The sequence below is a fragment of the Bacillus sp. MHSD_36 genome (genome assembly GCF_030757775.1).
In the GTDB taxonomy this organism is placed as follows: domain Bacteria; phylum Bacillota; class Bacilli; order Bacillales; family Bacillaceae_G; genus Bacillus_A.
In genome coordinates this window covers 631929-747271 of sequence record NZ_JAVBIS010000002.1, presented here as the reverse complement: position 1 = coordinate 747271, position 115343 = coordinate 631929, and the positions used below count along the sequence as shown (strand labels likewise).

Annotated in this window: 117 protein-coding genes, 2 tRNA genes, 1 pseudogene and 4 other annotated features (2 of these 124 cut by a window edge); of the genes and pseudogenes, 92 read left to right on the top strand and 28 right to left on the bottom strand. The window is 36.2% G+C overall.

Annotation, left to right across the window (positions count from 1 at the left end; genetic code table 11):
- The 3 genes from rplT to Q9B79_RS11990 form a co-directional block, all read left to right on the top strand.
- On the top strand, positions 1-96 hold the 3' end of the coding sequence (gene rplT, locus Q9B79_RS12000; protein WP_001138362.1) for a 50S ribosomal protein L20. Its footprint begins 261 nt before the window's first position; only the last 96 of its 357 coding nucleotides appear in the window; its start codon lies off the left edge, out of view; the stop codon is at positions 94-96.
- Between the two features lie 469 nt (positions 97-565).
- Positions 566-1057, top strand: a complete 492-nt coding sequence (locus Q9B79_RS11995; RefSeq protein WP_000365050.1) for a dUTP diphosphatase — start codon at positions 566-568, stop codon at positions 1055-1057.
- A 69-nt stretch (positions 1058-1126) separates the two neighbouring features.
- On the top strand, positions 1127-2212 hold the full coding sequence (locus Q9B79_RS11990) for a M42 family metallopeptidase (protein WP_087957139.1): 1086 nt from the start codon (positions 1127-1129) through the stop codon (positions 2210-2212).
- 40 nt (positions 2213-2252) lie between these two features.
- Here the strand turns inward: Q9B79_RS11990 and Q9B79_RS11985 are convergent, their stop codons facing one another.
- Positions 2253-2870, bottom strand: a complete 618-nt coding sequence (locus Q9B79_RS11985) for a TetR/AcrR family transcriptional regulator (protein WP_048531603.1) — start codon at positions 2868-2870, stop codon at positions 2253-2255.
- Between the two features lie 297 nt (positions 2871-3167).
- On the opposite strand from Q9B79_RS11985, the gene Q9B79_RS11980 reads away from it, so the two are divergent.
- Together Q9B79_RS11980 and Q9B79_RS11975 are read left to right on the top strand one after the other, a co-directional pair.
- Positions 3168-3821, top strand: a complete 654-nt coding sequence (locus Q9B79_RS11980; protein WP_306184454.1) for an HlyD family secretion protein — start codon at positions 3168-3170, stop codon at positions 3819-3821.
- A 12-nt stretch (positions 3822-3833) separates the two neighbouring features.
- On the top strand, positions 3834-5633 hold the full coding sequence (locus Q9B79_RS11975; RefSeq protein WP_306184453.1) for a DHA2 family efflux MFS transporter permease subunit: 1800 nt from the start codon (positions 3834-3836) through the stop codon (positions 5631-5633).
- Between the two features lie 62 nt (positions 5634-5695).
- Here Q9B79_RS11975 and Q9B79_RS11970 read toward each other — a convergent pair whose 3' ends face one another.
- The 4 genes from Q9B79_RS11970 to sspI all read right to left on the bottom strand — a co-directional run bounded on the left by Q9B79_RS11970 (position 5696) and on the right by sspI (position 8145).
- Positions 5696-6040 (bottom strand): DNA-binding protein, encoded by a 345-nt coding sequence (locus tag Q9B79_RS11970; protein ID WP_306184452.1) that lies wholly within the window; start codon positions 6038-6040, stop codon positions 5696-5698.
- A 158-nt stretch (positions 6041-6198) separates the two neighbouring features.
- Positions 6199-6912: a CPBP family intramembrane glutamic endopeptidase gene (locus Q9B79_RS11965; protein WP_306184451.1), complete on the bottom strand. Its 714-nt coding sequence runs from the start codon at positions 6910-6912 to the stop codon at positions 6199-6201.
- Positions 6913-7050: 138 nt separating this feature from the next.
- The gene (locus Q9B79_RS11960) at positions 7051-7608 is read right to left on the bottom strand and encodes an HD domain-containing protein (protein WP_098638790.1); all 558 of its coding nucleotides are present in this window, start codon (positions 7606-7608) and stop codon (positions 7051-7053) included.
- 327 nt (positions 7609-7935) lie between these two features.
- On the bottom strand, positions 7936-8145 hold the full coding sequence (sspI, locus tag Q9B79_RS11955; RefSeq protein ID WP_000009513.1) for a small acid-soluble spore protein SspI: 210 nt from the start codon (positions 8143-8145) through the stop codon (positions 7936-7938).
- 82 nt (positions 8146-8227) lie between these two features.
- Between sspI and Q9B79_RS11950 the strand changes: the two genes are divergently transcribed.
- From Q9B79_RS11950 to pheT, 3 genes are all read left to right on the top strand, one after another.
- Positions 8228-9025 carry a TrmH family RNA methyltransferase gene (locus Q9B79_RS11950; protein ID WP_306184448.1) on the top strand — a complete coding sequence of 266 codons (798 nt, stop codon included), beginning with the start codon at positions 8228-8230 and terminating at the stop codon, positions 9023-9025.
- A gap of 48 nt (positions 9026-9073) precedes the next feature.
- Positions 9074-9302 (top strand) — a binding site (T-box leader).
- A gap of 43 nt (positions 9303-9345) precedes the next feature.
- Complete coding sequence (gene pheS, locus Q9B79_RS11945) at positions 9346-10380, top strand: phenylalanine--tRNA ligase subunit alpha (RefSeq protein ID WP_000388219.1); 1035 nt, start codon at positions 9346-9348, stop codon at positions 10378-10380.
- Between the two features lie 18 nt (positions 10381-10398).
- Positions 10399-12819, top strand: a complete 2421-nt coding sequence (gene pheT, locus Q9B79_RS11940; protein WP_306184445.1) for a phenylalanine--tRNA ligase subunit beta — start codon at positions 10399-10401, stop codon at positions 12817-12819.
- Between the two features lie 57 nt (positions 12820-12876).
- Here the strand turns inward: pheT and Q9B79_RS11935 are convergent, their stop codons facing one another.
- Entirely contained in the window at positions 12877-13272 is a 396-nt protein-coding gene (locus Q9B79_RS11935) for a carboxymuconolactone decarboxylase family protein (protein ID WP_306184443.1), read from the bottom strand.
- Positions 13259-14476: an MFS transporter gene (locus tag Q9B79_RS11930; protein ID WP_306184441.1), complete on the bottom strand. Its 1218-nt coding sequence runs from the start codon at positions 14474-14476 to the stop codon at positions 13259-13261. Before Q9B79_RS11930 ends, Q9B79_RS11935 begins: the two co-directional genes overlap by 14 nt.
- Positions 14477-14580: 104 nt before the next feature.
- Between Q9B79_RS11930 and Q9B79_RS11925 the strand changes: the two genes are divergently transcribed.
- From Q9B79_RS11925 to Q9B79_RS11915, 3 genes are all read left to right on the top strand, one after another.
- Positions 14581-15420 (top strand): helix-turn-helix transcriptional regulator, encoded by an 840-nt coding sequence (locus Q9B79_RS11925; protein ID WP_306184439.1) that lies wholly within the window; start codon positions 14581-14583, stop codon positions 15418-15420.
- A gap of 136 nt (positions 15421-15556) precedes the next feature.
- Positions 15557-15808, top strand: a binding site (T-box leader).
- Between the two features lie 52 nt (positions 15809-15860).
- Positions 15861-17252 (top strand): asparagine--tRNA ligase, encoded by a 1392-nt coding sequence (asnS, locus tag Q9B79_RS11920; protein WP_306184437.1) that lies wholly within the window; start codon positions 15861-15863, stop codon positions 17250-17252.
- A 99-nt stretch (positions 17253-17351) separates the two neighbouring features.
- A complete protein-coding gene (locus Q9B79_RS11915) occupies positions 17352-17486 on the top strand; it encodes a YuzL family protein (protein ID WP_000039590.1) in 135 nt (44 codons plus the stop codon).
- A gap of 39 nt (positions 17487-17525) precedes the next feature.
- Here the strand turns inward: Q9B79_RS11915 and Q9B79_RS11910 are convergent, their stop codons facing one another.
- The 3 genes from Q9B79_RS11910 to rnhC all read right to left on the bottom strand — a co-directional run bounded on the left by Q9B79_RS11910 (position 17526) and on the right by rnhC (position 19095).
- Positions 17526-17777, bottom strand: coding sequence for a hypothetical protein (locus tag Q9B79_RS11910; protein ID WP_306184433.1), 252 nt, complete (start codon positions 17775-17777; stop codon positions 17526-17528).
- Positions 17774-18043, bottom strand: coding sequence for a hypothetical protein (locus Q9B79_RS11905; protein WP_306184431.1), 270 nt, complete (start codon positions 18041-18043; stop codon positions 17774-17776). The genes Q9B79_RS11910 and Q9B79_RS11905 overlap by 4 nt, the downstream gene beginning before the upstream one ends.
- Positions 18044-18159: 116 nt before the next feature.
- Positions 18160-19095 carry a ribonuclease HIII gene (gene rnhC / locus Q9B79_RS11900; RefSeq protein WP_306184429.1) on the bottom strand — a complete coding sequence of 312 codons (936 nt, stop codon included), beginning with the start codon at positions 19093-19095 and terminating at the stop codon, positions 18160-18162.
- 124 nt (positions 19096-19219) lie between these two features.
- On the opposite strand from rnhC, the gene zapA reads away from it, so the two are divergent.
- The 12 genes from zapA to srtB all read left to right on the top strand — a co-directional run bounded on the left by zapA (position 19220) and on the right by srtB (position 33782).
- Complete coding sequence (gene zapA, locus Q9B79_RS11895; RefSeq protein ID WP_000082701.1) at positions 19220-19489, top strand: cell division protein ZapA; 270 nt, start codon at positions 19220-19222, stop codon at positions 19487-19489.
- 1 nt (position 19490) lies between these two features.
- Positions 19491-20030, top strand: coding sequence for a CvpA family protein (locus Q9B79_RS11890; protein ID WP_000565407.1), 540 nt, complete (start codon positions 19491-19493; stop codon positions 20028-20030).
- Positions 20031-20085: 55 nt separating this feature from the next.
- Positions 20086-21804, top strand: a complete 1719-nt coding sequence (polX, locus tag Q9B79_RS11885; protein WP_306184425.1) for a DNA polymerase/3'-5' exonuclease PolX — start codon at positions 20086-20088, stop codon at positions 21802-21804.
- A 19-nt stretch (positions 21805-21823) separates the two neighbouring features.
- Complete coding sequence (locus Q9B79_RS11880; protein ID WP_306184423.1) at positions 21824-24184, top strand: endonuclease MutS2; 2361 nt, start codon at positions 21824-21826, stop codon at positions 24182-24184.
- A 194-nt stretch (positions 24185-24378) separates the two neighbouring features.
- Positions 24379-25068 carry a 23S rRNA pseudouridine(2604) synthase RluF gene (locus tag Q9B79_RS11875; RefSeq protein ID WP_306184421.1) on the top strand — a complete coding sequence of 230 codons (690 nt, stop codon included), beginning with the start codon at positions 24379-24381 and terminating at the stop codon, positions 25066-25068.
- Positions 25069-25176: 108 nt separating this feature from the next.
- Positions 25177-25427, top strand: a binding site (T-box leader).
- Between the two features lie 114 nt (positions 25428-25541).
- Positions 25542-26867 (top strand): branched-chain amino acid transport system II carrier protein BrnQ6, encoded by a 1326-nt coding sequence (gene brnQ6 / locus Q9B79_RS11870; protein ID WP_306184419.1) that lies wholly within the window; start codon positions 25542-25544, stop codon positions 26865-26867.
- Positions 26868-27356: 489 nt separating this feature from the next.
- Complete coding sequence (gene isdC / locus Q9B79_RS11865) at positions 27357-28064, top strand: heme uptake protein IsdC (protein WP_242269533.1); 708 nt, start codon at positions 27357-27359, stop codon at positions 28062-28064.
- A gap of 19 nt (positions 28065-28083) precedes the next feature.
- Positions 28084-30264 carry an NEAT domain-containing protein gene (locus tag Q9B79_RS11860; RefSeq protein WP_306184416.1) on the top strand — a complete coding sequence of 727 codons (2181 nt, stop codon included), beginning with the start codon at positions 28084-28086 and terminating at the stop codon, positions 30262-30264.
- A 69-nt stretch (positions 30265-30333) separates the two neighbouring features.
- Complete coding sequence (gene isdE, locus Q9B79_RS11855) at positions 30334-31215, top strand: heme ABC transporter substrate-binding protein IsdE (RefSeq protein ID WP_306184414.1); 882 nt, start codon at positions 30334-30336, stop codon at positions 31213-31215.
- A 27-nt stretch (positions 31216-31242) separates the two neighbouring features.
- Positions 31243-32226: a FecCD family ABC transporter permease gene (locus tag Q9B79_RS11850; RefSeq protein ID WP_306184412.1), complete on the top strand. Its 984-nt coding sequence runs from the start codon at positions 31243-31245 to the stop codon at positions 32224-32226.
- On the top strand, positions 32216-32986 hold the full coding sequence (locus Q9B79_RS11845; protein WP_306184410.1) for an ABC transporter ATP-binding protein: 771 nt from the start codon (positions 32216-32218) through the stop codon (positions 32984-32986). The genes Q9B79_RS11850 and Q9B79_RS11845 overlap by 11 nt, the downstream gene beginning before the upstream one ends.
- 31 nt (positions 32987-33017) lie before the next feature.
- On the top strand, positions 33018-33782 hold the full coding sequence (gene srtB, locus Q9B79_RS11840; protein WP_306184408.1) for a class B sortase: 765 nt from the start codon (positions 33018-33020) through the stop codon (positions 33780-33782).
- A 68-nt stretch (positions 33783-33850) separates the two neighbouring features.
- Here srtB and isdG read toward each other — a convergent pair whose 3' ends face one another.
- Positions 33851-34174 (bottom strand): heme oxygenase, encoded by a 324-nt coding sequence (gene isdG, locus Q9B79_RS11835; protein WP_306184406.1) that lies wholly within the window; start codon positions 34172-34174, stop codon positions 33851-33853.
- A 296-nt stretch (positions 34175-34470) separates the two neighbouring features.
- On the opposite strand from isdG, the gene Q9B79_RS11830 reads away from it, so the two are divergent.
- On the top strand, positions 34471-35670 hold the full coding sequence (locus tag Q9B79_RS11830; RefSeq protein WP_306184404.1) for a class I SAM-dependent rRNA methyltransferase: 1200 nt from the start codon (positions 34471-34473) through the stop codon (positions 35668-35670).
- A 39-nt stretch (positions 35671-35709) separates the two neighbouring features.
- Here the strand turns inward: Q9B79_RS11830 and Q9B79_RS11825 are convergent, their stop codons facing one another.
- On the bottom strand, positions 35710-35904 hold the full coding sequence (locus Q9B79_RS11825; RefSeq protein ID WP_001014310.1) for a YwbE family protein: 195 nt from the start codon (positions 35902-35904) through the stop codon (positions 35710-35712).
- Positions 35905-36078, bottom strand: coding sequence for a hypothetical protein (locus Q9B79_RS11820; RefSeq protein WP_001293578.1), 174 nt, complete (start codon positions 36076-36078; stop codon positions 35905-35907). It lies immediately after the preceding gene.
- Between the two features lie 168 nt (positions 36079-36246).
- On the opposite strand from Q9B79_RS11820, the gene Q9B79_RS11815 reads away from it, so the two are divergent.
- The 7 genes from Q9B79_RS11815 (at position 36247) to Q9B79_RS11785 (ending at position 41450) form a co-directional block, all read left to right on the top strand.
- A complete protein-coding gene (locus tag Q9B79_RS11815) occupies positions 36247-36942 on the top strand; it encodes a response regulator transcription factor (RefSeq protein ID WP_016118692.1) in 696 nt (231 codons plus the stop codon).
- Position 36943: 1 nt separating this feature from the next.
- Entirely contained in the window at positions 36944-37879 is a 936-nt protein-coding gene (locus tag Q9B79_RS11810; protein WP_306184398.1) for a HAMP domain-containing histidine kinase, read from the top strand.
- A gap of 126 nt (positions 37880-38005) precedes the next feature.
- Positions 38006-38929, top strand: coding sequence for an ABC transporter ATP-binding protein (locus tag Q9B79_RS11805; protein ID WP_306184396.1), 924 nt, complete (start codon positions 38006-38008; stop codon positions 38927-38929).
- A complete protein-coding gene (locus Q9B79_RS11800) occupies positions 38922-39083 on the top strand; it encodes a hypothetical protein (protein WP_000931774.1) in 162 nt (53 codons plus the stop codon). The genes Q9B79_RS11805 and Q9B79_RS11800 overlap by 8 nt, the downstream gene beginning before the upstream one ends.
- Positions 39084-39117: 34 nt before the next feature.
- Positions 39118-39822 carry an ABC transporter permease gene (locus Q9B79_RS11795; RefSeq protein WP_306184394.1) on the top strand — a complete coding sequence of 235 codons (705 nt, stop codon included), beginning with the start codon at positions 39118-39120 and terminating at the stop codon, positions 39820-39822.
- Positions 39823-39857: 35 nt separating this feature from the next.
- Positions 39858-40730, top strand: coding sequence for a DUF4097 family beta strand repeat-containing protein (locus Q9B79_RS11790; RefSeq protein ID WP_306184392.1), 873 nt, complete (start codon positions 39858-39860; stop codon positions 40728-40730).
- Between the two features lie 24 nt (positions 40731-40754).
- The gene (locus tag Q9B79_RS11785; RefSeq protein WP_048551252.1) at positions 40755-41450 is read left to right on the top strand and encodes an ABC transporter permease; all 696 of its coding nucleotides are present in this window, start codon (positions 40755-40757) and stop codon (positions 41448-41450) included.
- Positions 41451-41513: 63 nt separating this feature from the next.
- Here Q9B79_RS11785 and Q9B79_RS11780 read toward each other — a convergent pair whose 3' ends face one another.
- Positions 41514-41846 (bottom strand): YfjL-like protein, encoded by a 333-nt coding sequence (locus Q9B79_RS11780; RefSeq protein WP_306184388.1) that lies wholly within the window; start codon positions 41844-41846, stop codon positions 41514-41516.
- Positions 41847-41982: 136 nt separating this feature from the next.
- Positions 41983-42486, bottom strand: coding sequence for a DinB family protein (locus Q9B79_RS11775; RefSeq protein WP_306184386.1), 504 nt, complete (start codon positions 42484-42486; stop codon positions 41983-41985).
- A gap of 414 nt (positions 42487-42900) precedes the next feature.
- Here Q9B79_RS11775 and Q9B79_RS11770 point away from each other — a divergent pair, with 414 nt between their 5' ends.
- From Q9B79_RS11770 to uvrC, 8 genes are all read left to right on the top strand, one after another.
- Entirely contained in the window at positions 42901-44019 is a 1119-nt protein-coding gene (locus Q9B79_RS11770; protein ID WP_306184384.1) for a BclA C-terminal domain-containing protein, read from the top strand.
- Positions 44020-44206: 187 nt separating this feature from the next.
- Positions 44207-45892, top strand: coding sequence for a long-chain-fatty-acid--CoA ligase (locus Q9B79_RS11765; RefSeq protein ID WP_306184382.1), 1686 nt, complete (start codon positions 44207-44209; stop codon positions 45890-45892).
- A 106-nt stretch (positions 45893-45998) separates the two neighbouring features.
- On the top strand, positions 45999-46586 hold the full coding sequence (locus tag Q9B79_RS11760; RefSeq protein ID WP_098669447.1) for a fatty acid metabolism transcriptional regulator FadR: 588 nt from the start codon (positions 45999-46001) through the stop codon (positions 46584-46586).
- An 11-nt stretch (positions 46587-46597) separates the two neighbouring features.
- Positions 46598-47374 (top strand): enoyl-CoA hydratase, encoded by a 777-nt coding sequence (locus Q9B79_RS11755; RefSeq protein ID WP_000911295.1) that lies wholly within the window; start codon positions 46598-46600, stop codon positions 47372-47374.
- Between the two features lie 78 nt (positions 47375-47452).
- A complete protein-coding gene (gene etfB / locus Q9B79_RS11750) occupies positions 47453-48226 on the top strand; it encodes an electron transfer flavoprotein subunit beta (RefSeq protein ID WP_048531528.1) in 774 nt (257 codons plus the stop codon).
- A 36-nt stretch (positions 48227-48262) separates the two neighbouring features.
- Complete coding sequence (etfA, locus tag Q9B79_RS11745) at positions 48263-49240, top strand: electron transfer flavoprotein subunit alpha (RefSeq protein WP_097808335.1); 978 nt, start codon at positions 48263-48265, stop codon at positions 49238-49240.
- 211 nt (positions 49241-49451) lie between these two features.
- The gene (trxA, locus tag Q9B79_RS11740) at positions 49452-49766 is read left to right on the top strand and encodes a thioredoxin (RefSeq protein WP_001018944.1); all 315 of its coding nucleotides are present in this window, start codon (positions 49452-49454) and stop codon (positions 49764-49766) included.
- Positions 49767-49913: 147 nt separating this feature from the next.
- On the top strand, positions 49914-51698 hold the full coding sequence (gene uvrC / locus Q9B79_RS11735) for an excinuclease ABC subunit C (protein WP_306184376.1): 1785 nt from the start codon (positions 49914-49916) through the stop codon (positions 51696-51698).
- Positions 51699-51812: 114 nt separating this feature from the next.
- Here the strand turns inward: uvrC and Q9B79_RS11730 are convergent, their stop codons facing one another.
- Positions 51813-52262: a YslB family protein gene (locus tag Q9B79_RS11730; protein ID WP_000042224.1), complete on the bottom strand. Its 450-nt coding sequence runs from the start codon at positions 52260-52262 to the stop codon at positions 51813-51815.
- A gap of 300 nt (positions 52263-52562) precedes the next feature.
- On the opposite strand from Q9B79_RS11730, the gene sdhC reads away from it, so the two are divergent.
- The 4 genes from sdhC (at position 52563) to Q9B79_RS11710 (ending at position 56290) form a co-directional block, all read left to right on the top strand.
- Entirely contained in the window at positions 52563-53189 is a 627-nt protein-coding gene (gene sdhC / locus Q9B79_RS11725) for a succinate dehydrogenase cytochrome B558 (RefSeq protein WP_000678354.1), read from the top strand.
- Between the two features lie 13 nt (positions 53190-53202).
- A complete protein-coding gene (sdhA, locus tag Q9B79_RS11720; RefSeq protein ID WP_098669450.1) occupies positions 53203-54996 on the top strand; it encodes a succinate dehydrogenase flavoprotein subunit in 1794 nt (597 codons plus the stop codon).
- The gene (gene sdhB, locus Q9B79_RS11715) at positions 54989-55750 is read left to right on the top strand and encodes a succinate dehydrogenase iron-sulfur subunit (RefSeq protein WP_001291827.1); all 762 of its coding nucleotides are present in this window, start codon (positions 54989-54991) and stop codon (positions 55748-55750) included. The genes sdhA and sdhB overlap by 8 nt, the downstream gene beginning before the upstream one ends.
- A 93-nt stretch (positions 55751-55843) precedes the next feature.
- On the top strand, positions 55844-56290 hold the full coding sequence (locus Q9B79_RS11710) for an acyl-CoA thioesterase (RefSeq protein ID WP_306184370.1): 447 nt from the start codon (positions 55844-55846) through the stop codon (positions 56288-56290).
- 35 nt (positions 56291-56325) lie between these two features.
- On the opposite strand, the gene Q9B79_RS11705 is transcribed toward Q9B79_RS11710, so the two are convergent.
- Positions 56326-57105, bottom strand: coding sequence for a M15 family metallopeptidase (locus Q9B79_RS11705; RefSeq protein ID WP_306184368.1), 780 nt, complete (start codon positions 57103-57105; stop codon positions 56326-56328).
- A gap of 265 nt (positions 57106-57370) precedes the next feature.
- Between Q9B79_RS11705 and motA the strand changes: the two genes are divergently transcribed.
- Together motA and motB are read left to right on the top strand one after the other, a co-directional pair.
- On the top strand, positions 57371-58165 hold the full coding sequence (gene motA / locus Q9B79_RS11700) for a flagellar motor stator protein MotA (RefSeq protein WP_000344857.1): 795 nt from the start codon (positions 57371-57373) through the stop codon (positions 58163-58165).
- Positions 58155-58943 (top strand): flagellar motor protein MotB, encoded by a 789-nt coding sequence (gene motB / locus Q9B79_RS11695; RefSeq protein WP_306184365.1) that lies wholly within the window; start codon positions 58155-58157, stop codon positions 58941-58943. The genes motA and motB overlap by 11 nt, the downstream gene beginning before the upstream one ends.
- A gap of 22 nt (positions 58944-58965) precedes the next feature.
- On the opposite strand, the gene Q9B79_RS11690 is transcribed toward motB, so the two are convergent.
- Entirely contained in the window at positions 58966-59796 is an 831-nt protein-coding gene (locus tag Q9B79_RS11690; protein WP_306184363.1) for a 5'-nucleotidase, lipoprotein e(P4) family, read from the bottom strand.
- Between the two features lie 343 nt (positions 59797-60139).
- Between Q9B79_RS11690 and Q9B79_RS11685 the strand changes: the two genes are divergently transcribed.
- The 3 genes from Q9B79_RS11685 (at position 60140) to Q9B79_RS11675 (ending at position 62799) form a co-directional block, all read left to right on the top strand.
- On the top strand, positions 60140-61024 hold the full coding sequence (locus tag Q9B79_RS11685) for an ABC transporter ATP-binding protein (protein ID WP_306184361.1): 885 nt from the start codon (positions 60140-60142) through the stop codon (positions 61022-61024).
- Positions 61025-61026: 2 nt separating this feature from the next.
- Positions 61027-62250: an ABC transporter permease gene (locus Q9B79_RS11680; RefSeq protein ID WP_306184359.1), complete on the top strand. Its 1224-nt coding sequence runs from the start codon at positions 61027-61029 to the stop codon at positions 62248-62250.
- A 117-nt stretch (positions 62251-62367) separates the two neighbouring features.
- Entirely contained in the window at positions 62368-62799 is a 432-nt protein-coding gene (locus tag Q9B79_RS11675; protein WP_000512998.1) for an Rrf2 family transcriptional regulator, read from the top strand.
- A gap of 59 nt (positions 62800-62858) precedes the next feature.
- Here Q9B79_RS11675 and Q9B79_RS11670 read toward each other — a convergent pair whose 3' ends face one another.
- Both Q9B79_RS11670 and Q9B79_RS11665 read right to left on the bottom strand, forming a co-directional pair.
- The gene (locus Q9B79_RS11670) at positions 62859-63524 is read right to left on the bottom strand and encodes an MIP/aquaporin family protein (RefSeq protein WP_306184356.1); all 666 of its coding nucleotides are present in this window, start codon (positions 63522-63524) and stop codon (positions 62859-62861) included.
- A 142-nt stretch (positions 63525-63666) separates the two neighbouring features.
- On the bottom strand, positions 63667-64632 hold the full coding sequence (locus Q9B79_RS11665) for a DMT family transporter (protein WP_306184354.1): 966 nt from the start codon (positions 64630-64632) through the stop codon (positions 63667-63669).
- A 100-nt stretch (positions 64633-64732) separates the two neighbouring features.
- On the opposite strand from Q9B79_RS11665, the gene Q9B79_RS11660 reads away from it, so the two are divergent.
- Entirely contained in the window at positions 64733-65305 is a 573-nt protein-coding gene (locus Q9B79_RS11660) for a helix-turn-helix domain-containing protein (RefSeq protein ID WP_087957097.1), read from the top strand.
- A gap of 65 nt (positions 65306-65370) precedes the next feature.
- Here the strand turns inward: Q9B79_RS11660 and Q9B79_RS11655 are convergent, their stop codons facing one another.
- Positions 65371-65556 carry a PspC domain-containing protein gene (locus Q9B79_RS11655; RefSeq protein ID WP_000044337.1) on the bottom strand — a complete coding sequence of 62 codons (186 nt, stop codon included), beginning with the start codon at positions 65554-65556 and terminating at the stop codon, positions 65371-65373.
- Positions 65557-65737: 181 nt separating this feature from the next.
- Between Q9B79_RS11655 and Q9B79_RS11650 the strand changes: the two genes are divergently transcribed.
- The 6 genes from Q9B79_RS11650 (at position 65738) to Q9B79_RS11625 (ending at position 70849) form a co-directional block, all read left to right on the top strand.
- A complete protein-coding gene (locus tag Q9B79_RS11650) occupies positions 65738-66979 on the top strand; it encodes an amidohydrolase family protein (RefSeq protein ID WP_306184327.1) in 1242 nt (413 codons plus the stop codon).
- 98 nt (positions 66980-67077) lie between these two features.
- Positions 67078-68373, top strand: coding sequence for a purine/pyrimidine permease (locus Q9B79_RS11645; protein WP_306184318.1), 1296 nt, complete (start codon positions 67078-67080; stop codon positions 68371-68373).
- Positions 68374-68538: 165 nt separating this feature from the next.
- A complete protein-coding gene (gene gerE, locus Q9B79_RS11640) occupies positions 68539-68763 on the top strand; it encodes a spore germination transcription factor GerE (RefSeq protein ID WP_000659484.1) in 225 nt (74 codons plus the stop codon).
- A 186-nt stretch (positions 68764-68949) separates the two neighbouring features.
- The gene (locus Q9B79_RS11635; RefSeq protein ID WP_306184305.1) at positions 68950-69237 is read left to right on the top strand and encodes a hypothetical protein; all 288 of its coding nucleotides are present in this window, start codon (positions 68950-68952) and stop codon (positions 69235-69237) included.
- Positions 69238-69392: 155 nt separating this feature from the next.
- A complete protein-coding gene (locus Q9B79_RS11630) occupies positions 69393-70055 on the top strand; it encodes a type 1 glutamine amidotransferase domain-containing protein (RefSeq protein WP_306184297.1) in 663 nt (220 codons plus the stop codon).
- A 155-nt stretch (positions 70056-70210) separates the two neighbouring features.
- The gene (locus Q9B79_RS11625) at positions 70211-70849 is read left to right on the top strand and encodes a TetR/AcrR family transcriptional regulator (protein WP_098669462.1); all 639 of its coding nucleotides are present in this window, start codon (positions 70211-70213) and stop codon (positions 70847-70849) included.
- A 49-nt stretch (positions 70850-70898) separates the two neighbouring features.
- Here Q9B79_RS11625 and Q9B79_RS11620 read toward each other — a convergent pair whose 3' ends face one another.
- Complete coding sequence (locus Q9B79_RS11620) at positions 70899-71582, bottom strand: type 1 glutamine amidotransferase domain-containing protein (protein WP_098669463.1); 684 nt, start codon at positions 71580-71582, stop codon at positions 70899-70901.
- A gap of 360 nt (positions 71583-71942) precedes the next feature.
- Here Q9B79_RS11620 and Q9B79_RS11615 point away from each other — a divergent pair, with 360 nt between their 5' ends.
- From Q9B79_RS11615 to Q9B79_RS11560, 12 genes and pseudogenes are all read left to right on the top strand, one after another.
- Positions 71943-73268 (top strand): MFS transporter, encoded by a 1326-nt coding sequence (locus tag Q9B79_RS11615; protein ID WP_306184281.1) that lies wholly within the window; start codon positions 71943-71945, stop codon positions 73266-73268.
- Between the two features lie 209 nt (positions 73269-73477).
- A complete protein-coding gene (gene racE, locus Q9B79_RS11610) occupies positions 73478-74287 on the top strand; it encodes a glutamate racemase (protein ID WP_000774000.1) in 810 nt (269 codons plus the stop codon).
- Between the two features lie 130 nt (positions 74288-74417).
- Positions 74418-75467, top strand: a complete 1050-nt coding sequence (gerM, locus tag Q9B79_RS11605) for a spore germination protein GerM (RefSeq protein ID WP_306184269.1) — start codon at positions 74418-74420, stop codon at positions 75465-75467.
- A gap of 128 nt (positions 75468-75595) precedes the next feature.
- Positions 75596-76333, top strand: coding sequence for a ribonuclease PH (gene rph / locus Q9B79_RS11600; protein ID WP_001261765.1), 738 nt, complete (start codon positions 75596-75598; stop codon positions 76331-76333).
- Between the two features lie 11 nt (positions 76334-76344).
- A complete protein-coding gene (locus Q9B79_RS11595) occupies positions 76345-76953 on the top strand; it encodes an XTP/dITP diphosphatase (RefSeq protein ID WP_306184256.1) in 609 nt (202 codons plus the stop codon).
- A gap of 13 nt (positions 76954-76966) precedes the next feature.
- On the top strand, positions 76967-77470 hold the full coding sequence (locus tag Q9B79_RS11590; RefSeq protein WP_306184249.1) for a metallophosphoesterase: 504 nt from the start codon (positions 76967-76969) through the stop codon (positions 77468-77470).
- A gap of 109 nt (positions 77471-77579) precedes the next feature.
- A tRNA-Gly gene (locus tag Q9B79_RS11585) sits at positions 77580-77653 on the top strand.
- A 1-nt stretch (position 77654) separates the two neighbouring features.
- A tRNA-Arg gene (locus tag Q9B79_RS11580) sits at positions 77655-77728 on the top strand.
- Positions 77729-77827: 99 nt separating this feature from the next.
- Positions 77828-78710 (top strand): annotated as a pseudogene (locus Q9B79_RS11575) (tyrosine-type recombinase/integrase).
- A gap of 30 nt (positions 78711-78740) precedes the next feature.
- The gene (locus Q9B79_RS11570) at positions 78741-78947 is read left to right on the top strand and encodes a hypothetical protein (RefSeq protein WP_001006388.1); all 207 of its coding nucleotides are present in this window, start codon (positions 78741-78743) and stop codon (positions 78945-78947) included.
- A gap of 285 nt (positions 78948-79232) precedes the next feature.
- On the top strand, positions 79233-79868 hold the full coding sequence (locus Q9B79_RS11565) for a hypothetical protein (RefSeq protein ID WP_306184236.1): 636 nt from the start codon (positions 79233-79235) through the stop codon (positions 79866-79868).
- Positions 79868-80035: a hypothetical protein gene (locus Q9B79_RS11560; RefSeq protein ID WP_306184228.1), complete on the top strand. Its 168-nt coding sequence runs from the start codon at positions 79868-79870 to the stop codon at positions 80033-80035. Before Q9B79_RS11565 ends, Q9B79_RS11560 begins: the two co-directional genes overlap by 1 nt.
- A gap of 71 nt (positions 80036-80106) precedes the next feature.
- Here Q9B79_RS11560 and Q9B79_RS11555 read toward each other — a convergent pair whose 3' ends face one another.
- On the bottom strand, positions 80107-80253 hold the full coding sequence (locus Q9B79_RS11555) for a hypothetical protein (RefSeq protein WP_306184224.1): 147 nt from the start codon (positions 80251-80253) through the stop codon (positions 80107-80109).
- A gap of 631 nt (positions 80254-80884) precedes the next feature.
- Between Q9B79_RS11555 and Q9B79_RS11550 the strand changes: the two genes are divergently transcribed.
- The gene (locus Q9B79_RS11550) at positions 80885-81085 is read left to right on the top strand and encodes a cytoplasmic protein (protein WP_306184218.1); all 201 of its coding nucleotides are present in this window, start codon (positions 80885-80887) and stop codon (positions 81083-81085) included.
- A gap of 94 nt (positions 81086-81179) precedes the next feature.
- On the opposite strand, the gene Q9B79_RS11545 is transcribed toward Q9B79_RS11550, so the two are convergent.
- Positions 81180-81794: a PH domain-containing protein gene (locus Q9B79_RS11545; RefSeq protein ID WP_306184215.1), complete on the bottom strand. Its 615-nt coding sequence runs from the start codon at positions 81792-81794 to the stop codon at positions 81180-81182.
- A 494-nt stretch (positions 81795-82288) separates the two neighbouring features.
- Here Q9B79_RS11545 and Q9B79_RS11540 point away from each other — a divergent pair, with 494 nt between their 5' ends.
- The 7 genes from Q9B79_RS11540 (at position 82289) to ysxC (ending at position 91731) form a co-directional block, all read left to right on the top strand.
- The gene (locus Q9B79_RS11540) at positions 82289-82537 is read left to right on the top strand and encodes a hypothetical protein (protein ID WP_002094402.1); all 249 of its coding nucleotides are present in this window, start codon (positions 82289-82291) and stop codon (positions 82535-82537) included.
- A 198-nt stretch (positions 82538-82735) separates the two neighbouring features.
- A complete protein-coding gene (locus Q9B79_RS11535; RefSeq protein ID WP_306184210.1) occupies positions 82736-83734 on the top strand; it encodes a hypothetical protein in 999 nt (332 codons plus the stop codon).
- Between the two features lie 310 nt (positions 83735-84044).
- Positions 84045-85322 carry a trigger factor gene (gene tig, locus Q9B79_RS11530; RefSeq protein ID WP_306184208.1) on the top strand — a complete coding sequence of 426 codons (1278 nt, stop codon included), beginning with the start codon at positions 84045-84047 and terminating at the stop codon, positions 85320-85322.
- A gap of 264 nt (positions 85323-85586) precedes the next feature.
- Positions 85587-86846: an ATP-dependent protease ATP-binding subunit ClpX gene (gene clpX / locus Q9B79_RS11525; protein WP_000472282.1), complete on the top strand. Its 1260-nt coding sequence runs from the start codon at positions 85587-85589 to the stop codon at positions 86844-86846.
- A 106-nt stretch (positions 86847-86952) separates the two neighbouring features.
- Positions 86953-88623, top strand: a complete 1671-nt coding sequence (gene lonB, locus Q9B79_RS11520; RefSeq protein WP_306184812.1) for an ATP-dependent protease LonB — start codon at positions 86953-86955, stop codon at positions 88621-88623.
- Positions 88624-88807: 184 nt separating this feature from the next.
- A complete protein-coding gene (gene lon / locus Q9B79_RS11515) occupies positions 88808-91138 on the top strand; it encodes an endopeptidase La (RefSeq protein WP_306184204.1) in 2331 nt (776 codons plus the stop codon).
- Positions 91135-91731, top strand: a complete 597-nt coding sequence (gene ysxC, locus Q9B79_RS11510) for a ribosome biogenesis GTP-binding protein YsxC (protein WP_048531469.1) — start codon at positions 91135-91137, stop codon at positions 91729-91731. The genes lon and ysxC overlap by 4 nt, the downstream gene beginning before the upstream one ends.
- Before the next feature lie 34 nt (positions 91732-91765).
- On the opposite strand, the gene Q9B79_RS11505 is transcribed toward ysxC, so the two are convergent.
- Entirely contained in the window at positions 91766-92182 is a 417-nt protein-coding gene (locus Q9B79_RS11505) for an organic hydroperoxide resistance protein (RefSeq protein WP_061677128.1), read from the bottom strand.
- Between the two features lie 2 nt (positions 92183-92184).
- Positions 92185-92637: a MarR family winged helix-turn-helix transcriptional regulator gene (locus tag Q9B79_RS11500; RefSeq protein WP_306184201.1), complete on the bottom strand. Its 453-nt coding sequence runs from the start codon at positions 92635-92637 to the stop codon at positions 92185-92187.
- Between the two features lie 415 nt (positions 92638-93052).
- Between Q9B79_RS11500 and hemA the strand changes: the two genes are divergently transcribed.
- The 16 genes from hemA to Q9B79_RS11420 all read left to right on the top strand — a co-directional run bounded on the left by hemA (position 93053) and on the right by Q9B79_RS11420 (position 111925).
- The gene (gene hemA / locus Q9B79_RS11495) at positions 93053-94387 is read left to right on the top strand and encodes a glutamyl-tRNA reductase (RefSeq protein WP_306184199.1); all 1335 of its coding nucleotides are present in this window, start codon (positions 93053-93055) and stop codon (positions 94385-94387) included.
- A 17-nt stretch (positions 94388-94404) separates the two neighbouring features.
- A complete protein-coding gene (locus tag Q9B79_RS11490; protein WP_306184198.1) occupies positions 94405-95238 on the top strand; it encodes a cytochrome c biogenesis protein in 834 nt (277 codons plus the stop codon).
- Positions 95239-95253: 15 nt separating this feature from the next.
- Entirely contained in the window at positions 95254-96183 is a 930-nt protein-coding gene (gene hemC, locus Q9B79_RS11485; protein WP_306184196.1) for a hydroxymethylbilane synthase, read from the top strand.
- 2 nt (positions 96184-96185) lie between these two features.
- Positions 96186-96938, top strand: coding sequence for a uroporphyrinogen-III synthase (gene hemD, locus Q9B79_RS11480; protein ID WP_306184193.1), 753 nt, complete (start codon positions 96186-96188; stop codon positions 96936-96938).
- A 68-nt stretch (positions 96939-97006) separates the two neighbouring features.
- The gene (gene hemB, locus Q9B79_RS11475; protein ID WP_001087078.1) at positions 97007-97996 is read left to right on the top strand and encodes a porphobilinogen synthase; all 990 of its coding nucleotides are present in this window, start codon (positions 97007-97009) and stop codon (positions 97994-97996) included.
- A complete protein-coding gene (gene hemL, locus Q9B79_RS11470; protein WP_061157502.1) occupies positions 97996-99285 on the top strand; it encodes a glutamate-1-semialdehyde 2,1-aminomutase in 1290 nt (429 codons plus the stop codon). The genes hemB and hemL overlap by 1 nt, the downstream gene beginning before the upstream one ends.
- Before the next feature lie 109 nt (positions 99286-99394).
- On the top strand, positions 99395-100390 hold the full coding sequence (gene spoVID / locus Q9B79_RS11465; RefSeq protein WP_306184188.1) for a stage VI sporulation protein D: 996 nt from the start codon (positions 99395-99397) through the stop codon (positions 100388-100390).
- 62 nt (positions 100391-100452) lie between these two features.
- Entirely contained in the window at positions 100453-101478 is a 1026-nt protein-coding gene (gene ysxE, locus Q9B79_RS11460; protein WP_306184186.1) for a spore coat protein YsxE, read from the top strand.
- Positions 101479-101598: 120 nt separating this feature from the next.
- Positions 101599-101830: a binding site (T-box leader), on the top strand.
- A gap of 38 nt (positions 101831-101868) precedes the next feature.
- Entirely contained in the window at positions 101869-104514 is a 2646-nt protein-coding gene (locus Q9B79_RS11455; protein WP_306184184.1) for a valine--tRNA ligase, read from the top strand.
- Between the two features lie 92 nt (positions 104515-104606).
- A complete protein-coding gene (locus tag Q9B79_RS11450) occupies positions 104607-105908 on the top strand; it encodes a bifunctional folylpolyglutamate synthase/dihydrofolate synthase (protein ID WP_306184183.1) in 1302 nt (433 codons plus the stop codon).
- 165 nt (positions 105909-106073) lie between these two features.
- Positions 106074-107036 carry a stage II sporulation protein B gene (locus Q9B79_RS11445; protein ID WP_306184181.1) on the top strand — a complete coding sequence of 321 codons (963 nt, stop codon included), beginning with the start codon at positions 106074-106076 and terminating at the stop codon, positions 107034-107036.
- Positions 107037-107257: 221 nt separating this feature from the next.
- Positions 107258-107833, top strand: coding sequence for a Maf family protein (locus Q9B79_RS11440; RefSeq protein ID WP_306184179.1), 576 nt, complete (start codon positions 107258-107260; stop codon positions 107831-107833).
- Between the two features lie 47 nt (positions 107834-107880).
- On the top strand, positions 107881-108441 hold the full coding sequence (gene radC, locus Q9B79_RS11435) for a RadC family protein (RefSeq protein WP_306184177.1): 561 nt from the start codon (positions 107881-107883) through the stop codon (positions 108439-108441).
- Between the two features lie 119 nt (positions 108442-108560).
- Complete coding sequence (locus tag Q9B79_RS11430; protein ID WP_306184175.1) at positions 108561-109646, top strand: tyrosine-type recombinase/integrase; 1086 nt, start codon at positions 108561-108563, stop codon at positions 109644-109646.
- Positions 109643-111535: a tyrosine-type recombinase/integrase gene (locus Q9B79_RS11425; protein ID WP_306184173.1), complete on the top strand. Its 1893-nt coding sequence runs from the start codon at positions 109643-109645 to the stop codon at positions 111533-111535. Before Q9B79_RS11430 ends, Q9B79_RS11425 begins: the two co-directional genes overlap by 4 nt.
- A gap of 9 nt (positions 111536-111544) precedes the next feature.
- The gene (locus Q9B79_RS11420) at positions 111545-111925 is read left to right on the top strand and encodes a DUF6262 family protein (protein WP_306184171.1); all 381 of its coding nucleotides are present in this window, start codon (positions 111545-111547) and stop codon (positions 111923-111925) included.
- Positions 111926-112084: 159 nt separating this feature from the next.
- Here Q9B79_RS11420 and Q9B79_RS11415 read toward each other — a convergent pair whose 3' ends face one another.
- Positions 112085-112243, bottom strand: coding sequence for a hypothetical protein (locus Q9B79_RS11415; RefSeq protein WP_306184169.1), 159 nt, complete (start codon positions 112241-112243; stop codon positions 112085-112087).
- Complete coding sequence (locus Q9B79_RS11410) at positions 112236-113264, bottom strand: hypothetical protein (protein WP_306184167.1); 1029 nt, start codon at positions 113262-113264, stop codon at positions 112236-112238. Before Q9B79_RS11410 ends, Q9B79_RS11415 begins: the two co-directional genes overlap by 8 nt.
- A 367-nt stretch (positions 113265-113631) precedes the next feature.
- On the opposite strand from Q9B79_RS11410, the gene Q9B79_RS11405 reads away from it, so the two are divergent.
- Positions 113632-115343, top strand: the 5' portion of a protein-coding gene (locus tag Q9B79_RS11405) for a retron Ec67 family RNA-directed DNA polymerase/endonuclease (protein WP_306184164.1). Its footprint extends 43 nt past the window's final position; only the first 1712 of its 1755 coding nucleotides appear in the window; the start codon lies at positions 113632-113634; the stop codon falls past the right edge of the window.

Sequence of the window (115343 nt, the reverse complement as noted above, 5' to 3'; positions counted from 1 at the left end):
ATCGAAGTTAACCGCAAGATGCTTGCTGACTTAGCTGTTCATGACGAAAAAGCTTTCGCTGAATTAGCAACAGTTGCAAAAAACAACATTAACTAATTAATTAGTTGAAACCTTAGAAGATTTTTCTTCTAAGGTTTTTTGTTTGTATACAAAGAGAGATATGTCGTTATTGATATGACAAAATCAATATAAAAGCTATAGCAATATAGAAGAATATATATATGAAGCCAGGAGAATCCTCCTGGCTTCTTTTAATTATCACCTTTTGGAAAGAAGAGTATCTTTCCTACCTGAAACGACACTGCTATAATGGAAAGATGATATGGAACTTTCATCAGATAAAATAATATTTTTATTAGTGGGCAATTCCTGGATAATTATTTACTATCACCAATCGGAGTGAACAATCTAATAGTGATGATTGAAACGTATTTGTAAATTAAGGACAAGCTATTTTGTAAAGAGGTAGATAGCTGACTTATTAATAAGAAACGAAAAATAATAATGAACTTTGAGATGAAACAACATTGTTGCGTAAAATGCGATGTTGGAGGAGGACAATAGAATGGACTTACTACAACTATTTAAATTACAAAAAGAATTAGATGATCGTATTGCGAAGGAGCATGACTTACAACCGAAAAAGTTGTTAAAAGAAAAAATGTTAGCTCTTCTTGTAGAAATTGGAGAACTTGCAAATGAAACACGTTGTTTTAAATATTGGAGCAACAAACCAGCATCAGAACGTGAAGTCATACTAGAAGAATACGTAGATGGTTTACATTTTATTTTATCAATCGGAATTGATTTAGGTATTGATAAAAACTTCCTATTCTATAAGTGTGCACAGACGAATAAAACACAAGTAGAAATTTTCTTAGACACATATGCGAAAGTAATTCGTTTTACAGATCAACCATCTATTACGAATTATATTGAATTATTTACAAGCTACCTTCGACTTGGACAAGCACTTGAGTTTGAACAAGAAGAGATCGAAAAGGCATATTTAGATAAAAACGAAGTAAATCATCAGCGTCAAACACAAGGATACTAAGTTAATTTTTGAATATTTCAATTTCCTTTTGTATAATGAAGTGACTGAAGAAAAAGGAGGGTGTTGGCAATGACAAAATTAGACGAGACATTGACAATGCTAAAAGAATTAACAGATGCACGTGGTATTGCGGGTAACGAACGTGAACCACGCGAAGTAATGAAGAAATATATTGAGCCGTTTGCAGACGAGCTTTCTACTGATAATTTAGGAAGTTTAGTTGCGAAAAAAGTAGGGGAAGAAAACGGCCCGAAAATTATGGTTGCAGGTCATTTAGATGAAGTTGGTTTTATGATCACGCAAATTGATGACAAAGGTTTCCTTCGTTTCCAAACAGTTGGTGGTTGGTGGTCACAAGTTATGCTTGCACAACGCGTGACAATTGTAACGCGTAAAGGCGATGTAACAGGTGTAATCGGTTCAAAACCACCGCACATCTTACCTCCAGAAGCACGTAAAAAGCCAGTTGAAATTAAAGACATGTTCATCGATATTGGTGCTTCTAGTCAAGAAGAAGCAATGGAGTGGGGCGTACGACCAGGAGATCAAGTTGTACCTTACTTTGAATTCCAAGTGATGAAGAATGAAAAAATGTTACTTGCAAAAGCATGGGATAACCGAATTGGTTGTGCAATTGCAATTGACGTATTAAAACAATTAAAAGATGAAAAGCATCCAAACGTTGTATACGGCGTAGGGACTGTACAAGAAGAAGTTGGTCTTCGTGGTGCGAAAACATCTGCAAACTATATTAAACCAGATATCGCGTTCGCAGTAGATGTTGGTATCGCTGGTGACACACCTGGTGTAACGTCAAAAGAAGCACAAAGTAAAATGGGTGATGGACCACAGATCATTTTATATGATGCTTCTGTTATTGGTCATACAGGTTTACGTGACTTTGTAGTTGATGTTGCTGATGAATTGGAAATTCCATACCAATATGATTCAGTAGCTGGCGGCGGAACGGATGCAGGTGCAATCCATATTGCTGTAAATGGTATTCCGTCTATGGCTATTACGATTGCAACGCGTTACATCCATTCTCATGCGGCAATGTTACATCGTGATGATTATGAAAATGCAGTGAAGTTAATTGTAGAAGTTATTAAACGTCTTGATAAAGAGGCTGTACATAACATTACATTTAATTAATAGAAAAAGCGAAGGAGGTGCTCCTTCGCTTTTTTACGTTTTAAAAAGGTCTCTCTAATCCTGCGGCAGTATGAGCTCCTAAAATAATTAAACGAGTTAATTGCATAGCCATAAAATGCGGGGTATATATCATCCCTCTTTTTAACCATGACATAATCATCCCGATATGAGCTCCTGTCACATAACTAATTAAAATATCACGAGGAACCATAAGATCTTTATCATCGGGCTGTGAAATAGATAAGCTTAATGTTAAATGTGTTTGTATCGTTTTCATCATTTTATAAGAGTAGTTTCCAGCAGCTTTATCGCCAAGCATAACGTTATAGAAGTTCGCATTTTCTGCTATATGCTCGAACAAAGCTAAAAATGTCGGATGTGGTGAATCAAAAGTAAGTTGAAATTCTTCTTTATTTCTATTTTTTGGTTTAATAACTTCGGCTAACTTCTCTAACATTTCTTCGATGCTTTTGTCTAATAAGTCATATTTATCATGGTAATGACTATAAAATGTAGCACGATTTACTGGAGCACGTTCTGCAATATGTTGAACAGTTACATCGTCAAATCCTTTTTCGCCTACTAAAGCGACAAAAGCATCCTGTATGAGTTGTCTCGTCCGCTTTACACGTGGATCATTTGTATTTTTAATAGACATTTTTACTTCCCCTCGTTTAATTTTCTATACTTAAACAACATATTGGTATTATATTGTTGTTTAAGCGACATTTCATACGTAAATTGTCGGTTGTAGATTCCAAATAATTATTTATAATTATAAACGATAGTCCTTCAGAAATCAGCACCGCTCGCAGGTAGATAAATTTCGATTTACACCGCAGATGGTGTGATTTTTTTGTTTAAAAGTTAATATAATTAACAATTAAACAATCTAAACAATAAGGACATAAATAGTTTAGAAAAAAATTATATGCGATATAAGGAGAGGAATGCAATGAATCAGTTTCGAAGAATGGTAATTATCAACATTATCACATTAATTGTACTAGTTGGCGGCGGTATTGGCGGTTACTACTATTACAACCAAACGGAAAATTACTTAAAAACAGATAATGCAAAAATTGATGGAAAGGTAATTCCGGTTGCTTCACCAGTAGCAGGTAAATTAACGGACTGGAAAGCTGAAGTGGGTAAGAATTATAGTGAGAACGATAAATTAGGTGCGGTTACTGTAGCGGCAGCAAATGGGGAACAAACAGTAGATGTAACAATTCCGCAAAATGCAACAGTTGTACAATCAAACGCAACGACAAATGCTTTCGTTGGAGCAGGTAGCCCAATTGCTTATGCATTTGATATGAACAATTTATGGGTAACAGCAAACATTGAAGAAACAGTGATTGACGATGTTCAAAAAGGTCAAACAGTAGATGTGTATGTAGATGCATACCCAGACACAACGTTAACAGGGAAAGTAGAACAAGTTGGATTAACAACAGCAAATACATTCTCAATGTTACCATCAAGTAACGCAACAGCGAACTATACAAAAGTAAAGCAAGTTGTACCAGTTAAAATTTCTTTAGACCATAGTAAATCAGTAAATATTGTTCCTGGAATGAATGTGTCAGTTCGTATTCATAAGTAAGGGGGAGATGAGATGTCCTCAATTGCAATTGTAGGATATGCACTATTTTGTATAATCGTCTTCTTCCTTGTAAATCGTCTTTTACGAAAGAAAAAAACGAACGCGGGAGAAGAACAAGTCCCAGCCGTAAGTAAAATAGAAGTAAGTAAAGTAGAAACAGAAGAGAAAGAAATAGAACAAAAGCAAGAAGTAGAAATTTCTAATGTAGTTGAATTAGAAACAGGCAAGCAAGAAGAAGAAAAACAAGAAAAAGAAATGCCGAAAAAACAACCGTCTATGCCTATAGAGAATGTAAATGTAAAAGCAGTTGTAACAGTATTAATTCTTGGTATGTTCGTTTCTATTTTAAACCAAACGATCATTAACGTTGCATTGCCTCCGTTAATGAATGAATTTAACGTGTCAACATCAACAGCACAATGGTTAATTACAGGCTTCATGCTTGTAAATGGTATTTTAGTACCGATTAGTGCCTTTTTAGTTTCACGATTTACGTATCGTAAATTATTTGTTGCGGCCATGTTATTCTTCACGGTAGGATCTATCATTTGTGCTACATCAGGAAACTTCACAATGATGATGACAGGTCGTATTATTCAAGCGGTCGGTGCAGGTATTTTAATGCCGGTTGGTATGAATATCTTTATGACATTATTCCCGCCTAATAAGCGCGGAGCAGCGATGGGATTACTAGGCGTTGCAATGATTTTAGCACCAGCTATCGGGCCAACTGTAACGGGCTGGGTTATTGAAAACTATAGCTGGAACTTAATGTTCTATGGAATGTTTGTAATTGGTTTAATTATTACGTTCCTATCTTTAAAATTCTTTACATTAGCTCAGCCAGTGTCTAATACGAAATTAGATGTATTTGGTGTTGTTAGTTCAAGTATTGGACTAGGAAGCTTGCTGTATGGATTTAGTGAAGCTGGAAATAATAGTTGGACTAGCGCCGAAGTTGTTATTTCGCTTGTTATCGGTGTAATTGGTTTAGCGTTATTTATTTGGAGAGAGTTAACAACAGATAATAAAATGCTTGATTTACAAGTGTTTAAATACCCAGTATTTACTTTTACTTTAGTAATTAACGCAATCGTTACAATGGCATTATTCGGGGGTATGTTATTACTTCCGGTATATCTGCAAAACATCCGTGGCTTTACGCCAATTGAATCTGGTTTACTACTTCTTCCAGGATCATTAATTATGGGGATCATGGGACCAGTAGCGGGTAAATTATTCGATAAATATGGTATTCGTCCATTAGCGATAATTGGATTGGCAATTACGACCTATGCGACATATGAATTTACAAAGTTATCAATGGATACGCCATATAGCGTTATTATGACGGATTATATTATACGTTCGATTGGTATGTCATTCATTATGATGCCAATTATGACAGCTGGTATGAACGCACTGCCGATGAAATTAATTTCTCACGGTACGGCAACGCAAAATACGTCAAGACAAGTAGCTGGTTCAATCGGAACAGCGATTTTAATCACACTTATGACGCAACAAACAACTGCTCACGTAGCAGATTACGGCAACATGTTAACAACTTCAAATCCAATTTTAGTTGATAAAGTACATGGTATGGGGCAAAGCTTAGCGGCCTTAGCTGGATCAGCGCAAGCAGGAGATGCGATGAGCACGCAACTATTATTTGGGCAAATTTCGAAGTTATCGGCAATTAACGGTATTAACGATGCCTTCTTAATTGCAACGATACTTGCAGGTATTGCTTGGGTATTATCGTTCTTCTTACCATCAGGCAATAAACCAAATAAAAAAGCAGGGAATTAAATTCCCTGCTTTTTTACTTTACACTTCTGTATTACCTCTGATTTATGGATTTCTAAAAAATATTATATATAGTATGAATCCCCTACAGACATAAGTACCCAGAAGATAACCTCTAATATGCCGGCGATAAAAATAATGAATCCCATATTACGTATACTTTTAATCTTTGCTTGTAATCCACTCAATCCTGCCAATAATCCAGTTAAAGAAAACAGAATCCAATATAAAGTAGTTGAAATAGGCAGGATTGTATTGCTCTCCACTCCCATGCCCAAAAAAACAAAAGGTAGAGTGACAAAGGAGAAGCTAAGTAGCACCATTAAACCGACAAATAATTTACGGTGTTTCACGCTAGTAATAATTAAGAAAATACCACCGAAAAATCCACATAAAACAAGAAGTGGCATATAAACAACTCAAAGTAAGCTAAACATATATAATCTCCTTCTAAGTAATGAGTTATATTTTACTACATGAGGTTTATCTTGGATATTATTAATAAATTGATAGAAATGAGAAGTAACGATACGAATTAATAAAAGAGGTATCGCAATGATGCCTCTTTTTAACTCAAGAACGCCAACATATTATTCATAATATGAAATAACATAGCTGGAATAATAGATTTTGTTTTTTTACATAAAATAGCCATTAATAATCCCATGAAGAAAGTAATTACCATAACCCCAAGTGAGTATGTATGAGCGACACCGAAGAAGAAACTTGTTATGATGGCTGCAATCCAAAATGGAAAGCGTTCTGAGAAGAAGCGAAGTATAAAACCACGGAAAATAAGCTCTTCAAAAATTGGTGTAAGTATTGCGAAGCCGAGAAGTAATAATATTTGATATTGCTTAAAAGTATCTAAGTTTAGTGCGGAAGATTGCTGCTTTGTTGCGTCTTGGAACACATAATTTAACAAGATATAATTGAGTATAATGTTTATAGCGAAGAAAAGAAGTAAGTATACGTATGTGCGCCATTCTTTAAGTGCTTTAAAGTTAAAAGATTTTAGTAGTAAATTTTTTGCGGGTTCGAATTTGAAAATGAAGAATAACAACACGGCTAGTTGTAATACGATACTTGCAGTATTTACGATAGATTCATACAGGGCGATTTGTTTTTTATCTGTAAGACCGGCTGTATAAATTGTTAAGGGCATTGCGAGGAACACAGTAATAAGTCCGGTTCCGAAAAAAGCGAATAAAACGGAGCTAATAAATTGTCCCCATGACATAGAGTGTTTTTGTTCATTAGAAAGTTGTGTAGCGGGTTGCATTTATAAAATCACCTCTTTATATTTGTATATTTAATTATAAAGCGTTTTGCTTTCGAGTGTAATATTTAAATATTACATATAATGATGTATTTCCATAAAATAATAAAAGAGGTATCACCCTATAGTGATGCCTCTTTCTCATTGATAACTATGTTCGGCCTTGTTATTCAATTTTGATTGCTCTATTTGCAATTCGCGCTCTACCAATCGATCTAACTGCTGAATAGCTTTTAATGCTTTTTCATAAGAAATTGTTCTATAATGATGCGCTCCGCCCGGTTCTTCATCTGCTTCGTCTGCCCATTTAATAATATTTTGAAGAGATGTTCTTTCAATTTCTTGTTCCACTAAGAAAGAATCTGTATGCAGAAGAATTGCGATAGAAATTTCTTTTGCTAGTTTAGGGTGCTCCCCTAATCTAATAAGCAATTTATGAGCTCTTTCTGCTCCTTTAATTGCGTGTATATCATTCTTTTTATATAAATCATAGTCCCATTCGCCGCCTGTATACCATGTATGATGTCCGATATCATGAAGGAAACCAGCTTTTGTCGCAGCATCGACTGAGGCGTGATGCTTTTTAGCTAAGTGAAACGCATGGTAAGCGACAGCAATCGCGTGGACCATCCCAGAACGATTTACGTATTTTTGTGTAATATGGTGTTTGAAAATTTGTTCAAGCGTAATACGGTGCATAAAACATTCACTCCTTTTATCCCGCTTTAACGGGCAGTAAGATTCCTACTTCAAAATTCAGCGAATACGAGGAAGTTAGGTGAGGAATCAACTGCCCGTAAAAGCCCGATTGGTTCAACTAATAATTAGTGGGGATGAACACCCCTCCCCGCTAATTAAAGTTTCACTTTATCTTATGGTGTATATGAAGAAAAATCGATTGGTTTAAATGTATTTTGAACATTGTACTCCATCAAGTAGCGTTAGTAAAGTAGAAATGTTTAGGAGAAGAAAAAAATTCCCGCAAAAAAATCACCCTAGCTTATGCAAAGGTGATTTTCAAATTGTTTATTTTTTTAATCCTTGCTCTAGTGTTTCTAACATTTCGTGCTTTTCATTTTCATCAGCGTTTTTCCAAATGACTTCAAATAAAACACCAAGACCTGGCAGCATTTTTTCTTCACCGCTTTGAATTGCATCGACAATTGTTTCTTGTAATTGATCTTGTGTATTACCAGATACATTTGCTAATACAGCACCGCGTAAATTAAAACTCATTATTTTCACCTCTTCTTCAGAATTGAAACTGACGTTAGTTTTTGTTCTTTTTTATGTAAATATGTATGAAAAATAGGCTATAATGATAAGACAAGAAGAGAGGGAAATACATATTATGAAAAACATTGATTCAGTACAAAATCCGCGTGTGAAGCAGTGGAAAAAGCTGCAAACGAAAAAAGAGCGTGATAAAAAAGGTTTATTTTTTGTAGAAGGATTCCACTTAGTGGAGGAAGCTTTAAAGGCAGGGATTGTAACGGAACTTATCGTTTCAGATCAGACAGACCTTCCGAAAGATTGGACAGTTAATGATGTAGAAATGTATATCGTACCTGAAGCTATCGTAAAAGTACTTCGTGAAACAGAAACGACGCAAGGTGTATTTGCTGTTTGTGAAAAGCATGAGAAGGAAGTAGCACTTGCTGATGGGAAGTTTCTTTTATTAGATGGCCTGCAAGACCCGGGTAACTTAGGGACAATTATTCGTACAGCTGATGCAGCTGGTATTCATGCCGTTGTGCTTGGAGAAGGATGCGTTGATGCATATAATAGTAAAGTGCTTCGCTCTACACAAGGTTCTATTTTCCACTTACCAGTTGTAAAAGGTAACTTAGAAGAATGGGTAGACAAGCTAAAAGAACAGAACGTTCCTGTATATGGAACAGCTCTTGAAAATGGAGTTCCGTATGGGGAAGTAACACCAGCTGGTAGTTTTGCATTAATTGTAGGAAATGAAGGAAATGGCGTATGCCAAGAAATTCTTGCGAAAACGGATCAAAACTTGTATATTCCGATTTACGGCGGGGCAGAATCATTAAATGTTGCAGTTGCAGCAGGGATTTTAACGTATTATTTGCAAAGCCCGGTTGCGAACAAATAAAAAACTTCTTATAATAAGTTGAAGTACATTATATTAAAAGTTAAATAACGAAAAACGTTGATAGAGAAGAGTAGCTTACAAAATCGCCATATAGGGAGAGAATGCCGTAGACTGAAAGCATTCTTATGGTAGACGGAAGTGAATTCACCTCTGGAGTTGACGCCAGGACCATGTACATGTAAAGGCGTTCCGGTCAGAATTGATCGTTATAACTAATGAGTGGGCAGACATGTTCTGTCAATTTAGGGTGGTACCGCGAATTTACCTCGTCCCTTTTTGGGAGCGAGGTTTTTTTATTTTTAAAATTAGGAGGGTTCCAAATGGAAGCACGTTTAAAAGAGCTAAAGCAAAAAGCGTTAGAGCTTATTGAAGAAGCGAAAGAGCTAAAAGGCTTAAACGATGTACGCGTAGCGTATTTAGGAAAAAAAGGCCCAATTACAGAAGTATTACGCGGCATGGGAAAATTATCAGCAGAAGAGCGTCCACGTATGGGAGCATTAGTAAATGAAGTACGTGAAGCAATTCAAACGCGTCTAGACGACAAAATCAGTAACTTAGAAAAAGCAGTAATTGAAGCGAAATTAGCAACTGAAACAATTGATGTTACATTACCAGGTCGTCCTGTTGAAACAGGTTGTCACCATCCGTTAACAGCTGTTGTTGAACAAATTGAAGATGTATTTATCGGTATGGGTTATGAAGTAGCTGAAGGAACAGAAGTAGAAAAAGACTACTATAACTTCGAAGCATTAAACTTACCGAAAGATCACCCAGCGCGTGATATGCAAGATACATTCTACATTACAGAAGAAACGTTATTACGTACACATACATCTTCTGTACAAGCACGTACGATGGAAAATAATAAAGAAAAAGGTCCGATCAAAATTATTTGTCCTGGTAAAGTGTATCGCCGCGATGACGATGATGCGACGCATTCACACCAGTTTATGCAAATTGAAGGTCTTGTAATCGATAAAAACATTCGCATGAGTGACTTGAAAGGTACACTGCAAGTATTCGTGAAAAAGATGTTCGGTGAAGATCGTGAAATCCGTCTTCGTCCAAGTTTCTTCCCATTCACAGAGCCATCTGTAGAGATGGATATTTCTTGTATGATGTGTCACGGCAAAGGTTGCGGCACATGTAAAGGAACTGGCTGGATCGAAATTTTAGGCGCAGGTATGGTTCACCCGAACGTACTTGAAATGGCTGGTTATGATTCAAAAGAATATCAAGGTTTCGCATTCGGTATGGGCGCAGAGCGTATCGCAATGTTGAAATACGGCGTAGATGACATTCGTCATTTCTATACAAATGATGTACGTTTCTTACAACAATTCAAACGAGCGTAAGGGAAGGAGAGGATAAGTATGTTCGTATCATATCGTTGGTTACAAGAGTATGTAGATATTAAAGATGTAACAGCACAAGAACTAGCAGACAAAATCACGAAAAGTGGTATTGAAGTAGAAGGTGTTGAAGTATTAAATAAAGGTGTAAAAGGTGTTATAGTTGGTCACGTATTAGAATGTGAAAAACACCCAGAAGCTGATAAGTTAAGCAAATGCTTAATCGATATCGGTGAAGAAGAACCAGTTCAAATTATTTGTGGTGCTGCTAACATTGCAAAAGGTTTAAAAGTACCAGTTGCAAAAGTTGGTGCTGTACTTCCTGGTAATTTCAAAATTAAAAAAGCAAAACTACGTGGTGAAGCTTCTCACGGTATGGTTTGTGCGCTTCAAGAGCTTGGCATTGATGGAAAGTTAGTTTCAAAAGAATATGCAGATGGTATCTTCATCTTCCCAAGTGACGCTGAAGTTGGTGCAGATGCACTTGAAATTTTAAACTTACATGATGAAGTACTTGAGCTTGGTTTAACACCAAACCGTGCAGATTGCTTAAACATGCTAGGTGTTGCATATGAAGTCGCTGCTATTTACGGTCGTGAAGTAAAACTTCCAGCTATCGACTTACAAGAAACAGCAGAAAAAACTGCCGATTACATTTCGGTAAGTGTAGAAGCGAAAGAAGAAAACCCATTATACATTGCAAAAATGGTGAAGAACGTAAAAATTGGCCCATCACCAATGTGGATGCAAACACGCCTTATGGCGGCTGGCATTCGTCCAATTAGCAACGTAGTTGATATTACAAACTACATTTTAATGGAATACGGTCAACCGTTACATGCATTCGATTACGATAAATTAGGTTCAAAAGAAATCGTTGTTCGTCTTGCAAAAGAAGGCGAAAAGATTGAAACGTTAGATGATCAAGAGCGTACGTTACAAAATCACCACCTTGTAATTACAAACGGTACAAAAGCTTTAGCTGTTGCTGGTGTAATGGGTGGAGCTGATTCTGAAGTTACAAACGAGACAGTAAACGTTTTAATTGAATCTGCATACTTTGCAGGTCAAACAGTGCGCCGTACATCAAAAGACTTAGGTCTTCGCAGTGAATCAAGTGCACGTTTCGAAAAAGGAATCGACCCAACGCGTACGTTTGAAGCAATTCAACACGCAGCTGCTTTAATGGCGAAATACGCTGGCGGAGAAGCGCTTGAAGGTGTAGTAGAAGCTGACAACTTACAAGTACAAGAGCGTACAGTATCTGTTACTGCTGAAAAAGTAAACCGTGTATTAGGTACAAATATTTCTGCAAGTGAAATGGGTACAATATTCACAAACTTAAAATTCCCATTCACAGAAGTAGAAGGAACATTCCATGTGAATGTACCAGCACGTCGTCCTGATATTACAATTTCAGAAGACTTAGTAGAAGAAGTGGGTCGCCTATACGGTTATGACCACATTCCAGTTACATTACCTTCTGGAACAATGACTCGTGGTAAATTAACATCAGCACAAACGAAACGTCGTAAAGTACGTCGCTTCTTAGAAGGTGCTGGTTTATATGAAGCGATCACATATTCATTAACAAGCGCTGACAAAGCGAAACAATACATGGTTGAGCCTAACGAAAAGGCGCCTGTAGGTCTTGCACTTCCAATGAGTGAAGAGCGTAGCCAACTTCGTTTAAGCCTAGTGCCACAATTGTTAGAAGCAGTTTCATACAACGTTGCACGTAAAAACGATAGCGTTGCTTTATACGAAGTAGGTTCTATCTTCTTACCGACAGAAGCAGGAGAACTTCCGAAAGAAGAACAACATCTTGCAGGTGTTATGACAGGTCTTGCTCTTCATCATGCATGGCAAGGTGAGAAGAAAGTAGTAGACTTCTTCGTTGTGAAAGGTGTACTAGAAGGATTATTCGACGTACTTGGCGTTTCAAACCAAATCACTTATGCACCAGCAAAACGTGAAGGTATGCACCCAGGTCGTACAGCTGACATCGTATTAGATGGCGAAGTAATTGGTTTCATCGGTCAATTGCACCCAGAAGCAGAAAAACAATTAGATGTGAAAAATACATTCGTATTCGAATTATCTCTTGTAAAAGTATTCGGTGCAGATGCAGAAGAAACTTACTACGCAGCGATTCCACGTTTCCCATCTATGACACGTGATATGGCTGTTGTCGTAACGAAAGAAACAAAAGCTGGCGAAATGAAGCAAGTTATTGCTGAAGCTGGTGGAGAACTTCTGAAAGACGTAACACTATTTGACTTATACGAAGGAGAAAAAATGGAAGAAGGCAAGAAATCACTTGCATTCTCTATGACTTACTTCGATGCAGAACGTACGTTAACAGACGAAGAAGTAACAGAAGCACATAACCGTGTATTAACAACGGTAGAAGAGAAATTTGGTGCGGAGTTACGTAAGTAATTTTTAAATAAAAAGGTTGAGCACCCATTGAAGGGGACTCAACCTTTTTATTTTTAATTACATTGTATCTGTTTTTCGTTCTGTAAATACTTCGGTAGCAACCGTTAAAATGGTGTTTAATGCTACAGGAAATCCGGCATATATAATCATTTGCATCATTACTTCAATGATTTCTTCTTCTGTCCATCCGACGTTTAAAGCTCCGTTTATATAAAATTTCAGTTGTTCAGTATTCCCTAAAGCTGTTAATCCAGCAACGGTCGCAAGTAATCGAGATTTCAAGTCAAGACCTGGTCTGGCAAAAATTTGACCGTAGTTAAATTCTACAGCTAATGTTCCTAAATCAGGTGCAACAGAATCTGCAAGGTTATTTACGATGTTTTGGTAATGTTCAGGAGAGATTTTTGCTAAAATTTCCATCCCTTTTTCATAATTCACGCTAGTTTCTTTCATTACATACATCTTCCCTTCTAGTATAATTGGGCATTTTTATAAATGAGATTAGTGTAATACTTATCATGGAAATTTCAAGAATACATACTCCGGTCCACTGCCATTTACTCCAGACGAGCAGTCCGAAGTAAGAGCCTATAGACCCACCGAGAAATGTTGCCACCATGTATATGCCGTTCAAACTACTTCGTTTCTCAGGATGTAATTGGAAAAGGTGTGCTTGACAAGCTACTTGATTTGCTTGAGTGCCAGCTGTAAGTAAAAGAGCCCCTACAATGAGTCCTGGTAACCAGTACCCTGAAAATAAAAATAGTAAAAAAGAAAAAAATGAAATAGACGTACATAAAGCGTTCGCAAATATGGCTCCTTTTTTATCTATAATGCGCCCGATAATAGGTGTTGCAAATGCTCCTACTATTCCTACTAAACCGATTAATCCAACAGTAGAGCTACTGTAATGATAAGGATGTGTAGTTAATAAGAAAATAAGTGTAGTCCAAAAAACACTGAAAGCTCCAAATACCATCCCTTGACTTAAACAAGCTTTTCGTAACATTTTCTCTTGCAATAAGAGTGGGATGAAAGAAAAGAGAAGCTTTTTATATTGCATGTGATGAATCTTATCTCCTTTAGGGAAATACATTTTCACTAATAACATAAGAATGAATGTACTCATAAAAAAAATTCCATAAACAGTTCGCCATCCGAAGTGAATATCAATGAATCCGCTAATTAATCGAGCTCCTAAAATGCCGCAAACTAGACCGATGGATACATTTCCTAAAATTTGACCTCTATTTCGATCAGTGGCGTATTGAGAGACGAAAGGGATTACAATCTGGGGGATGATTGTAACAAATCCAAGAATAAAATTAGCTGTAATTAGCCAAGTCGTATCTGTCGAGAAAGCTGCTAAAGCTAAGTTAATACAAATGAGAGACAATAAAATTAAAATTAATTTTTTTCTCTCAAGTATATCCCCTAAAGGAACTATGAAAAGATTTCCTAATGCATATCCGACTTGGGTTACGGTAGCAACAACACCGATTCTAGTTTCTGAAACATGAAAAGTATGGGCCATACTTACTAAAAGGGTTTGATTTATATACACGTTTGCTACTGTAAAACCACATATTACCGCCATAAATAAAACAAATCGCTGTGTGAGTTCAAAAGAATGCGTTTCTATATTTTTTATTATCATAAAATTCACCTCCTTTACTTATTAAGATAAAGGTAGGTTTATAATGAAAATAGGAGTGTATTTATACTGGTATAAAAACTACCACTAATAAAGGGGAATATTATATGTTAAGCGATGCAGATAGAAGGAAGGAACTAGCAGATTTTTTGAAAAGCCGCCGCGCTAGATTGACTCCTGAGCAATTTAATTTACCAGTTGGTCAGCGAAGAAAAATAAAAGGATTAAGACGGGAAGAAGTTGCACAATTAGCTGGGATTGGATTGACATGGTATACATGGTTAGAACAAGGGCGTGATATCCAAGTTTCTCAAGAAGTTATAGAGTCAATTTCTCGTGTATTTCGGTTGGAGGGGGAAGAGAAAAATCATTTGATTTTATTGGCAAACCTTTCACTACCTTCTCAAATAAAGAAGCCGATTGCTGGACATATAAATACGATTCTAGAGGGGTTATTAGATCAATTACAATTTTGTCCTGCTTATGTAATTGATGAAAAGCTTAACATTGTTCATTGGAATCAGGCTGCCAGCGTTGTATTTGGTGATTTTGGTGAAATGGATGAGAGAAATCGAAATGCAGTTTGGCGTTGTTTTACATCAAAAGAATATCGTAAACTATTTGAAAACTGGGAAAATCATGCACAACGTTTAATTGCGCAGTTCCGCTCTACATATACACAATTTATTGGGGATGAGTGGTTTAAAAATGTGATTGAGGAACTTACGGAAAGAAGTAGCGAATTTCGTATGTGGTGGTCAAATCATGAAGTGCAAGGAACACCTATTGGTCGGAAAGTACTTTTACATCCTGTCGCGGGAACGTTGGTCATGGATCATGTTACACTCCAGGTTTATGATGCACCTGAATTAAAGCTTACAATTTATCAGCCACGTATAGAGAAAGATACAGAAATGAAGATGAAAGAATTATTAAAAGGAAATTAGGATAATACGGTAGCGAATTAATCTCTCATGAAAATCGTTTAAATATATGTTGTTGAAAAAAGAAAAATACTGATATATTTTCCGACATCTTGCATCTTTCCCCCGAATGTAGTACATTAATTTTAGTTTAACAAAATGAAAGACGATGATAAGGAAAAGTAGTATATACTATAATCCAAAGCGAGTCAGGGACGGTGAGAGCCTGATGAGGCGGTATATGTGAAGAACACCTTGGAGTTGCTAACCGAAATTGAATCTTGTATTCAAGAGTAGACTTAGACGGGAATCCGGCCTGTTACAAACCGGGAAGTATGTATTACATACGAGTTAAAGTTGGTCTTTATGACAAATTGGGTGGTACCGCGAAGTTTAACCTTTCGTCCCTTTACGGATGAAAGGTTTTTTTGTATTTAAATATATCAGCAAAGGAGAATTTCACTATGGAAAACACATTAGTAAAAAGTCTGTATAGAGATACAGAAAAATACGCAGGTCAAACAGTACAAGTATCAGGGTGGATTCGTAACTTACGTGATTCAAAAGCATTTGGTTTCATCGAATTAAACGATGGTAGCTTCTTCAAAAGCGTTCAAATCGTTTTCGATACAGAATTAGATAACTTCAAAGAAATTGCAAAACTTCCACTTAGCTCTTCAGTTAAAGTAGAAGGTAAAGTAATTGCAACGCCTGGAGCGAAGCAACCATTTGAAATTAAAGCAGACAAAATTGATATCGAGGGCTTATCAGATTCTGATTACCCACTTCAAAAGAAACGTCACACGTTTGAATACTTACGTACAATTGCTCACTTACGTCCAAGAACAAACGCATTCTCTGCAACGTTCCGCGTACGTTCTATTGCAGCATTTGCAATTCACCAATTCTTCCAAGAGCGTGGATTCGTACATGTTCACACACCAATCATCACTGGTAGTGATACAGAAGGTGCGGGCGAAATGTTCCGCGTAACAACGCAAGATTTAAACAACGTACCAAAAGGCGAAGATGGACAAGTTGATGAATCAAAAGACTTCTTCGGCAAAGAAACAAACTTAACGGTAAGTGGACAGCTGAACGCTGAAGCTTATGCATTAGCATTCCGTGATGTATACACATTCGGACCTACATTCCGTGCAGAAAACTCAAACACAACTCGCCATGCTGCTGAGTTCTGGATGGTTGAGCCTGAGATTGCATTCGCTGAACTAGGTGACGTAATGAACCTTACAGAAGATATGCTGAAATATGCAATGAAATACGTATTAGAACATGCACCAGAAGAAATGGAATTCTTCAACAGCTTCGTTGATAAAACAGTTCTAGAGCGCATGAACAACGTAATTAACTCTGACTTCGGTCGTATCACATATACAGAAGCAATTAAAGTGCTTCAAGAGTCAGGTGCTGACTTCAAATACCCAGTAGAATGGGGTATTGACTTACAAACAGAGCATGAAAGATACTTATCAGAAGAAATCTTCAAACGCCCTGTATTCGTAACTGACTATCCGAAAGACATTAAAGCATTCTACATGCGCTTAAATGACGACGGTAAAACGGTAGCTGCTACTGACCTTCTAGTTCCTGGCATCGGCGAATTAATCGGCGGAAGCCAACGTGAAGAGAGAATGGACGTTTTAGTAGACAGAATTAAAGAATTAGGTATGAACGAAGAGGACTACTGGTGGTACTTAGAACTTAGAAAATACGGCGGTACAAAACACGCTGGATTCGGTCTAGGTTTTGAGCGCTTCCTAATGTACATCACTGGCATGGCTAACATCCGTGACGTAATTCCATTCCCAAGAACTCCAGGTTCTTCTGAATTCTAAAATATGAAAAAAGCGAGAGGATTTCCTCTCGCTTTTTATTTTGTATATTGTATAGTTTATTCTCCCGTAGCAAAAAGTAACGCGAAGGGGTGAATATAAATGAGTAAAAAAGTGAAAAAAGATCATTCAAGATCGGGCCTAGGTTCTCCAGAAGTAGAAGGACAAGGAACGACAACACATGAAACAGGTTCTCATAAAGTATCTTCATCTAATAAGAAGCAGAAACGAAGCTAACATAAAAAGGAGAGCCTTAAGAGCTCTCCTTTTTATGTGTTAAATCTTATTATCATTAATTTCTTTTGTAATTTTATCCACATCTTTGTCCAACCGATCTAAATAGAAAACCCACAGTAAACTTATGAACACGTAATAGATGGCCATAACACCAAGATTATCAGATATATTTTCGAATGTAGACTTAGTAGTGAAAAAAGCGCCCCAAATGGTAGAAATAGTGAGGTAAGAAAGTGGGCCCACGAGGTGTACGAGAACATATAATAACCTTTTAACTTTTACAGCGTTCATATGAAAAACCTCCTTTTTCTAATCATACATTCAAGTTCCTCACAGAAGTGTTGTAGTTTTGCTGGATTATGTATTAACAAGCGGGCATTGTGTTTCCCGATAAATCTTCGAATACGAAAGTTTAATAAGAAAGAACGGCCATAACGCTCTATTAAATCGTTGAACTCTCGTTTCTCACTGAGTAGCTGAATATTTTCTCTAATTTCAAACTGTCTTTCGTGTGGATCGCCTAGTAAAATATTTAGAATCATTTGTAGAAGTAGCAATGGGAATCTCCTCCTATGTTAGAATAATCTGTATATTATAATTATAACAAAACCATAAGGACAATAGTAGGGTGAAACAAAAAACAGGAGTTTGTAGGCTCCTGTTTTTGTCGATACTATTTTAGTAAGCGAAGCGCCTTCTCCGTATTAGCGAAATGCAGTTTCACAAACTCAGGTAATCGTTCTTTACCAAGCTTTTGAATTAATTTAGCGGCTGCAATATCAACTTGTTTACCAGCACCTTTCGGAAGTGGCATACCAGCTTTTTTGCTTAGTTCGTCAAATTGTTTTACGAATGAGTAACGCGCTAAAATAGAGGCAGCAGCTACTGCTAAATGGACGCTTTCACCTTTCGTCGCGAAGTAAACATTTTCACGCTGTACCTGTTTTTGCTTTGCTAAATATTTGTAGTATGTATCAGGTTGTGTGAATTGGTCGATTAAGACGCCCTCAGGTTTCGTAGGTGCAATTTTTGCTAATAAGTTTGTAATAGCTTTATTATGTAGTAGAGCTTTTAACTTACCTTGGTTGTTTCCTTTATCAAATAGCTCGTTATATTTTTCATTATGAAGAACGAGAGAGCTGTAAGGAACAACGTGTAGAAGTTGTTTCGCAATGGCAGTAATTTGATCGTCATTTAAGTTTTTAGAGTCTTTTACACCAAGCTCTTTTAGCAGTGGAATTTGCTTCGCATCCACATATACAGCAACGACTGTCATCGGTCCGAAGAAATCACCAGTACCCACTTCGTCTGACCCTACGATAGACATTGTACCGATGGAAGCAGGCGGTGCATAACGGTGTGAATCGACAGATTTTTTTACAGCTGTTTTCGGTGTTTGAGAGACTGTTTGCCAACGAGCAGCTTCTGTCTCAGCACGTCCGCCTTGGAACATTACTTTTCCGGATTTATACGCTGTAATTGTGCAAGATGGTACCTTTGCCATGAAGATCCCGCCTTGCGGAGTTTTCGGGCTAAGCGATTGTTTATATTGTTGTTTCATGTCTTCAATTACTGTAGAATTTGTTTGAATTACGATAGAATTTGACATAATGGTCACCCCTTTTTTTATATTGTTATTTTTATCATATCGGATTGTTCTTTCTGTTTCCATATTATGAAGGTTCATGGTATGATAAACTTTAGGATTCTGTACGTGATTGGAGGCCGGTGAGTTGTCACAACAAAAAGGAAAGAAAAGTCGAATTAATGTAGAAATCTATGGTCAGCAATATTCAGTTGTTGGCGATGAAAGTACAAGTCATATCCGCATGGTAGCAGCGATTGTGGATGATAAAATGCGCGAACTCAATGCCAAGAATCCTTCGCTTGACACGAGTAGACTAGCGGTATTGACGGCGGTAAACGTCATACACGATTACATAAAATTAAAAGAAGAACATGAGAAATTGAAAGAAAGTATGACAAAAAAAGGAATGGAATAACATGATTGATATTATTATCATTTTACTGCTTGTTATGGGATTTTTCCTCGGCTTACGCAGAGGGTTTATTCTGCAACTTGTAAAGTTAACAAGCTTTATTATCGCATACCTTGTTGCATACTGGTACTGTAAAGATTTAGCGCCAGCACTTGCGAAATTTATTCCGTATCCATTTGATAAAAACGTATCTGTTCCAGAATGGATTGATGCAAATAATATTGAGACAGTATTTTATCAAGCGCTTGCGTTTATCATATTGTTTATTATTACAAAAATTGCACTTTCATTACTTGGTAATTTGTTAAATATGTTTGCAGAAATACCGGTTTTAAAGCAAGTCAATGCGTTCGCGGGGGCAATCCTCGGATTTTTAGAAGTATATATTATTTTGTTTGTTTTAATTATCATTGGAAATATCCTTCCAATTGAACAACTACAAACACCATTACAAAAATCATCAATTAGCAAAATAATTGTAGACGATACACCGATTCTCTCTGAAAAGGTGAAGGAACTATGGCAGACAGGTAGCAGAGTATAACTTCTCTTTTTTCGGAAAGAGGAGTTTTTTTCTATGAAAGAAAGGCGGGGCAATGATGAAAGTAAATAAAAAACAAGTTATTAAATTATTAGAGACAATCGGCCTGTTTATGGAACTAAAGGGCGCGAATCCATTTAAAATATCGGCATTCCGTAAAGCGGCAGCAGCATTAGAAAGTGATGATCGTAGTCTTTCTGAGATTGAAGATTTCACGAAGATTCCGGGCATTGGAAAAGGAACAGCAGCAGTTATTCAAGAATATATAGAGTCGGGAACATCTGAAGTATTACAAGAACTTGAAAAAGAAGTGCCGAGTAGCTTATTACCGTTATTAAAATTACCAGGGCTTGGTGGTAAAAAGGTAGCTAAGTTATATAAAGAACTCGGTGTTGTTGATATGGAATCGCTAAAAGCGGTTTGTGAGGAAAATAAAGTACAAGCTTTAGCAGGTTTCGGTAAGAAGACAGAAGAGAAAATATTAGAAGCAATCGATCAAGTAGGATCTCGTCCAGAGCGTTTACCAATCGCAATGGTATTGCCTATTGCCGGGGAAATAGAGGAGAAATTGTCGAATATTGCTGAAGTAATTCGTTTCTCTCGCGCTGGTAGTTTACGCCGTGTTCGTGAAACGGTGAAAGATTTAGACTTTATTATTGCAACGACAGAACCAGCTGCAGTACGTGAACATTTACTACAGTTTGATAACATGATTGAAGTAATCGCAAGTGGAGATACGAAAGTTTCTGTTCGTCTTCAATATGAATATGATATTTCAATCGATTTTCGCTTAGTAAAACCAGAAGAGTTTATTACAACTCTTCATCATTTCACAGGATCAAAAGACCATAACGTAAAAATGCGTCAAATCGCAAAAGATAAAGGCGAGAAAATTAGTGAGTACGGTGTAGAAAACTTAGAAACAGGCGAAGTGAAGACATTTGAAACAGAAGAGGAATTCTTTGCTCATTTCGGTCTTCCATTTATCCCGCCAGAAGTGCGTGAAGATGGAAAAGAAATTGAATTAATTAAAGAGTATCCAAATTTAATTCAGTTCTCTGATATACAAGGTGATTTACATATGCATACAACGTGGAGTGACGGTGCTTTTTCAATTGAGGAAATGGTACAGGCATGTCGTGCTCGTGGTTATAAATTTATGGCAATTACCGACCATTCACAATACTTAAAAGTAGCGAACGGTTTAACGAAAGAGCGCCTTCGTGAACAAGCGAAAGAAATTGAACGCATGAATGAAAAGTATCCGGACATTACAATTTTACGCGGAATTGAAATGGATATTTTACCAGACGCAACACTTGATTTTGATGATGAAGTATTAGCAGAATTAGATTACGTCATTGGAGCGATTCACTCTAGCTTCTCACAAGACCGTGAGACGATTATGAAACGTCTTCGTGCTGCGCTAGAGAATAAGCATGTCACAATGATTGCCCATCCGACAGGACGTCTTCTTGGACGCCGTGCAGGCTACGATGTAGATACAGATTTATTAATCGAACTCGCAAAAGAAACAAATACAGTTTTAGAATTAAATGCGAATCCAAATCGTCTAGATTTAAGTGCGAAATTATTAAAACAAGCACAAGATGCTGGTGTAAAAGTAGCGATTAATACGGATGCTCATACGCTTGAAATGTTAGAGGATATGGAAACAGGTGTAGCGGCAGCACGTAAAGGTTGGATTCAAAAAGATAACGTGATTAACACGTGGGATATTGAACGTTTATTAGACTATATTAAACGTAATAAGTAGCACAAGGGGGACCTGCAACATGTTAGAAAGAACGTTGCGTGTATTAGAATACAATAAAGTAAAAGAACAATTACTTGAACATACAGCATCTTCACTTGGCCGCGACAAAGTGAAGAATTTAGTGCCGAGCACTGATTTTGAAGAAATTGTAGAAATGCAAGATACAACGGATGAAGCAGCGAAAGTTATTCGTTTAAAAGGTAGTGCACCATTAGGTGGTATTACGGATATTCGCTCAAATGTGAAGCGTGCAAAGATTGGAAGTATGTTAAGCCCAAATGAACTACTTGATATTGCGAATACGATGTATGGTAGTCGCAATATGAAACGTTTCATTGAAGATATGGTTGATAATGGTGTTGAGCTGCCAATTTTAGAAACGCATGTCGCTCAAATTGTATCTTTATATAATTTAGAAAAGAAAATTACAAATTGTATCGGTGATGGCGGTGAAGTAGTCGATAGCGCAAGTGATAAACTGCGTGGTATTCGTACTCAAATACGTACTGCAGAAAGCCGTATTCGTGAAAAGTTAGAAAACATGACCCGTTCTTCAAACGCGCAAAAGATGTTGTCTGACTCGATTGTAACGATTCGTAACGAACGTTACGTAATCCCAGTAAAACAAGAATACCGCGGCGTATATGGCGGTATTGTTCACGATCAATCAGCTTCTGGGCAAACGTTATTTATTGAGCCGCAAGTCATTGTGGAATTAAATAACGCGCTTCAAGAAGCACGTGTGAAAGAAAAACAAGAAATCGAACGCATCTTATTGATGTTAACAGAAGAAGTAGCAGTAGAAGCGGATATCGTTTTATCTAACGTAGAAGTAGTGGCGAATCTTGACTTCATCTTTGCGAAAGCTTTTTATGCGAAGCGTATTAAAGCAACGAAACCAATCGTGAATAATGAGCGCTATATGGATTTAAGACAAGCGCGTCACCCGCTTATTGACCCAGAAATTATTGTGCCAAATAACATTATGTTAGGTAAAGATTTCACGACAATTGTTATTACAGGGCCGAATACAGGTGGTAAAACAGTTACGCTGAAAACGGTTGGTATTTGTGTATTAATGGCGCAATCTGGTCTTCATATTCCAGTAATGGATGAGTCAGAGATTTGTGTATTTAAAAATATCTTTGCTGATATCGGTGATGAGCAATCGATTGAACAAAGTTTAAGTACGTTCTCCTCACATATGGTGAACATTGTTGATATTTTAGAAAAAGCTGATTTCGAAAGCTTAGTTTTATTTGATGAATTAGGTGCTGGAACAGACCCACAAGAAGGGGCTGCACTAGCAATTTCAATTTTAGATGAAGTGTGTAATCGTGGTGCTCGCGTTGTTGCTACGACGCATTACCCAGAATTAAAAGCATATGGATATAACCGTGAACAAGTTATTAATGCGAGCGTTGAGTTTGACGTGAATACGCTAAGCCCAACGTATAAATTATTAATCGGTGTACCAGGACGTAGTAATGCCTTCGAAATTTCGAAACGTCTTGGGTTATCTGATCGCGTGATTGAACAAGCGCGTAACCACATTAGTACAGATACAAACAAAATTGAAAATATGATTGCGAAGTTAGAAGAAAGTCAAAAGAACGCAGAGCGTGACTGGAACGAAGCAGAAGCACTTCGCAAGCAATCTGAAAAGCTGCATCGCGAATTACAACGTCAAATCATTGAATTTAACGAAGATCGTGATGAACGATTATTAAAAGCGCAAAAAGAAGGGGAAGAAAAAGTCGAAGCTGCAAAGAAAGAAGCAGAAGGCATTATTCAAGAACTTCGTCAATTGCGTAAAGCACAGCTTGCAAACGTGAAAGATCATGAGCTAATTGAAGCGAAGAGCCGTCTAGAAGGCGCAGCGCCAGAGCTTGTGAAGAAACAAAAAGTAAACGTGAAAAACACTGCACCGAAACAACAGTTACGCGCAGGTGATGAAGTAAAAGTATTAACATTCGGTCAAAAAGGTCAACTACTTGAAAAAGTAAGTGACACAGAGTGGAGCGTACAAATCGGTATTCTGAAGATGAAAGTAAAAGAGTCTAACATGGAATACATTAACACGCCGAAGCAAACAGAGAAAAAAGCAGTTGCGACAGTAAAAGGTAGAGATTATCACGTGTCGCTAGAACTTGACCTTCGTGGTGAACGATTTGAAAATGCAATGGCGCGCGTCGAGAAATATTTAGACGATGCCCAGCTTGCAAGCTATCCTCGCGTATCAATCATTCACGGTAAAGGAACAGGAGCACTTCGCCAAGGTGTTCAAGATTACTTGAAGAAGCATCGCGGTGTGAAAACATTCCGTTACGGTGACATGGGCGAGGGAGGCCTAGGCGTAACAGTTGTCGAATTAAAATAGAAAACAACGAAACAAAGGGGAACCATTATATGTTTATGGACAAACTTGCAAAAGTATTGTTAGCTTGTTGCGGAATATTTTTGGTGATTGGGGTTATTTATTTAGTTGTTTTTGCGAAGTAAACGAGCGTCAATCGTGGCAGAATGATATTGCCATAGATTGACGCTTTTAATATATACGAAAAGGAATAAAAAATGAAAATCAACCAATACATAAGCGAAGCAAAATCTTGCTCAAGACGCGAAACAGACCGCCTTATTAAAGCAGGACGCGTGGCTATTAACGGCGAAATCTGTACGCACGGTGCAATCGTGAACGATGGTGATGTTGTAACGATTGATGGACAGGTTCTTGCAAAAGAAGAGAAGGGAAAGGTGTATATCGCTTTTCATAAACCAGTTGGCATTACTTGTACAGCAGCCGATCATATTGAAGATAATATTATTGATTATATCAATTATCCAGAGCGTATCTTTCCTGTTGGGCGATTAGATAAAGCTTCAGAAGGCCTTATCTTATTAACGAATGACGGTGCGATTGCGAATCAAATTTTACACGGAGATCATGAACACGAGAAAGAATATATCGTTACGGTTGATAAGCCGTTTACAGATTGGTTTATTGATGAGATGTCCAGCGGTGTAAAGATTAAAGATGGAATGACAAAGCCATGTAAAGTGACGAGGGTTGATCAGTCTACATTTCGCATCATTTTAACGCAAGGGATGAACAGGCAAATTCGTAGAATGAGCCGTGCTTTCGGGTTTACTGTAATAAAGCTAAAGCGAGAACGCATTATGAATATAGAGCTAAATGATCTTGAAGTAGGAAAGTGGCGAGACATTACAGCAGAAGAATTAGAATTATTAATAGGACAGTTATAGGGAGGGGAAATTTTCTCCCTATATTTTTTTGTCAGAAAAAATAAAACTATTGATTTTTTTAAAAATAGCCCATATAATAAAAAACAACAAGTTTCGACAAGATATTTTATAAAAGTAATGATGAGGACATGAGTTGTTTTTTACGATTCTCAGAGAGGGAAGCCTAGGCTGTGAGCTTCCTAATACGGAAAGACAGACTTACCACCTCTAAACTTCAAGAGTGAACTGCATGATGCATTGTAATTCTTGACGGATAAAACCGTTATCAATTTACACGAGCTATAAAATGAGCTTATTTTGTTATAAATTCATTTTATTAGAATAAGGGTGGAACCACGATTTCAACACTCGTCCCTTTGTTAGGGACGGGTGTTTTTTGCGTTCTTTTACGGGGAAGTATGCTTGAAAGAGGATATGTGACGGATTTTAATTCAGAATATTTTGTTAATTAATTATTTAGGAGGTTAGTAGAAATGAAATCATCTTTAAAGTTTTCTGAGATGTTTGCAATAAGTTTAATGTTATTTGCACTATTTTTCGGTGCAGGTAATATGATTTTTCCACCAGCGTTAGGGCAAGGTGCTGGAACAGATGTATGGATCGCATTGTTTGGTTTTATCGTAACGGGTGTTGGATTACCTTTATTAGGAGTTATCGTTATCGCTTTAAAGGGAGATATAAATGAGTTAGCAGGACGTGTACACCCTATATTCGCACTAGTTTTTATTACTGCAATTTATTTATGTTTAGGCGTATTCGTAAGTGTGCCGCGTACAGGAACTGTTGCTTATGAGATGAGTGTTGCACCGTTTTTACCAAGTGAGATAGCTGGTCAATCATATCCACTTGTTATCTTTACATTCATTTTCTTTGCCGTAACTTTCTATTTAGCTTTAAACCCATCGAAATTAGTGGGCCGCATTGGTAAAGTGTTAACTCCAATTTTATTAGCTGTTATTGCAATTATCGTAGGTAAAGCATTTATTACACCAATTGGAGAATTTGGCGCACCGACAGAAGCGTATAGTGCTCCTCTTTTCAAAGGATTTATTGATGGATATTTAACTTTAGATGGACTTGCAGCGCTAGTATTCGGAAATGTTGTTATTCATGCTTTAAAAGAAAAAGGAATTACAAATAAAAATAGTATTGCAAAAGTAACAATCTTTGCAGGATTTATTGCAGCACTTGGTTTACTATTAGTTTACTTAGCTCTTGCTTATCTTGGAGCTTCAAGTGTGTCTCTTGGAATGGGAGCAAACGGAGGAATTATTTTAACAAACGTTGTAAATCATTTATTCGGTAGTTATGGAACTTTATTATTAGGAATCGCAATTTCAGCAGCATGTTTAACAACTTCTGTAGGTATTGTTGCAGCTTGTGGTGATTATTTCTCTTCTTTATTACCAAAGCTTTCTTATCAAAAAGTCGTTTTCATTTTCTGTGTATTAGCATTTATGGTAGCAAATCTTGGCTTAACGCAGTTAAATGCATTAGCATTACCAATTTTAATTGCAATTTACCCAATTGGTATCGTGCTGATTGTATTATCGCTAGTTGAAAACTATATTCGTCTTCCTTTAGTAATGTATGTAGGTGGTATTGTAGGAGCATTTATGATCAGCTTCTTTGATGGGTTGCACAATGCGAATCTTCAAATTGCGGCATTAGCACCTATTTTAAATAAAATTCCATTATATAGTGTAGGGATTGGTTGGTTAGTTCCTGCTCTAGTAGGTATTGTAATTGGATATGTCATGTCGTTGTTCCAAAAGCAAGAAGTTGTTGTAGAAAAATAGTGAAAAGAGGCTTTCTATGAAAGAAAGCCTCTTTTTTTGTAGAAAAAGCCGCATATAGAGGAATTTAGATATTTAAAATTTTATACGTAATATAGTTGACAAAAAAATTATGAGTAGGCTAAGATTGATTTAGTTGTGGAAATATTGGAAGGAAAGTGAGGAGTGGAAGGTATAAGGTTTTCTATAACGATATCATTTTTGTAGATAGAGGTGATAGAGTAGGAGAATGGTAGTTTTATTTTTTTTGGGTTTCATTGAGAATGATAATCAACAAATAGGACTTATGTTAAAATATGAATCGCTCTTTATAAGGAATAGAGAGGGATATTATTTTTAACATGCATTGAGAATGATAATCAATAATATCTATAGTACATAAACAAATTACAATTAAATAATGATAGAGGATTATTATTTTTTTTTATAAATTGAGAATAATTATCATTTTCAAAAGTGTGAATGAAGGAGAACAAGGAGGAAGTAAGCCAAATGAGAAAGATTTCTGTATTACCCGCTTTTATTATAACGTTCGTATGTATGCTAGCTTTTCTTGTCATGCCATATGGGAAAGTTTCAGCACAACTAGCTGACGGTACTTATGATATTAACTATGTCATCCAAAAAGCGGAAAATGATTCAGCTTCAATGGCAAATGATTATTTTGAAAAACCAGCTAAGTTAGTTGTAAAAAATGGTGAGATGAGAGTGCAAATTCCCATGAATCATAGTGCTTGGATTACAGAATTTAAAGCACCTGAGAACGGGAATTTTGTTGATTCAAAAGTTGTTAGTAAAGATGAAGCAGCAGATAAAAGAACTGTAGAGTTTAAAATAGATGATTTATCTAAACCAGCAGCTGCAAAAATTCATGTTGTTGTACCAAACGTAAACTATGACCATCACTACACAATTCGCTTTGCGTTTGATGCAAATGTAAAAGCGGTAGGTGGAGAAAATAAAGTAACTACTGCAACAAAGAATAATGATCAAACAACAACAGATACACAAGTAAAAGAAGAAGCGAAGAAAGAAGAGAGTAAAGAAGCAAATAAAGAGGCGAACAAAGGAACAAATGAAAGTGGTAAAGCTGAAAAAACAGATAACCCAAAAACAGGCGATGAAGCACGCATCGGATTATTTGCAGTGTTAATCCTTATTTCAGGTGTCTTCTTAATTCGTAAAGTACGTCAAAACTAAATAAAGGAGCGTTATTCCATTGAATAGATATCTTAAAATTGTTGTTGCGATGTGTTTAATGATATTTACATTCGTATCAACATTACAACCTCTTGCAGTTCAAGCAGCAAGCAAACTAGCTGACGGTGAATATTCAATCGGTTTCAAAGTACTTAAGGATACATCAGATGAAGAATCTATGATGAATCAATACTCTGTAAGTCCAGGAACTTTAAAAGTGAAGGATGGGAAGAAGAAGGTATCCTTTACGTTAGAACATAGTTCATGGATTACAAAGTTTGAAACAGAAAAAAATGGCCAGTTTGTTACGACAAATGTAATTAGTGAAGATAAAGAAAAAGATACAAGAGTAGTAGAATTTGATGTGGACGATGTAGAGAAAGTATTACATGCGAAAGTAAAAGTAGACATAGACTTTTTAAATTATCATCATGATTATGATGTGCGCATTGCATTTGATCAAAATAGTATTACACCGATTCATGTAGAACAACCAAATGAAAAAGAGGATCCAGCAAATAAGCCAGATCCAAATGAAAAACCGGATCCAAGTCAGAAGCCCGACCAAAAGCCTGACCCAGATCAACAACCAAATTCTAACACAATTGCAGATGGAGAGTACAGTATTCCATTTAAAGTATTAAAAGATCAAACAGATGAAGAATCTAAGATGAATACTTACATGGTAAATCCAGGAGTATTAAAAGTAGAAAATGGTAAGAAAAAAGCAACTGTAACACTAAAAAGCAGCTCATTAATTAAAAATTTCCAAACGGAAAAAAATGGTGCATTTGTTGATGCAAAAGTAGTAAGTGAAGATAAAGAAAAAGATACAAGAGTAGTAGAGTTTGAAGTAAACGATTTATCAAAAAAATTAAATACAAAAGTATTTATCGAAATGGCATCAAGAAACTATAAGCAAACGCATGATGTGCAACTTTTATTTGAACAGGATAAGCTTGAACAAATTAAAAACGAAGAGAAACAACCAGAAGTAGAGAAACCAGAAGTAGAGAAACCGGAAGTAGAGAAACCAGAAGTAGAGAAACCAGAAGTAGAGAAACCAGAAGTAGAAAAGCCAGATGGAAACAAGAATCCAGATGCTGACAGAATGAAAGACGGTGAATACAGCATCAGTTTCAAAGCTTTAAAAGATCAATCAGAAGAAATTTCAATGATGAACAAGTACACGAAGAGTCCAGGTGTGTTAAAAGTGAAAGATGGTAAAAAATATGTATCATTCACATTAACAAATAGTGCATGGATTACAAAGTTTGAATTTGAGAAAAATGGCTCGTTTGTTGATGCGAGTGTATTAAGTGAAGATAAAAAAGCTGATACACGTGTAGTGGAAGTAGAAGTAGACGATTTAACGAAAAAGCTACATGCAAAAGTAAAAGTAGATATCGATGCGATGAATTATCACCATTTCTATGACATTCAATTTGTATTTGATAAAGGTAGTATTAAACCGTTAGACAACCAAGGTGGAAACGATAACCAAGGTGGAAACGATAACCAGGGTGGAAATAATCAGTCAAAAGTAATAGTTGATCCAAAAAATTTAGTAGATGGTCAATATGATATTCCATTTAAAGTGTTAAAAGATAAAACGAATGAGCTTTCAAAGATGCATGACTATACTATACATCCAGCAAAATTAATCGTTAAAGATGGTAAAAAGTACATTGAGATGACGTTGAAAAATAGTGCATGGATTACAAAATTCCAAACGGAAAATAACAGTCTTTTTGTTGATGCGAAAGTAGTAAGTGAAGATAAAAATGCAAATATGAGAGTAGTGCAATTTGAAGTAAGTGATTTATTCGCAAAATTAAACGCAAAAGTGAAAGTTGATATTAATGAAATGAACTACCATCATTTCTACGATGTCCAAATTCAATTTGATACAAATAATATTGGTGCATTAGGAACGATTAAAGAGGATCCAAAAAACGATTCGAAAAATGATCCGAACAATCCAGTGATTACATCGAAAGTAGATAATGTAAAAACAGTAAGTACTCCTGATTTTAACCGAAATGCGGATGATAAGAAGAAAAAAGAAGAGCAAAAAAATGATTCGAAAAAAGAGAAAAACTCAAAAACTGCAGATACAGCACAACTTGGTTTATACATGGTGTTACTGCTAGGTTCACTTGCTTTACTAGTTCGTAAATATAGAGCAGGTAGATTGTAATTTTTGGAGTCTTGATGCATGTTCGCACGCATCAAGACTTGTTTCATATTGTTTGGAAAGGAGCGGTGATTGAGAGTGAAAAAAATTGCAAGTGTACTAATGGCTATCATTTTATTAGTGAGTATAGCTGGGTGCTCGGCGCCAAAAAAAGAAGCAGCAAAACAGGTGAAGAGTGAGAGTAAAGAGAGAGTTGTTGCCACGACAGTCGCTGTTACTGAAATTATGGATGTATTAGAAATTGATTTAGTTGGTGTTCCAACAAGTACGAAAGATCTACCAAAGAGATATAAAGGTTTACCTGAAGTCGGGAATCCGATGAGTCCGGATATGGAAAAGGTAAAGTCATTAAAGCCGTCAGAAGTATTATCCGTGACAACACTTGAATATGAATTAAAGCCAGTTTTTGATGGCGTAGGTATGAAAGCAAACTTTGTAGACTTAACTAGTTTGAAAAATATGCAAAACTCCATTAGTAATTTAGGTAAGCAATATGGACGTGAAAAGCAAGCTGAAGCAGTTGTAACGAAGTTAGATAATAAGGTTGCAGAGATTAAAAAAGCAGTAAAGGGAAAGAAAGAACCGACAGTGCTTATTTTATTAGGTGTACCGGGGAGTTATTTAGTAGCAACAGAGCATTCTTACATTGGAGATTTAGTGAAACAATTAGGCGGTAAAAACATTGTACAAGGTGAGCAAGTAGAGTATTTAGCCTCTAATACAGAGTATTTAAAGAAAGCAGATCCAGACATTATTTTACGAGCAGCACATGGTATGCCTGATGAAGTTGTAAAAATGTTTGATAAAGAATTTAAAACAAATGATATTTGGAAACACTTCGCTGCAGTTAAAAATAACCGTGTTTACGATTTAGAAGAGCGTTTATTTGGAACGACAGGCAATTTAGCAGCAATTGAAGCGTTAGATGAATTGAAAAAAATGATGTATCCGTGATGCATTTTAATATAAAGGAAGAGTGGAATGAATAAAAAAACTTGGAGTTTCCTCATTGTTACTGCATTACTTATTATTATGACATCATTGTCAGCAATGAAAGGAAGTTTAGAAATAGGGATAGTGGACCTTCTGCAAGGGATATTTACAGGGGGCAATGAAGATGTTGAAGTAATTAAAGATTTACGTTTCCCGCGTATTATTATTGCACTGTTCACTGGAGCGGCTCTTGCTGTTTCAGGTGTGCTTTTTCAAGCTGTTATGAAAAATCCACTTGCTGATGCTGGAGTAATCGGTATATCTTCAGGAGCAAGTTTTATGACACTTGTTATTATTACGTTATTCCCGCAATTCTTTTTCTGGACACCAGTATTCGCCTTTTTAGGTGGTGCGTTTGCATGTTATCTCGTTTATGCATTTTCATGGAAGTCAGGGTTAAGTCCACTTCGTATTATTTTAGTTGGTATAGCTATTAATGCGATGTTCACTGGATTAAATGAATCATTCATTACAATTTGCGGATATTTCATTAAGAGTATTAAGCAAACGACGACTTCTAACATAACGATGAAGACGTGGGGCGATGTAGAAATAATGGTTACGTATGGAACAATTGGTCTTATCCTCGCTCTGTTTGTAGGGGCTTGGTGTAATCTATTAACACTACAAGATAAGACCGCGAAAAACTTAGGTTTGCACGTGACGAGAGTTCGTCTTATTATTTCTGCTATTGCAGTACTTTTAGCTGCAGTATCAACAGCGATTGCAGGTGTTATTGCTTTCGTAGGATTACTCGTTCCGCACATTTCAAGACAACTAGTCGGTTCAGATCATAAAGTATTAATTCCATTTTCTGCTCTTGCAGGAGCGTTATTAATTTTGACGGCGGATACGATTGGAAGGTTAATTGTGCCGCCTAATGAAATTCCAGCGGCAACGATTATGGCGGTTATTGGTGGACCGTTCTTAATATTCTTGCTTAGAAAGAGTGATAAAGTTCATGGAAATTAAAAATGTAACCTTTTCGTATGATAATGTAACGGATCGATTAAAGTCGGTTAGTAGTGAAATAGAAATTGGTAAAATTACAACAATTATTGGTCCAAACGGTTGCGGGAAGTCAACATTACTTGGGGTGATGTCAAGAAATCACGATCCTCGTAGCGGAGAGGTAATACTGGACGGGAAGGCGATTAGCCAATATAAACCGAAAGAGTTTGCTAGAAAGTTAGCTGTTGTCCATCAACAAAATGAGGCACCGGCAGATATGACGGTAGAGAAATTAACAAGTTTTGGTCGTATGCCTCATAAAAATATTTTTTCCTCGCAAACTGATGAAGATAGAGAGGCGATCGAAAGGGCTTTAGCATGTACGAACTTACTAAGTAAACGTGATAAAGAGATTCACGCTTTATCTGGGGGAGAAAGACAACGGGTTTGGATTGCTATGACGTTAGCTCAGAAAACACCCATGCTCTTTTTAGATGAGCCGACAACCTATTTAGATATTTATTATCAACTTGAAATATTAGAGCTAGTAAAAGAGTTAAATGAAGTGCATGGATTGACGATCGTTATGGTATTACACGATATTAATCAGGCGATTCGCTTTAGTGATTATATCATCGTTATGAAAGATGGCGAGATTGTTACGAAAGGTAAGCCGAATGATGTTGTGACAGAAAGTATGATAAAGACGATATACGGTGTAGATGTCGTTGTAAAGCAAGATGAAGATACAGGGTTGTATATGGTCCCAATGGGTATTTAAATATGCGAACAATCCGTTTTGAGGTGATAATTTGAGTAGTAAAAAAGAACGGAAGAAGAATTCTTTTTTTCAACGAATACTTACAGTTGTTTTTTTAGGTACCTTTTTTTATTCAGTATATGAATTAGGTGATATTTTCATGGATTACTATAAAAATCGTAAAGTAATGGCCGAAGCACAAAATATTTATGAAAAAAGTCCGATGGAAGAGCAATCACAAGACGGGGAAGTGCGTAAACAGTTCAAAATTCTACAGCAAATTAACCAAGAAATAGTTGGATGGATTACGATGGATGATACACAAATTAATTATCCAATCGTTCAAGCGAAAGACAATGATTACTATTTATTCCGTAATTATAAAGGTGAAGATATGAGGGCAGGAAGCATCTTTATGGACTATCGTAATGATGTGAAATCTCAAAATCGAAATACTATTTTATATGGTCATCGTATGAAGGATGGCTCTATGTTTGGAAGTTTGAAGAAAATGTTAGATGAAGATTTCTTCATGTCACATCGTAAATTATATTACGATACATTATTTGAAGGATATGATCTTGAAGTGTTTTCGGTGTATACAACAACAACTGATTTTTATTACATTGAAACGGATTTTAGCAGTGATACGGAATACGCCTCATTCTTGGAGAAGATTCAAGAAAAATCGCTGTACAAAACGGATACAAAATTGACCGCAAGCGAGCAAATCGTAACACTTTCGACGTGTGACTATGCACTTGATCCGGAAGCAGGAAGGTTAGTTGTGCATGCGAAACTAGTAAAAAGAAAGTAATTAAAAAAGTATAGAATATGAGAAGTGGTAAAACTTCTCATATTCTATACTTAAAAAAAGAAATATGTTTACTGTGCTGCAGCCATCGGCATACGTACCACTTTTACATCATAGTAAGAGATTTTATTATCAAGAATATAATCTGGCATTCCGCCTTGGTGTGAGTGAGCAGCTTTAAATGCTGGGCTCTTCGTCCAACCTTGGAAATCTTCTTTTGCATTCCAGCGTGTGCTAATTGTTACTTCATCATAATCAACTGTATTTTGTGTTAGAAGAACTTCTAACCCTAAAAAGCCTGGCATTGTTTCGACTTGGCCTACTTTATTAAAACGATCAATTAATTTATGTCCATTTCCCTTTGTAATTTTAGTTGTATTTGTAACAATAATCATGTTTATTCCTCCTCTTAAATGTAGCCTTTATTTTCGAGAACTCATATACATTAAATGATAATGAAAATCATTATCAATGTCAACGCTAAATGTGAAATATATAAGTTTTTTTATATTATATTGAACAGTAAGATTTTCAGTTTGAAATGTAGTAAATATGTGGCAGTTAAGCGAGAGTATGAGCGAGTTGTACTAGCAAAGCAATAATATGGTATAGTGAAACGAGGCTGTTTTTCAGTCTCGTTTTTTACATGCTTCCTATAGAGAAAGCATGCAAATGGAAAGGAAGTTATTATATGCGATCAGAAGTAACTGTAAAAATAAAACCGAAATTTATAAAAGAAATTAAAAGTGGATATCCGCTTATTTTAAAAGATGCGATTCAAAATTTAAATGATGTTCAGGAAGAAGGAACAATCATTAAAGTAGTAGATGAGAAGAACAACTTTGTTGGAAAAGGTTATTACGGAAAACAAAATAAAGGATACGGCTGGATTTTAACGAGAAAAGTGAGTGAACAAATTAATCAATCTTTCTTTGAAAGTAAAATTAAATCTGCCTTACATAAACGAAAGCAATTTTACAAATCAAGTGATACGACAGCATTCCGTGTGGTGAATGGTGAAGGTGATGGTCTTGGCGGACTAATTATCGATTATTATGATGGCTACTATGTAGTAAGTTGGTATAGTGAAGGGATTTATACTTTCAGAGATGAGATTATAGCAGCTCTTCAAAAAGTAGCAAACTTTAAAGGGATTTATGAGAAGAAGCGCTTTGATACGAAAGGGAAATACATTGAAGGCGATGATTTTGTAGCAGGAGAGCGTGGTGAGTTCCCGCTTATCGTAAAAGAGAATGGTGTGAACTTCGCTGTGTATTTAAATGACGGAGCGATGGTTGGTGTATTTTTAGATCAGCGTAACGTTCGAAAACAAATTCGTGATAAGTATGCAAAGGGAAGAACCGTGTTAAATATGTTCTCTTATACAGGTGCTTTTTCTGTATTTGCAGCGCTTGGCGGAGCGAGCAAAACGACGAGTGTGGATCTTGCAAATCGTAGTTTAAGTAAAACGATTGAGCAGTTTAGTGTAAATGAAGTTGATTATGAAGCGCAAGATATTATTGTAGAAGATGTCTTTCTGTACTTCAAATATGCAGCGAAGAAAAAGATGAAATTTGATATGGTCGTACTTGACCCTCCAAGCTTTGCACGATCAAAAAAATATACATTTAGCGCAGCGAAAGATTATAAAAACTTATTAAAAGAAACAATTGCCATTACAGAAAATAATGGGATTATCGTTGCTTCTACAAATTGTAGCGCATTCGATATGAAAAAGTTTAAAGGCTTTATCGATACAGCATTTAAAGAAATGAATGGCAAATATAAAATATTAGAAGAACATTCATTACCAGAAGATTTCCGTACTATCGATCAATTTAAAGAAGGAGACTATTTAAAAGTAGTTTTCATCGAGAAAATGAAAGGCTAATAAAGAAAAAGGAGCTCGCGTTTACTTGAGCTCCTTTTCTTATTGAACGATATTTTGTACTCTACCGACTTGCCCATCCTGCAATCGCACTTTAATGCCATGCGGATGAGAAGGGGAATTCGTTAAAATATCTTTTACAATACCACGTGTTAATTTACCTGTGCGTTGATCTTGTTTTAATACAATATCAACTTCAAGGCCGGGTGCGATATTAGAACGTTTTTGTCCGTTCATTTATACACCTGTACGTCTACGTTGGTTGTTTGTTTTCTTCGTTTGTTGGTTTTGTAATTTTTTTGTTTCCTGGCTTTGGTTTTTGGCATTTTGGCCATTACCGTTACCTTGCTTTTTCTTTGCAAGTTGTTCGCGCATTAAATCAGCTAAGCTTACTTTTTTGTTTTCTGACATGATAAGTCTCCTTTATATAAAGTTAATTATGAACTATCGTAGTAAAATTCATCATATCATTGTTAGAGAAGGAAGGGAAGTTGGTTTGAAAATTCATATAATTCTTCACAGTATTCATTCGTTACGATACAATTAAAATGCTAATGTTTGTAAAAAGGGGATAGACATATGTCACATCATATTTTATTAGTTGAAGATGATATTTCAATTCAAGAAATGGTGGAAAAGTATTTAATAAAAGAAGGTTTTCAAGTAACAATTGCGTCTGATGGAGAAGAGGGCGTGAACACATATTTAAAAGGTTCATTTGATTTAATTATTCTCGATATTATGATGCCAAAGCTAGATGGCTTAGAGGTTGTGCGAATCATTCGAGAAAAAAGTGCTGTCCCGATTTTAATGATGTCGGCAAAAGATACAGATGTTGATAAAGCTGTTGGATTAGGACTTGGAGCAGATGATTACATTTGTAAGCCATTTTCTATGATTGAATTAGCTGCACGTGTAAAGGCAGGTATTCGGAGGTCTACGAAATATTCGGCTACAGAATCAACAGAAGAAAAGATGATTCAAATTGGTGATTTAACAATCGATCCAATTAATTTTACGGTTGAAAAAAACGGGAAACCTCTCAAACTTACTTTAAAAGAATTTGAGATCTTAAAACTGTTCGTAAAAAATCAAAATCGTGTATTTACGAAAGCACAAATATACACGTTAGTTTGGAACGAAGAGTATTACGGTGACGATAACGTTATTAATGTTCATATGAGAAGATTGCGTGAGAAAATCGAAAGCGATCCATCTAATCCAGAATATATTAAAACGTTATGGGGCATCGGCTATAAGCTGGAAGTGATGTAATATGGTCAATTTATTAATAGGTATTATTTTTATATTGTTATGTGTCATTTATATACAATATAAAATGAGAAAAAATGGTAGTGAAAATTTACGATACACATATGAAAAGTTGGAAAGTATTGTAAATGGAAAAACAGGCGAGAAGTTACTCGTTATGACAGATGATTTAGAATTGCAAAAATTACTAGTGGCAATTAATCAATTATTAGATGCAAACCAGAAAACGAATGCAGATCATGCAAAAGTAGAAATTTCGATGAGAAAAATGCTTTCAAATATTTCACATGATTTAAAGACGCCACTAACAGTTATTCTTGGATATACAGAAATGTTAAATAAGGATAAAACGATGAGTAAAGAAGAACAGCAAATATTACTTGAAAAGGTGCATGTAAAAACACTAGAAGTAATGGAACTGATTCATAAGTTTTTTGATTTAGCAAAATTAGAATCTGGTGACAAGGCAATCGAGATGACGAAAGTAAATATGAATGAAGTTTGTCGCGAAAAGATTTTATCTTTTTATGATTTAGTGACTGCGAAAGGATTTCAAGTTCATATTGATATACCGGAAAGAAATATATATGCACTTGGAAATGTAGAAGTATTAGGTAGGGTATTGAACAATTTAATATCAAATGCGATTACATATGGAGACGATGGAAAGACACTTGGTGTGACGTTAAGAGATGATGAAACGAGTGTGTATATAGATATATGGGATACAGGAAAAGGAATTGATGAATCTCATATTGATAAAGTGTTTGAGCGTATGTATACACTTGAAGATTCGAGAAACAGATTGTACCAAGGGAGCGGTCTAGGGTTAACGATTACGAAAAGGCTTGTGGAAGCGATGGACGGAAAAATACACCTTTCGAGTAAGCCGTATGAAAAAACAATTTTTACAGTTGCATTAAAGAAGATGATGTTTTAGCTTGTAGAGAAGTAGATTCTACAAGCTTTTTTTTCAGCGTAAGGAATTTGTAAGGAACGGGTAAGAAAAAAGAGAATTCCGTTGTCTATTATAGAAGTATAAGGTAGTGCGAAAGGAGACAGTGACATGACATATATATTAAAAACGAATCAGTTAACGAAAGTGTTTAAAGGGAAAGAAGTTATTTCTAGCGTTAACATGCATGTGAAAAAGGGAGAGATATACGGTTTCTTAGGACCGAATGGTGCAGGTAAAACAACGATTATGAAAATGATCACAAATTTAATAAAACCGACGAGTGGTGATATTGAAATTTTCGGTGAAAAGTTAACGGATACATCTTATGAAGTATTAAAAAGAATGGGGACAATTATTGAATATCCAATCTTTTATGATAAATTAACGGCGAAAGAAAACTTAGAATTGCATTGTGAATATATGGGCTATTACGATAAAAACGCAATTGATCATGCATTACACTTAGTGAAGCTGCAAGGGATAGATGAGAAAAAAGTAAAAGATTTTTCATTGGGAATGAAACAACGACTTGGTATTGCAAGGGCAATTGTGACAAAACCAGAATTGCTCATTTTAGATGAACCAATTAACGGTTTAGATCCAATTGGTATTAAAGAGTTACGAGACTTATTTAAAATGCTCTGTAAAGAATATGGCATTACATTATTAGTTTCTAGTCATATTTTAGGTGAGATGGAATTAATGGCGGATACAATTGGTGTCATTCAAAATGGAAAACTAATAAAAGAGGTTTCAATGAAGAGTATTAACGGAAAACAAACAGAGTACATTGAAATTACTGTTCCTGATGTGAAGCGTGCAACTTATATTCTAGAAGATAAACTTGGTATAAAAAATTATAAAATCATGAGTGGAAATATGATTCGTGTGTATGATACGGCAGTGTCTCAGCAAGCCATTTCAAAAGCACTTATTATGAATGATGTGGAAATTGAAAGTATTAATAAGAAACATAGTTCCTTAGAGGAATATTTCTTAAATGTAATGGATGGAGAGGGCATTCATGCTTAATGGATTGTTAGTGAATCTAGTAAGTGGATTGGTCGTAATGTTCATAAGTGGGATTTTATATTATAGGAAACCAGAGCGGAAATGGTTGTTAATTCTACTAATGATAGGAATGTTAAGCGTAGTTACTGCTGGAATTAGAATGTTAGCAGTGTAGAGACAGTTATATAAAGAATGGAGGCGTGGTTTGTATGCTTAGATTAATGAAGCTCGAGTGGAAAAAGCATCAATTATCTAGTTACTTTAAAAGTGTAGCAATTTGTATTATCGCAATTTTTGCTGTAGTAAGCCTTATGGCATTGGGAATGAAAGCCGAGGAAGATGTGCTCTTCTCTGACTTCACACAGAATATGGCTTTAGTAAATATTTTTATTAGGATAACATTCATTATTTTTAGTTCGGTCATTTTATCACGTTTAGTAATTGATGAGTATAAGAACAAAACGATACAACTATCATTTATGTATCCGCTTCAAAGGAAAATGCTAATGAGTGCGAAATTAACAATTGTTTTTTGTTTTTGTTTTGTGAGCACGATTATCGCGACTTTCATTATTAGTTTGCTCGTATATTTTGTGAGTCCAATGATGGGACTGATTGAAACACCTGCTACGATAGGTGAAATAATAGCTATCGTTCCAGGTACTATTATAAGTGCATTTATGATATCTGGTATAAGTTTAATTCCTTTGTTTTTTGGAATGAGAAAGAAATCGACACCGACAACGATTACTTCGGCAGTAATAATTGGTATGCTGATTAGTGGTAACTTTGGTCCTGGAAACGGTCAAGTAAGTATGTTTGATTTTATAGCTATCCCAATCGTGCTCTGTTTATTAGGAATTTTCATTAGTTATCTATCGTTTCGTAAAATCGACAAGATCGATGTGACGTGAAGTAAGCCTAAAACAAAAAACGAACTGGGGTATGAATGGTGAAAAAAATAATAGTAATTGCAATATTATTCATTACAATTGCTAGTGCGGTTTTTGGTTTTAAGGTATTTCAGGGGAAAGATTTTAAGAAAGAAAAGTCTTTTGATATAAATAATATAAAAGAAATAGAAGTAGACAATGAAAATTGGAATATTGAATTTAAAAGTACAGACGCTAATAAAATAGTAATTTTCGCCCAAGGTGAACAAGTAGATAAAGAGATAGATCCCGTCAAAATAAAAAATGATGAAAATAAAATTGTGATTAAGCAAAAACAAAAGGTGAACAAATTTTTTAATGGTTTTACGTTTAGGAAGAAAAATAGTATATGTATAGCTATTCCGAAGAAAGAAATAGATAAAATTGTATTAAATAATAAATCAGGTGATGTGAAAATAAGCGATATAGTAGTAAAAAATATCGTGACGAAAGGCAAATCTGGAGATGAAAAGATTACAGGATTATCGGCAGAGAAGGGTGAATTTACATCCGAAAGTGGAGATTTAGTATTAAAAGATAGTTCATTGCAAGAAGTAAATATAACTTCCACTACTGGCGATAATTATGTGAAAAATGTAAAAAACGAAAATATGAACATCACTTCAACATCTGGGGAAGTATTACTGAAAGATATGACAGAAGGAAAATCATTATTTGTAGAAACAAAATCAGGAGATATTGGCGTACGGTATAAAGGTGTCCCAGCATCATTGAAGCTTATGGCTAAAAGTAATTCAGCTGACGTAATAGTGGATTTAAAAGGACTTAAGAAAGATAAAAATACAGAAAAAATAAAAGTAGGAACGATTGGTGATGCGAAAAATGAAGCGAAGATTTTAAGTGAAACAGGAGTCATTTATATTGATTAAGTCTTAGGAGGAAGGAGGACTATCATGCTACATTTAATGAAGCTAGAATTGAAAAAGTTTAAGCTTGGTTGGTACGTGAAGAGGGCAATTATTGCAAATATTGTTATACTGGCATTAATGATCTTTGTGAGCATCATCGCTCAAGTAGAAGGTGATGCAGAAATAAGGAATCCAGAGACGATATTGTTAATGGCTAGCACAATAGTAAGAGCAACATTTATTATTTTTGGTAGTGTCTTAATCGCAAGGTTAATAATTGGCGAATATAAAAATAAAACAATACTACTTATGTTTTCTTATCCTATTAACCGAAAGAAAATGATGGCTAGTAAGTTGGCTATTACAGCGATAGTAACATTTATAACAGTTATTGTATCTAACATTTTAGTAGTAGGAATTTTCTTTGGGATAGATAGCTATTTTTCAATTCTTCCTAATTCATTCACAGTAGATCAATTGGTGCAAGAAGGAATAAAACTAGTTCCTTTAGCCATTGCAACTGCGGGAATGAGTTTAATCCCTCTATATTTCGGAATGCGTAAACGTTCAGTGCCAACTACAATTGTTTCATCTCTTATCGTTGTCTCAATTGCAATGAATAGCAACCCAGAGTTTCCCGCAGCAACTTTTCTTCCCCTTCAACTAGCACTTGCAGCAATTGGAGTGGTGATTGCATATTACGGAATTAAAAATATAGAGAAGGAAGATATAACTGTATGATAAGAATACGTAAAAAAGAGTTGGCGTTACACCAACTCTTTTTTGTATATGTATGCTTCGTTACTACTCTGTAAATTTGGAGTGTTTGCTTAAATACGCTTGTACTTCTGGAGAAATATTAAAGTTATTAGGACTTTTATATTCGATAGTAAACTCTCCGTCTTTATTTGTTTCAAAGGCGATTGCATAGCTATTCATTTTAGCATCGTAAGAAGTGTTTTTGACTTCTGCATCTAGATTAAAATATTTTGTAATATACTCTTTTGATTCCGTAATTGCTGCTTGTTTTCCCCAAGGGGTACCATAATAGGTGAAATAAAGAGATACACTAATAACTCCAATAATAGAAATTAATAAAATAGTTCCTAGAGCTATTTTTTTATTCTTTGTATTCAATTTGGTTACTCCTCTTCATAGTATGTATTCATTTTAACCTATCTTTTCCATAAAACAACCATTTAGAAAAAATAGTTTCACATGAAACAAGTTACAGAAAAAGACAAGATGTGTAAACACCTTGTCTTTTTTGTCGTTACATTTTAGGAGCTTCCATTCCAGCCGCAGCCCACTCTTCTTTTGCGGGGCCGTACACACCAGGAACTGTTAAGCCGGCTTGTCGCATTAAAACTGTCATTTGCCCGCGGTGATGATTTTGATGATTGATGAGTGTCATTAAAAATATAGAATTCGGCATAGGGCGACCAAAGAAGTCATTAATAGTAGCTAAGTCTTTATCAGTCCATTTACTTTGAAGTGTTTCAACAAAAGCCGCGTTTACTTTACGGTATTCATCTGCAATTGTTTTTGCAGAAGTTGGAACAGGATAATCTTTCGTTTCTCCTTCAAACTTTAGCCCTGTGCCAGATAGTATAACAGGAATTGCCGTCACGATATGCCAAGCAACTCTGCCTAACGTCCAATGCTTAGGTGCAATTTCTTGTGATAAAGATTCATCTGTTAATGTATTGAGCATCTTTTGAGTAGATTCAGCTTCGTATGTCCATGATTGTAGAAATCCTTCAATAGTTTGATACATTGTTATCCCCCCTATTTTTGTTCATAGATTAAATTCGTGAGAGATTATAGAATTCCTGTTCAATAAGAAATATTGAGTTAAGCATTTGCTGCAATAGAAAAATAATTGGGTAATATTTAAAAAACTTCAGAAAAACGTTCTTATTCATTCGTATATGTAATGAATAGAGCATGGAGTAAAGGATACAGAAATAGTAGAAGGTTTTCGAAAATAAGATATGCTAGCGCCGTATACAGCAAATGTAAAAAAGGAATTTTGTTTAATCAAGGAGGCAAAAGTACAAGCAAAAGTAGAGTTTTTTGCATGTAATAATTACTGGAATGTACGCAATAAACCTGTAAGTGTATACCCACCAAATAAAGTTTTTATTACTTACTGGTACTTAAAAGATTGAATTTGAAGGAAGGGATCAACATGTCTTCATGGCTCAATAATACAAATGGATATTGTAGTTGTAATAATCAAAATGGTGTACATGTTGATTCGTGCTGTTTTAGTTGCGATGGGACAGTTCCTAAGCTGGGGCCAACCGGTCCGACGGGAGCAACGGGAGCAACAGGGTCAACGGGAGCAACAGGGGCAACGGGTCCAACAGGAGCGACCGGAATAACGGGAGCAACGGGGTCAACAGGAGCAACGGGTCCAACGGGAGCAACAGGATCAACAGGTCCAACGGGAGCAACAGGAGTAACAGGTCCAACGGGAGCGACCGGAATAACAGGGTCAACGGGAGCAACAGGAGCGACCGGAATAACGGGGTCAACGGGTCCAACGGGAGCGACCGGAGCGACCGGAGCAACAGGGGCAACAGGAGTAACAGGTCCAACAGGAGCAACGGGAGCAACAGGATCAACAGGTCCAACGGGATCAACGGGTTCAACAGGAGCGACCGGAATAACGGGTCCAACAGGGGCAACAGGGTCAACGGGCCCAACAGGAGCGACCGGAATAACAGGAGCGACCGGAATAACAGGAGCGACCGGAATAACAGGAGCGACCGGAATAACAGGAGCGACCGGAATAACAGGAGCGACCGGAATAACAGGAGCGACCGGAATAACAGGAGCAACAGGAATAACAGGAGCAACCGGCTCAACCGGTCCAACGGGAATAACAGGTACAAGTATCACAGCGACGTATGCATTTGCAAATAATACGTCGGGAACAGCAATATCGGTACTTCTTGGTGGAACGAATGTCCCGCTTCCAAATAATCAAAACATCGGTCCAGGTATTACTGTTTCTGGGGGGAATACAGTATTTACGGTTGCGAATGCTGGGAATTATTATATTTCATACACGATTAATATAACGGCTTCCTTATTAGTCAGTTCGCGGATTACAATTAATGGAGCACCCCTTGCTGGGACGATCAATTCTCCTGCGGTAGCAACTACATCATTTAGTGCAACAATCATTACAACTCTTGCAGCGGGAGATGCTATTAGTTTACAACTATTTGGTTTGTTAGCTGTCGCAACATTATCAACAACTACACCAGGAGCTGTGTTAACGATAATAAGATTAAGCTAAATAATAACTCTCTTATTTTTATAGATTAGGAGAGTTTGTACATATAATAAGAAGTTAATGGAGTGAAGCATAGTTATACAAAAGTCAGAATATTATGATTGTAACGTTATGGTGACTATAATATAATGAAACCAACCATCATGAATGAACATTCATTTATTTTTATGTATTTGAAGGGGGAATGAAGGTGGAAAAACCATGGTTGAAAAGTTATCCAGAGGAAATTCCAAGTAAGATTTCTTATGATATTCAGCCGCTTCATAAATATGTAGAACAGATGGCTTCTTGCTATCCAGAAAAGAAAGCGCTTCACTTTTTAGGGAAGGATATTACATTTTCAGATTTCCATGATAAGGTGAAGAGGTTTGCAAATTATCTTCAAAAGCTCGGTGTGGAAAAGGGTGATCGAGTTGCAATTATGTTGCCGAATTGTCCGCAGGCTGTAATTGGTTATTACGGTACATTACTTGCGGGGGGTATCGTAGTACAAACAAATCCACTATATACAGAAAGAGAATTAGAATACCAGCTTCATGACTCGGGAGCAAAAGTAATTCTTTGTCTCGATTTAGTATTTCCAAGAGTAACGAATGTTCAATCTGCTACAAAAATTGAACATATTATCGTAACTCGTATTGCAGACTTTTTACCCTTCCCTAAAAATCTATTGTATCCATTTGTGCAGAAAAAACAGTCGAATTTAGTTGTGAAAGTATCAGAGAGCGAAACGATTCATCTTTGGAACTCAGTAGAAAAAGAAGTGAATACGGAAGTTGAAGTGCCTTGTGATCCTGAAAATGATTTAGCTCTTTTACAGTACACAGGAGGAACAACTGGATTTCCGAAAGGCGTTATGTTAACGCATAAAAACCTTGTATCCAACACGTTGATGGGGGTTCATTGGTTATATAATTGCAAAGAAGGAGAAGAAGTCGTTCTTGGGGTTCTTCCATTTTTCCATGTTTATGGTATGACAGCTGTTATGAATTTAAGTATTATGCAAGGATATAAAATGGTTCTTATTCCAAAGTTTGATATGAAAATGGTTTTTGAAGCGATTAAGAAGCATAAAGTGACGTTGTTTCCAGGGGCACCAACTATTTATATCGCTCTTTTAAATAGCCCGCTTTTAAAAGAATACGATATTTCGTCTATTCGTGCTTGTATTAGTGGCTCAGCACCACTGCCAGTGGAAGTACAGGAAAAGTTCGAAACAGTTACAGGTGGTAAACTAGTAGAGGGATACGGTTTAACAGAATCATCTCCGGTTACACATAGTAATTTTTTATGGGAAAAGCGAGTGCCAGGTAGCATTGGAGTTCCATGGCCAGATACAGAAGCAATGATTATGTCGCTTGAAACTGGTGAGGCATTACCACCAGGAGAAATCGGTGAAATTGTAGTAAAAGGTCCTCAAATTATGAAGGGATATTGGAATAAGCCAGAAGAAACAGCCGCTGTATTACAAGATGGATGGCTCCATACAGGGGATGTTGGTTACATGGATGAAGGTGGGTTTTTTTATGTAAAAGATCGTAAGAAAGATATGATTGTTGCGAGTGGATTTAATGTGTATCCCCGTGAAGTGGAAGAGGTATTATATGAGCATGAAAAAGTGCAGGAAGTAGTGACGATCGGAGTTCCTGATCCGTACCGAGGAGAGACAGTGAAAGCATTTGTTGTGTTAAAAGAAGGTGCGGAGTGTTCTGAGGAAGAATTAAATCAGTTTGCACGTAAATATTTAGCTGCCTATAAAGTGCCGAAAGTATATGAGTTTAGAGATGAACTGCCGAAAACGACAGTCGGAAAAATTTTGCGCCGTGTCCTAATTGATGAAGAGAAAAGAAAGAATGAGGATGAGCAAACGGGCTAAGGCCCTTTCTTTTTGAAAAAATAGGATTGACACTTTTCTAAATAGTCAGTATTATAAGAATATGAATGACTATTCATTCAGTCATCTTCTTGAAGGGGACAGTAAAGTGAAGAAAAATAGACCGAAATACAATCAAATTATTGATGCGGCAGTCATTGTGATTGCGGAAAATGGATACCACCAAGCGCAAGTTTCTAAAATAGCAAAGCAAGCTGGGGTAGCTGATGGCACGATTTATTTATATTTTAAAAATAAAGAAGATATATTAATATCCTTATTCCAAGAGAAGATGGGAGAATTTGTCGAAACAATTCGTCAAAAAACAGCAGGAATTGAAAGCGCTGTATCGAAGTTATTCATGTTGGTAGAAACGCACTTCTTGCTGTTGTCGCAAAATGATCCTCTTGCTATCGTTACGCAATTAGAGCTAAGACAGTCCAATCAAGACTTACGCCTGAAAATAAATGAAGTATTAAAAGGCTACTTACAAGTTATGGATGAGATTTTAGAGACAGGTATAAAGCAAGGTGAATTCCGAGCGGATTTAAATGTTCGCGTGGCAAGACAAATGATCTTTGGAACAGTAGATGAAGTTGTGACCAATTGGGTAATGAGCGATCATAAGTATGATCTGGTCGCACTTTCAAAAACGGTACATGGGCTACTTATTGCAGCTTGTGGTTATCGTCAATAATGGGAGGGATCATGTTGAAATTCCTATCTGTAAGAGTTGAAGATCATATCGCGGTGGCGACGTTAAATCATGCGCCGGCTAACGCGATGTCTTCACAAGTTATGCATGACGTTACTGAATTAATTGATCAAGTAGAGAAGGATGATAACATTCGTGTTGTTGTTATTCACGGTGAAGGGCGCTTCTTCTCGGCGGGAGCAGATATTAAAGAATTTACATCTGTTACTGAAGCGAAGCAAGCGACTGAATTAGCGCAGCTTGGACAAGTTACGTTTGAGCGCGTTGAAAAATGTTCAAAACCAGTTATCGCGGCAATTCATGGAGCGGCACTTGGCGGCGGCCTTGAGTTTGCTATGTCTTGCCACATGCGCTTTGCAACTGAAAGTGCAAAACTTGGTTTACCTGAATTAACACTTGGATTAATTCCTGGATTTGCAGGTACACAGCGATTACCACGTTATGTTGGGAAAGCGAAAGCTTGTGAAATGATGTTAACAAGCACACCGATTACTGGTGCAGAAGCATTAAAATGGGGACTTGTTAATGGAGTTTTTGCTGAAGAAACATTTTTAGATGATACGCTTAAAGTTGCAAAACAGATTGCTGGAAAAAGCCCGGCGACGACTCGTGCTGTACTAGAGTTATTGCAAACGACGAAATCGTCTCATTATTATGAAGGTGTACAACGCGAAGCTCAAATCTTTGGGGAAGTATTTACGAGTGAAGATGGAAGAGAAGGTGTAGCAGCGTTTTTAGAAAAGCGTAAGCCTTCATTTAGCGGCAGGTAGTTCAATTATTTTTTTAATATAAATTAACAGAAAATTAAAATTGATAGAATCTTTCTGAAAAACAAGGGGGTAAATGGAATGAACATCTACGTACTCATGAAACGAACATTTGATACAGAAGAAAAAATCGTAATTAAAAACGGTGCAATTTACGATGGCGAAGCGGAATTCATCATCAACCCTTACGATGAATATGCAATTGAAGAAGCAATTCAAGTAAGAGACGCACAAGGCGGAGAGGTTACTGTTGTAACAGTCGGTGGCGAAGATAGTGAGAAAGAACTTCGTACGGCATTAGCGATGGGCTGTGATAAAGCAGTATTAATTAATATTGAAGATGATGTAGAAAATGGTGACCAGTTCACGACAGCAAAAGTGCTTGCTGAATATTTAAAAGATAAAGATGTAGATTTAATTTTAGGTGGAAACGTTGCAATTGATGGTGCATCTGGACAAGTTGGTCCACGCGTAGCTGAAGCGTTAAATATTCCGTACGTAACGACAATTACAAAACTTGAAATTGACGGTACAAACGTGAAGATTGAGCGTGATGTTGAAGGTGATACAGAAGTGATTGAAACTTCATTACCAGTTTTAGTAACAGCACAACAAGGTTTAAATGAACCGCGTTATCCATCGCTTCCAGGTATTATGAAAGCGAAGAAAAAGCCACTAGAAGAATTAGAATTAGATGATTTAGATTTAGAAGAAGATGATGTGGAAGCAAAGACAAAAACAATTGAAATCTATTTGCCTCCTAAGAAAGATGCAGGAAAAGTGTTACAAGGCGAGCTGCAAGATCAAGTAAAGGAACTTGTATCGTTGCTCCATACAGAAGCGAAAGTAATCTAATAAAATACGAAATTATATATGCAGGAGGGAAAATCTATGGCTCGTAAAGTATTAGTAATGGGTGAAGTTCGTGATGGATCGCTACGTAACGTTTCGTTTGAAGCGGTAGCAGCAGCAAAAACAATTGCAGAAGGCGGTGAGGTAGTAGGTCTTCTAGTTGGAGACAGCGTTGCCTCTTTTGCAAATGAATTGATTCATTACGGTGCAGATCGCGTTGTGACAGTTGAAAATGATAAATTAAAATCATATACATCTGACGGTTATGCACAAGCGTTTTTAGCTGTATATGCTGAAGAAAATCCAGAAGGTATTGTATTTGGACATACAGCACTTGGTAAAGATTTATCACCAAAATTAGCAGCGAAGCTTGAAGCTGGTCTAGTTTCTGACGTAACTGCTTTAGAAGTTGAAGGTGGAAATGTTATCTTCACTCGTCCAATTTACTCTGGTAAAGCGTTTGAGAAGAAGATTGTAACAGATGGCATCTTATTTGCGACAGTGCGTCCAAATAACATTGCGACGCTTGAAAAAGATGAGTCTCGCAGTGGTGAAGTGTCTTCTATTACAGTAGATGTGAAAGATCTACGTACAATCATTCAAGATGTCGTCCGTAAGACAGCAGAAGGTGTTGACCTTTCTGAAGCGAAAGTTATTATCGCTGGCGGAAGAGGTGTGAAGAGTGAAGAAGGATTCAAGCCATTAAAAGAGTTAGCTGACGTATTAGGCGGCGCTGTTGGAGCATCTCGTGGTGCTTGTGACGCTGAGTATTGCGATTACTCATTACAAATTGGTCAAACTGGTAAAGTTGTTACGCCAGACCTATACATTGCATGTGGTATTTCTGGTGCGATTCAGCATTTAGCTGGTATGTCTAACTCAAAAATAATCGTTGCCATTAATAAAGACCCAGAAGCAAGTATCTTCAAAGTAGCTGACTATGGTATTGTTGGTGATCTATTTGAAGTCGTACCTCTTTTAACAGAAGAGTTTAAAAAGTTAAAAGTACATTCATGATTTGAGTACCCTTGAGTTCCAAGTGAAGTACCCCTATATATAGAAAAAGGTGAGAGATCCCCTGTCTCTCATCTTTTTAGTATTTAATCCGTATTTTTATATAGTATAAAGGAACACTTTTTTGTTACAATACATAACGATACATATTATTCGCCACGTATATAAGTTAATGATATACTCTTGGTAGAATATACTTGAAGGAGGAAATAAAATGGCAATTGTAAACGCAAATGACCAAAGCTTCGCAGCTGAAACTAGCGAAGGTGTTGTATTATTAGATTTCTGGGCACCTTGGTGTGGACCTTGTAAAATGATCGCTCCTGTATTAGAGGAAATTGATGCAGAACTAGGCGAAAAGGTAAAAGTAGTAAAAGTAGACGTGGATGAAAACCAAGAAACTGCTCGTCAATTCGAAGTAATGAGCATTCCAGCTCTTTTCGTATTAAAAGACGGTAAAGTAGTTGATCAAACGTTAGGTTACAAACCGAAAGAAGCGTTAGTAGAATTAGTTTCTAAACACTTCTAAAATAAAGGGGCTACCATTTGGTAGCTTTTTTATTTTCCTTTTTTACACCTTTCCGTTACAATAAAAGAACGTATGTTGGGTGTTTTGGCATAGTATGTTTTCATGTGAAAATAAAAATGCTAAGCATGTAGAAATGGAGGGTAACGAGTGCACGAACATTTAAAAGAAAAATTGGCTATTTTACCAGATCAACCCGGTTGTTATTTAATGAAAGATAAGCAAGGAACGGTTATATATGTCGGAAAAGCAAAAGTGCTTAAAAATCGTGTGCGCTCGTACTTTACTGGTTCGCATGATGGAAAAACACTTCGGCTTGTCGGAGAAATTGTAGATTTTGAATATATTGTAACTTCCTCAAATCTAGAGGCTTTGATTTTAGAGTTAAACTTAATAAAAAAACACGATCCAAAATATAATATTCAATTAAAAGATGATAAAACTTATCCTTTTATTAAAATTACAGCTGAGAAACAGCCGCGATTACTTATTACGCGAAATGTAAAAAAGGATAAGGGAAAGTATTTTGGCCCTTATCCAAATGCACAATCAGCTCATGAAACGAAAAAACTGTTAGATCGTATGTATCCGCTTCGTAAGTGCTCAAATATGCCCGATAAAGTTTGTTTATATTATCATATGGGGCAATGTTTAGCGCCTTGTGTGAAAGAAGTGACGGAAGAACAAAACAAAGAAATTGTAGATGAAATTATTAAGTTTTTAAATGGTGGACACAAAGAAGTTCGTTCAGAATTAGAAATAAAAATGTATGAAGCTTCAGAGAAACTAGAGTTTGAACGTGCAAAAGAGTTACGTGATCAAATTGCACATATCGATGCGATTATGGAAAAACAAAAGATGATTATGAGTGATTTAGTGGATCGTGATGTATTTGGTTATGCGGTTGATAAAGGATGGATGTGTGTTCAAGTTTTCTTCGTTCGAAAAGGAAAGCTAATTGAACGTGATGTTTCTATGTTTCCAATCTACGATGAACCAGAAGAGGGATTTTTAACGTTTATCGGTCAATTTTATGAAAACAGTAGTCATTTTAAACCGAAGGAAATCGTTGTTCCAGGAAGTATCGATTCAGAATTAGTAGAGCGCTTTTTAGAAGTGGAAGCGACACAGCCGAAACGCGGTAAGAAAAAAGATCTTGTAGAATTGGCAAATAAAAATGCGAAGATTGCTCTTGAAGAGAAATTCTATTTAATTGAGCGTGATGAAGAGCGAACGATTAAAGCGGTAGAGAATTTAGGGAAGCAGCTCGGAATTGAAACGCCTTATCGTATTGAAGCGTTTGATAACTCAAATATTCAAGGGGCAAATCCTGTTTCTGCCATGATTGCTTTTATTGATGGGAAGCCAGCTAAGAAAGAATACAGGAAATATAAAATTAAAACAGTTCAAGGGCCAGATGATTATGAGTCTATGAGAGAAGTTGTGAGACGCCGCTATACGAGAGCACTGAAAGAGAGTTTACCTTTACCAGATTTAATTATTATTGATGGAGGAAAAGGCCATCTGGCGGCTACAAGTGATGTTCTAGAAAATGAGCTCGGTTTATATATTCCGATGGCAGGTCTTGTAAAAGATGACAAACATAAAACATCCCATTTAATTATTGGAAATCCACCTGAACCTGTGATGCTTGAGAGAAATAGCCAAGAATTTTATTTATTGCAGCGCATTCAAGATGAAGTGCATCGATTTGCGATTACATTCCACCGTCAATTACACGGGAAATCTGTCATTCAATCAGCTTTGGATGATATTCCTGGAATCGGGGATAAACGAAAAAAAGTATTGTTGAAACATTTTGGGTCGCTAAAAAAGATGAAAGAGGCTTCTGTAACGGAATTTGTCGAAGCTGGTATGCCGAAAAATGTCGCAGAGACGATTTATACTTATTTAGCAGATAAGAAGACGTTGTAGTTTACAACGTCTTCTATTTTTTGGTATAATTTCTGAAGATTTGAAATAAATATATCTGAATGAAAATACAAAAAAGTCAACTAAACTTATATGTCTAGTTGACCGCAGGTGATACTACACTTCAATGAGATCTTTTATATCCCATTTCACAAGAAATGTAATAGAGTCTGAACGTTTTTTCTTTTCTTCGTAGGACTCTGCAACGACGTTTCGTTGCTTTTGAATTTGTTCAGCGATGAATCCAGCTTCTAATTGATAAGAAGAATGTCTCTTTTGTTTTTGACGTTCAGCAATGAGTGTGCCTTTAAGTTGGAACTGCATTTCACGACGCTTATGTTCAATAATGCTCAAAGTGCCCCAGCCAGCTTTTTCAAAGAACTGAATGACTTCTTCAATTGTTTCTAGTGGATATTTTCTTGCAAGGTTTCTACCAGACCAGTATAAAATACCATCTAAATCGTTACCGATTAAATCAGGTAGTAATTCTTCACGTAGCAGTTCATAAGCGAAGGCGTTCAATGAAACATCTTCTAAAGATGTTGTATCGATTGTATTTTTACTCACAATTTTCCCCTCTTTCTATAGGGATTATTATATAACATTTCTCATTTATAAAAACAGATTTTTCTTTGGGAAAATCTGAATATATAAGAAGAAAAAAAGAATTGCCAAATTATATGCAAATTATGTATACGTTTTCTTGACGCTTCGACAAAAATAGGAGTAAAATGAACTTGGTATCAAATTATGCTGAAATATTTCGAATAATTTTTTCAGTTTTTCTTATGCCAATAGTGAAAAAACATTATTGCCATAAACTAATCTGAAAACAGCAGTCAATCATTCAAGGGGGGTAATGGGGACATGAAAGGCCGCGAGTATACGTTTCGTAAGTGGCACTCATTAATGGGGGTCATCCCGGTTGGTGTCTTTTTGACGCAACATTTAATTGTAAACAACTTTGCAACACGAGGAGCAGAGGCTTTTAACAAAGCTGCAGGCTTTATGGAGCTCCTTCCATTCCGGTATGCGCTAGAAATTTTCATTATCTTTTTACCAATACTGTACCATGCTATATATGGCTTATATATTGCATTTACAGCTAAGAACAACGCGGTTTCTTACGGTTATTTCCGTAACTGGATGTTCGTCTTCCAAAGAATTTCAGGTATCGTTACGCTGATCTTCATTTCTTGGCACGTCTGGGAAACTCGTATTCAAGCAATGTTAGGTAAAGAGGTAAACTATGATATGATGGCAGATATTTTAAATAATCCAGCTATGTTTGCATTCTACTTAGTTGGTGTTGTTTCAACAATTTTCCACTTTGCAAATGGACTATGGACATTCTGCATCAGCTGGGGAATTACAGTATCTCCACGTTCACAAAGAATCTCTACTTATGTAACATTAGCTATTTTCTTAGGTCTATCTTATGTAGGTGTGAGTGCATTATTAGCGTTCATCGATCCACAGCTAGCAAACCAGTAAGGAGTGGGAGAGCATGAAAGGGAAACTTATAGTAGTCGGCGGTGGCTTGGCTGGCTTAATGGCAACGATTAAAGCGGCGGAAGCAGGAGTAAATGTTGAACTGTTCTCTTTAGTACCAGTAAAACGTTCGCATTCTGTATGTGCCCAAGGTGGAATTAACGGTGCCGTAAATACAAAAGGTGAAGGGGATTCTCCATGGATCCACTTTGACGATACAATTTATGGTGGGGACTTTTTAGCGAACCAACCACCAGTTAAAGCAATGTGTGAAGCAGCACCTGGTATCATTCACTTAATGGACCGTATGGGTGTTATGTTCAACCGTACGGAAGAAGGACTTCTTGATTTCCGTCGTTTTGGTGGAACGCAACATCACCGTACAGCATTTGCTGGTGCAACAACTGGACAGCAATTACTATACGCATTAGATGAGCAAGTACGTCGTCACGAAGTAGCAGGACTTGTAACGAAATATGAAGGTTGGGATTTCTTACGAGCTGTTGTTGATGACGAAGGTGTGTGCCGAGGAATCGTTGCACAAGACTTACAAACAATGGAGATTAAAAGTTTCGGAGCTGATGCCGTGATTATGGCAACAGGGGGCCCTGGTATCATCTTCGGAAAATCAACTAACTCTATTATTAATACAGGTACAGCAGCTTCTGCTGTATATCAACAAGGCGCATATTATGCAAACGGTGAGTTCATTCAAATTCACCCAACGGCAATTCCTGGAGACGATAAATTACGTCTTATGAGTGAATCTGCACGTGGTGAAGGTGGACGTGTTTGGACATATAAAGATGGTAAACCATGGTACTTCTTAGAAGAAAAATATCCGGCTTACGGAAACCTTGTACCTCGTGATATTGCAACGCGTGAAATCTTTGATGTTTGCGTAGAGCAAAAACTAGGTATTAACGGTGAAAATATGGTTTACTTAGATCTTTCTCATAAAGATCCGAAAGAACTAGATATTAAACTTGGCGGAATTATTGAAATCTATGAGAAATTTACAGGTGATGATCCTCGTAAACTACCAATGAAAATCTTCCCAGCTGTTCACTATTCAATGGGCGGACTATGGGTTGATTATAAGCAGATGACAAATATTCCAGGTTTATTTGCAGCAGGTGAGTGTGATTATTCTATGCACGGTGGTAACCGTCTTGGTGCGAACTCACTATTATCAGCAATTTACGGTGGTATGGTAGCAGGACCAAATGCAATTGAATATATGAAAGGTCTTACTAAATCATCAGATGCTGTTTCATCTACTGTGTATGAACAAAATGAATTGATCGAAACAGAGAAATTTAACAATATTTTAACGCTCGATGGTAACGAAAATGCGTATGTTCTTCATAAAGAGCTTGGAGAATGGATGACAGATAACGTTACAGTAGTTCGTGAAAATAAGAAATTATTAGAAACAGATGCAAAAATTGAAGAGTTAATGGCTCGTTATAAACGTATTAACATTAACGATACAGCGAGATGGAGTAACCAAGGTGCTTCATTTACACGCCAACTTGCAAATATGTTTGAGTTAGCACGTGTTATTACAATTGGCGCATATAACCGTAATGAGAGCCGTGGGGCACATTACAAACCTGAATTCCCAAATCGTGATGATGCAAACTTCTTAAAAACTACGATGGCAAAATTTGAAGGAGAAGGAAATGCACCAGCATTCCATTACGAAGACGTGGATATTTCATTAATTAAACCACGTAAACGTGATTATTCTTCAAAACATGATGTAGCTGCTAAGAGTGAAGAGAAGGGGGATAAACAACATGTCTGAGAAAACAATCCGCCTCATCATTACGAGACAAGACGGACCAGACGCGCAAGCGTTTGACCAAGAGTTTGAAATTCCATATCGTCCGAATATGAATATTATCTCGGCACTTATGGAAATTCGTCGTAATCCTGTTGATTCAAAAGGAAACCAAACAACTCCGATTGCATGGGATATGAACTGCTTAGAGGAAGTATGTGGTGCATGTTCGATGGTGATTAACGGAAAACCACGTCAATCATGTACAGCGCTTATCGATCAATTAGAACAACCAATTCGCTTAAAGCCGATGAAGACATTCCCAGTTGTTCGTGACTTACAAGTTGACCGTAGTCGCATGTTTAATGCTCTAAAACGTGTTAAAGCTTGGATTCCAATTGATGGTACGTATGACTTAGGACCAGGACCAAGAATGCCAGAGAAGAAACGTCAATGGGCTTATGAGCTTTCAAAATGTATGACATGTGGTGTTTGCTTAGAATCATGTCCAAACGTAAACAGCAAATCTGACTTTATTGGGCCAGCACCGTTATCACAAGCTCGTTTATTCAACTCACACCCAACGGGTGAAATGCATAAAGCAGATCGCTTACGTGCAATTATGGGCGATGGAGGACTTGCAAACTGTGGTAACTCTCAAAACTGTGTGCAATCATGTCCAAAAGGTATTCCATTAACAACTTCAATTGCGGCATTAAACCGTGATACAACAATTCAATCGTTCAAAGATTTCTTTGGTAGCGACAATAACTATTAATAAATATTGCCTCTTCAACATGAAGAGGCAATATTTATAACTTTATTTTTCTGTTTATTCTGTATATTAAAAGGGCGAAAAGGAGAGGGAACAATGAAGAGGATTTCTTATATTGAAGACTTTGAGCAATGGGAAAGTGGTTTTTCATTTTACAACCCTGTAAAAGTTCGTTTTGGCGAAGTAGATATGTTTGGGCATGTAAATAATGTCGTTGCCTTTACCTACTTTGAAGAAGCGCGTATTGCATTGTTTAAAGAACTTGGATTTATGCAAGAATGGACGCATGAATCTTCAGAAACGATGATTGTTGTTGCGGATTTACAATGTAATTTTATTAAGCAAATATATTTTGATGAACAGTTGAAGGTGTATGTAAAAGCGGGATCGGTTGGGAATTCTTCTTTAGATTTGCATTATATGGTGAAGAACGCAGCAGGAGAAGCTTGCTTAGTTGGTCGTGGAATGATGGTTCAAGCATCGAAAAAAACGGGTAGAGGCGAACCGTGGCCTGAAGAGTGGAAGAAAAAATTACTACAATGATAGAGTGAAAGAAAGTAAGAGAGCAATTTGCTCTCTTATTTTTTGTCTTCCATCGCTTCTTCTAACGTTAAATGATGTTTATATATGTATGTAGCGTATGGATTTCCAACGTAGCGTAAATGCCACGGTTCATATGAATATTCTGTTGTTTCGGTTTTATCTTCTAAATAACGAATGACAAAGCCAAATTCATGAGCATGTTCTGCAACCCATTTTCCTTCGGCTGTCTCTCCAAAAATAGGCTCTAATTGGAATTTAGCAGATTTTGAACTAATATCCATTGCTAAACCAGTTTGATGTTCACTCGTACCAGGAATGGCACTTACTGAATCCGCCGCAGCTTTCCCTTGACGTCTAACGTATGTATTATGTAATGATTTTTGGCGTTTGTATGAACGATAACCAGATACAGCTGTAAGTTCAAGACCTTCTTTTTTTGCCGCTTCAAACATATCTTCAAGTGCATTTGCAGCATCTTTGCGCAGTAATGTTTTTTCTTTATCTTTTGGGCTAGTAAATGGTACATTTGGTCTTGTTAAGTCTTCAGGTATGTATCCGTCTGGTAGTTTTCGATGTTTATTTACTAATACAAGATTAGACTCTGGATCTGTTACAACGGAAAAATCATTGTCCAGCTTCTTTGCATTATGATCAGCTTTTGGAAAAGCGGGAATCTCTTCTTTTTGGTGGTTACTATGCTGTTGATTTTCGACAGCTTTCGCATTATTTTGTAGTGGTGATGTAGAACTAAAGTAAGCGAAAGAAGTGATACCGATTACAATAGTAGTGGCAGAAATAATAATTATCTTTTTCATGATACCTTGTAATCACAGTCCTTTCTTAATAAAATGTGTATCGTTTTTTATTATAAGTCTAGTTTACTGAAAAAGAAATATAAGAGTCGTAACGTAATAGAAATGCAAAGAAAATGTCAGAAAATGTGTGAAATTGTAGTATTTTTTGATATAATTCATTTCTTATCTTTCATGAAATGAATTTTTTATGTAATATATATACATAAGAAGATGTAGCGATTATCGAGGATAAAGAACTTCTTGTATAGACTAGGAGTGAATGGGAATGGATTTTGCAACAATTATTGGACTTATTTTAGGGTTTGTAGCGGTAGTAGTAGGGATGGTTGTCAAGGGCGCTGACGTAACAGCCTTATTGAATCCTGCCGCAGCATTAATTATTTTTATCGGCACATTTGCTGCAGTATGTATAGCCTTTCCGATGAATCAACTAAAAAGAGTTCCGAAATTATTTAAAGTTCTTTTTGGTTCTAATAAAAAAGATTTAAGTTATGAACAGTTGCTAGAATTGTTTGTCCATTGGACATCTGAAAGTAGAAAATACGGTATTCTGTCTTTAGAGCAACAATTAGACAAAATTCAAGATGAATTTCTTTTGCGTGGTATGAAATTTGTGATTGATGGCGTATCTGCAGAAGATTTAGAACAAATTTTAGAAGCTGAATTAGAAGCAATTGAAGAAAGGCATGCAAAAGGAGCTGCAATTTTTTCTCAAGCGGGTACGTATGCACCGACATTAGGGGTTTTAGGTGCTGTTATCGGTCTTGTAGCTGCACTGGGTAATTTAACTGATATTGAAAAGTTAGGACATGCTATTTCGGGTGCGTTTATTGCAACGATTTTTGGTATTTTCTCAGGTTATGTATTATGGCATCCATTTGCAAATAAGTTAAAGCAAAAATCTGCAGCTGAAATCGAGAAAAAACGTTTAATCATTGATTGTTTATTAATGTTACAAGAAGGTACATATCCGTTTATTATGAAGAATCGTATTTTAGGTGCACTTTCTGCAACTGAGCGTAAAAAGCTTGAAAAAGGGGCAGAAAAAAATGCGGAGTAAAAAAAATAGAAGAAGTAAAAAGAAAAAGCATGATGAGCATATCGATGAAACTTGGTTAATTCCATATTCTGATATGTTAACGTTGTTATTTGCATTGTTTATCGTTTTATTCGCAATGAGTAGTATAGATGCTGCGAAGTTTAAACAGATGGCAGTTGCTTTTCGAAGTGAATTAGCCGGTGGAACAGGCAACAAAGAATTTTTAAGTGATCAGAAGCCAAATGATGAAAAGGAATTATCAGCAAGTAGCCTTGAGGCAGAACAAACAAAAAAACAAGAAGAAGCTAGAGAAAAAGAAAAAAAAGAAATGGATGAATTGAAAGCATTACAAAAAAAGATTGATCAATATATTAATGAGAAACAATTATCCTCTTCTTTTCAAACTAAATTAACTGAAAAGGGATTAATGGTGACAATATTAGAGAATGTGCTGTTTGATTCGGGGAAAGCAGATGTGAAGTTAGAATCACTAGGGATTGCAAAAGAGATGTCTAGTTTACTTGTTTCAGCGTCACCTCGTGAAATTACAGTATCCGGTCATACAGATAATGTTCCTATTGCCAATGCGCAGTTTGCATCGAACTGGGAATTAAGTACGCAGCGGGCAGTTAATTTTATGCAAGTATTACTGCAAAATAAAGAATTGCAGCCAGGAAAATTTAGTGCAGTTGGTTACGGAGAATACCGTTCAATTGCCCCGAATGATACGCAAGAAGGAAAGGCGAAAAATAGACGAGTAGAAGTGTTTATTTTACCTTTAACGAGAAATATGCAATAAAGAGGATGGCGAATGCCATCCTCTATTCTTTTACATCAAATGATTTTAAGTTGTCACGGCGGATTTTATCTTTTTCAGTATCTGATTTTTTGAAATCATAATCATATAAAGCGCCTTCCCAATCACCATACATTGGATTCGGGAAAATAATAAATTTCTCACCAAATTGTGCTTTTGAGTCCGCTACTGCTTGATTTCGATCTTTTACAGACTTTCCGTCAAAACCAGTGAAATCAGATAAGTTATCACCGAAGAATAAGACGATATCATGTGTTTGAGAAACGAGTTCACGGCGTTTTTCTTTTCCTTTTTCTTTCGGATCTTGTAGTAGTATATGTTCTTTCGTTGCTTGAGGAGCACCTACACGCTCAAGATTTTTAATTGTTGCATCTAGTTGGTTTGTTTTACGATTTGAGATGTAGTAAATATCTACACCTTTAGACTCGGTATATGTTAAGAAATCAATTGCGCCTGGAAGGGCCTCAGCTTCAGCCTTATTAATCCAGTCATCCCATTTATACGGATAGCCTTTTCCTGTTTTTACGCTCATCGCTTGATGAGGACTGTTATCTAAAACCGTTTCATCTAAATCAAGTACGATAGCAGGTTTTTTCTCTGTCCCTTTTGCAAGAACTGTATCAAGCTTTAATTGACCGATATTATACCCTTGGTAATAAAGTGCTTTCATTTCGCCAGCTGTTTGATACCATAAATCAGCCATTAATTGGTGGTCTGTTAATTTTACTTTCTCTTCTTTTACCACTGCTTTCTCTTGTGTTCCTGAACATGCTACAAGCGATGTAGATAGAACCGCTACAGATAATAAAGTGGTAATGCCCCTCTTCATCTTCATATGTATCCTCCTTGATGTTAGAAAATCAGTTAATATTATATATCGAAAAATAATATTTTTTGTATGAACATTTGCATATTGTCTTTTGTATATATAGTAGTATGTCCTATATTAGAAAGATGAGAAAAAAGATGGGAATTAGTTTGTCAATTATAATTGTCGAAATGACAATTATAATTGACAAACTACATGATTTTATTTACAATTTTAACTAAATAGAACAAATGATGGATTAAGGGGATGTTACATAGTAAGAGGATCGAGCGTAGTGCTATATTTTATCTTGCATAAACATAGTCTTTGAAAGAGAGTATGAATGATACTAAAGGGGAGGCTTTATACTTTGAGTTTACAAATTCAAAATTTAACGAAACTATTTGGGGAATCAAAAGCAGTTAACGGTTTGCAAATTTCGTTACCAAAAGGTGAAGTGCTAGGATTACTTGGACGAAATGGTGCAGGGAAAACAACGACAATCAAAATGCTTCTCGGATTATTAACACCTAATGAAGGCTCTATTACATGGGATGGAAAATCATTTGGGACTAGTGGGGTAACGATAGGATACTTACCAGAAGAAAGAGGTTTATATACAAAAAGTAGAGTAGTAGACCAGTTACGATATTTTGGTAGATTAGAAGGAATGACGAAAAAAGAAGTAGATCTTGCTATTGATCACTGGTTAGAGCGATTAGCGATACCGGAATATAAATTTAAAACGGCAGGAGAGCTTTCGAAAGGAAATCAGCAAAAAATCCAATTAATTGCTGCGCTTCTTCATAATCCCGAACTTCTCATTTTAGATGAACCATTTAGCGGACTGGATCCAGTGAATGCTGGAATGTTAGCTAGCATTATTGAAGAACAAGTACAGAGCGGAAAGACGATTATTTTATCAAGTCATCGTATGGAACAAGTAGAGGCTTTTTGCCAACATGTATGTATTTTGAAAAAAGGTGAAGCGGTCGTAAAAGGCCAGTTAAGCGATATTAAAAAAGAATACGGTTTCCGTAATTTAACGATTGAAGATACAGAAGAGAATGAGAAGGGATTAGAAGCTATTCATGTATCGTATGAAAAGCAACAAGGCCTTCTTTATGTGCAAGTACAAGATGATGCAGAAGCTCTAAAGATTTTACAACAGTTGCAAGAACAAGGTGTTACCTTGCGACAATTTAAAATGTTAGAGCCGACGTTAAACGAAATCTTTGTAGAGAGGGTGAAATAACGATGCGTAAATTTTCTCACGTATTTTCATTTTATTTTAGAGAAGCGTTTTTATCTAAAAAATCATTAATCATGAGCGCGATTTTATTTTTAATTGTTTTTGGGATTTTTGCGTTCAATCATTTTACTTCAAGTAATGATAAAAATAAGGATAAAGATAAAATTGCAGTTGTGACAGAGAGTTCTACATATAAAATACAAAAAGAAGAGTTAACTAAGTTATTACCATCAGCTAAATTAACAATTGGTTCAAAAGAAGATTTCAATAAACTGCATAAACAAGTAGAAGAAGGCGAGTTAGACGGTTTGTTTCGTATAACTGAAAAGAATGGAGTTCCAGAAGTCACGTATATGTTTAATGGGTTCGCTAGTGAAACAAATTCTACAATTATAGCTAGTTATTTGAAGGGAAAATATATGGCCGTAACAGTTGCTAAACATAATGTTTCACCAGAAATTGCACAACAATTGCAAACCGAAATTTCTGTGAAACAAGAAGCAATAAAAGATCGTTCTGCCTCTGCCGGAATTGCATATTTCTTCATATTCGCTTTATATATGTTTATTGTTGCGTTCGGAAGCACAATTGCGATGAATATTGCTTCTGAAAAAGCTTCTCGCGTTATGGAAGTTATGATTCCGAAAGTAAAACCTCTTACGATGATGTATGCAAAAATTTTAGCGGTTGTTTCAACGGCGTTATTACAACTTGTCATATTGGCATGTGGTTATTTAGTTCCTTATTTACTAGGGTGGGTAGACTTAGAAAATGGTTCATTATTTGGCGTAATTGATGTTACAAAGTTAGATGCAAAAATAATCGGTATGTTCCTAATTTATTTTGTTACAGGATATTTCCTGTATGCGATGATGTATGCAGCTGCTGGTGCGGTTGTTTCTAAGACGGAGGATTTGCAAGGTGTAATGCTACCGATTTCAATTTTAATAATTGCAGCATTCTTTATAAGTCTTAAATCGTTGGGTGACCCAAATAGTACTATCGTTGTTATAAGCTCTTATGTTCCGTTCTTTACCCCAATGGTTACATTCTCACGCTTTGTAGCTGGTGAAACTGGTATGTTAGAAATTACGATAACATTGGCGGGGCTTTTAGCGACAATCGGTATTTTAAGTGCTGTTACAAGCCGCATTTACATAAACGGCGTAATGAATTACTCAGACAAAGTGAAATTTAAAGATTTAGCGAAATTTATAAAGCGTCAATAATGAGAAAAAGCATGATTTCCTATTGAAATCATGCTTTTTCTTTATGTATAAATTAAAAATAGTATATAATAATAAGAGTCGTCTTTTAATAGAATGAATACAAAGGAGGGTGTGCAGATGGGGATCAGTAGTCGTTTTACAGTAGGTGTTCATATGTTGACGTTACTTGCGATTGATCGAAACTCTCGCTGTACCTCTGAATGGATTGCTGGTAGTGTGAATACAAATCCGGTTGTGATTCGTCGCATTACAGGAATGTTGAAGAGAGCAGGACTTGTTGATGTACAAGCTGGTAAAGGCGGTACGACACTTGCTCGTGATTTAGAAGAAATTACATTACTTGATGTATATAAAGCAGTGGAAGTTGTAGAAGAAGGGCAGCTATTTTCCTTCCATGAAAATCCCAACATTGAATGTCCAGTAGGAGCTAATATTCAATCAGTATTAGAAATTATTTTGATGCAAGCGCAAGAAGCGATGGAAAACGTACTAGCAAATGTAACGGTAGATCAATTAGTTACAAACTTAAAGTCTAAAATGAAAGAGTGAAAAAGCGAGCAACCTCATAATGAGGGCTCGCCTTTTTTTATGCATAAATATTGAAAATTCTATTTTTCAGTATTTAAAATAAATTTACCAACAATAGCTGCTACGATACCACCAAGAATTGGTGCAACGATGAATACCCATAGTTGAGAAAGTGCTTCTCCCCCAGCAAATAAAGCTGGTGCGATACTACGAGCTGGGTTAACAGAAGTTCCAGTTAACGGAATTCCTAATAAGTGAACTAAAACTAATGTGAAACCAATTACTAATCCTGCTAGAGAGGAACTTCCTTTTTTACCTGTTACAGCAACGATAACTAAAATGAATACGAAAGTTAAAATAAATTCAACTAGAAATGCTCCAGATAAACCAAGAGTTCCAAAACTATTTTGTCCTAAATTATCTAAAGGTGTTTTAGCAGAGTGTAAAATTGTTACTAACGTTGCAGTTCCTAATAAACCACCTAAAATTTGAGCTAATACATAATAACAAAGTTCCATAGTGTTCATTCTTTTGTTGATGAACATAGCTACTGATACTGCTGGGTTAATGTGACATCCAGAAATTGTTCCGATGCTATATGCCATAGCCACAATAGATAGACCGAAAGCCATAGCGATTCCTAATGTTCCAATTCCTTCAATTCCGCCGCCAATGACAGCTACTCCAGTTCCGAATAATACAAGTACAAATGTACCAATAAATTCAGCGATTGCTTTTTTTAACATAATTTACCTCCTAATATTGCGCATGAAACGTATTATAACATAGGTTTTAGTATAAACAGCTAATGAAATACTATTCTGATAAGGCGAAATAGGGGGACAATAAAAAGGAGTATGGTTCTTTGTTATAGAACCATACTCTTTTTTACGCTGTTTTTTTCTGTTTAACGATTGGAACAGAACGGTTTAAAATGCTATTTGCAACCATCCCTAACATAATAATAATCATTCCAAGTAGGGAAAGACCACCAGGGAATGAACCATTTAAGAAAACAATTTCGCCAAGCACGGTAAAGACCATCGTTCCGGCTTGTGTTGCTTCAACAGCTCCAAGTAGAGCGAGATTATTTTTTGCTAAGTCAGTAGCAAAGAAAAATGTCATCGTTGCAATTACGCCAGAACATAATGCTAACAAAAATCCTTGCAACATTTGACTTGATGTTGGAATACCAGTAGTAGAAAATCCATATATGCCAAGTAAAATTGTTATAGGAAGACTTCCGATTGCCATTCCTAATACACGTTGGAACGTATCGAGACGTCCGCCAACAAGCTCCATCATTTTACGGTTGCCGAATGGATATAAGAAAGCGGCTACTACGACAGGTAAAAATCCTGAAATGAACTGAGTTATTGTAATATGACCTGCTGCAGTTGCTTGCATACAAATTACACCAAGTAAAATAAATAATGCGACATATAAACTGCGAAGTGGAATTTTTCCACGTACAAGTTTTGTGCCTGATTTCGTTTCTATTTTAATGAAGAATAATGGTGATAAAAGTAAACCTGCTAATATCGTAACTTGCCAAGTTCCAGCAACGAGCCAAGCTGGAGAAAAAACAGCTGCAAAACTTAATAAAGAATAGAAACCAATACCAGCAACGGAACCCCATCCGATCCACGCTAATGGATGTTTCTTTAATTCTTCCCATAAACCCCTTAAGTTTTTGCGAAATAAAACGATAAGGAATAAAATAGGGAGAGCAAATAAAAAACGGAAGGAAGCTGTCCAAGCCCAGCTCGTTCCAGAGACATTCATCGCTCGATTAATAATAAAGGTTGCGGAAAAAAAGGCTGATGATAAAAGGCCTAATAAAATTGCGCGCATAAAGTATAGCACTCCTTTCGGAATTTGATTATTATGTATAGTATAATATACTTTATAAATATAAAAGTAAACTATTTTATACTTTAAGGTGGTTTTATAGATGAAAGAACATGAAGATATGCAAACGAAAGAAGTCATTCAGCAAGTAGGTCAGCTATTAAGACAAATTCGAAATGAACAAAAATTAAGTTTAGAAGAATTAGCTCAAAAAACAGGGGTTAGTAAATTAACATTAGGAAAGATTGAAAGAGGCGAAACGAATCCGACGTTAGCTGTCATTTGGAAAATAACGAAAGGATTATCGATTCCTTTATCGAGATTGATGGTTGTTGGAGAACCAGTAGCTGTTGCGCGCTGCGGAGAAGGATTTGCAGTAGATGCAGGACAAGCGTGGCACTTAGAAACGATGTTCCGCTATACGAAAGAAACGGGAATGGAAATGCACCGTGCTTGTTTAAGATCGAATAGTATATATGAACCAGAAGCTCATCATGAAGGTGCTATTGAGCTTGTAACGGTCATGAAAGGGAAAGTATCGATTCAAGTAGAAAGTGATGTATACGAATTAAATGAGTTTGACTCTATTCAATTTGAAGCGAATAAGAAACATAGTTATAAGAATGAAGAAGATGAAGTTGCAGTATTGCATTTAACGATGAAATATTCTTCATAAAAAAATCACCTATAGAATTCTATAGGTGATTTTTTATATTTCGACTAAGTATATGCAGGATGCCACTAGTACGAACGTGGCATAAGTAATAAACAAATGAAATAAACTAAAAAACCAGTCCCAAAACATAAAACAGCAATGACCCAAAGTATGCGAATGAGAGTAGAGCTAATATCAAAATATTCTCCTAAACCACCACATATACCAAATAGCATTTTATCAGTTTCGGATTTACATAACCTTTTTGACATCTTCCAATCCACTCCTTTTTATGACAAGCTATATACTTCTATTCTATATGGAAATTTATGAGAAGACTATGAGGTTGTATGACATTTTTTTGGAGAACAGTCGTATTAATTGTCTTAATTTTCAGTTGATATTAAACTTATAGTAAGAAGTAACTTTTAATAAAGGGTGGAGGAAATAGAGATGACAGTATATTGGTTGACTAATGTAATGCTTGAGTCAGGCTATACATATGAAGAGGGGAGAATTTCCAAAACAGAAACAGAGGTATGTAGTTTACTCATTGAAGATGGAAGAATTAAAAAAATGATAGCAGGGGCTGTTCAAGAGGAAGGGGTACTCATTCTTGATGCGAATCGTTTATTGATGTTGCCTGCTTTCGAAGAGATGCATATTCACATTGATAAGACGTATTATAGTGGTCCTTGGAAAGCTTGTATGCCAGCAGAAAGCATTTTTACACGTTTTCATGAAGAAAAGGAAATTTTGCCGAAGCAATTAGCAACTGTTCAAGATAGGGCGGAAAATATGCTAGCGTTATTGCTTCAAAATGGTGCAACGAATATAAGAACGCATTGTAATGTTGATCCAATTATTGGGCTTGGTAATTTAGAGGCGACGTTAGCGGCGTTGGAAACATATAAAAATCAAGTTTCTGGTAGAATCGTTGCTTTTCCGCAACATGGATTATTACGCAGTAATTCTGTGCAACTCGTGAAAGATGCGATGCGTATGGGCGCGCATCTAGTCGGTGGTGTGGACCCAGCTACAGTGGATAATGATATTGAAAAATCACTACATACCATTATGGATATCGCAGTAGAATTTAATGCGGATGTTGATATTCATCTGCATGATGCGAATAATCTGGGAACTTTTACGATGAAGAGGTTGGCAAGTTTAACAGAGGAGGCGGGTTGGCAAGGGCGCGTAACGATTAGTCACGCGCTTGGACTTGGTGGTGTTACAGATAAAGAAGCTGAAGAAGTGGCGGAAAGACTAGCTGCTTTACATATTGATATTACTTCAACAGTACCAATTGGGAAACAAGTAATCCCAATTCCGTTATTAGATAAAAAAGGTGTGAAAGTCTCGTTAGGAAATGATAGTATTACAGATCATTGGTCACCGTTTGGAACGGGGGATATGCTGCAAAAGGCAAATCGATTAGCCGAACGTTTTGGATGGAGTGACGAAAGGTCTTTAGGAAAAGCACTTCGCTTTATTACGGGAGGAAAAGAAACATTAAACAATGAAGGGAAGCGAGCTTGGCCGAATGTAGGAGATGAAGCGAGTTTTGTTTTGACGAATGCAACATGCGTCGCTGAAGCAGTAGCGCGTCAAACAGAGAAGCATTTAGTTGTGCATAAAGGAAATATTGTTGTTGGAAGTTTAAGTGAGGTTAAATTAAATAATCTTGTGTAAAAGAATCGTTTACATGTTTTGAGGAGGGTTCTGATGGTGAGTATAGAACCCTTCTTTTTTTATTCTAACAATATATTTTTTATAGGAACCTAGAAGGGATGAAAAACTTGGACAATCAACATAACCAAAATCATATTATGGGAACCTTGCAATGGTTTATATTTTTATTAGCGAATTCAATTGCACTACCAATTGTTGTTGGCGGATTATTTCATCTTACGACGGAAGAAATATTTTATTTAATGCAGCGTACGTTTTTTGTAGTTGGTATATCTTCTTTTTTACAAGGGTGGCTTGGACATAGACTACCAATTGCGGATGGACCAGCTGGATCTTGGGTTGGCGTATTTACCGTACTTGCTTATGCAACGGCCGGACAAGATCAATTACATAGTACGTTGCAAATTTTAGAATTAGGAATGATAATTTCCGGTGTTATTTTAATAGGGTTAGGCGTAACTGGTTTTATCGGACGTATTTTATTTTTATTTACACCGCTTGTGACAGGGACGTTTTTACTTTTATTATGTTTACAATTAAGTGGTGTATTTTTAAAAGGAATGCTAGGAATTACTGCTACTGTTTCTCAAATCGATGGATTTACAGCGATAATTGCGTTTAGCATATTTCTTTTCGTTATTATACTATCTAACTTCGGAAAAGGTTTTGTCAAAAGTTATGCAGTTTTAATAGGATTAATTAGTGGGTGGATTCTCTTTCTCATTGCAGGAAAAGTGACGATTCCAGCTCAAGTAACTCATTTTGTACAACTTCCGCAAATATTTGCTTGGGGACTTCCAAAGTGGAATACAGGTATGGCTGTATCGAGTTTCGTTATGGTATGTATTTTAGTTTCAAATACAGTGGCGGCGATTATAGCAATTAATCAAGCTACTATTCAAAAAGGGACTATTGAACAGAAACAGTTGAAGGATGGTACGTGGGTTGGAGGGATTTCACATATCATTTCTTCTGTTTTTTCAACTGTAGGTGTCGTGCCATTACCAGCAACGGCAGGATTTATACGCTTAACGAAACAAAAGTATATACGCTCGTTTTTACTAGCGTGTATGTTATTAGTCGTAATGTCGCTGTTTCCAAGTATTATTCGTTACTTAGCGTCTTTACCATCTGCTGTCGCATCTGCGGTTTTAATGGCTTCGTTCGTACAGCTAATTGGAATTGGATTTCATAATATAAAACAAGTGCCAATGAGCGAAAGAAATGTAACGGTTTTAGGAGTTGCTGTATTATTTGGAAGCGGTGTTATGTTTTTACCGTCTGGAGCACTCCAGTCTTTACCGTCTGTTATGCAATATATATTCGGGAATGGTTTGTTCGTAGGTACCGTTGTTAGCATTTTACTAGAACAAATATGGCGTACTGAAAAGTGAGTGGATACAAGGAGAGTCTGCACTGTATAAAAGTCTAAAATAACATGTGAAATAAAGCCCATTTTCATTCACCACCCGCACATTTCGTTCATACAATATCTTGACTAAATAAACACCCAACTTACACATACACAGCTCTGGCTTAAGCAAGGAGGGTTATACCAGTTGAAGGAAAAAGCGTATCAATCTAAACCTTTACTCACAAAGAGAGAGAGAGAAGTATTTGAATTACTGGTTCAAGATAAAACAACGAAGGAAATTGCAGGTGAACTTTTTATAAGTGAAAAGACAGTTCGCAACCACATCTCAAACGCAATGCAAAAGCTAGGGGTTAAAGGACGTTCACAAGCAGTTGTTGAGCTTCTTCGTATGGGAGAGCTCGAGTTATAAAAAGAAAGCCGACTTATATAAAGAGTCGGCTATTTTTCTGTTTATATTTTGAACTTAAAAAAGGTATCTCAGACTTTGAGAGGGAAGATATGTTTAAGAAAGAAACGTTAAAAAATAACTACTTTAGAGCATGACGAGGTATTTAGGGTAGGTATCTTTGTCATTCACAAATAAGAAGGTGCAAGTATGAAGTTGTATTTTAAGGATATGGAGATAGGTGAAATTACAGATGTTTTTGGAGACATGCCATGGATGTATGGAACAATTCATCTATACGAGAATAGTAAACCGCTCCAAAAATATTTTCGTGAGATGGTAGATGAAGATAGTGTATTTGATTTTGAAAGCATAGACCCTGACTTTTTATATGAAGAAAATTGGTCTATTTTTGATGAGGACAATCAGCGGCATTTAGGGATTGATATACCTGCTATTCGTATGGAGGATAACACGATTGCATGGCGTTGGAGATAAAGTTATCAGGTTGTAAACATCTTTGTACGAAAGAATTCAAACGAGAACAACAAGCTGACTTTTATAAAAAAGGTCCGCTTATTGTTCTCGTTTTTTCCGCTTACTGTATGAATGATAAGAACACTCTATACATAAATAGGTAGTAAGGAGGGGATATGTTGAAAAGGATATTGTTAGTTTCAACAAGTGCTCATGATATGAATGGACACCCGACTGGTTTGTGGCTGGAAGAGCTCGCAGCTCCTTATCATGTATTTAAAAAGGCTAAGTTCGATGTTGATATTGTGTCGATACAGGGCGGTAAAGTACCTATTGATAGAGTTTCTATTCCGAACGGGATACCTCGTGAGTTTAAGCATGTTGCTTCTTTGTTGCAAAATACGAAGCCGATCTCAACGGTTCATTTTTCAGATTATGATGCGGTTTTGTTTGGTGGTGGGCACGGGGCGATTGTAGATTTTCCAGGTAATTCATATGTTGTAAATTTGATTGAGAATATGTACAACAATAACAGGATTGTAGCAGCTGTTTGTCACGGCGTAAGCTCTTTAGTCGGTGTGGAAAATAAAGATGGCTCGTTTTTTGTTGCCGGTAAGCGTATAACAGGTTATACGAATGATGAGGAAAAAGCTGTACATTTAGAAAAGCGAGTGCCGTTTTTGTTAGAAAGTAAATTGAAAGAAGAAGAGGCTTTGTTTTATGTTGCTCCAAAATTCACGCTACATGTCGTAGTAGATGGGCGTTTAATTACAGGGCATAACCCGCAGTCTAGTATGGAAATAGGGAAAGCTATAAGAAAAGCTGTCAATAAATTATAGAAAAAGTGCTCGTTACTCATAAAGGTAGCGGGCATTTTTTCTATAGTGTAAATGACTTTTAAACTAAAAAGATATATTGCGTATAGTGACTTCATTTATAATTAATTGTGAATTTGCTATACTATTTTGTATGGACAAAAGGGGAGGCTCTTTTAATGAGAAAAGTTGCATGTGCAAACACTTATATTAATAAAATAAAGCCCGTTATTAGAAAAACGAGTTTTAGTCAATTGAAAATAGATGAAATTGCGAAGTATATGGATATTAGTAAAGCTACTTTATATAAACGTTTTTCTTCAAAAGATGAGATTATTGAAGCTGTGGTAGAAGATTTTATAAACTACCTTCTTGAAGGAGATGCGGATAATCAAGATGAAAGTATGTCTTTTACAGAACGTTTCCAAAAGACGTTTATTCATTCTTTAAAATGTGTGACGTATATTTCAGATGTCTTTTTACAAGATTTGAAAGAGGCATATCCGCGCTTATCTGATCAGTTAGTCGCTGCACAACAAAATCGTAATCATAATTTGCAAATGTTTTTTGAAGCAGGTATGGAACAAGGCTACTTTAATAAAATGAACGCACAATTATTTATGGTGCAAGATGATGTGATGTTAAGACGTATTATAGATCATTCTTTTTGTATTCAGTACGATATTACGTTAAAGAAAGCGATACTTGATTTTTATCAACTAAAGAAGTATCAACTGTTTAAACCAGAGTATATAGATGCAATTGATGATTCGGAAATTGAAAAAGAAGTTATTGCTATTTTGCAAATGATTTCGTAAAAAAGCAGGTTTTCCTATAGTAATGGAAAACCTGCTTTTTTATTACTTGTTATTTGTTTACGTGTTGTAATACTAATTCAGCTACTGGACCACCTGAAGCTGGGTTTTGGCCGGTTATAACACGATTATCTTCTACAGCGTAAGCTTCCCAAGGTTGCGCAGCTTTTTCGTAAAGTCCTCCATTTTTAATAAGTTCATCTTCTGTTAAAAATGGAACGAATTGATCTAATTCAGCTAGTTTTTCCTCTTCATTTGAGAATCCTGTTACTTTTTTACCGCTAATTAAACGTTCCCCATTACTTAACGTGATATGAAATAAACCAGCAGCTCCGTGACAAACAGAGGAAACAATTCCGCCATTTTCATAAATGTTACGGCTAATCATTTGGAGTTCTTTATTTTCAGGGAAGTCCCAAATCACACCGTGACCACCTGCGTAATAAATAACAGCATAGTCTTCTGGATTCACCTCACTCGGTTTCATTGTAGAACCGAGACGATTCATAAATTCTTTCTTTTGATACCATTCCCAATCGATGCTCTCCGCCATTGCTAAACTATGCGGATCAATCGGTGTATAGCCGCCTTGTGGGCTAACATAATCTACTTCGTAACCAGCTTCTTCAACTTTTTTAACGAAATGGACAGCTTCACCAAGCCAAAGACCAGTAGCTCGATTTAAATTTGGATATTTTTCTACGCTCGTTAATACGACTAACATTTTTTTCTTCATCATGATCCTCCTGTAATGTTTCTTCTATATAAAAGTTTTTTATTTATTTGGCTTTATTAAGTTAGAAATTGCAAATTTGAATAATCATGTCAGTCCTCCTTATATCGGATTCGAAATTAGTGTATAACAATTTTTGAACAAAGTAAACTAAAAACACTAAAATGGTTTACTTTGTATATTTTTCGTTGACAAACTGTAATGCTGAAACTATGATAGTTCCATGAATATCGAACAACGTACATGTTTCGTTTCAGATTCAATTTGTCGCGCGACAAATGTATACATTTGATGAAGTTGTTTAGTAGTGATAGAGGCGCGGAACAACTTTATTTGTTACTACAATTAGGAGAGGTGTTACACATGGGGAAAGATATAAGCAACCATTCAAAATGGTTTGTTTTCACATTGTGTTTTATCGTTTTATTAGGACCGATGAATGCAGTTTTATTTAATGTAGCGTTAGAGGATATGGCTCGTGATTTATCCATTAGCCAATCGAAGGTAAGTTGGGTTGTAGTAGGTTATTCTTTAGTTGTCGGTATTGGTTCGATGATATATGGGAAGCTGGCTGATCGTTATAGCGTAAAAAAACTATTGATTATTTCAATTATCATATTTGTAGCAGGTTCTATTATTGGATTTATGAATCAATCTTATGCGATTACCATTCTTGCAAGATTAGTGCAGGCGAGTGGGGGCGCGGCATTTATTGCGCTTAGTATGATTGCAGTGGCAAAGTTAGTTGTTCCTGCTAAGAAGCCTGGTGCGTTAGCTATGATTAGTTCTTCTATTGCATTAGCGATAGGTATCGGTCCTTTAGTTGGCGGCGCTATTACAAATACATTAGGGTGGCCATATTTATTTTTATTTATGGTTATTTCAGTAGTGGGGATTTTCTTGCTTATAAAATTTATGCCAGAAGAAGTGCGCCATACGGACGAAGCGTTTCATTTTGATTACACCGGAGCGGCGTTATTATTTGCATTCATTACGACTGTTTTATTAGGAGTAAATATTAATAGTTGGCTATTTGTGTTATCGGTTGTTTTCTTATTTTTATTCACGGTTCGTATGAAGAACACGGAGCATCCATTTATTGATATTGAGTTGTTTACAAATAAACCATTTCTTCGTTTAATAGCGGTCGGATTTATAATGAATGTGGCGCTATGTGCTAGTTTATTATTATTGCCATTATTGTTAGGGAGAGAGCATGGATTGTCTCCATTCGTTATCGGAATTGAACTGTTTGTTGCATCACTCTTTGGTATTGTATCTAGTTTTCTTACTGGAAAGATCGTCCCTTCGTTTGGAAATGTGAATATGATTAATGTGGCGTCTGTCATCATGATTGTTGGCTTTTTAATTTTAGGCTTTATTCCGAATGGAAGTATAGTCGTTATTGTATTAGCGATTATTTTAACGTTTATGAGTTATTCTGCCATTCAAGTATCATTGAACACATTTATACCGAAAACATTACATGTAGCTAAAGTTGGAGTCGGTCTTGGTTTATATAATTTAATTAACTTTTTCGGTATGGCATTTGGACCAGCTGTAGCGAGCAAAATTATGGAATCTACAAATAGTTATCGTTTGAATTTTATTTTAATCGCCATGTTAATTTCTGCTCATTTCTTCTTATTAATTGGAATGTCTTCTTTCCAAAAAAAGATGGAGCAATAAATACGTGCTTTATATAGAAGAAACCGACTTTCATATAGAAGGTCGGTTATTTTTCTGTCTTGCAAATTATGAAAAAAAGGAGCAAAATAAAAAAGTCCTAGTCTATACAGGTACAAATGAAAATTTTCATACAGAAGCAGTTTAAGTGAGCAAACTTAAAGTGTGTAAAATATAATGATAAAATAAGATGATGAATGAGAAAACGGGTGATGAAGTTGAATAGAGCAATCGGTGTTATCGATTCAGGAGTTGGTGGTTTAACAGTAGCGAAGGAATTAATTCGTCAGTTGCCGAAAGAGCGCATTATATATTTAGGGGATACAGCACGTTGCCCTTATGGTCCGCGTTCTCGAGAAGAAGTGCGTCAATTTACGTGGGAAATGACGGAGCATTTACTAGATTTAAATATCAAAATGTTAGTTATTGCGTGTAATACAGCAACTGCGGTTGTATTAGAAGAGATGCAGAAACAATTACCAATTCCAGTGGTAGGAGTTATTCACCCAGGATCACGTACAGCTTTAAAAGTGACAAATACGTATCATGTTGGGATTATTGGAACAATTGGAACGGTGAAAAGTGGTGCATACGAAGAGGCGTTAAAGTCTATTAATAACCGTGTTATGGTAGAAAGTTTAGCGTGTCCGCCTTTCGTTGAACTTGTAGAGAGTGGCAATTTTGAAAGTGAAATGGCATATGAAGTTGTAAGAGAAACGTTGCAACCGCTGAAAAATACTGATATTGATACACTTATTTTAGGTTGTACACATTATCCGATTTTAGGTCCTGTTATTAAAAAAGTAATGGGAGATAAAGTACAACTCATTAGTTCAGGTGATGAAACAGCGCGTGAAGTAAGTACGATTTTATACCATAGTAAAATGTTGAATGAGGGAGAGGAACAAAGTGATCATCTCTTCTTAACAACAGGAAAAATAGGTCTATTTAAAGAAATTGCATCAAAATGGTTCGGTCAACCGATTGAAAATGTGAAACATATTCATTTAGAAAAAGAATAATAGTAGTACTCATATAAGTGAACTCCTGAGAAATCAGGAGTTTTTTGTTTGTAAGAAGTACAGCTTGTTCTAAAACATGAAACAGCTCGTATACATAATAGTACAAACTTAGATTTTAGGGGGGAATGGCATGCCTAAATCCACTTTTAAATGGGTTGTTGGTGCTACTGTGAGTGCTGTTTTACTAACAGGGTGTGGCTTTATAAATCAGGAGAAAGCAACGGAACAAATTGATCCGCCAAAACAAGTTACGTATACAGAGGGTGGCAAGAAAGAAGTATCTAAGAAAGATAAGCAAGGACAAATGGTGAATAGAGAACTATACCTTGTTGATAAAAATGGCTATGTTGTACCGCAAACGTTAGCTATACCTACTCCAAAAGCAAATGAGGTTATTCAGCAAACGTTAGAGTACCTTGTGAAAGATGGGCCGGTAACGAATTTATTACCGAATGGGTTCCGTGCAGTCATTCCAGCGAATACATCGATGACCCTAGATTTGAAAAAAGATGGGACGGCAGTCATTGATTTCTCTAAAGAAATGAAAAACTATGCAAAAGAAGAAGAGCGTCAAATCGTTGAGTCAATAGCGTGGACGTTGACGCAATTTAAAGAAGTAAAACAAGTGCAGTTCCAAATAAATGGTGAGAAATTGGTGAAGATGCCTGTTGGTGGTACACCGCTTGGGGAAGGTGTGAGCCGTGCGAACGGTATCAACTTCGATGATGAACAAGTAGCAGATGTAACAAATACAAAACCAGTAACGCTGTATTTTATGGCGCAAAATAATAATAAACAGCAATACTACGTACCAGTAACACGCCGCGTTGTAGAAGGAAAAGAAAATGATTATGCAGCAATTGTAGATGAGCTCGTAAAAGGACCGATTCATCAATCGCTTCTGAATGATTTTAATCCAGGAGTTAAGCTTATTACGAATCCGAAATTACAAGATGGAAATCTTACATTAAACTTTAACGAAAATATATTTATAAACCCAGATAAAAATATGGTTTCAAATTACGTATTGAAGTCGTTAGTTTTATCTTTAACTGAAAAGAAAGGCGTGAAAAGCGTTTCTATTGAAGTAAATGGTAAAGCAAATCTTATAGACGAAAAGGGCGGAAAGTTAATAAAACCTGTAGATCGTCCAGAAAACGTGAATACAGGTAGTTTTTAATCGCCAATAATTTGATATACTTAAGTAAGAAAGGGGAATTGCTTTTTGGGTTCCCCTTCTTTTATTGTATACATATCATACATTTAAATTTGGCTATACTAACAAGTAGTTATGAGGAGGTTATTTTTATGCGAGTAGATGGTAGAGAGAAAACAGAATTACGCCATATACATATTCATACGAATTATTTAAAACATCCAGAAGGATCAGTATTAATTGAGGTTGGGGATACAAAGGTAATTTGCTCAGCGACAATTGAAGAGCGTGTCCCGCCTTTTATGCGTGGAGAAGGAAAGGGCTGGGTAACAGCTGAATACGCGATGATTCCACGTGCGACAGAACAACGTACAATTAGGGAGTCAAGTAAAGGGAAAGTAACAGGACGTACAATGGAAATCCAACGTTTAATTGGACGAGCATTACGTGCGGTAGTTGACTTAGAAGCACTTGGTGAGAGAACGGTTTGGATTGATTGTGATGTTATTCAAGCGGATGGTGGAACGAGAACAGCTTCTATTACAGGTGCATATGTAGCAATGGTATTAGCGTTTGAGAAGTTATTACAAGCAGAAAAAGTATCTAAAATTCCAGTAAAAGATTATTTAGCAGCAACGTCAGTAGGAATTGTTGAAGAACAAGGTGTTGTTTTAGATTTAAACTATGCAGAAGATTCTAAAGCAGACGTTGATATGAACGTAATTATGACTGGAAAAGGTCAGTTTGTTGAAGTGCAAGGAACTGGAGAAGAAGCGACGTTTAGCAGAGCACAGTTAAATGAATTACTTGATGCTGCAGAACAAGGTATTTTCCAACTGATTGACATGCAAAAAGAAGCGTTAGGCGACATCGTATCTCATATAGAGTAGAGGTGGAAAGTATGAAACAAGTTGTTGTAGCGACAAAAAATATGGGGAAAGTACGTGAATTTGCCGAGTTATTTGAGCGATTTGATTTAGAAGTAAAATCATTACACGATTTTCCTCATATTGAAGAAGTCGAAGAAACTGGTGAAACATTTGAAGAAAATGCGATTTTAAAAGCGGATAGTCTGAGCAAACAGTTGAATGCAATCGTAATTGCGGATGATTCAGGTCTTATTGTAGATGCTTTAAATGGAAAGCCAGGCGTGTATTCAGCTCGTTTTGCTGGAGAGCCAAAAGATGATCAAGCGAATATCGATAAAGTTTTACAAGAATTAAATGAAATACCGTTTAATAAGCGTAAAGCTCGCTTCTACTGTGCATTAGCAGTGGCTTTCCCTGAAGGTGATAAAAAGCCTGTCATTGTAAACGGGACGTGCGAAGGATATATTTTAGAACAGCGCCGCGGAGAAAACGGCTTTGGATATGATCCGATTTTTTATGTGGAAGAATATAAAAAAGCGATGGCGGAACTAACCTCAGATGAGAAAAATGCCATTAGCCACCGCGGACGTGCTCTTCGTAAATTAGAAGAAAAAATCCCTGAATGGTTTTTAGGAGAATAAGGGAGAGAGATTGATGAAAGCTTTAATCGTAAGCGATAGTCATAGCTCTGTGAAGGAATTACAGCAGTTAAAAGAGAAATATGAAGGGAAAGTAGATATCATGATTCATTGCGGTGATTCGGAGCTAACGCCTGCTCATGAAGAGCTGCAAGGTTTCCATGTTGTAAAAGGGAATTGTGATTATGCTAACTTTCAAGATGAAATTGTAACTGATGTAGAAGGCATTCGTTTTGTAGTTGTGCACGGACATCGTCATAACGTGAAAATGACATTGCAAACATTAGCGTACCGTGCAGAAGAGGTAGGGGCGCAAGTTGCATGCTTCGGACACTCTCACGTATTAGGTGCGGAATTAATTGACGGCGTTTTATTTATTAATCCAGGTAGCATTTTATTACCGCGTCAGCGTGTAGAAAAGACATTTGCTTTATTAGAAATGGATGAAAATCAAATGGAAGTTCGTTTTGAAACATTAGACGGACAGCTAGTTGAACAAGCAGTTTTTAAAAGAGGATAAGAAAAATTATCCTCTTTTAAAAAAGGTGTTGACTTTATGTATGGTTATACATATAATAAATATTGTCGATAGGGAAACGGCGCTAACGAATGAAAATAAAATAACATATGCGGGTGTAGTTTAGTGGTAAAACAAGAGCCTTCCAAGCTCTGGTCGAGAGTTCGATTCTCTTCACCCGCTCCATGTCCCAGTAGCTCAGCCGGATAGAGCATACGCCTTCTAAGCGTACGGTCGGGAGTTCGAATCTCTCCTGGGACGCTAACAATCGGGTAGTAAACCCCGTCAAATAAGTCTTTTAATTCGAAAGTTGAAACGTACAGTGTGCGGTCAACATCGAGTTAGGAGGCTTATTTTTTTATGTCTAAAAGGCGTGATTCTTTAACGGTTAGTGAAGATTTATCAAATGTTTTTGACAGGAAGCTGGAAAGGAAACAGGTGAAGGGACTTTCTATTGAGAAGGCTCTTTCTACGGTGATACGTCAAATGAGAGCAACGGGCTTGCGTGACCGTACTATTAGCGACTATGAGTTACATGTTGGTCATTTTATGAGTGTGACGGGTGCTCAGTTTCTCCAAGAGTTGACCGTTGAGCACATCTATTTGTGGCTTTCATCCATGAATGTTAGTAATCAAACTAAATTAACTCGTTTGAAGTGCCTCAAGGCGTTTCTAGGACGTTGCTTCGATAATGGTTGGATTGAGTTTAACTTTTGGAAGAGTGTCAAAATAAAGGTTGATAACCCTGTGAAAGAGGGTGCAACGGATAGGGAAATTAATCTTTTGCTTTCTATGTTAGATTTAACTCGCTTCATAGAATTGAGGGATGCTGCATCCATATTGCTTATGTATCAGACAGGGGTACGAGTTGGGACGTTGTCTCAATTAGAGCATAAACATGTGAACTTAGAAAATAAAGTTCTACGTATTGACGGTGGAATTATTAAGAATCATGAATCAATACATTTACCCTTTGAGAATATTCTTGCTAGAGTCTTAGGTGCTCTTATGAAGCAAAACGACATTATCAGGAAAGAGTGCAATGTAAAGAATGATTACTTATTCATTACGAAAAATGGAGGGCCGATCGCTACGAGTCCGACAAATAACAATGAAGGGAGCAAATATAGCTCTAATCTCTAAGGCTCTTGGTCATAGTGATCTAGCCGTTACAACAAGATATTTGCATTTAGATATAGAAGGGAAAACTTTTCAAATTAATTTCCGAAATCATGTAAAGTAGTCCTTGTAAGAGAGAAACAGAGGTGATTTCATGAATGAAACTACTCAGAAGTTTTACGAACGAATCCAAGAAGAGTTGAACCTGAAAGACATTAAGGAGGCTCAAAAAGTTTACCGTTTCTATAGTGCTCTTAAAGGAGTAACTAAGATAGTAAGCGAGGAAGAGCTACACAAGTTAGTCAAGATGGCTCTAAATGGGGAAGCTTTAATTTCAGAGGATAGAAGGTTTAAAGGGTAAAACCTTTTTCTTTCTTAGGCAATTTCGGAAATTACAATTAAATAAAACAGCCCAGTGAGTACCAGTCACCGAGCTAGGAAGGAGCAATACATTAATGCCGAAAACAGAAATCAAACGAGGTCTAATCGTATCAACTGGATTCATCAGTTTAATGTACGCAAAGGTTTACATTGTAGCACTTGGCGTATAAACTTACAAGTTAGGTCATGTGATGTACATACATATATACTAAAAGTAACTGATTGACTTAATTGGTTTAAACGCACAAATTGGAGGAATTGACAAATGAAACTAGATAAAATTGAATCAGGCGAGACTAAAAAGAAAATGCCTTTAGGACGTAAAATTGCTATTGGCGCAATCGGTATATTATTCTCAATGAATATCATTCAGAATTTAGATAGAAAAACCCTTAAAAATGAAATTAAAGAGTGGGAAGATAAATGGAAGCTTGCCGAGGAGGTCTATCAGGAAGCGCATGACGAGAATGTTAGTCTTAAATCTGAGTTGAAAACCCTGAAGGCGTCTAATGAGCCTGAACTTGAAGAGGGAAAAACTGAAGAAATCGTGCAAGTAGATGAACGTTTAAAGAAACTGAAAGAGTCCCAATACAAGGCTAGAGAGCAAAAGGCTCATAAAGCTCTGAATGCCTTAGGGTCTGAATCAGCTCAGGCGGAGTATAAAAAATTAATCAAGCCGAAGCTAGAAAGATGGGCTTCCAAAGATATGTTGAGTGTTGCTCAGGAAGGAACAAGCTTTCGCGAGATTGACGATAGTCACCTTCCATGGACAGATACTACAGAGCCGAATGGGACGAATACAAAGCACATATACAGGAACGGCTATGACCAATTAGAAATTACATATAATCTTGACGGAATCATTACAAAATCTGAATGGAAAACAGGAGTGAATAAATAATGCATTCATTAGAAAGGTTACTAGAAGCACAATCTCAAATAATGGAGCTACATATAGATGGTCTAATGAGTGATGACGCATTCTCCGAGATGTCATCATACACTGAAGGATTAATCGAAGGTGTTTATGAAGAAGAGAAGGAAGCTCATAAGGAATCCGTACATTAATTTAAGGTAAAACATTTATAAAGAAGACTCGAAAGACTTTATTCTTTGTTATCACCTGAAATATTAGTCTTTCAAGTCTTCTTAGATTCTGATTTGCCTGTTTTACCGCCTGAGAGGTCTCGTTTTACTATATTTGCAATCTGTTCAGCCATAGCTTGACCGTTAAAAGTTCCCTTTGTAGTTACCTTTATAGTTACATCTTTCCTTTTTTTATTCATATTGGATCACTCCTTTGGGCTTATATTATGGATTTTATCATCTAGAATGGAGAATGGACTTGAAAAAGTTTTACCTTGACGGTAGTTTATATAATAAGGTAAGATTTTTTTAAAAGATCACTTGACCGAAAACTGGAATGTTTCAATTTCTGAAATGTATAGGCTATTATGACGCAAGTTTTATAGATTGGTTCGGGAGTTCGAATCTCTCCTGGGACGCTAAAAAAACCTTGTTATCTTTTGATAACAAGGTTTTTTGTTTGTCTACAAATTGATGTATGTGCAAGAAGTTTAAAAATATTATAACGGGATATATGATAATGAGTATATGTAATAGATTAAGGTGCATTAAAAAGAGCACCATTTATGCGCCCTATTCCTCTTATTTAATTTAAAAAATCAATAGGCTTATGGTGGAACTTAAATCCATATTCGTATTTTCCTAATTTTTCACATGGAATGTTATAAAACTTTTTACTATTCTAGTACGATTGAGCAGCCGTTATCGGAACTTATCCCTGACAGTGTGTTACAATTAATAGAAGCGGAAAACGAGAATCTCCAATTGACTGGACCTGTGATTGGTTAGACGGTTTAAGAAGGTAGTATAAAAAAGGGAGATGGCGCAAAGATGGCGAGATCTAATGAGAATGATTTAACGGAGAAATTGGCAGAAGGTCACCGGAAATATGGTGATGGCAACTTTACAGTACAGAACATCGGTGATGAGACTAACCCAGATTGGACTATCGTAAAAAATGTGAGGAAGGGATCGGCAGGCATTCGTGAAGGAGAAGATATATTAAGACTGCGATCAAAATATATAAAATAGTACGGAAATGGGCGGGCTGAGTGTTCGAATCTCTCCTGGGACGCTAACAAAACCTTGTTATTTTTTGATAACAAGGTTTTGTGTTTATTTTAAATTAGTTATTAATAAATTTCTCAAACACAAAACCATAATCTTTCACGTTATATTGTTTCTTCGTATCAACGAGCCAGTTAAAAGCGATTTCGTTCATTTCTTTAAACTGCTCTGCTAAATTTACTTGTGCATTTGAAATACGGCTAAAAGCGTTAGAAGCCATATCTAAACTTTTATGTGCATACTGCAATGTAATATCGTTGTCGTATGAGATTTCTTCTATTTTAAGTAAAGCTTTATATAAATCTTTTAATTCTTCAATATGTTTTTTATGGACATCAATTGAATAGTACTCATCGCCCATTTGGAACTTAATTTCTACATCTAAATCAATCGTTCCTGCAGTTTCAAGCGCTACGTTTTTAATTTGATATTTACTATAGCTAAAGCGGCGTAGTGTACGTTTTTTACTTGTCGCACTTGTGCCATCTAGGTGGATTAATCCTTTGTTTGTGAAACAATATTCATCTGATTTTGATTTGATTAGAAAATAAATTTTTTCCCCATCTTCATGCATCACATAATCATCAGCATCAACTTTATCGTAATCTTTCGGTGTGATGACAGATCCTACATCACTTAGTCCTAATACATCTGCAGCCATTTTTTTAAACATACATAATCCCCCTTTTAAATTCTTAATTGTACAAAAATATAGTAACACGATTTCAATAAAGTGTTTTCTTATAATTAAAAATATTTGAAGGTAAGTTAGGGAAAGTAACGAATATTTAGTAAATCTATTAGTTTAAGAATGTACTCGCCGAAAAATAACCAAGAGAGAAAAGTTCATTTTGCAAGTGATTATAGAGAAATCCCGTGATGTCACCTCAAGTAATATGAGGTGTTTTTCTATCCTTTTTGAAATCTTACAATTCTGTAAGGTAACTGTAAGGTAGTTCGATGGTAACAAATTGCTAATCAACTATAATGAAGGTAACAACGATAAAACGAGGAGGAAGAGATGATGAAGGGATTAATCGTAACGGGTTTAACGGTTGCTTTTGGATTTGTAGCGTATGAGAAATTAACATATGTAGTTGATGTTGTAAAACATTTAATCGCTTAGTAAAAAAACTGCCATGAGAGGGAAAGGGAATGAGTGAATGAATGGAATGGTTATTTGGAATTATAGGTACTTGTAGTGTAGTGTTATTGTTCTTTGTCCCAAGTGGTATACTTAGTTCGACAACGAGTTTGTTCTTCTTAAGTTTGTTTGCTTGTACGATGCTTATTATTATGTTCTTAATGAAGCGAAGTAAACCAATCTTCTATTTTAGCATGATTGTTATGGCAATTATTGTTCTCCAAATTATTACCCTTGTTATATACCCCACTATTATAAACGCTTTCCATTGATGATGAATCCTCTGTTTAAATTGCTGAGGGTTTTTTATTTGCATATTTTTAATTTTGAGTAGGGATTTGCTTGTATTGAAATGTAAAAATTAAATATTTATACATTTCAAACAAAGGGTTTTGGGATGTTGTGTTCTCATTACGCATTTGATATATTTACTTTAAAGATAATTAAAATCTAGAAAAAGAGGCGGACGTATGGATAAAAAAGAAAATACGGTCGTATTGTTTCCGCAGCTATCAGAGCGATATATTGATGAAGGTTTTTTAGCGCTGAAAGAGCGGAAATTCGAAGATGCATTGCGCTGCTTTGAAATATTACGTCAGTATAATGCAGAAACGGAACAAACGGAACTCGCTTCGGTTATTTGTTTGTTGGAATTAAAACATATGGAAGAAGCGAAAGACAAATGTGAACAGTTACTTGAAACGGGAGCTGTATTATTTGGTGATATTCTTGAAACATATGTGACGATTTTAGTTCAAACAAATGATTATGAAGGTGTCATTGAAACCGTTGAAAAAGTTTTGCAAACGAAAGATGTAATGCCTGAGCAAAAAGAAAAGTTAGCGCAGCTCGCTTTATTTGCAGAAGGTATGTTAAGTGAAGTAGATACGTCACTAGTCGATTCAAATTTTGAATTAGATGAGTTTACTAATGAAATGTTTGGAGAAAACTTTGGACAAAAGCTAAGAGCGATTCAGCAACTTTCGTTAAAAGACTTGGATCTTGCATTACCTATTTTAAAGAAATTTTTAATAGACGAAAAACAGCACCCTTATTTAAAAACTTCTATTTTGTATAAAATGATAGAAAATCAAATAGAAGAAGAAATAGAGGTAGAAAAGTTTGGGAATACGATCAAGGTAATTCCGGCATTTACAGGTCATAATGAGGAGCAATCCGATAACATTATACATACATTATCGAGTCGATTAGAGCAAAATTATCCTGATATATTTGATGCGATGGTTACATATTGGAAAGAATTGCAAATTAGCATTTTCCCGTTTGCTCTATTAATGGATAAAGTGGAGATTTGGGCTGCTGTTTTAGAGAGAATTGGAAGAAAGCGTTTCGGATTGACTATTGATGAAGAAGAGCTTATGACAGCGTATAATATTGAATTAGAAGAGTTTCATATTGCCTATCAATGGTTATTACGTGTTGAAAGAGAAGGATATTTGCCCGTATAATTATGAAAAAGAATCGTTCGGTTCTTGAAACGAGCATATTCTATGTTATAATGTAAGGGTTGCAAAAGGCAGAAATCTGCCTGTTTGTAAGAGAAGAGAAGTGTAATTCTCTTACTTAATATGTTTCATATTATTCTCGAACAAAATATACCGTAGTTGTCTTTTAGGCAATTAGTAGATTGGAACATTATATCTGAAAGCTTTTGCTAGAGGATTATTTGTACTTTTGTTATTTCAAAAAAAGAGATAATGAAGATCTTAATCTATAGAGGTATGTGCATACATTATTATAGTTGGAGGGAAAGAATAAATGGCTGCAAAATGGGAAAAATTAGAAGGTAACGTAGGCGTTTTAACAATCGAAGTTGATGCTAAAGAAGTAAACAACTCTATCGACGCTGCGTTCAAAAAAGTAGTAAAAACAATCAACGTACCAGGTTTCCGTAAAGGAAAAATGCCTCGTCCGTTATTCGAACAACGCTTTGGTATCGAATCTTTATACCAAGATGCTTTAGATATCATCTTACCAAAAGCATACGGTGAAGCGATCGATGAAGCTGGTATCTTCCCAGTTGCTCATCCTGAAATCGACATCGAGAAGTTCGAAAAAAATGCTAACCTTATCTTCACTGCAAAAGTTACAGTGAAACCTGAAGTTAAATTAGGTGACTACAAAGGTTTAGCAGTAGAAAAAGTTGAAACAACTGTAACTGACGAAGATGTAGAGAACGAATTAAAATCTTTACAAGAGCGTCAAGCTGAGCTAGTTGTTAAAGAAGAAGGAACTGTTGAAAACGGTGATACAGCTGTAATCGACTTCGAAGGTTTCGTTGATGGCGAAGCATTTGAAGGCGGAAAAGGCGAAAACTACTCTCTAGCAATCGGTTCTGGTACATTCATCCCAGGTTTCGAAGAGCAAGTAATTGGTCTTAAATCTGGTGAGTCTAAAGACGTTGAAGTATCATTCCCAGAAGAGTACCACGCTGCTGAATTAGCTGGCAAACCAGCAACATTCAAAGTAACAGTTCACGAAATCAAAACAAAAGAACTTCCTGAGTTAAACGACGAGTTCGCTAAAGAAGCAGACGAAGCGGTTGCAACTCTTGATGAATTAAAAGCAAAACTTCGTACAAACTTAGAAGAAGGCAAAAAGCATGAAGCTGAGCACAAAGTACGTGACGAAGTAGTAGAATTAGCTGCTGCTAACGCTGAAATCGACATTCCAGAAGCTATGATCGACACTGAGTTAGATCGTATGGTTCGTGAATTCGAGCAACGTTTAAGCCAACAAGGTATGAACCTTGAGCTTTACTACCAATTCACAGGTACTGACGCTGACAAGTTAAAAGAGCAAATGAAAGAAGACGCTCAAAAACGCGTACGAATCAACCTTGTTCTTGAAGCTATCATTGAAGCTGAAAACATCGAAGTTACTGAAGAAGAAGTAACTGCAGAAGTTGAAAAAATGGCTGAAATGTACGGTATGCCAGTAGACGCTATCAAGCAAGCTCTTGGAAGCGTAGACGCTTTAGCTGAAGATCTTAAAGTGCGTAAAGCTGTAGATTTCTTAGTAGAAAACGCTGCATAATAAAATAACAAGGCACGATTTTAATCGTGCCTTGTTTTATAAATATAGAAATATATTTATAAAACTTTTCGATGAAGAAGGAAAACTTCCTTAATGAGTCGAATATACATATTTCAAAAGTTTTAAAAACTTTTTATTTGTACATAACTAGTCATATTATTTGTATTTCTCGCCACGTAGTGACATAATATGTATTTACATACGATACATTTATCGTGTACATACGAAGGCAAGAGGTTAGCACTTTGTAAGGGGTGTGAAAATATGTTTAAATTTAATGATGAAAAAGGGCAATTAAAATGTTCTTTTTGTGGTAAAACACAAACGCAAGTTCGAAAGTTAGTTGCAGGTCCAGGTGTTTACATTTGTGACGAGTGTATCGAACTTTGTACTGAAATTGTACAAGAGGAGCTTGCGAAAGACGAAGAAGTAGAATTCAAAGATGTACCGAAACCGGTAGAAATTCGTGAAATCTTAGATGAGTATGTCATCGGACAAGATAACGCGAAGAAAGCACTAGCGGTAGCGGTATATAACCATTACAAACGCATTAATTCTAACAGCAAAATTGATGATGTAGAATTAGCGAAGAGTAATATCGCACTTATCGGGCCAACAGGTAGTGGTAAAACATTACTGGCACAAACGTTAGCGCGTATTTTAAATGTTCCATTTGCAATCGCGGACGCAACATCTTTAACTGAAGCTGGATATGTTGGGGAAGATGTAGAAAACATCTTACTAAAATTAATCCAAGCAGCTGATTATGATGTAGAGAAAGCGGAAAAAGGAATCATTTATATTGATGAGATTGATAAAGTGGCACGTAAGTCCGAAAATCCATCAATTACACGTGATGTATCTGGTGAAGGTGTGCAGCAGGCACTTCTGAAAATTTTAGAAGGTACTGTAGCAAGTGTTCCACCTCAAGGTGGTCGTAAGCATCCGCACCAAGAGTTTATTCAAATTGATACAACGAATATCTTATTCATCTGTGGTGGAGCGTTTGATGGCATCGAGCCAATTATTAAACGTCGTCTTGGTGAAAAAGTAATTGGATTTGGTTCTGAGAAGAAAAATGCTGATGTAAATGAGAAGCATGTTTTATCTCACGTATTACCAGAGGACCTTTTAAGATTTGGTTTAATTCCAGAGTTTATCGGTCGTCTTCCAGTTATTGCGAACCTAGAGCCGCTTGATGAAGATGCTCTTGTTGATATTTTAACGAAACCGAAAAATGCACTTGTTAAGCAATTCCAAAAACTATTGGAGCTTGACGATGTTGAGTTAGAGTTTGAAGAAGGCGCACTAATTGAAATTGCGAAAAAAGCAATTGAACGTAAAACAGGTGCTCGTGGACTTCGTTCTATTATTGAAGGCTTAATGCTTGAGGTAATGTTCGAGCTACCATCTCGCAAAGATATCGAGAAGTGTATTCTTACAAAAGAAACAGTAGCTGATAATGCAGCACCAAAATTGGTGTTACAAGACGGTACTGTACTTGATACAAAAACATCTGCATAATGCGAAGGAGAAACAGCAATTTTTATAATTGCTGTTTTTCTTTATGTTTAGCTATGTTCCTCCGCGGAAATACTAAGAGATAAAACATTGCGGGAGGAAATAAATGATGAGCTGGACAAATATATTTTTACTTGTTCAACTTGTTTTTGGTGTAATTGTCGGATTGTATTTTTGGCATTTACTTCGAAATCAGCGAACACAAAAAGTTTCAATTGATCGAGAATCAAAAAAAGAATTAGAACAGCTTCGTAAAATGCGCGAGATTTCTTTAACAGAGCCGCTTGCGGAAAAGGTACGTCCTACATCCTTTTTAGATATTGTAGGGCAAGAGGACGGGATTAAGTCGTTAAAAGCGGCTCTTTGTGGTCCGAACCCGCAACATGTGATTATATATGGTCCGCCAGGTGTCGGAAAGACAGCGGCAGCACGTCTTGTATTAGAAGAAGCGAAACGAAATCCAAAATCTCCATTTCGCACAAATGCAACATTTATTGAACTGGATGCGACGACAGCAAGGTTTGATGAACGTGGTATTGCAGACCCTTTAATCGGTTCTGTACATGATCCAATTTATCAAGGTGCTGGTGCGATGGGGCAAGCGGGTATTCCGCAACCGAAAAAAGGTGCGGTAACAGATGCACATGGTGGTATTTTGTTTATTGATGAGATAGGTGAACTACATCCGATTCAAATGAACAAAATGTTAAAGGTGCTAGAAGATCGGAAAGTGTTTTTGGAAAGTGCATACTACAGTGAAGAGAATACGATGATTCCAACGTATATACATGACATTTTTCAAAAAGGTTTACCAGCCGATTTTCGCTTAGTTGGGGCGACGACACGTTCGCCAGAGGAAATTCCTCCTGCTATTCGGTCGCGCTGTTTAGAAGTGTTCTTTCGTGAGTTAGATACAGAAGAAATTCAAAAAGTAGCGAAGAATGCAGCTGACAAAGTGGAAATGCAAATCGGTGAAAATGGTATTGAAATGATTGGGATGTATGCGAGAAATGGACGAGAAGCGATTAATCTTGTACAAATTTCTGCTGGAATGGCAATAAATGAAGGACGCCCATTCATTAAAGATGAAGATATAGAGTGGGTTGTTCACTCTAGTCAACTTACACCGAAGTACGAAAAGCGTATTTATCCTATTCCGAGAATCGGTCTTGTAAATGGACTTGCTGTATATGGACCAAATACAGGTGCATTATTAGAAATTGAAGTAACAGCAATCAAGGCGAAAGATAAAGGATCGGTAAATGTTACCGGAATTGTTGAAGAGGAAAGTATTGGTAGTCAAACGAAATCAATTCGCCGTAAAAGTATGGCGAAAGGTTCTGTAGATAATGTATTAACAGTACTTCGCTCTCTAGATGTATTGCCAGAAGGGTACGATATACATATTAATTTTCCAGGTGGTATACCGATTGATGGACCTTCGGCAGGTATTGCGATGGCAACAGGGGTGTATTCAGCAGTGCATCGTACGTATGTGAATAATGAAGTAGCGATGACTGGTGAGATTAGTATACACGGGGAAGTGAAACCTATTGGTGGTGTGTATGCGAAAATAAAAGCTGCGAAAAAGGCGGGAGCTAAGAAAGTTATCATTCCTGCTGAAAACATGCAACCATTTTTATACACAATAAAAGGAATTGAAATCATTCCTGTTCGTAAGTTAAAAGAAGTATTTGAGCTAACATTTATGCAGGAGAATATGCATCGAGAGCTTGATATACATACTAATGCGGATGAAAATGATGCACAATCAATGTGAGAATGTACGATAATAAAATTTGCCAGACTTCGTTTAAGTTTGTATGCTTAAGCGGAGTCTTTTTTCCTTTTTATAAAGGAGAAAAAATGTGGGATTTACAATTGAGGAAAATCTCTGCAATTGCATCTAGATGTATTGTAATATAAAATAGTTGAACAGGAGTTTAATTTATTATGGAGGTGCTATGTCTAGTATGAATACGAATGAAAGAATCGTGCCCCTCCTACCATTAAGAGGCGTTCTCGTATATCCAACGATGGTTCTGCATCTTGATGTAGGACGTGATAAATCGATACAAGCACTAGAGCAGGCGGCAATGGATGAAAATATTATTTTTTTAGCAATGCAAAAAGAAATGAATATCGATGATCCGAAAGAAGATGACATATATAGTGTAGGTACAGTAGCGAAAGTGAAGCAAATGTTAAAATTGCCGAACGGTACGCTTCGTGTCCTTGTAGAAGGTTTACATAGAGCAGAAGTAGTAGAATTTATCGAAGAAGAAAATGTAGTGCAAGTTTCTATTAAAACGGTAGCTGAAGAAGTGGAAGCTGATTTAGAAGAGAAAGCTCTTATGCGTACATTATTAGAGCATTTCGAACAATATATTAAAGTTTCGAAAAAAGTTTCAAATGAAACATTTGCAACGGTAGCTGATGTAGAAGAGCCAGGAAGATTAGCTGATTTAATTGCTTCTCACTTGCCAATTAAAACGAAGCAGAAACAAGAGATTTTAGAGATTATATCTGTGAAAGAACGATTACATACACTTATTTCAATTATTCAAGATGAACAAGAATTACTTAGTTTAGAAAAGAAAATTGGACAAAAAGTGAAACGTTCAATGGAGCGCACGCAAAAAGAATATTTCTTACGTGAACAAATGAAGGCGATTCAAACTGAACTTGGCGATAAAGAAGGTAAGGGCGGAGAAGTTGAAGAGCTTCGTGAGAAAATTGAACAGTCGGGAATGCCTGAAGAAACAATGAAGGCTGCACTGAAAGAATTAGATCGTTATGAAAAGTTACCAGCAAGTTCTGCGGAGAGCGGTGTAATTCGCAATTATATGGATTGGTTATTAGCACTTCCGTGGACAGAAGCAACAGAAGATATGATTGATCTTGCTCATTCAGAAGAGATTTTAAATAAAGATCATTACGGTCTTGAGAAAGTGAAAGAGCGCGTACTTGAATATTTAGCGGTACAGAAGTTAACGAATTCATTAAAAGGACCTATCCTTTGTTTAGTAGGCCCTCCTGGGGTCGGAAAAACTTCGTTAGCGCGTTCAATTGCAACATCATTAAATCGTAATTTTGTCCGTGTATCCCTTGGTGGTGTACGTGATGAATCTGAAATTCGTGGGCATCGCCGTACGTACGTTGGAGCAATGCCAGGACGCATTATTCAAGGTATGAAAAAGGCGAAATCAGTTAATCCGGTCTTTTTATTAGATGAGATTGATAAAATGTCTAACGATTTCCGTGGAGATCCATCAGCGGCATTACTTGAAGTGTTAGATCCAGAACAAAACCATAACTTCAGTGATCATTACATTGAAGAACCATATGATTTATCGAAGGTTATGTTTGTAGCAACTGCAAATACACTTTCAAGTATTCCAGGTCCATTGCTTGACCGTATGGAAATTATTTCGATTGCCGGTTATACTGAACTTGAAAAAGTACACATTGCCCGTGAACATTTATTGCCGAAACAATTAAAAGAGCATGGCTTACGAAAAGGTAATTTACAAATACGTGATGAAGCGCTTCTTGAAATTATTCGTTATTATACACGTGAGGCTGGTGTTCGTACACTAGAGCGCCAAATTGCAAAAGTTTGTCGTAAAGCAGCAAAAATTATCGTTACAGCAGAGCGCAAGCGTATTGTAGTAACAGAGAAAAATGTTGTTGATTTACTTGGCAAGCACATATTCCGTTATGGACAGGCCGAGAAAACAGACCAAGTTGGTATGGCAACAGGGTTAGCGTATACAGCAGCGGGCGGCGATACACTTGCGATTGAAGTGTCTGTAGCGCCAGGTAAAGGGAAATTAATTTTAACAGGGAAACTTGGGGATGTTATGAAAGAATCCGCACAAGCAGCGTTTAGCTATATTCGTTCTCGTGCAGAAGAGCTTAAGATTGATCCGAATTTCCATGAGAAAAATGATATTCATATTCATGTTCCAGAAGGAGCAGTTCCAAAAGATGGACCGTCAGCAGGTATTACGATGGCAACGGCACTTATTTCCGCACTAACAGGTATTCCTGTAAGTAAAGAAGTAGGGATGACAGGTGAAATTACACTTCGTGGTCGTGTATTACCGATTGGTGGTTTAAAAGAAAAAACATTAAGTGCTCACCGCGCAGGCTTAACAAAAATTATTTTGCCAGCAGAAAACGAGAAAGATTTAGATGATATTCCAGAAAGCGTAAAAGAAAACCTTACGTTTGTGCTTGCATCTCATTTAGATGAAGTATTGGAGCACGCATTAGTAGGAGTGAAACAATGAAAGTAACAAAAGCAGATATTGTAATTAGTGCTGTTAAACCAGAACAATATCCAGACAGTGATTTACCAGAAATTGCATTAGCAGGTCGTTCAAATGTCGGGAAGTCTTCCTTTATTAATAAAATTTTAAATCGTAAAAAGTTAGTTCGTATTTCTTCTAAACCAGGAAAAACGCAAACGTTGAACTTTTTCTTAATCAATGAAATGATGCATTTTGTTGACGTTCCAGGTTATGGATATGCGAAAGTATCTAAATCAGAACGCGCGGCATGGGGTAAGATGATTGAAACTTACTTTACAACGCGTGAACAATTGGACGCAGCTGTATTAGTAGTTGATTTACGTCACAAACCAACAAGCGATGATGTGATGATGTATGATTTCTTAAAGCATTATGAAATCCCAACAATTATTATTGCGACGAAAGCCGATAAAATCCCGAAAGGGAAATGGCAGAAGCATTTAAAAGTTGTAAAAGAAACGCTTGCTGTTGAAATTGGCGATGAAATTGTTCTATTCTCTTCTGAAACAGGACTTGGAAAAGAAGAAGCGTGGAAGGCTATTCATAAAATGACAAAAACAAAAAACGCGTGACAAATGTCGCGCGTTTTTTTATTTACTACATTTTTTATTTTACGTTTAATGTAACCTCAATATTTCCTCTCGTTGCTTTTGAATAAGGACATACACCGTGAGCTGCTTCTACAAGTTCTTGTGCTTCGGCATGAGAGACGCCGGCAACATGTACATCAAGTACAGCAGATAGGCCGAAACCACCATCTGTATCTTTTCCGATAGAAACGTGAGCAGTTACTTCTGTACTTTCTACTTTCACACGCTTCGTACGAATGACAAGTTGTAATGCACTATCAAAACAAGCGGCATAACCAGCAGCAAATAGTTGTTCTGGATTTGTTGCTTCTCCGCCTGCACCACCTAGTGCTTTCGGCATTTTTACATCAAGATTTAATATGCCATCATCTGAAACGACTTTTCCATTTCTTCCACCTGTAGCAGTTACTGAAGCAGTATATAATTTATCCATGTTTATTCCCCTTTTCTATCATTAATTGTTTTCATTGTTTCAATTAGTTTATTTAATTGAATTAATAAAGAACGATATTCTTGTTCTGTAATTCCTAAATTTGTAGCCATTGTTGTCGGTAATGAACAAGCCTTCTCTTTTAAAGCTTTACCTCGTTCTGTTAATTCAATACAAACTTTGCGCTCGTCTTCTTTAGAACGAACACGTTTTACAAGTTGCAATGATTCCATTCGCTTTAACATAGGTGTTAACGTACCAGAATCTAAAAATAGACGTTCTCCAATTTCCTTTACTGTTAATCCGTCTTGCTCCCATAGTACGAGTAAAGTAATGTACTGAGGATACGTAATACCCATTTCTTCTAAATAGGGTCGATAAAAGCGGGTAACTTCTTTAGAACAGGCGTAAATAGAAAAACAAAGTTGGTTATCTAGATGTAAAGAATTCTCTGTCATACATAACTCCTTTCTAATTAAATTGTGCGCAATTTAATTTTGTAAAATCAATATAACGAAAAAGAAATACAATGTCAAATACATTGTATTGAGAAAGTTTGTGCTACAATTTGGAACAATCATACATATTTTCCCTCATGATGAAAGAAGATAGGGAAGATGACGTTATAATTCATATGGAATAGTTTCCATCACTTGATTATGAGGGTTTTTTTTGGTAACGTACAAATAGAGTTATTAATTTATAATCATTATAAAGTAGAAAGTTTTTATTAGTTTTACTGAATCTCCTTTATTACATACGGAGAATAAATAAAAAATAATCGGTTGTTCACACGATTGTCAGATTCATAAGAGGAAAGTTGTATTATGATAGTAGATAAAGTGATAAAACGGGTGAAGGGGGACATGCTGCGTGCATATTCTTGTTGTTAGTGTAAATTATCGAACAGCCCCTGTAGAATTTCGTGAGAAACTCACATTTCAGGCAGCAGAGCTAGAGCAAGCGATGACTACATTACAAAATCAAAAGAGCGTGTTAGAGAATGTCATTGTATCAACTTGTAATCGTACTGAGATTTACGCTGTTGTCGATCAATTACACACGGGACGGTATTATATTAAGAAGTTTTTAGCTGATTGGTTTCAGCTTGAAATAGAAGAAGTCGCACCGTATTTAACTATTTTTGAACAAGACGGTGCAATAGATCATTTATTCCGTGTAACGTGCGGTTTAGATTCTATGGTAGTTGGAGAGACGCAAATTTTAGGTCAAATAAAAGATAGCTTTTTAGAAGCGCAGCAGGTAAAAGCGACAGGTACCATTTTTAATGAATTGTTTAAGCAAGTGGTTACGTTAGCGAAACGTGCTCACTCAGAAACGACAATTGGTGAAAGTGCGATGTCTGTTAGTTATGCTGCTGTTGAGCTTGGGAAGAAAATATTCGGCGAGTTAACAGATTGTCATGTGCTTATTCTTGGCGCGGGTAAAATGGGTGAACTTGCATTGCAAAACTTATATGGAAGCGGCGCTCGTAAAGTAACAGTTATGAATAGGACGCTTTCAAAAGCTGAAGTAATGGCTGAGAAATATATGGGGCATGCAAAACCTTTAAGTGAATTACAATGTGCATTATTAGAAGCTGATATTTTAATTAGTTCAACTGGTGCATCAGATTATGTCATTACGAAAGAGATGATGACAAAGGTAGAGAAAATGCGCTCTGGTCGTCCATTATTTATGGTTGATATTGCAGTGCCACGTGATATCGATCCAGCGATTGATGAGTTAGAAGGTTCTTTCTTATATGACATTGATGATTTGCAAGGAGTAGTGGAAGCGAACCGTGCAGAGCGTTTGAAAGAAGCAGAGAAAATTCAATTTATGATTGAAGAGGAAATTGTTTTATTTAAAACGTGGTTAAGTACACTTGGTGTCGTTCCGTTAATATCAGCTCTTCGTGATAAGGCGCTTGCTATTCAAAGTGAAACGATGGAAAGTCTAGAACGAAAAATACCGAATCTTAGTGATCGTGAGAGAAAAGTAATTAGTAAGCATACGAAAAGTATTATTAATCAATTATTAAAAGACCCAATTTTAGTAGCGAAAGAAATAGCTGCTGAAGAGGGAGCGGACGAAAAGTTAGCGTTATTTGCAAAGATTTTCGATTTAGAAGTGGAAGACGTAGAGAGTCGTGCGGAAGAAGTAGAACATAAAAGAGTGTGGACACCATCCGTTCCATCTTTATAATTTGGAAGGATGATCGGATGAGTTTTTTAAATAACAGTATTATTTATCATATTGCAATTATTTTATATGCTTGTAGCATTAGTTTATATTTTATAGATTATTTCCAAAGTAACCGAAAGGCGAACCGATTAGCTTTTTGGTTACTTTCAATTGTGTGGATTCTGCAGTCTATCTTCATGTTACTTAGGGCCACAGATTCAGAAACGAATCCTATATTAACTTTATTATCAGGGATTTATTTTTATGTTTGGCTGTTGATTACGATGTCTTTAGTCATTAATCGATTTATGAGGATTGACTTTTTAGTCTTTTTTACAAATGTTGTTGCGTTTGGCGTAAGCGCTTTTTCTATTTTTACACCGCTCGGAAAGATGTCGCCGATACTTGCAGAGCAATTAGTTTCGGAGCTTGTATACGTACATGTCGGTATGGCCATTATTTCTTATGCAACTTTCACTGTATCGTTCATTTTTTCTATTATGTATTTATTGCAATATCGCCTATTAAAAAAGAAGAAATGGAATGCGAGATTAAGAAGGTTAGGAAATTTACCGAAGCTAGAATCAATGTCTTACGGATTAAATTTATTTTCTGTTCCCTTTTTTTTACTAGCTATTTTATTAGGATGCATATGGGGATATACAAAATTGGACAATTTCCATTGGTATGATACGAAAGTAATTGGGTCTTTTGTCGTTCTATTTGTATATTGTGTGGGTCTTTACCTACGAGCGGCAGATGTGTTGCAAGGGAAGAAAATCGTGCAGTGGAACATCGGAGCATTTCTCGTAATGCTAATTAATATTTTTCTATTAAGCAGTTTATCCAACTTCCACTTTTGGTATTTATAATGAGGAGAGAAAATTATGCGCAAAATTATTGTAGGGTCACGAAAGAGTAAATTAGCATTAACGCAAACAAACTGGTTTATTGATCAGTTAAAAGCGCTAGGTTTACCATATGAATTTGAAGTGAAAGAAATTGTAACAAAAGGTGATGTTATTTTAGATGTTACTCTTTCAAAAGTAGGCGGAAAAGGCTTGTTTGTGAAAGAGATTGAACATGCGTTACTTACAAAAGAAATTGATATGGCTGTACATAGTATGAAAGATATGCCAGCCGTACTTCCAGAAGGATTAATGATTGGTTGTACACCAAAGCGTGTTGACCCTCGCGATGCTTTTATCTCAAAAAACGGAGCGTCGTTTAATGAGTTAGCAGAAGGCGCTATTTTAGGTACAAGTAGTTTGAGACGTAGTGCACAATTGTTAGCTGCGAGACCAGATTTACAAGTGAAGTGGATTCGCGGAAATATCGATACACGTTTACGTAAATTAAAAGAAGAAGATTACGATGCTATCATTTTAGCGACAGCTGGATTACAGAGAATGGGCTGGGATAATGAAGTTATTACAGAGCATTTAGATGAGACGTTATGTGTACCTGCTGTAGGTCAAGGTGCATTAGCGATTGAGTGTCGTGAAGATGATAAGGATTTACTACAGTTGTTAGCGCATATGAATGATGCAGTAACAGAAAAAACAGTGGCAGCAGAACGAGTATTTCTTCATAAACTTGAAGGTGGATGCCAAGTTCCAATCGCTGGTTATGCAACTCTTATAGAAAATGATGCAATCGAATTAACAGCTCTTGTCGGGTCTATGGACGGTTCTGTTTTATTGAAAGAGACAGTAGTAGGAACGAATCCAGAGGAAGTGGGATTAGAGGCTGCGGACCGTTTAATTAAACAAGGCGCAAAAGAACTCATTCTTGCTGCAAATAAGGGGCAACAATAAATATGAACGCTCTCGCTGGCAAAACGGTATTGATTACACGTGCCCAGCATCAAGCAAAACAACTGAGTGTAGCGGTGAAAGAAAAGAGCGGAATTCCATTGGAAATTCCGCTTTTACGTATGGAAGGTATGTCTCATAGGCAAATTCAACATATAGCAGGGCAACTATATTCGTATGACTGGGTTATTTTTACGAGTAAAAATGGCGTAGCTTTTTTTCTAGATCGTTTGAGAAAGAAGCTACCTGTAACGATGAAAATTGCTGCAGTAGGCGTGAAAACAAAGTTAGAGTTAGAAAAGCGAGGCTATGAAGTGGACTTTGTTCCAACTTCATTTGTTGCAGAAGTATTTGCAGAAGAGTTTGTGAAAAAGTTAAGTGGAAATGAACGCATTTTATTTCCGAAAGGGAATTTAGCAAGAGATGTAATTCCAGTTGCACTTCGCGGAATTGGTGTTTCTCTAGATGAGCTCATTGTATATGGTACGAAAGAGAATGTAGAGAAAAAGCCAGAGCTTATAGAAGTGTTAGAAGTAGGGAAAGTAGACATTATTACATTTACGAGCCCTTCAACTGTTACTAGTTTTGTTCATTTACTTAAGGGTACAAACTGGAGAGAATGGACAAAAAAATGTACAATTGCTTGTATAGGGCCTATTACGGAAAAAGAGGCAAGCCTTTATTTTCCGCATATTATTATGCCGAAAGAGTACACTGTAGAAGCATTACTACAATGCATTAGTGAGTCTATAAAGTGAAACTTTAATTAGTGGGTCTTACTGCCCGTAAATAGCGGGATAAAATAAAAGAATGGGGATAGAAATCTATGAACTCTTTACAATTTAATCGTCATCGTCGCTTAAGACAAAGTGGTAATATGCGTGCGCTTGTGCGTGAAACGTTTTTACATACGGAAGATTTTATTTACCCTATTTTTGTATTAGAAGGAGAAAATGTTCGTAATGAAGTGCCTTCTATGCCAGGCGTATATCAAATGTCTTTAGATTTATTGCAAGCTGAAATGCAAGAAGTTGTTGATTTAGGTATTCGTTCTGTTATTGTATTCGGTTTACCTGCTGAAAAAGATGAAGTTGGATCATCAGCATATTGTGATCATGGAATTGTGCAACGTGCAATTCAGCAAATTAAAGGTGAATTCCCTGATCTAGTAGTAGTTGCGGATACATGTTTATGTCAATTCACAAGCCATGGCCATTGCGGTGTAATTGAAGATGGTATTATTTTAAATGACGAGTCTCTTGCAGTTCTTGCAAAAACAGCTGTAAGCCAAGCGAAAGCGGGAGCAGACATTATTGCACCATCAAACATGATGGACGGATTCGTAACAGCAATTCGCCATGCATTAGATGAAAATGGCTTTGGACATGTACCAGTTATGTCGTACGCTGTGAAATATTCATCAGCATTTTACGGACCATTCCGTGATGCAGCGCACGGTGCACCGCAATTTGGTGATCGTAAAACATATCAAATGGACCCAGCGAACCGTATGGAAGCATTCCGTGAAGCGGAATCAGATGTAATGGAAGGGGCAGATTTCTTAATTGTAAAGCCAGCTCTTTCTTATTTAGATATCGTTCGTGATGTGAAAAATAACTTTAATTTACCAGTCGTTGCTTATAACGTAAGCGGTGAATATTCAATGATTAAAGCAGCAGCGCAAAATGGTTGGATTAATGAAAAAGAAGTTGTACTTGAAAAGCTAATTAGTATGAAACGTGCAGGAGCAGATTTAATTATTACGTATCATGCGAAAGATGCAGCAAGATGGTTACAAGAAGGAGGCGCTAAATAATGAAAAAATTTGATAAGTCGATTGCGGCATTTGAAGAGGCTCAAGATTTAATGCCTGGTGGCGTAAATAGCCCAGTTCGTGCCTTTAAGTCTGTTGGTATGAATCCGTTGTTTATGGAGCGTGGAAAAGGCTCTAAAGTATATGATATAGATGGAAATGAATACATCGATTACGTATTATCATGGGGTCCTTTAATTCATGGCCATGCAAATGATCGTGTTGTGGAAGCTTTAAAAACTGTTGCTGAAAGAGGTACAAGCTTTGGTGCCCCAACGGAAATTGAAAATAAATTAGCGAAACTTGTTATCGAGCGCGTACCATCAATTGAAATTGTGCGTATGGTTAACTCTGGAACAGAAGCGACAATGAGTGCGCTACGTTTAGCTCGTGGTTATACAGGCCGTAACAAAATTTTGAAATTTATCGGTTGTTACCACGGTCATGGTGACTCGTTATTAATTAAAGCGGGTTCTGGTGTAGCGACGCTAGGTTTACCAGATAGCCCTGGTGTACCAGAAGGTGTAGCGAAAAATACGATTACAGTAGCGTATAACGATTTAGAAAGTGTGAAATACGCTTTCGAACAATTCGGTGATGATATTGCTTGTGTCATTGTAGAACCAGTAGCAGGAAATATGGGTGTTGTTCCTCCGCAACCAGGATTTTTAGAAGGTCTTCGTGAAGTAACAGAGCAAAATGGTGCATTGCTTATTTTTGATGAAGTAATGACAGGATTCCGAGTTGCTTATAATTGCGGACAAGGTTATTACGGTGTAACACCTGATTTAACTTGTTTAGGTAAAGTAATCGGCGGTGGATTACCAGTAGGAGCATACGGTGGTAAAGCAGAAATTATGCGTCAAGTTGCACCGAGCGGACCGATTTATCAAGCAGGTACTTTATCAGGTAACCCACTTGCAATGGCAGCAGGTTATGAAACGTTAGTACAGTTAACGCCAGAATCGTATGTAGAATTCGAGCGTAAAGCTGAAATGTTAGAAGCTGGCTTACGTAAAGCGGCTGAAAAACATGGTATTCCGCATCATATTAATCGTGCGGGTTCTATGATTGGTATCTTCTTTACAGATGAACCAGTTATTAATTACGATGCAGCAAAATCTTCAAACTTAGAATTCTTTGCAGCTTACTATCGTGAAATGGTAGAGCAAGGTGTATTCTTGCCACCATCTCAATTCGAAGGTTTATTCTTATCGACAGCACATAGTGATGCAGATATTGAAGCAACAATTGCAGCGGCTGAGATTGCCATGTCAAAATTAAAAGCTTAATTGAATAAAGAAAATCGCTCTCCGTAAGGGGGGCGATTTTTTTTATTCATAAAGTCAGCTTTCCGTACATAAATCTGTAATGACATATAGTTTGGGAGGGGGAAAAGAAGTGACAACAGACCATTCATTACGTTTTTCATTAAAAGAATCTGTTTGGTTCCAAAAAGGACAGGAAGTCGAAGAACTTTTGTCAATTTCGTTAGATCCAGACGTTGAGATAGAAGAGCTTGATCATGAAGTTATCGTGAGAGGGCAATTAGATTTGACGGGAGAGTATGTTGCACGGCAAGATGATTCGGCTTATTCATTAAGAGATTTATCACCAGCGAAGTCAATTGATTATGTAGAAACAAGAGAAGATGGAGTTAATGAACTTGTTCATTCCTTTCCGCTTGAAATATCAATTCCGAGAAACCGTGTGAAAGTAATTGAAGAACTGTATGTATCTATCGAGGAATTTGATTATGAATTAAAGGAAAATGGTTGCTTACAATTATTAGCGGATATATCTATTACAGGTTTATGTGATGAAGAAAGAATTGAGGATGAAGAGGAAGAAACGGCGTATGCTGAGTTAGAGGATGATTCAGAGCAAGAGTATGATTCAGAGCAAGAGTATGAAGCTAGACCGACGCCGCAAGTAGAAGAACCAGCTTATAAGGAATCAGATGAGTGGGAAGATTACGCATTTGAACCGTTCCAACTAGAAGAAAGAAAAGAGCGGGAAGTAGAGGAAGAGGAAATAGAAGAACATGAATTTGTAGAACGTGAAGAAGAGAAAGAAACAACGCCGCAATTTGAATTGTTCGGACGAAAAGATTTCAAGAAAGAGAAAGCGAAAAAGCAAGAAGAACAAGAAGAAGAAACGTATTCACAGCGAGATGAAAATGCTCTTTATTTAACGAAACTATTTACGAAAGAACCGGAAGAAGAATTTACAAAGTTAAGAATGTACTTCGTGCAAGAAGGAGATACGATCGAATCTGTTGCAGAGCGTTATGAAACGTCCGTACAAAACTTATACCGTGTCAATCAAACAGAAGATATATATTTAACTACAGGACAAATTATTTATATTCCTGTTTCAAGAGCAAAAACGAAATAAGTGAGTGGTTTCACTCACTTGTTTTTCTGAAGGCTATGTTTTGAATAGAAAGGGTTATTCGTATGGATATGGAATTACGAAGTCGCTATGAACCTATTGTAAGGCAATATAAATTGGATACGCAGCATATGGAAGAGCATGGAAGTGTAACGAAAATTTATACGAATCAAGGTCCATATGCGCTCAAGAAAATAGAAGGCAGGAAGTTAGAGCGGAATAACTTTCTGCACCATATTCAATATTTGAAAGAGAAAGGTTTCTCAAATTATGTACCTATATACCATGCGACGGATGGAAATTATATTTTAAGTGATGGTACGTATAACTATTATTTAATGCCGTGGTTAGAACGTGCGGAAGGAAACGGCGAGGATAATGATCAATACCATAAAATGTTTCAGACTCTCGGAACCTTGCATCAAAAAACGGTAAAAGAAGAAACGTATACAGGAGAAGATTTAGAGAAACATTATACGAATATATCCGATCGCTGGGAAAATGATGGTGAGATGTTAGAAGAGTTTCTTGTAGAATCGGAAGCGAAATGGTATATGTCCCCGTTTGAATTGCAATATTGTACGTACTACCATCATGTAATGAGAGCGCGTGAGTTTGCAACGAAGCAATTAAAAGAGTGGAACGATGCGATGAAAGAAAAAGAAAAAACACGTATTACTTTTGTGCATGGCAACGTATCACTTAATCATTTTTTATTTGATTATGAACGGAATGGCTATTTTATTAGTTTAGAAAAATCGAAGTTTGCAACACCAGTGCAAGATATTGTAGGGTTCTATTCTCGGTCGTTAAACACATATCCAATTGCGCGAAGTGATCGGTTTGAATGGTATCAAATGTACCAAAAAAATTTCCCTTTTACGAAAGAAGAGCAACTACTCATGTTTGCGTATATGACGTATCCATCGCAATTTATTCGGCGAATTCAGTCTTATAAAAAAAGAAGAGAGAGCCGTAATGAGGAAAATGAACTTCTCGGAGTAAAGAGTTTGCAACAAGCGCATTGGCTTGTTAGTAATATAGAATATTTCCTTTCGCAATTACAAGCTGCCCAGCAAGGGAACGGATAAAAAGATAAGTAGCATCCTCTACTTATCTTTTTTGTGCTTCAAAAAATTCGTAGTCTTAAATTTATCTTGACGAATAAGGTTTCGTTTTTTACACTATTGTATATAATAATTAACAATCATATAAATGCCTTGAAGGGGAAGAGTATAACAAGAAACGTCTTCAGAGAGGAGAATCATTAGCTGGGAGATTCTCTAGATAGTTATGTTAGAAGGTAGCCCTGGAGCATCTTTTCTGAACGGAATAGTTCTTATTAGGAAAAGACGGATTTGTCCGTTATCAAATTAAGAGTATAAGCAAATTCTGAATTTGTTTGTAAATAAAGGTGGTACCGCGATGTCCCTCGTCCTTTTTTGGATGAGGGGCATTTTTTATTTTAAGGAGGGAAAATAATGTCAAATACGGAAAAGAATTTACCAACTAAATATGATCATATGTCCGTTGAAGAAGGCCTTTATCAGTGGTGGCTAGAAGGCAAATATTTTGAAGCAACAGGAGACGAGAAGAAACAACCTTATACAATTGTAATTCCACCTCCGAACGTAACAGGTAAGTTACACTTAGGTCACGCTTGGGATACAACTCTTCAAGATATTTTAACTCGTACGAAGCGTATGCAAGGTTACGATGTATTATGGCTTCCAGGAATGGACCATGCGGGTATCGCAACACAAGCGAAAGTAGAAGGGAAACTTCGTGAAGAAGGTATTTCACGTTACGATCTTGGCCGTGAGAAATTCCTTGAAAAAGCTTGGGAGTGGAAAGAAGAATACGCTTCTCACATTCGTCAACAATGGGGAAAAGTTGGTTTAGGACTAGACTATTCTTGTGAACGTTTCACATTAGACGAAGGTTTATCTGATGCGGTTAATAAAGTATTCGTTCAATTATACGAAAAAGGCTTAATTTACCGCGGTGAATATATTATCAACTGGGATCCAGCAACACGCACAGCTCTTTCTGATATTGAAGTAATTCATAAAGAAGTTCAAGGTGCATTCTACCATATGAACTATCCGTTAACAGATGGTTCTGGTCATATTCGTCTTGCAACAACTCGTCCAGAAACGATGCTTGGTGATACAGCAGTAGCGGTTCATCCAGAAGACGATCGTTACAAACATTTAATCGGAAAAACAGTTACACTTCCAATCGTAGGCCGTGAGATTCCGATTATTGCTGATGAGTATGTAGAAAAAGATTTCGGAACAGGCGTTGTAAAAATTACACCAGCTCATGACCCAAATGACTTTGAAGTAGGTAACCGTCATGACTTACCACGTATCTTAGTAATGAACGAAGATGGATCGATGAACGAAAAAGCTGGTAAGTATAACGGCATGGATCGTTTCGAATGCCGTAAAGCGTTAGTAAAAGATTTACAAGAAGCGGGCGTATTAGTAGAAATCGAGCCTCATATGCATTCAGTAGGTCATAGTGAGCGTAGTGGTGCAGTTGTTGAGCCTTACTTATCAACACAATGGTTCGTAAAAATGGCTCCACTTGCTGAGAAGGCAGTAGCACTTCAGCAAAAAGAAGAAGAGAAAGTAACGTTCGTACCGGAGCGTTTCGAAAACACATATTTACGTTGGATGGAAAACATTCACGACTGGTGTATTTCTCGTCAATTATGGTGGGGACACCGCATTCCAGCTTGGTATCATAAAGAAACTGGTGAAGTATACGTAGGTACAGAAGCACCAGCAGATATTGAAAACTGGAATCAAGATAACGACGTACTTGATACATGGTTCAGTTCAGCACTATGGCCATTCTCAACACTTGGTTGGCCAAATGAAGATGCAGCAGATTTCAAACGTTACTATTCAACAGATGCACTAGTAACGGGTTATGACATCATCTTCTTCTGGGTATCTCGTATGATTTTCCAAGGTTTAGAGTTTACAGGCGAGCGTCCATTTAAAGATGTATTAATTCACGGTTTAGTTCGTGATGAGCAAGGACGTAAAATGAGTAAATCTCTTGGTAACGGTATTGACCCAATGGAAGTTATCGAGAAGTACGGTGCAGATGCAATGCGTTTCTTCTTATCAACGGGAAGTGCACCAGGTCAAGACTTACGTTTCAGCATGGAAAAAGTAGAATCTACTTGGAACTTCATTAATAAAATTTGGAATGCATCACGTTTCGTATTAATGAACATGGATGATATGAAGTATGAAGAAATCGATTTAACTGGTGAAAAATCAGTTGCAGACAAGTGGATTTTAACTCGCTTAAATGAAACGATCGAAAGCGTAACACGTAATATGGATAAATATGAGTTCGGTGAAGCTGGTCGTTCATTATACAACTTCATTTGGGACGATTTCTGTGACTGGTACATTGAGATGGCGAAACTACCTCTATACGGTGAAGATGAAGCGGCTAAGAAAACAACTCGTTCTATTTTAGCTTACGTATTAGACCAAACAATGCGTCTATTACACCCATTCATGCCATTCGTAACAGAGAAGATTTGGCAACATTTACCGCACGAAGGCGAATCTATTACAGTAGCAGCGTGGCCAACAGTTCGCGAAGATTTACAAGATACAGAAGCTGCAGCAGAAATGCACCTTCTAGTTGATATCATTCGCTCTGTTCGTAACATCCGTGCAGAAGTTAATACGCCAATGAGCAAAAAAGTTCAAATGCAAATTAAAGCAAAAGACGAGGCTGTACTTGCTCAACTTACGAAAAACAGCTCTTACATTGAGCGTTTCTGTAATCCAAGCGAATTAACAATCCAAACGGATTTACAAGCGCCAGAAAAAGCAATGACTGCAATCGTAACAGGTGCAGAGTTATTCTTACCGTTAGCTGATCTTATCAATCTGGATGAAGAGAGAGCGCGTCTTGAGAAAGAACTTGAGAAGTTCGACAAAGAAGTAGAACGTGTACAGAAGAAACTTTCAAACCAAGGTTTCGTAGCAAAAGCTCCTGCAGCAGTTATTGAAGGAGAGCGTGCGAAAGAGCAAGATTACCTAGAAAAACGCGAAGCAGTTCGCCAACGTCTAGCAGACCTTGAGAAATAAAAAGCTTTTTAGAGACTCACTATATTGGTGAGTCTCTTTTCTTTGCGTATAATAGGGCTATAAAGGTTGTTTTTTGAAAGGGGAAAGCATACGTGATACATACATACGAAGAAGCGATAGGGTGGATTCATAGCCGATTGAAGTTCGGTATTAAACCAGGATTAGAAAGAATGAGATGGATGCTAGAAGAACTCGGAAATCCAGAACGTCACATAAAATGTGTTCATCTTGCTGGTACAAATGGAAAAGGTTCAACGTTAACATATATGCGTTACATGTTAGAAGACGCAAAGTATAAGGTAGGGACATTTACCTCTCCTTATATTGAAACATTTAATGAACGTATTAGTGTGAACGGCACACCAATTGCAGATGAAGAGATTACTGAACTTGTAAAGATGGTAAAGCCAATCGTTGAAAAACTAGATGAGACAGATTTAGGGGAAGCGACTGAGTTTGAAATTATTACTGTTATGGCAATTTGTTATTTCGGTAAAGTTAATTTCTGTGATGTTGTTTTATTTGAAACAGGGCTTGGAGGGCGCTTTGATTCTACGAATGTGATTCATCCTGTCCTCACGATTATTACAAATATCGGCCATGATCATATGCATATTTTAGGTAATACACTAGGAGAAATTGCATATGAAAAGGCGGGGATTATTAAGTCTGGTGTTCCGGTTATTACTGGTGTACAAGATGAGGAAGCATTGCAAGTCATTCAAAAGGTTGCAAAGGAAAAACATGCAAACGTATACGAGATGGACAACCATTTTACAGCTTTACATAAACAGTCTAGCGAAGATGGCGAACAGTTCGATTTCACTTGTCCTTTCGCCTCTTTTGAAGATGTACGAATCTCAATGAAGGGCAGTCATCAAGTAGGAAACGCAGCACTTGCACTGATGGCAATTATATATGTCAAAACATACTTATCATTTTTAATTGAGGAAGAAGAAATAAGAACTGGATTACAGGAAGCGTATTGGATTGGACGTTTTGAAAAACTGAAAAGTAATCCAGATGTTATTATAGATGGTGCTCATAACCCAGAAGGTATTGAAAGCCTTGTGAAAACGGTAGAATCACATTACAAAGGTAAAAATGTAATAGTTTTATTTACTGCCCTTGGTGATAAAGAGTTGCATAATATGGTAGGTCAATTAGAAACCATCGCCGATGAAATTATTTTTACAACATTCGCCTTTGATCGTGCTATTTCAGCTGACAAGCTTGCATCGTATTCCAAGAAAGAATCAAAGTTAGTTTTTGAAAATTGGAAAGAGGCAATTGATACGAAGATTGAAATGATTGGAGAAAATGATGTTTTTATCATAACGGGTTCTCTTTATTTCATTTCGGAAGTTCGAAAGTATATTCGAGAGAAAAACTAGATAGTCTTTGCTATCTAGTTTTTTTGTTCTACAAATGAAGTCAAATGCATACATATAAGATAAATATATAGGGTTATTTGGCGAATTCCTCTGACAAATATCTCGTTTTTTTGTGAAATGAATATGATATGATGCGGACAACGATAAGAGGTGAGGTGTGAGTGTATGGACAAGCAATCACGAACGATCTCAGTGAAAGTGAATGGAACAGAAGCGAAGTATGAGGAGAAGAAGAAAGATGAATTTGAATGGATGGTAGTAGAGAGTGAAAGACCGAAAAATGTTGTTCCGTTTCAAAAAGCGAAAGTAGCGTCTACGGAAAAAAAACGAAAGAAGTGGAGCAATACGTTAATTGCAATTGTTGCAACTGCAATTATTATTGGTACGGCGTTTGGGATGGGAATGCTACAGTTACTGAAAGGACAAGGTGCGACAGGAGGAAGCGAAGTAACAGCTTCGAAGCAGATCCGAAATGAAGAATCAAAGGCGGGTGGAACGGCAGAACAAACACCAGCACCAAAGGAGGAAAAACAAAAAGCACAGACAGGAACGTCATTAGATCCAATGAAATTATTTTTTGTTCAAGGAGGAATTTATTCTTCTGAAGAAAAAGGACAGGCCGCTCTTGAAGAGTGGAAAGGTAATGGAGGCGTTGCAGCTTTAAAACCGAGCGGTGATAAGTATGCATTAGTTGTTGGTATTGCTAACGATGAACAAGGTGTAAATCAATTAATGACGCAGTATAAAAATGATAATGTTTCCGTATTAAAAAAGGATTGGGATATAACAGATAAAGCGTTACTGAAAGATAATAAAGAAGTTGGGTCGTTTTTAACAAAAGTACAGCCATTATATACTCATTTAGCAAAATATGCTGCTAGCGTACAAGGTAGTGGGAAAAGTAATGCGAAAGATATAGGTGCGATTGAAAAAGAGTGGAAAGAAATAGAAAAAGAAGGGAAAACTATGAAGCAAGAAGAAACAAAGAAATTGTATATGTATACGTCAGTAGCTGTGCAAACAGTGAAGGATGGAAAAGGTGATAAGGAATCTTTGGCGAAATTAAATCAAGTTATTATTGATGGTATGCTTTCATATGAAAAAATTGTTTCACAAAAGGCGAAATGATAGGATAATGAAATGACGAGGGAAGAAGTATAGGTACTTCTTTCTTTTCTTTTGAATTTAGAGCAAAGTGCTTTCTCTATGACAGAAATATAATCGTATTTTAGTAAAGAAGTATTATTTTGTTTAGAGAAAATAATATTTCTTTCATTTGTGGACAAACTATTCCTTTGATACGATTGATGTAAATGATTCGGCTTCATGTGAGAAAGGAAGGAGAAAATATGAGAAAAATTATTTTAGCTTCAGGATCACCTCGCAGGAAGGAATTACTTGAGTTAGCGAATGTACCATTTGAAATCATTGTAAGTGAAGTAGAAGAAACGATTGGTGCATACTCATCGCCTTCTGATATTGTAATGTCCCTTGCTCTGCAAAAAGCATCTGCGGTAGCAGAAAATAACAGTGAGCATATTGTGTTAGGTGCGGACACAATTGTTACATATGAATCGCGTATTCTTGGAAAGCCTTCTAATGAGGCTGAGGCGAAAGCAATGTTACAATTATTATCAGGGAAAACACATGAAGTGTACACTGGTGTTGCAATTATAGCGAAAGACAAAACAGTCACTTTTTACGAGCGTACAGAAGTTACGTTTTGGGAATTAACAGAAGAGGAAATTGACGCATACGTTGCATCGAAAGAGCCTCTTGATAAAGCAGGAAGCTATGGAATTCAAGGCAAAGGGTCTATTTTTGTTCAACATATTCAAGGGGACTACTATAGTGTAGTCGGGTTACCGATTGCACGTCTTGTTCGGGAATTAAAACAATTTGATACTGATATAACCCATGCGTAAAATTGCATGGGATTTTCTTTGAGAGAACAAATAAAAGGGGTGGAGAAATGAACGGTATTCGTGATGTTGTTAAAGAAGAACAGCCACGGGAGCGTTTATTGTTAGAAGGAGCTGGAAGTTTATCGAATCGGGAGCTTCTTGCAGTGTTACTCAGAACAGGTTCTAAGGAAGAAACAGTTTTAAAGTTATCAGATAAAATTCTACATCACTTTGACGGTTTACGTATGTTGAAAGATGCAACGTTAGAGGAGCTTGTCAGTATACATGGTGTTGGGGTTGCGAAGGCAACCCAGCTTATAGCTGCATTTGAACTCGGTAGAAGAATGGTGCGTTTAGAATACCAAAATAGATATAGCATTAGAAGCCCAGAAGATTGCGCGAGTTATATGATGGAAGAAATGCGCTTTCTGCAGCAGGAGCATTTTGTATGTTTATATTTGAACACAAAAAATCAAGTTATACATAGGCAAACAATTTTCATTGGAAGCTTAAACACATCAATCGTACATCCAAGGGAAGTGTTTAAAGAAGCGTTCCGCCGAGCAGCAGCCTCTATCATATGTCTTCATAACCATCCCTCAGGAGACCCCTTATCCATAGTACTATAAATGATAGTAGTTAAAGTATTTTAGGAGGAGGATATAAGGGTATACTTCACTTTAAATAAAAATTAACAGTATTTATAATTTAAAGTAATTAAAGTATTTAAAGAGAAGGGGGGAGAATGATGAAGGTTCAAAAAATAAAAGTGGATAATAAGCCATATCCACTTTATTTATTGCTAGATGAGGAGTACCAGGTAATAGAACCAATAATGGATTTTATGAAATATTTGGATAATACCAGTAAGTCACCAAATACCATTAAAGCCTATTGCTATCATTTAAAGCTGCTATATGAGTTTATGGGACAAAGGGGAATTACTCTTAATGAAATTAGCTTTGAAAAATTAGCAGATTTCGTAGGTTGGTTGAGATATCCAACATCAGCAAAGGTGATTGATTTTCAACCAAAAGAGGCCATAAGAGAAGAAACAACAGTGAATACAATTCTAAATGCTGTTATGAGTTATTTGGAGTATTTAAGTAGATTGGGTGAGTTCAAGTCAATAAATGTATTTAAAGAAACAAGGGGGAGAAATTTCAAAGGCTTCTTACATCATATCAATAAGGGGAAATATCAAAGGAATGTCTTAAAATTAAGGGAAAAAAAGAAGAAGGTAAGAACATTAGCACCAGAGGAAGTTAAGCAAATTATTGAGGCGTGTCATACAAAAAGGGATAAATTAATTTTGATGCTTATGTATGAAGGTGGTCTAAGAATAGGGGAAGTGTTATCGTTACGGCTTGAAGATATTGCTACTTGGGATAATCAAATCCATTTGACTCCAAGAGATGTTAACTATAATGAAGCCTATATTAAATTGAGGAAGGAAAGAACAATTCATGTGAGTAAAGAGCTAATGGCACTTTATACAGATTATTTGGTACATGAGTATTTTGATGAGTTGGATCATGATTATGTATTTATTGCCTTAAAAGAAGCCTATTATGGCAAACCATTAAAATATCAAAGTGTTCTTGATTTAATTAGAAGAATAGTGAAAAGAACTGGTATTGAATTTACGGCGCATGTGTTGCGCCATACTCATGCGACTGAGCTAATAAGAGACGGGTGGGATGTAGCGCATGTTCAAAAAAGATTGGGTCATGCGAATGTTCAAACAACATTAAATACTTATGTTCACCTTTCAGATCAAGATATGAAAAATGAATTTAAAAAATATCTTAAGGGAAAGGAAAATAAAAAATGAATGATTCTAGTAAAAGAAAAATTATCAGTCAAAGTGAAATCAGCAAAAAAATAGCTGCAATGAATGAGGAGTTACAGGGATTTTGGGCTAATGATAGGTGGGATATAAGAGAATGTCCTGAACCTTCAGCCATTGAATTATGCAAAAATCCTTCTTTAAGAAATCGTTGGGTAAGGTTTGATCGTGTTGAAAATTTATGGCTAAGGACAGAATTGAAATATTTTTACTATTACCACTTGACTAATAAAGTTTGGAATGCAAAGACAGTTTGGATTAGAAAAGGTACAGTTATAAATAGAATGTTAGATTTCTTTGATTTAAAATACCCTGATATTAGCTCAATTACTGAAGTACCAATTGAGAGGGCAATGACAGAATACAGGTCATTTTTAATAACGAAAGGTGTTAGAATTACCACAACCAATTATAAGATTACTGCCAATCAGGAAAAAATAGCTATACAAGCTAATTCCTATTATGTTACTAACTTGAAGCAATTTATGGAGTTTTATGAGGATTATTACTTTGATGGGGAGGAGTGGGAAAAAGACGTTTGGGACAGACGTAAATTGCCACTTCCAGCTGATAAAGTTAACCCTACACAATATGAATATTTAATTTCCTTTAAGGAATTTCGTAATCCATATTTTAAAAGGCTTGCTAAACGATATGCGAAATTGATATTAAACACACTTAGTTATTCATATGTAATTGATACTGTAAGGAAAATTAGGGAATTTTTTCATTACCTAGATATAAATTATAAACAAATTCAGAGAATACACCAAATATCGAGAATAGAGATTGAAGGGTACTTAAGTGAAATTAATACTATGGGATTAAGTCCTGTAACAATAAATGGAAAAATTAATACTTTGGAGGTTTTTTTTAATACACTTACTAGACTAGAATGGGATGACGTTCCTTCAAGAGTGTTAATATTTAAAGAAGACTATCTAAAAGAACCAAAGGCAAAACCACGTTTTATAGATGAATATGTGCTAGAGCAATTGAACAGTCATCTTGATAAATTGCCTGAATATATAGCCACGATGACTATGATAGTTCAAGAATGTGGGATGAGGGTAAGCGAATTATGTACCTTGAAAAAAGGTTGTTTATTAGAGGACAAAGATAGGGATTACTTTTTAAAGTATTATCAATGGAAAATGAAGAAGGAACATATCATTCCCGTTTCAAAAGAGGTAGCTGTATTAATTAAAATACGAGAGGACAAAGTTTCAAAGGAATTTCCTGATAGTGAATATCTTTTTCCTAGAAGTAATGGTTCTCCGTTGAAACAAGATACTTTTAGGCGAGAATTAAATCAATTAGCTTTTGATAATAATATCGTTGATAAAGAAGGAAATATTTTTCGATTCCAAGCTCATGCGTTTCGTCATACAGTAGGTACAAAAATGATTAACAACGGAGTGCCACAGCATATTGTACAGAAGTTTTTGGGCCATGAAAGCCCCGAGATGACAAGTAGATACGCTCATATCTTTGATGAAACCCTCAAAAATGAATTTGCAAAATTCAGAGAAAAGATGGTTACTAATAATGGTAATGTAATTGATTTGGATAATGACAATGAAGCCGATGATGTTACTCTTCAATGGTTCAAGAAAAATATAAATGCTCAAGTACTTCCTAATGGTTATTGTAGGTTACCAGTAATAGCGGGCTCTTGTCCTCACGCTAATGCGTGTTTAGATTGTACACATTTCTGTACTAGTAAACAATTCTTACCACAGCACCAGGAGCATTTAAAGCTTACAGAGGATTTGTTAGCTACTGCTAAGGACAAACAGTGGCAAAGGCAAATAGAAACTAATAGTCGCGTAAAAGAACGCTTAGAGCAAATAATAGGTAGCTTAAAGGAGTAAGTGATTAAGATGGGGAAACAAGTACGAAATACTGAGGAAATTGTGCGTTTGGCGAAACTAAAGACCAATCGAACTAGGGAAGGTGTAGAAAAAGCTATCTCTAAGTTATCATTAGAAGGGAAGGTTATAAATTTTAATTCTGTAGCTAAAGAAGCAAATGTTTCTAAATCATGGCTTTACAAGGAACAAGATATTAGAAAAAGGATTGAATCACTTCGTAAGCAACAGCAAAATCACTCAAGTACTAGGTCTATGGTCAAAAAAAGCTCCCGATCTGAAGAAGTATTAATTAAAACTTTAAAAATGAGAACTAAGGAATTAGAAGTCGAAAACAAAAAATTGAAGAATCAAATTCAAAAACTATATGGAGAATTGTACAATAAAGAATAGTTTAATATAATTATTGTTTATGTTGTGGAAATGAAAAAGCAAATCTTTAAGGAAATAAACATAAAAAGAAGCCGCTCTTATAAGCGGTTTCTTTTTGTGTTTATTTTAACGTTGCTAACATATCGTCTAACAATTACTCTTTGATATGTAAAAAAGCTTTTATTTCTTTTTCTTAGCAACTAGTAGAACAATTGGTACAATTACGGCAGTAAGTATTCCCCCGATTTTTCCTGTTAAATTGCCTATTTTTGCTTTACAGTAAGTACAGAAATGGGCATCCTTAGTTAATGGTCTTCCACACTTTTTACAGTTATTCAAAATTTGCTCCCTCCTCTTTTAACAACAATTGTTCTCCTGTAACTTCTATTTCTATATATTTTGAATTTAATTTACGAATATGGAAATCAATCATTTCTATAATCTTCTCGGGAGTTTTGTACCACGAGTCTTGATTCTCGGAGTTGGGGTTATATGGCAAAAATTCAACTGCTTTCCTCATTTTATCCGAATATTCCATGATACACTCTTTTAAAGGTTGGAAAGATTCTCGTAATGCGTTGACTTCCCCCAACTCTTCATAAACTAAAGCAATATAATTTGAAGATTTTATTATATTATCAAATATTAACTGTGTTTCAAGGAACTTAGTTTCAATTTCATTTATATCAATTTTATTAATTATTGAATAGCAGAATTGCTTAAAAGAAGATTGGGGTAACTTATTTATAAATTCAGTTTTGCTCTCCAAAGATTCAATTAGTTGCCTGCGCCCTTTATTCAATTCGGATACAGCTTGAGTGAGCAATTGATTTCTTACGGTTATATCATTAACTAGTAACGCTTGTTTATATGTGTCTACAGCACCTTTAATTATACCCATACGATCAGTGAGTTGGCCTTGTAACACATCTGCTACTTGTTTGTTAAGCAATTCTAATTGCTCTAAAACTGCAGCCATTGTTGATTGAAGGGCTATATTATTTACATTACTAAAATTGGTAGGATCAGTTTCTTCTAACCTTGCCTGACATATAAATGAACCTTTCTGGTCTTTTATAGTAGGTAGCTGCATCCCAGTTTTATCGAAATTCCATTCTGCACTCCCATCTTCTAATCTCTTACTAATATCATTAGGGATTATCACTCTATAGAAGCCATCTTTTTCTATAGCCCTTTGGGCCTCATTAAAGGACGTCACTTTCTTAAAACCATTTATAATACGATTCAAATTAATATCGTATCGTTGACTCAGTTGTTTTTTAGATAATTCAAAAGTGTCGTCCGTAGAGGATTTAAAAGTAATCTTATTTTGAACATTATAAGTTTGTTCATTATTCATTTTATACCTCACCACAAATTAGAATTCTTTAGATCACACTGCTTTAAATCTATGTTTTTTTCAATAAATTGTATTTTAATTTTAGCATTTCTACAAATAAATATGTTTAGAAGTTTTATAATTAATGGAAATCAAATGAAACATCTTTATAAACATCTTTATAAATATCCCATTTAGTAAAAATAGTGTATAATTTTATTAACGTGTGGCTAGATTTTTTCGCTTGTGTTTCGCAAGTGTTGACAATAATGGTGGAAGCATTCGCTTCTCCGATTCTAATCATCTGCATGGAGGTATATTTTAAGGTAAACTCGCCGCCTCCGCCTAATGAGTAGCCACACGTTTATTTATGAAGGAGTTTTGTATGATGGAATTTCACGATATAAAAACACGAAACGATCTTGCTGATTTTCTGGAAATTCCCAGAAAAAAGCTTAGTTATCTATTGTATAAAAAGGACATTAATACTTTGTACTCTTCGTTTGAAATAGATAAAAAAAATGGTGGTGTTCGAAAAATTAATGCCCCATTAGCAGAACTCAAAGATATTCAAAGAAAACTTTCAGCGGCATTGTATAAGCATAAGAAAAAAAAACAGGGTATAAAAAATAATCTCTCTCATGCATTTGAAAAAGAAAAAAGCATCATAACCAATGCAAAGATTCATCGGAATAAAAAATTGGTTTTGAATATTGATTTGGAAAACTTTTTTGGAAGTTTTCATTTTGGTCGTGTAAGAGGGTTTTTTAATAAGAATAATAATTTCTTATTATCTATTGAAGTAGCTACAGTTATTGCGCAATTAACATGTTACAAAGGAAAACTGCCGCAAGGTGCGCCAACTTCTCCAATTATTACAAACTTAATTTGTGAGATACTTGACCAAAGATTGTTGAAAATTTCTAAAAAATACAAGTTAGATTATACGCGTTACGCAGATGATTTGACATTTTCTACTAATGATAAAAATTTTTTGGATCTACAAACGGAATTTTATGAATTATTATCAAGTGAGTTAAAACGGGCTGGGTTTAAAATTAATGAAAAGAAGAAAAGATTACAACTTAGGGATTCAAGACAGGTGGTAACTGGACTTGTTGTAAATAAGAAAATCAATGTTAATAGAGTTTTTTACAAAGAGACTAGGGCAATGGCTCATCAACTCTATAAAGAAGGAAAGTTTGAGATTAATGGTAAAATTGCTACTGTTAATCAATTAGAAGGAAGATTTGCCTTTATAAATCAATTAACTAGGTACAATAATAAAATAGATGGTGACAAACATAACTTTAATATTTTGAGTTCGAGAGAACGTCAATATCAAAAGTTTCTTTTTTATAAATACTTTTATGCTAATCCAAAGCCAGTAATTGTGACGGAAGGTAAAACAGATATTGCTTATTTAAAAGCTGCTTTAAAAAATCTCTATCACGATTATCCGAATTTAATTACAAAAAATAGTGATGGATCATTTGAATTTAAAGTATCTTTTCTAAATAAAACTAAGAGATTAGCATACTTTCTGGGGATTTTTCAGGATGGGGGGAGTGCACTAAATAATATATATACTTTCTTTGATGCTAAGCCCAAGAAACTCACTCCTAGTTACTTGAGTTATTTTAAGAAGATAAGCAACACTTTACCTAAGAATCCCGTAATTTTAATGTTCGACAATGAGATTAAGAGTGGGAAGAGTAAACCTATAGGTAATTTTATTAACCATGCAAAGCTTGATGGTAAAAAACAGGGTATCTTGTTAGAGCAAGACATGGTTAATATTATTGACAATTTATACCTTTTAACTGTACCGTTAATTGATGGAAAGCCCGAGTGCGATATAGAAGATTTGTTTGAAAAATCTACCCTTTCGCAAAAAATTGATGGAAGAGAATTTTGTAAAAAGGACAAGTATGATTACTCGAAGTACTATGGAAAAGAAATTTTCTCTAAGTATATTTTAGATAACTACACTGATATAAACTTTAATAGATTTAGAGCGGTCTTAAATAACATAAACAATATAATGGAAATATACACAAAGGGACTTGTTGATACGGGGGGGAATCCTGAAGCAAAAAG

Excerpts from the sequence above, each read along its gene's own strand:
- Q9B79_RS11975 (WP_306184453.1), top strand. The coding sequence starts at position 3,834 with ATGTCCTCAATTGCAATTGTAGGATATGCACTATTTTGTATAATCGTC.
- sdhA (WP_098669450.1), top strand. The coding sequence starts at position 53,203 with ATGAAAGGGAAACTTATAGTAGTCGGCGGTGGCTTGGCTGGCTTAATG.
- motB (WP_306184365.1), top strand. The coding sequence starts at position 58,155 with ATGCGGAGTAAAAAAAATAGAAGAAGTAAAAAGAAAAAGCATGATGAG.
- tig (WP_306184208.1), top strand. The coding sequence starts at position 84,045 with ATGGCTGCAAAATGGGAAAAATTAGAAGGTAACGTAGGCGTTTTAACA.
- Q9B79_RS11675 (WP_000512998.1), top strand. The coding sequence starts at position 62,368 with ATGGGGATCAGTAGTCGTTTTACAGTAGGTGTTCATATGTTGACGTTA.
- Q9B79_RS11590 (WP_306184249.1), top strand. The coding sequence starts at position 76,967 with ATGAAAGCTTTAATCGTAAGCGATAGTCATAGCTCTGTGAAGGAATTA.
- Q9B79_RS11560 (WP_306184228.1), top strand. The coding sequence starts at position 79,868 with ATGCATTCATTAGAAAGGTTACTAGAAGCACAATCTCAAATAATGGAG.
- Q9B79_RS11960 (WP_098638790.1), bottom strand. The coding sequence starts at position 7,608 with ATGCACCGTATTACGCTTGAACAAATTTTCAAACACCATATTACACAA.
- Q9B79_RS11775 (WP_306184386.1), bottom strand. The coding sequence starts at position 42,486 with ATGTATCAAACTATTGAAGGATTTCTACAATCATGGACATACGAAGCT.
- Q9B79_RS11410 (WP_306184167.1), bottom strand. The coding sequence starts at position 113,264 with ATGAATAATGAACAAACTTATAATGTTCAAAATAAGATTACTTTTAAA.
- Q9B79_RS11880 (WP_306184423.1), top strand. The coding sequence starts at position 21,824 with ATGTTAGAAAGAACGTTGCGTGTATTAGAATACAATAAAGTAAAAGAA.
- Q9B79_RS11705 (WP_306184368.1), bottom strand. The coding sequence starts at position 57,105 with ATGAAAAAGATAATTATTATTTCTGCCACTACTATTGTAATCGGTATC.
- Q9B79_RS11850 (WP_306184412.1), top strand. The coding sequence starts at position 31,243 with ATGAATAAAAAAACTTGGAGTTTCCTCATTGTTACTGCATTACTTATT.
- Q9B79_RS11810 (WP_306184398.1), top strand. The coding sequence starts at position 36,944 with ATGGTCAATTTATTAATAGGTATTATTTTTATATTGTTATGTGTCATT.
- Q9B79_RS11550 (WP_306184218.1), top strand. The coding sequence starts at position 80,885 with ATGGCGAGATCTAATGAGAATGATTTAACGGAGAAATTGGCAGAAGGT.
- asnS (WP_306184437.1), top strand. The coding sequence starts at position 15,861 with ATGGAAAACACATTAGTAAAAAGTCTGTATAGAGATACAGAAAAATAC.
- Q9B79_RS11500 (WP_306184201.1), bottom strand. The coding sequence starts at position 92,637 with ATGACAGAGAATTCTTTACATCTAGATAACCAACTTTGTTTTTCTATT.
- Q9B79_RS11980 (WP_306184454.1), top strand. The coding sequence starts at position 3,168 with ATGAATCAGTTTCGAAGAATGGTAATTATCAACATTATCACATTAATT.
- Q9B79_RS11615 (WP_306184281.1), top strand. The coding sequence starts at position 71,943 with ATGGGGAAAGATATAAGCAACCATTCAAAATGGTTTGTTTTCACATTG.
- Q9B79_RS11660 (WP_087957097.1), top strand. The coding sequence starts at position 64,733 with ATGAAAGAACATGAAGATATGCAAACGAAAGAAGTCATTCAGCAAGTA.
- Q9B79_RS11595 (WP_306184256.1), top strand. The coding sequence starts at position 76,345 with ATGAAACAAGTTGTTGTAGCGACAAAAAATATGGGGAAAGTACGTGAA.
- trxA (WP_001018944.1), top strand. The coding sequence starts at position 49,452 with ATGGCAATTGTAAACGCAAATGACCAAAGCTTCGCAGCTGAAACTAGC.
- Q9B79_RS11990 (WP_087957139.1), top strand. The coding sequence starts at position 1,127 with ATGACAAAATTAGACGAGACATTGACAATGCTAAAAGAATTAACAGAT.
- clpX (WP_000472282.1), top strand. The coding sequence starts at position 85,587 with ATGTTTAAATTTAATGATGAAAAAGGGCAATTAAAATGTTCTTTTTGT.
- rph (WP_001261765.1), top strand. The coding sequence starts at position 75,596 with ATGCGAGTAGATGGTAGAGAGAAAACAGAATTACGCCATATACATATT.
- Q9B79_RS11635 (WP_306184305.1), top strand. The coding sequence starts at position 68,950 with ATGAAGTTGTATTTTAAGGATATGGAGATAGGTGAAATTACAGATGTT.
- Q9B79_RS11420 (WP_306184171.1), top strand. The coding sequence starts at position 111,545 with ATGGGGAAACAAGTACGAAATACTGAGGAAATTGTGCGTTTGGCGAAA.
- hemC (WP_306184196.1), top strand. The coding sequence starts at position 95,254 with ATGCGCAAAATTATTGTAGGGTCACGAAAGAGTAAATTAGCATTAACG.
- Q9B79_RS11655 (WP_000044337.1), bottom strand. The coding sequence starts at position 65,556 with ATGTCAAAAAGGTTATGTAAATCCGAAACTGATAAAATGCTATTTGGT.
- lonB (WP_306184812.1), top strand. The coding sequence starts at position 86,953 with ATGAGCTGGACAAATATATTTTTACTTGTTCAACTTGTTTTTGGTGTA.
- Q9B79_RS11795 (WP_306184394.1), top strand. The coding sequence starts at position 39,118 with ATGCTTAGATTAATGAAGCTCGAGTGGAAAAAGCATCAATTATCTAGT.
- Q9B79_RS11445 (WP_306184181.1), top strand. The coding sequence starts at position 106,074 with ATGGACAAGCAATCACGAACGATCTCAGTGAAAGTGAATGGAACAGAA.
- Q9B79_RS11805 (WP_306184396.1), top strand. The coding sequence starts at position 38,006 with ATGACATATATATTAAAAACGAATCAGTTAACGAAAGTGTTTAAAGGG.
- sdhB (WP_001291827.1), top strand. The coding sequence starts at position 54,989 with ATGTCTGAGAAAACAATCCGCCTCATCATTACGAGACAAGACGGACCA.
- hemL (WP_061157502.1), top strand. The coding sequence starts at position 97,996 with ATGAAAAAATTTGATAAGTCGATTGCGGCATTTGAAGAGGCTCAAGAT.
- rnhC (WP_306184429.1), bottom strand. The coding sequence starts at position 19,095 with ATGTCAAATTCTATCGTAATTCAAACAAATTCTACAGTAATTGAAGAC.
- hemB (WP_001087078.1), top strand. The coding sequence starts at position 97,007 with ATGAACTCTTTACAATTTAATCGTCATCGTCGCTTAAGACAAAGTGGT.
- Q9B79_RS11985 (WP_048531603.1), bottom strand. The coding sequence starts at position 2,870 with ATGTCTATTAAAAATACAAATGATCCACGTGTAAAGCGGACGAGACAA.
- Q9B79_RS11890 (WP_000565407.1), top strand. The coding sequence starts at position 19,491 with ATGATTGATATTATTATCATTTTACTGCTTGTTATGGGATTTTTCCTC.
- etfA (WP_097808335.1), top strand. The coding sequence starts at position 48,263 with ATGGCTCGTAAAGTATTAGTAATGGGTGAAGTTCGTGATGGATCGCTA.
- Q9B79_RS11935 (WP_306184443.1), bottom strand. The coding sequence starts at position 13,272 with ATGAAAGAAACTAGCGTGAATTATGAAAAAGGGATGGAAATTTTAGCA.
- Q9B79_RS11490 (WP_306184198.1), top strand. The coding sequence starts at position 94,405 with ATGAGTTTTTTAAATAACAGTATTATTTATCATATTGCAATTATTTTA.
- isdG (WP_306184406.1), bottom strand. The coding sequence starts at position 34,174 with ATGATTATTGTTACAAATACAACTAAAATTACAAAGGGAAATGGACAT.
- Q9B79_RS11555 (WP_306184224.1), bottom strand. The coding sequence starts at position 80,253 with ATGAATAAAAAAAGGAAAGATGTAACTATAAAGGTAACTACAAAGGGA.
- lon (WP_306184204.1), top strand. The coding sequence starts at position 88,808 with ATGTCTAGTATGAATACGAATGAAAGAATCGTGCCCCTCCTACCATTA.
- Q9B79_RS11825 (WP_001014310.1), bottom strand. The coding sequence starts at position 35,904 with ATGAACGGACAAAAACGTTCTAATATCGCACCCGGCCTTGAAGTTGAT.
- hemD (WP_306184193.1), top strand. The coding sequence starts at position 96,186 with ATGAACGCTCTCGCTGGCAAAACGGTATTGATTACACGTGCCCAGCAT.
- Q9B79_RS11645 (WP_306184318.1), top strand. The coding sequence starts at position 67,078 with ATGAAAAACTTGGACAATCAACATAACCAAAATCATATTATGGGAACC.
- motA (WP_000344857.1), top strand. The coding sequence starts at position 57,371 with ATGGATTTTGCAACAATTATTGGACTTATTTTAGGGTTTGTAGCGGTA.
- brnQ6 (WP_306184419.1), top strand. The coding sequence starts at position 25,542 with ATGAAATCATCTTTAAAGTTTTCTGAGATGTTTGCAATAAGTTTAATG.
- Q9B79_RS11540 (WP_002094402.1), top strand. The coding sequence starts at position 82,289 with ATGGAATGGTTATTTGGAATTATAGGTACTTGTAGTGTAGTGTTATTG.
- etfB (WP_048531528.1), top strand. The coding sequence starts at position 47,453 with ATGAACATCTACGTACTCATGAAACGAACATTTGATACAGAAGAAAAA.
- ysxC (WP_048531469.1), top strand. The coding sequence starts at position 91,135 with ATGAAAGTAACAAAAGCAGATATTGTAATTAGTGCTGTTAAACCAGAA.
- racE (WP_000774000.1), top strand. The coding sequence starts at position 73,478 with ATGAAGTTGAATAGAGCAATCGGTGTTATCGATTCAGGAGTTGGTGGT.
- Q9B79_RS11915 (WP_000039590.1), top strand. The coding sequence starts at position 17,352 with ATGAGTAAAAAAGTGAAAAAAGATCATTCAAGATCGGGCCTAGGTTCT.
- radC (WP_306184177.1), top strand. The coding sequence starts at position 107,881 with ATGAACGGTATTCGTGATGTTGTTAAAGAAGAACAGCCACGGGAGCGT.
- ysxE (WP_306184186.1), top strand. The coding sequence starts at position 100,453 with ATGGATATGGAATTACGAAGTCGCTATGAACCTATTGTAAGGCAATAT.
- Q9B79_RS11875 (WP_306184421.1), top strand. The coding sequence starts at position 24,379 with ATGAAAATCAACCAATACATAAGCGAAGCAAAATCTTGCTCAAGACGC.
- sspI (WP_000009513.1), bottom strand. The coding sequence starts at position 8,145 with ATGAGTTTTAATTTACGCGGTGCTGTATTAGCAAATGTATCTGGTAAT.
- gerM (WP_306184269.1), top strand. The coding sequence starts at position 74,418 with ATGCCTAAATCCACTTTTAAATGGGTTGTTGGTGCTACTGTGAGTGCT.
- polX (WP_306184425.1), top strand. The coding sequence starts at position 20,086 with ATGAAAGTAAATAAAAAACAAGTTATTAAATTATTAGAGACAATCGGC.
- Q9B79_RS11570 (WP_001006388.1), top strand. The coding sequence starts at position 78,741 with ATGAATGAAACTACTCAGAAGTTTTACGAACGAATCCAAGAAGAGTTG.
- Q9B79_RS11625 (WP_098669462.1), top strand. The coding sequence starts at position 70,211 with ATGAGAAAAGTTGCATGTGCAAACACTTATATTAATAAAATAAAGCCC.
- Q9B79_RS11755 (WP_000911295.1), top strand. The coding sequence starts at position 46,598 with ATGTTGAAATTCCTATCTGTAAGAGTTGAAGATCATATCGCGGTGGCG.
- sdhC (WP_000678354.1), top strand. The coding sequence starts at position 52,563 with ATGAAAGGCCGCGAGTATACGTTTCGTAAGTGGCACTCATTAATGGGG.
- Q9B79_RS11665 (WP_306184354.1), bottom strand. The coding sequence starts at position 64,632 with ATGCGCGCAATTTTATTAGGCCTTTTATCATCAGCCTTTTTTTCCGCA.
- Q9B79_RS11425 (WP_306184173.1), top strand. The coding sequence starts at position 109,643 with ATGAATGATTCTAGTAAAAGAAAAATTATCAGTCAAAGTGAAATCAGC.
- Q9B79_RS11505 (WP_061677128.1), bottom strand. The coding sequence starts at position 92,182 with ATGGATAAATTATATACTGCTTCAGTAACTGCTACAGGTGGAAGAAAT.
- Q9B79_RS11845 (WP_306184410.1), top strand. The coding sequence starts at position 32,216 with ATGGAAATTAAAAATGTAACCTTTTCGTATGATAATGTAACGGATCGA.
- Q9B79_RS11650 (WP_306184327.1), top strand. The coding sequence starts at position 65,738 with ATGACAGTATATTGGTTGACTAATGTAATGCTTGAGTCAGGCTATACA.
- Q9B79_RS11430 (WP_306184175.1), top strand. The coding sequence starts at position 108,561 with ATGAAGGTTCAAAAAATAAAAGTGGATAATAAGCCATATCCACTTTAT.
- Q9B79_RS11440 (WP_306184179.1), top strand. The coding sequence starts at position 107,258 with ATGAGAAAAATTATTTTAGCTTCAGGATCACCTCGCAGGAAGGAATTA.
- Q9B79_RS11630 (WP_306184297.1), top strand. The coding sequence starts at position 69,393 with ATGTTGAAAAGGATATTGTTAGTTTCAACAAGTGCTCATGATATGAAT.
- Q9B79_RS11910 (WP_306184433.1), bottom strand. The coding sequence starts at position 17,777 with ATGAACGCTGTAAAAGTTAAAAGGTTATTATATGTTCTCGTACACCTC.
- Q9B79_RS11815 (WP_016118692.1), top strand. The coding sequence starts at position 36,247 with ATGTCACATCATATTTTATTAGTTGAAGATGATATTTCAATTCAAGAA.
- Q9B79_RS11680 (WP_306184359.1), top strand. The coding sequence starts at position 61,027 with ATGCGTAAATTTTCTCACGTATTTTCATTTTATTTTAGAGAAGCGTTT.
- Q9B79_RS11670 (WP_306184356.1), bottom strand. The coding sequence starts at position 63,524 with ATGTTAAAAAAAGCAATCGCTGAATTTATTGGTACATTTGTACTTGTA.
- Q9B79_RS11965 (WP_306184451.1), bottom strand. The coding sequence starts at position 6,912 with ATGCAACCCGCTACACAACTTTCTAATGAACAAAAACACTCTATGTCA.
- Q9B79_RS11690 (WP_306184363.1), bottom strand. The coding sequence starts at position 59,796 with ATGAAGATGAAGAGGGGCATTACCACTTTATTATCTGTAGCGGTTCTA.
- Q9B79_RS11535 (WP_306184210.1), top strand. The coding sequence starts at position 82,736 with ATGGATAAAAAAGAAAATACGGTCGTATTGTTTCCGCAGCTATCAGAG.
- Q9B79_RS11770 (WP_306184384.1), top strand. The coding sequence starts at position 42,901 with ATGTCTTCATGGCTCAATAATACAAATGGATATTGTAGTTGTAATAAT.
- Q9B79_RS11950 (WP_306184448.1), top strand. The coding sequence starts at position 8,228 with ATGATAAGACAAGAAGAGAGGGAAATACATATTATGAAAAACATTGAT.
- pheT (WP_306184445.1), top strand. The coding sequence starts at position 10,399 with ATGTTCGTATCATATCGTTGGTTACAAGAGTATGTAGATATTAAAGAT.
- Q9B79_RS11830 (WP_306184404.1), top strand. The coding sequence starts at position 34,471 with ATGCGATCAGAAGTAACTGTAAAAATAAAACCGAAATTTATAAAAGAA.
- Q9B79_RS11785 (WP_048551252.1), top strand. The coding sequence starts at position 40,755 with ATGCTACATTTAATGAAGCTAGAATTGAAAAAGTTTAAGCTTGGTTGG.
- Q9B79_RS11820 (WP_001293578.1), bottom strand. The coding sequence starts at position 36,078 with ATGTCAGAAAACAAAAAAGTAAGCTTAGCTGATTTAATGCGCGAACAA.
- Q9B79_RS11995 (WP_000365050.1), top strand. The coding sequence starts at position 566 with ATGGACTTACTACAACTATTTAAATTACAAAAAGAATTAGATGATCGT.
- Q9B79_RS11930 (WP_306184441.1), bottom strand. The coding sequence starts at position 14,476 with ATGATAATAAAAAATATAGAAACGCATTCTTTTGAACTCACACAGCGA.
- Q9B79_RS11455 (WP_306184184.1), top strand. The coding sequence starts at position 101,869 with ATGTCAAATACGGAAAAGAATTTACCAACTAAATATGATCATATGTCC.
- isdC (WP_242269533.1), top strand. The coding sequence starts at position 27,357 with ATGAGAAAGATTTCTGTATTACCCGCTTTTATTATAACGTTCGTATGT.
- Q9B79_RS11545 (WP_306184215.1), bottom strand. The coding sequence starts at position 81,794 with ATGTTTAAAAAAATGGCTGCAGATGTATTAGGACTAAGTGATGTAGGA.
- Q9B79_RS11790 (WP_306184392.1), top strand. The coding sequence starts at position 39,858 with ATGGTGAAAAAAATAATAGTAATTGCAATATTATTCATTACAATTGCT.
- pheS (WP_000388219.1), top strand. The coding sequence starts at position 9,346 with ATGGAAGCACGTTTAAAAGAGCTAAAGCAAAAAGCGTTAGAGCTTATT.
- Q9B79_RS11565 (WP_306184236.1), top strand. The coding sequence starts at position 79,233 with ATGAAACTAGATAAAATTGAATCAGGCGAGACTAAAAAGAAAATGCCT.
- Q9B79_RS11620 (WP_098669463.1), bottom strand. The coding sequence starts at position 71,582 with ATGAAGAAAAAAATGTTAGTCGTATTAACGAGCGTAGAAAAATATCCA.
- Q9B79_RS11925 (WP_306184439.1), top strand. The coding sequence starts at position 14,581 with ATGTTAAGCGATGCAGATAGAAGGAAGGAACTAGCAGATTTTTTGAAA.
- Q9B79_RS11970 (WP_306184452.1), bottom strand. The coding sequence starts at position 6,040 with ATGCCACTTCTTGTTTTATGTGGATTTTTCGGTGGTATTTTCTTAATT.
- Q9B79_RS11800 (WP_000931774.1), top strand. The coding sequence starts at position 38,922 with ATGCTTAATGGATTGTTAGTGAATCTAGTAAGTGGATTGGTCGTAATG.
- Q9B79_RS11710 (WP_306184370.1), top strand. The coding sequence starts at position 55,844 with ATGAAGAGGATTTCTTATATTGAAGACTTTGAGCAATGGGAAAGTGGT.